General features: G+C 58.8%; 52 protein-coding genes and 2 pseudogenes (2 of these 54 only partly in view). 35 read left to right on the forward strand and 19 right to left on the reverse strand.

Translation table 11 applies throughout. The features are described 5' to 3' along the window. Together CBW65_RS18625 and CBW65_RS18635 are read left to right on the forward strand one after the other, a co-directional pair. Positions 1 to 12,808 carry the 3' portion of a non-ribosomal peptide synthetase gene (locus tag CBW65_RS18625; RefSeq protein WP_198299656.1) on the forward strand. The gene continues 71 nt to the left of window position 1, outside the view, so the window shows 12,808 of its 12,879 coding nt (coding positions 72–12,879); its start codon lies beyond the left edge, outside the window; the stop codon is at positions 12,806 to 12,808. 304 nt (positions 12,809 to 13,112) lie between these two features. Next, positions 13,113 to 13,439: a hypothetical protein gene (locus CBW65_RS18635; RefSeq protein WP_087458106.1), complete on the forward strand. Its 327-nt coding sequence runs from the start codon at positions 13,113 to 13,115 to the stop codon at positions 13,437 to 13,439. 39 nt (positions 13,440 to 13,478) lie between these two features. Here the strand turns inward: CBW65_RS18635 and CBW65_RS18640 are convergent, their stop codons facing one another. The 3 genes from CBW65_RS18640 to CBW65_RS18650 are packed head-to-tail and all read right to left on the reverse strand — an operon-like array spanning position 13,479 to position 15,504. Next, positions 13,479 to 14,156, reverse strand: coding sequence for a hypothetical protein (locus CBW65_RS18640; protein WP_087458107.1), 678 nt, complete (start codon positions 14,154 to 14,156; stop codon positions 13,479 to 13,481). Between the two features lie 12 nt (positions 14,157 to 14,168). Beyond that, positions 14,169 to 14,663 carry a DUF6188 family protein gene (locus tag CBW65_RS18645; RefSeq protein WP_332457821.1) on the reverse strand — a complete coding sequence of 165 codons (495 nt, stop codon included), beginning with the start codon at positions 14,661 to 14,663 and terminating at the stop codon, positions 14,169 to 14,171. Between the two features lie 10 nt (positions 14,664 to 14,673). After that, positions 14,674 to 15,504, reverse strand: a complete 831-nt coding sequence (locus CBW65_RS18650) for a DUF2935 domain-containing protein (RefSeq protein ID WP_087458109.1) — start codon at positions 15,502 to 15,504, stop codon at positions 14,674 to 14,676. Between the two features lie 189 nt (positions 15,505 to 15,693). Between CBW65_RS18650 and CBW65_RS18655 the strand changes: the two genes are divergently transcribed. From CBW65_RS18655 to CBW65_RS25460, 4 genes are all read left to right on the forward strand, one after another. Beyond that, the gene (locus CBW65_RS18655) at positions 15,694 to 17,103 is read left to right on the forward strand and encodes a spore germination protein (protein WP_087459293.1); all 1,410 of its coding nucleotides are present in this window, start codon (positions 15,694 to 15,696) and stop codon (positions 17,101 to 17,103) included. Beyond that, positions 17,103 to 18,203 (forward strand): GerAB/ArcD/ProY family transporter, encoded by a 1,101-nt coding sequence (locus tag CBW65_RS18660; protein ID WP_087458110.1) that lies wholly within the window; start codon positions 17,103 to 17,105, stop codon positions 18,201 to 18,203. Before CBW65_RS18655 ends, CBW65_RS18660 begins: the two co-directional genes overlap by 1 nt. After that, entirely contained in the window at positions 18,200 to 19,282 is a 1,083-nt protein-coding gene (locus tag CBW65_RS18665) for a Ger(x)C family spore germination protein (protein WP_087458111.1), read from the forward strand. The genes CBW65_RS18660 and CBW65_RS18665 overlap by 4 nt, the downstream gene beginning before the upstream one ends. 179 nt (positions 19,283 to 19,461) lie before the next feature. Next, positions 19,462 to 44,169: a non-ribosomal peptide synthase/polyketide synthase gene (locus tag CBW65_RS25460; protein ID WP_198299657.1), complete on the forward strand. Its 24,708-nt coding sequence runs from the start codon at positions 19,462 to 19,464 to the stop codon at positions 44,167 to 44,169. 47 nt (positions 44,170 to 44,216) lie between these two features. Here CBW65_RS25460 and CBW65_RS18675 read toward each other — a convergent pair whose 3' ends face one another. Next, a complete protein-coding gene (locus tag CBW65_RS18675; protein WP_087458113.1) occupies positions 44,217 to 44,990 on the reverse strand; it encodes a hypothetical protein in 774 nt (257 codons plus the stop codon). 138 nt (positions 44,991 to 45,128) lie between these two features. Next, positions 45,129 to 45,239, reverse strand: a pseudogene (locus CBW65_RS24930) (excalibur calcium-binding domain-containing protein); the annotation flags it as partial. A gap of 200 nt (positions 45,240 to 45,439) precedes the next feature. On the opposite strand from CBW65_RS24930, the gene CBW65_RS18685 reads away from it, so the two are divergent. From CBW65_RS18685 to CBW65_RS18700, 4 genes are all read left to right on the forward strand, one after another. Beyond that, positions 45,440 to 46,282, forward strand: a complete 843-nt coding sequence (locus CBW65_RS18685; protein WP_087458115.1) for a hypothetical protein — start codon at positions 45,440 to 45,442, stop codon at positions 46,280 to 46,282. A 41-nt stretch (positions 46,283 to 46,323) separates the two neighbouring features. Then, complete coding sequence (locus CBW65_RS18690) at positions 46,324 to 46,776, forward strand: sunset domain-containing protein (protein WP_087458116.1); 453 nt, start codon at positions 46,324 to 46,326, stop codon at positions 46,774 to 46,776. Positions 46,777 to 46,879: 103 nt separating this feature from the next. Further along, entirely contained in the window at positions 46,880 to 47,437 is a 558-nt protein-coding gene (locus CBW65_RS18695; protein ID WP_087458117.1) for a GNAT family N-acetyltransferase, read from the forward strand. Between the two features lie 26 nt (positions 47,438 to 47,463). After that, positions 47,464 to 47,730 carry a hypothetical protein gene (locus CBW65_RS18700; protein WP_087458118.1) on the forward strand — a complete coding sequence of 89 codons (267 nt, stop codon included), beginning with the start codon at positions 47,464 to 47,466 and terminating at the stop codon, positions 47,728 to 47,730. On the opposite strand, the gene CBW65_RS18705 is transcribed toward CBW65_RS18700, so the two are convergent. Continuing rightward, the gene (locus CBW65_RS18705; protein WP_087458119.1) at positions 47,727 to 47,993 is read right to left on the reverse strand and encodes a DUF7662 domain-containing protein; all 267 of its coding nucleotides are present in this window, start codon (positions 47,991 to 47,993) and stop codon (positions 47,727 to 47,729) included. The two genes, CBW65_RS18700 and CBW65_RS18705, sit on opposite strands and share 4 nt — an antisense overlap. Positions 47,994 to 48,032: 39 nt before the next feature. Between CBW65_RS18705 and CBW65_RS18710 the strand changes: the two genes are divergently transcribed. Continuing rightward, positions 48,033 to 48,578: an MOSC domain-containing protein gene (locus tag CBW65_RS18710; protein ID WP_087458120.1), complete on the forward strand. Its 546-nt coding sequence runs from the start codon at positions 48,033 to 48,035 to the stop codon at positions 48,576 to 48,578. 19 nt (positions 48,579 to 48,597) lie between these two features. On the opposite strand, the gene CBW65_RS18715 is transcribed toward CBW65_RS18710, so the two are convergent. The 3 genes from CBW65_RS18715 to CBW65_RS18720 are packed head-to-tail and all read right to left on the reverse strand — an operon-like array spanning position 48,598 to position 50,089. After that, positions 48,598 to 49,251 carry an ankyrin repeat domain-containing protein gene (locus CBW65_RS18715; protein WP_087458121.1) on the reverse strand — a complete coding sequence of 218 codons (654 nt, stop codon included), beginning with the start codon at positions 49,249 to 49,251 and terminating at the stop codon, positions 48,598 to 48,600. Between the two features lie 51 nt (positions 49,252 to 49,302). After that, entirely contained in the window at positions 49,303 to 49,428 is a 126-nt protein-coding gene (locus CBW65_RS25175; protein ID WP_269767965.1) for a hypothetical protein, read from the reverse strand. 1 nt (position 49,429) lies between these two features. Then, a complete protein-coding gene (locus CBW65_RS18720) occupies positions 49,430 to 50,089 on the reverse strand; it encodes a helix-turn-helix domain-containing protein (protein ID WP_087458122.1) in 660 nt (219 codons plus the stop codon). Between the two features lie 519 nt (positions 50,090 to 50,608). Between CBW65_RS18720 and CBW65_RS18725 the strand changes: the two genes are divergently transcribed. The 6 genes from CBW65_RS18725 to CBW65_RS18745 all read left to right on the forward strand — a co-directional run bounded on the left by CBW65_RS18725 (position 50,609) and on the right by CBW65_RS18745 (position 56,231). Beyond that, on the forward strand, positions 50,609 to 51,583 hold the full coding sequence (locus CBW65_RS18725) for a hypothetical protein (protein ID WP_087458123.1): 975 nt from the start codon (positions 50,609 to 50,611) through the stop codon (positions 51,581 to 51,583). Positions 51,584 to 51,602: 19 nt separating this feature from the next. Then, on the forward strand, positions 51,603 to 51,824 hold the full coding sequence (locus CBW65_RS18730; RefSeq protein ID WP_157722056.1) for a hypothetical protein: 222 nt from the start codon (positions 51,603 to 51,605) through the stop codon (positions 51,822 to 51,824). 206 nt (positions 51,825 to 52,030) lie between these two features. Then, positions 52,031 to 53,998, forward strand: a complete 1,968-nt coding sequence (locus CBW65_RS18735; RefSeq protein ID WP_232463552.1) for an ABC transporter substrate-binding protein — start codon at positions 52,031 to 52,033, stop codon at positions 53,996 to 53,998. A gap of 299 nt (positions 53,999 to 54,297) precedes the next feature. Beyond that, positions 54,298 to 55,140 (forward strand): hypothetical protein, encoded by an 843-nt coding sequence (locus CBW65_RS18740; RefSeq protein ID WP_087458126.1) that lies wholly within the window; start codon positions 54,298 to 54,300, stop codon positions 55,138 to 55,140. Between the two features lie 89 nt (positions 55,141 to 55,229). Beyond that, positions 55,230 to 55,499 (forward strand): DUF7669 domain-containing protein, encoded by a 270-nt coding sequence (locus tag CBW65_RS25465; protein ID WP_456300705.1) that lies wholly within the window; start codon positions 55,230 to 55,232, stop codon positions 55,497 to 55,499. Between the two features lie 63 nt (positions 55,500 to 55,562). After that, the gene (locus CBW65_RS18745; protein ID WP_087458127.1) at positions 55,563 to 56,231 is read left to right on the forward strand and encodes a DUF4145 domain-containing protein; all 669 of its coding nucleotides are present in this window, start codon (positions 55,563 to 55,565) and stop codon (positions 56,229 to 56,231) included. A 21-nt stretch (positions 56,232 to 56,252) separates the two neighbouring features. On the opposite strand, the gene CBW65_RS25415 is transcribed toward CBW65_RS18745, so the two are convergent. Continuing rightward, on the reverse strand, positions 56,253 to 56,648 hold the full coding sequence (locus CBW65_RS25415) for a hypothetical protein (protein WP_157722057.1): 396 nt from the start codon (positions 56,646 to 56,648) through the stop codon (positions 56,253 to 56,255). Positions 56,649 to 56,831: 183 nt separating this feature from the next. Here CBW65_RS25415 and proS point away from each other — a divergent pair, with 183 nt between their 5' ends. The 8 genes from proS to CBW65_RS18790 all read left to right on the forward strand — a co-directional run bounded on the left by proS (position 56,832) and on the right by CBW65_RS18790 (position 64,975). Further along, positions 56,832 to 58,310, forward strand: a complete 1,479-nt coding sequence (proS, locus tag CBW65_RS18755) for a proline--tRNA ligase (protein WP_087458129.1) — start codon at positions 56,832 to 56,834, stop codon at positions 58,308 to 58,310. A 122-nt stretch (positions 58,311 to 58,432) separates the two neighbouring features. After that, the gene (locus CBW65_RS18760; protein ID WP_087458130.1) at positions 58,433 to 58,636 is read left to right on the forward strand and encodes a zinc ribbon domain-containing protein; all 204 of its coding nucleotides are present in this window, start codon (positions 58,433 to 58,435) and stop codon (positions 58,634 to 58,636) included. A 169-nt stretch (positions 58,637 to 58,805) separates the two neighbouring features. Continuing rightward, complete coding sequence (spoVK, locus tag CBW65_RS18765; RefSeq protein WP_408646559.1) at positions 58,806 to 59,786, forward strand: stage V sporulation protein K; 981 nt, start codon at positions 58,806 to 58,808, stop codon at positions 59,784 to 59,786. Then, positions 59,761 to 60,354 (forward strand): GTPase, encoded by a 594-nt coding sequence (locus tag CBW65_RS18770; protein WP_157722058.1) that lies wholly within the window; start codon positions 59,761 to 59,763, stop codon positions 60,352 to 60,354. The genes spoVK and CBW65_RS18770 overlap by 26 nt, the downstream gene beginning before the upstream one ends. Next, positions 60,335 to 60,943: a hypothetical protein gene (locus CBW65_RS18775; RefSeq protein WP_087458132.1), complete on the forward strand. Its 609-nt coding sequence runs from the start codon at positions 60,335 to 60,337 to the stop codon at positions 60,941 to 60,943. The genes CBW65_RS18770 and CBW65_RS18775 overlap by 20 nt, the downstream gene beginning before the upstream one ends. Further along, on the forward strand, positions 60,940 to 61,125 hold the full coding sequence (locus tag CBW65_RS18780) for a hypothetical protein (protein WP_087458133.1): 186 nt from the start codon (positions 60,940 to 60,942) through the stop codon (positions 61,123 to 61,125). Before CBW65_RS18775 ends, CBW65_RS18780 begins: the two co-directional genes overlap by 4 nt. A gap of 131 nt (positions 61,126 to 61,256) precedes the next feature. After that, positions 61,257 to 64,403, forward strand: coding sequence for a type I polyketide synthase (locus CBW65_RS18785; protein WP_087458134.1), 3,147 nt, complete (start codon positions 61,257 to 61,259; stop codon positions 64,401 to 64,403). A gap of 83 nt (positions 64,404 to 64,486) precedes the next feature. Then, a complete protein-coding gene (locus CBW65_RS18790) occupies positions 64,487 to 64,975 on the forward strand; it encodes a VUT family protein (RefSeq protein ID WP_087458135.1) in 489 nt (162 codons plus the stop codon). Here the strand turns inward: CBW65_RS18790 and CBW65_RS18795 are convergent. The 6 genes from CBW65_RS18795 to CBW65_RS18820 all read right to left on the reverse strand — a co-directional run bounded on the left by CBW65_RS18795 (position 64,972) and on the right by CBW65_RS18820 (position 70,836). Beyond that, entirely contained in the window at positions 64,972 to 66,066 is a 1,095-nt protein-coding gene (locus CBW65_RS18795) for a GerAB/ArcD/ProY family transporter (RefSeq protein ID WP_087458136.1), read from the reverse strand. The two genes, CBW65_RS18790 and CBW65_RS18795, sit on opposite strands and share 4 nt — an antisense overlap. 16 nt (positions 66,067 to 66,082) lie before the next feature. Beyond that, positions 66,083 to 66,301 carry a hypothetical protein gene (locus CBW65_RS18800; RefSeq protein WP_087458137.1) on the reverse strand — a complete coding sequence of 73 codons (219 nt, stop codon included), beginning with the start codon at positions 66,299 to 66,301 and terminating at the stop codon, positions 66,083 to 66,085. Then, a complete protein-coding gene (locus tag CBW65_RS18805; RefSeq protein WP_087458138.1) occupies positions 66,298 to 67,503 on the reverse strand; it encodes a Ger(x)C family spore germination protein in 1,206 nt (401 codons plus the stop codon). The genes CBW65_RS18800 and CBW65_RS18805 overlap by 4 nt, the downstream gene beginning before the upstream one ends. After that, positions 67,500 to 69,002, reverse strand: coding sequence for a spore germination protein (locus CBW65_RS18810; protein ID WP_232463554.1), 1,503 nt, complete (start codon positions 69,000 to 69,002; stop codon positions 67,500 to 67,502). The genes CBW65_RS18805 and CBW65_RS18810 overlap by 4 nt, the downstream gene beginning before the upstream one ends. A gap of 187 nt (positions 69,003 to 69,189) precedes the next feature. Continuing rightward, positions 69,190 to 69,990 carry a glycoside hydrolase domain-containing protein gene (locus CBW65_RS18815; RefSeq protein ID WP_232463368.1) on the reverse strand — a complete coding sequence of 267 codons (801 nt, stop codon included), beginning with the start codon at positions 69,988 to 69,990 and terminating at the stop codon, positions 69,190 to 69,192. A gap of 117 nt (positions 69,991 to 70,107) precedes the next feature. Further along, entirely contained in the window at positions 70,108 to 70,836 is a 729-nt protein-coding gene (locus tag CBW65_RS18820) for a hypothetical protein (protein WP_087458140.1), read from the reverse strand. Positions 70,837 to 71,066: 230 nt separating this feature from the next. On the opposite strand from CBW65_RS18820, the gene CBW65_RS18825 reads away from it, so the two are divergent. Next, positions 71,067 to 72,290, forward strand: coding sequence for a glycosyltransferase (locus tag CBW65_RS18825; RefSeq protein WP_087458141.1), 1,224 nt, complete (start codon positions 71,067 to 71,069; stop codon positions 72,288 to 72,290). A gap of 82 nt (positions 72,291 to 72,372) precedes the next feature. Continuing rightward, positions 72,373 to 73,653, forward strand: a complete 1,281-nt coding sequence (gene kynU / locus CBW65_RS18830; protein ID WP_087458142.1) for a kynureninase — start codon at positions 72,373 to 72,375, stop codon at positions 73,651 to 73,653. A gap of 61 nt (positions 73,654 to 73,714) precedes the next feature. Here kynU and CBW65_RS18835 read toward each other — a convergent pair whose 3' ends face one another. Then, positions 73,715 to 73,954: a glutaredoxin family protein gene (locus tag CBW65_RS18835; RefSeq protein WP_087458143.1), complete on the reverse strand. Its 240-nt coding sequence runs from the start codon at positions 73,952 to 73,954 to the stop codon at positions 73,715 to 73,717. A 177-nt stretch (positions 73,955 to 74,131) separates the two neighbouring features. On the opposite strand from CBW65_RS18835, the gene CBW65_RS18840 reads away from it, so the two are divergent. Next, complete coding sequence (locus CBW65_RS18840; RefSeq protein WP_087458144.1) at positions 74,132 to 74,827, forward strand: pirin family protein; 696 nt, start codon at positions 74,132 to 74,134, stop codon at positions 74,825 to 74,827. Positions 74,828 to 74,900: 73 nt separating this feature from the next. Here the strand turns inward: CBW65_RS18840 and CBW65_RS18845 are convergent, their stop codons facing one another. Both CBW65_RS18845 and CBW65_RS18850 read right to left on the reverse strand, forming a co-directional pair. After that, complete coding sequence (locus tag CBW65_RS18845; RefSeq protein ID WP_087458145.1) at positions 74,901 to 75,449, reverse strand: BsuPI-related putative proteinase inhibitor; 549 nt, start codon at positions 75,447 to 75,449, stop codon at positions 74,901 to 74,903. A gap of 153 nt (positions 75,450 to 75,602) precedes the next feature. Further along, positions 75,603 to 76,130: a type 1 glutamine amidotransferase domain-containing protein gene (locus CBW65_RS18850; protein ID WP_087458146.1), complete on the reverse strand. Its 528-nt coding sequence runs from the start codon at positions 76,128 to 76,130 to the stop codon at positions 75,603 to 75,605. Positions 76,131 to 76,245: 115 nt separating this feature from the next. On the opposite strand from CBW65_RS18850, the gene CBW65_RS18855 reads away from it, so the two are divergent. The 7 genes and pseudogenes from CBW65_RS18855 to CBW65_RS18885 form a co-directional block, all read left to right on the forward strand. After that, the gene (locus tag CBW65_RS18855) at positions 76,246 to 76,875 is read left to right on the forward strand and encodes a fumarylacetoacetate hydrolase family protein (protein WP_087458147.1); all 630 of its coding nucleotides are present in this window, start codon (positions 76,246 to 76,248) and stop codon (positions 76,873 to 76,875) included. A 193-nt stretch (positions 76,876 to 77,068) separates the two neighbouring features. Beyond that, positions 77,069 to 83,641, forward strand: coding sequence for a MupA/Atu3671 family FMN-dependent luciferase-like monooxygenase (locus CBW65_RS18860; RefSeq protein WP_198299658.1), 6,573 nt, complete (start codon positions 77,069 to 77,071; stop codon positions 83,639 to 83,641). 19 nt (positions 83,642 to 83,660) lie between these two features. Then, complete coding sequence (locus CBW65_RS18865; protein WP_198299659.1) at positions 83,661 to 88,253, forward strand: non-ribosomal peptide synthetase; 4,593 nt, start codon at positions 83,661 to 83,663, stop codon at positions 88,251 to 88,253. Between the two features lie 14 nt (positions 88,254 to 88,267). Then, the gene (locus CBW65_RS18870) at positions 88,268 to 95,137 is read left to right on the forward strand and encodes an amino acid adenylation domain-containing protein (RefSeq protein ID WP_087458150.1); all 6,870 of its coding nucleotides are present in this window, start codon (positions 88,268 to 88,270) and stop codon (positions 95,135 to 95,137) included. 185 nt (positions 95,138 to 95,322) lie between these two features. Further along, positions 95,323 to 102,252 (forward strand): amino acid adenylation domain-containing protein, encoded by a 6,930-nt coding sequence (locus tag CBW65_RS18875; protein WP_087458151.1) that lies wholly within the window; start codon positions 95,323 to 95,325, stop codon positions 102,250 to 102,252. A gap of 15 nt (positions 102,253 to 102,267) precedes the next feature. Beyond that, positions 102,268 to 109,437 (forward strand): amino acid adenylation domain-containing protein, encoded by a 7,170-nt coding sequence (locus tag CBW65_RS18880; RefSeq protein ID WP_087458152.1) that lies wholly within the window; start codon positions 102,268 to 102,270, stop codon positions 109,435 to 109,437. Between the two features lie 261 nt (positions 109,438 to 109,698). Beyond that, positions 109,699 to 115,343 (forward strand): annotated as a pseudogene (locus tag CBW65_RS18885) (amino acid adenylation domain-containing protein); its annotated part runs 6,880 nt beyond the window's last position; the annotation flags it as partial.

Genomic DNA, 115,343 nt, shown 5'->3' on the forward strand with positions numbered 1-115,343 from the left:
GGAAGACGGAACGGAGATTGGGTGTACATACGGAGAACTTGACCGCAAAGCGCGGCAATGGGCTGCGTTTTTGCAGGAAAGGGGTGCGTTCGGGGAACGCGCCTTGCTGTTGTATCCGCCGGGGCTGGAATATATCGCGGCGTTTTTTGGCTGCCTGTATGCAGGCGTGATCGCAGTGCCCGCATATCCGCCGCGCGCCAACGGCAATTTGGGTCGTTTGCAGGCGGTGGTGCAGGATGCGCAGGCGCGGTTTGCGCTGACGACGCCGGGGATCTTCCGGAGCGTGGAGTCGCGCTTTGGCGGTAACCCGGAACTGCAGCAGCTGGAATGGCTGGTCCCGGATGCGGAACTGAACGGGCTGGAAGAGCGGTATGCGGCACCAGTGATGTCAAGAGACGATCTTGCCTTTTTGCAGTACACATCAGGCTCGACGTCGCGGCCAAAAGGGGTCATGCTGACCCATGGCAATCTGCTGCATAACCTCGGGGAGATCGAGCGGAATTTTGGCACGTCGGCGGAAGACCGCTGTGTGATCTGGCTGCCTCCGTATCATGACATGGGGCTGATCGGCGGGATTTTGCAGCCTTTGTTTACGGGGTATCCGGTGACCTTGATGGCGCCGGTCGATTTTATTCAAAAGCCGCTGCGGTGGCTGGAAGCGATCTCGCGCACGGGGGCGACGGTCAGCGGCGGGCCGAATTTTGCGTATGAGCTGTGCCTGCAGAAAATCACGCCGGAGCAGCGCGATACGCTCGACCTGAGCAAGTGGGAGATCGCGTTTACCGGGGCTGAGCCTGTAAGGGCGGAGACGCTTGAGAAGTTTGCAGCGTATTTTGCGCCGTGCGGGTTTCGGAAGGAAGCGTTTTATCCGTGCTACGGGCTGGCAGAAGGGACGCTTTTTGTGGCCGGGGGCTTGAACAAAGCAGCTCCGGTCGTGCAGGCGTTCGAACGGGATGAACTAAAGGAGAACCGGGCGGTTGAAGGCGGCGAACTGGAGCTGGTGAGCTGCGGGCGGCCGGATGTGCTGGGGCAGAACGTGCGGGTTGTCGACCCGGAGACGGGCGTGCCGTGCGCGGACGGGGCTGTTGGCGAGATTTGGGTCGCCGGGCTTAGCGTGGCGCAAGGGTATTGGCAGCAGCCTCAGTTGACGGAAGACGTGTTTGGCGTGCATCTGGCATCGGGGGAAGGGCCGTTTTTGCGGACGGGAGATCTGGGCTTTGTGTCGGCGGGCGAGCTGTATGTGACCGGGCGGCAGAAGGACCTCGTGATCATTCGCGGGCGCAACTATTACCCGCAGGATGTCGAGTTTGCCGTGCAGTCGGCGCACCCGGCGGTGATGAACAGCAACGGGGCGGCTTTCTCGGTCGATGTGGACGGGGAAGAGCGGCTGGTGGTCGTGCAGGAGATCGAGCGGGCGCACCGCAAGGCCGATCTGGAAGCGGTGGTGCAGGCGGTCAGACAGAAGGTGGCGGAGGAGCAGGAACTGCAAGCGTATGCGGTCGTGCTGCTGAAGCCGGTGTCGATTCCCAAGACGTCGTCGGGCAAAGTGCAGCGCCATCTGTGCCGCGAGCGGTTCCTGGAAGGGACGCTGGAAGCGGTGCATGCCAGCGTGCTGGGCGCAGCGGAGCAGGATGCGGCCGCTTCGCAAGCGGTCGACGGGCAGGAGCCGGGCTTGTTGAGCCGTGAGGAGCTGCTTGGCTTGACCGAGGATGAAGCGCAGGCGGCGCTGACCGCGTACCTGTCGACCAAGGCGGCAGAAGCGCTGCGCTGTGGTGCGCAAGAGATTGATGTGGAGCAGCCGCTGACCGCCTTGGGAATGGACTCGATCGCGGCGGTGGAGTTGCAGCACGCGGTGGAAGAGGAGTTTGGTGTTGAATTAGCTCTCGTGGAGCTGCTGGAAGGGTTGACGGTTGCGGGATTGTCGGCAGAGGTTTTGAAGAAGATAGAGTCTTCTCAGAAACCAAGCGCACTTGTAGAAACAACAACTATTGCTCAACAGACCGCGCTTACCCACGGCCAACGGGCCTTGTGGTATTTGCAGCGCCTCGCGCCGGAGAGTGCGGCGTACAACATCGCGCGGGCGGCGAAACTGACCGGGACTTACGATGTGGATCGCCTGCGGTTGGCGTTTGAAAAGCTGGCCGGGCGGCATGAACTGCTGCGCTCGCTGGTGACGGTGCAGGATGGGGAGCCGGTGTTTACACTGCACGGGGCGTCCGAAGTGCCGTTTGTTGTGGTGGACGCGAAGGCGTGGACGGCAGAAGAACTGCAACACGCTCTGCAGGCAGAAGGAGACCGCCCATTTGAGCTGGATGCGGAGTTCCCGCTGCGGGCTGTGCTCTACCTGCGATCGGAGCAGGAAGCGGCGCTGCTGCTGGCGGTGCATCACATCGTGTCCGACTTCTGGTCGCTTGGCGTGCTGATGAAAGACTTGCAGGCACTCTATAGCGGCGAAGAACTGCCAGCGCCGCGCCGCACGTTTGCTGATCATGTGCAGGAGGAGACTGCGCTGCTTGACGGCACGCGCGGACAGAACATGCGCAAGTACTGGCTGGAGCAGTTGCAGGGCAAAACATCTGCGTTCAACCTGCCGACCGACTTTTCGCGCCCGCCCGTCGAGACGTTCGAAGGGGCGGCGGTGCCGTTCCGCTTGTCGCCGCAATTGACCGAAGCGCTGCGCACACTAGCTAAGGAGCAGAACGTCACGCTGCAAATGGTGCTCTTAGCTGCGTTCCAAACGCTCTTGCATCGCTACACCGGGCAAGAGGAACTTCTGGTCGGCACACCGGCTGCGGGCCGTAACAGCGCGAAAAACGCGGAGCTGATCGGCTACTTCGTCAACCCGGTCGTGCAGCGCGCCGATTTTTCCGCACATCCGACGTTTGCAGCGTTCCTGCAAGCGGTGCGCCGCACAGTGCTCGGCGGGCTGATGCATCAGGAATATCCGCACCCGCTGCTGGCTCAAGAGCTGGGCGCGGACCGCGACCCGAGCGACCCGCCTCTGTTACAGGTGATGTTCACCTATCAAAAATCGCATCTGGCCGAGCTTGGCGCCTCGTTTGCAAAATTTGCTCTGGGCGACGGCGGCGCAGAGCTGCCGTTTGGCGATCTGACGCTGGAAGCGGTCGCGCTGGAACAGAGATTTGTCCAGTCCGATCTGGCGCTGTCGGTCGCTGACACCGACGAAGGGCTGAGCGGACGCATTGAGTACAACACCGGTCTTTTCCTGCCGCAGACGGCGGAGCGCATGACCGGGCATTTGTCCACGCTGCTGGAGAGCCTGGCTCACGACCTGCACCAGCCGGTAGCGACGCTGGAACTGCTGACCGCAGCGGAGAAAGATCTGCTGCTCTACGGGCTGAACAACAAAGTCGCCCCATATCCGCACCACCTGACCGCCATGGACGTATTCGACGAGCAGGCCGTGCAAACGCCGGATGACCCGGCTGTCGTGTTCGCAGGGGCTTCCCTGTCGTACAAGGAACTGCAACAGCAAGCGAACCGCCTCGCGCACTATTTGCAGGCGAAAGGGGTCACACCAGGCCTCTTTGTCGGCTATTTCGGCGAGCGTACCCTCGACTGGGCGGTCGCGGTGCTGGCGATCTTCAAGGCAGGCGGAATCTACGTTCCGCTCGATCCTAAATATCCGCTGGAGCGTTTAGCCTTCATGATGGAAGACACCGAGCCGCAAGTCATGCTCACGTACTCCGACCTTGTCGGCAAACTGCCGACACACACTTCGCATCTCGTCTGCTTGGATGCCGACCGCGACGAGATCGCGGCAGCGAGCGCAGACGCGGTGCCAAGCGGCGTGACGCCTGACGATGTGGCGTATGTCATCTTCACCTCCGGCTCCACCGGCCGCCCGAAAGGCGCGCAGGTCGAGCACAAAGGCATGCTCAACCACCTGCTGGCGAAAGTCGATGAGCTGGAAGTCACCGCGCAGGACAAAATTGCGCAAAACTCCTCCCAATGCGTCGACATCTCCGTCTGGCAGCTGTTGACGGCGTGGATGACCGGGGCGGAAACGCACATTTTGCCTGATGAAGTGGCATTTGACCCATCTCGTCAGCTCGACGAGATGGAAGCGATGCAACTGACCATCGTCGAGACGGTGCCGTCGCTTTTGCGTGCGATGATCGAAGAAGTTGGGGAGCGCGAGACGGCACCCGAACTGTCTGCTCTGCGCTGGATGATCCCGAACGGGGAAGTCCTGCCGCCTGAGCTGTGCCGCCAATGGCTGGCTTACTATCCGCAGGCTTGGCTGATCAACGCGTACGGGCCGACCGAGTGCTCCGACGATGTGACACACCACTTTATCAAAACGCCGCCGGGTCAGGACGTGACCAACGTGCCGATCGGCCGCGTGATTCCGAATATGAAGCTGTACGTGCTCGACGCCGCGATGCAGCTCGTGCCGCTTGGTGTGCCGGGCGAACTGCACATCGGCGGCATCGGAGTTGGCCCTGGCTATCTGAAGAATCCGGAGCGCACCGCGCAGTCGTTCCTGCCCGACCACATCTCCGGAAAGCCGGGCGCACGGCTGTACAAGACGGGCGATCTGGTGCGCTATCGTGCGGATGGTCTACTGGAATTCCTCGGACGGATCGACAACCAAGTGAAGATTCGCGGCTTCCGCATCGAAATCGGCGAGATCGAAACGGTGATCCTCAAGCACCCGGCCGTAATCGAGACGGTCGTGGTCGCACGCGAAGTGAAGCCGGGCGACAAGCGTCTGGCCGCCTACCTCGTCGCCAAGCCGGACGAGACGGTCACGCAGCGCGAGATGCGCAGCTTCGTGCGGGAAAAATTGCCGGAGCACATGGTGCCGTCCGCATTTGTACTGCTCGAAGCGATGCCGCTGACCGCCAATGGCAAGATCAACCGCCGGGCGCTGCCCGACCCGGATTTTGCCTTGCTCGATGACGGGACGTTTGTCGCGCCGCGCAATGCGCTGGAAGAGCAGGTCGCTGCTGTTTGGGCGGAAGTGCTGGGCGCGGAGCAGGTTGGCGTTCATAACCACTTTTTCCTGCTCGGCGGGCACTCGCTCTTGGCGACACAGGTCGTGTCGCGCGTGAACAAGGCGTTTGGCGTGCAGGTGCCGCTGCGCGTCCTGTTCGAAGCGCCAACCGTCGCCGAATTCTCGCAAAAGCTGGCCGGGCTGCTGCAGGCCGACACGGAGACGGCCGACCCGATTTTGCCGATCGAACGCACGGGTCAACTTCCGCTGTCGTCCGCTCAGCAGCGCTTGTGGATGCTGGAGCAGATGAATCCGCAGTCGGCGTTCTACAACATCCCGCATGCGCTGCGTCTGCGCGGCGAACTGGATCAGGCGGCGCTCGTGCGGAGTCTGCAAAAGATCGTGGAGCGCCACGAAGTTCTGCGCACCACGTATGGCGAACAAGGCGGACAAGCGGTGCAGCATGTGGCAGCATCGGCGCACGTCGAACTGCCGCTCACAGATCTCAGCACGCTTGAAGCGGACGTGCGCGAAGCTGAGGCACAACGTCTGGCGCAGGAGCATGGCCGCCAGCCGTTCGACCTCGCCGCCGGTCCGGTGATTCGTTTCGGGCTGCTGCGTTTGAGTGAGCAGGAACACCAGCTTTTGTTCAACGTCCACCACATCGCATTTGACGGCTGGTCGGTCGGGCTGTTGATCGAGGAGCTGGCCGCGCTGTACGGCGCATTTGTGCGCGGGGAGGAAACTGCTCTGCCGCCGCTTTCGATCCAGTATGCAGACTATGCCGCCTGGCAGCAGCAGCGGCTGGAAGCACCGGCGCTGACCCGCCAGCTCGACTACTGGAAAGAGCAGTTGAGCGGCGAACTGCCCGTGCTGCAACTTCCGCTCGACCGACCGCGCCCGCCGGTGCAGACGCATGACGGCGCAATCGAGCGGTTTGCGCTGGATGCTGCGCTGACCGAGCGGCTGGAAGCGTTGTCGCAGCGCCATGGCGTGACGCTGTTCATGACCTTGCTCGGCGCGTATCAGACGCTCCTCGCTCGCTACAGCGGCCAAGATGACATCCTAGTCGGCACCCCGATTGCCGGGCGCGGACGCGGCGAGACGGAAGGGCTGATCGGCTTTTTCGTCAACACGCTGGTCATGCGCACCGACTTCTCGGGCAACCCGACGTTTGCCGACGTGCTGCAGCGTGTGAAACAAACGGCGCTTGGCGCCTACGAGCACGAAGAAGTCCCGTTTGAAAAATTGGTCGAAGAGCTGCTCCCGGAGCGCAACCGCAGTGTGTCGCCCTTGTTCCAGACGATGTTTGTCCTGCAAAACGCGCCGGGCACCGAGCTGCGCCTCGAAGGCTTGAGCGTCGAGCGCGTCGATGTCGAGACGAACACGGCCAAATATGACCTGACGCTGGCTCTTCACGAAGGGGAGCAGGGGCTGACCGGGGAGATCGAGTACAACACGCGCCTGTTCGACCGCGCAACGATTGTGCGTCTGGCAGGACATTTCAGAACGCTCGTCAAGGCGATTGCAGAAAATGCGGCTCTGCCCGTCTCCGATCTGCCACTGCTGACAGCAGCGGAATCCAACCAAATCCTTGTCGAGTGGAACGCGACCGAAGGAGAGTATCAAAACGTCTGCGTCCATCAGCTCTTCGAACAGCAGGCAGTGCGCCGTCCCGAGCATCCGGCGCTCCAGTACCGCGATCAGGTCTTGACTTATGCGGAGCTGAACGCCCGGGCCAACGTCCTCGCCCGCAAGCTGCAGGGGCTTGGAGTCGGCCCGGAGCAGGTGGTGGGACTGTTCCTCGAACGCACCCCGGATGTGGTGATCGCGATGCTCGCCGTCTTCAAAGCGGGCGGGGCGTATCTGCCGCTCGATCCGGGTTATCCGGAAGACCGCTTGAGCTTCATGATTGCGGATGCGGCGCCGAAACTGATTTTGACGCATGAAAAACACCTCGCCGTCCTGCCGCATCAAGGGACGAACGTGCTGCTGCTCGACGAGGCGGCGTTCTCCGGTGCGGATGCTGGCAATCTGGACTTGGAAGTCGCGCCGGACAATCTCGCCTACATCATCTACACGTCCGGCTCCACGGGGCGCCCGAAAGGCGTGCTGATCGAACACAGCGGGGTCATCAACCAAATCACCGACCCGGGGCATCTGTTCCACGAAGACGATCGCGTGCTGCAGACGATCTCGATCAATTTTGACGCGTCCGTTCAAGAGCTCTTCATCACGCTGAGCCACGGGGGGACAGTGGTGATCGCACACGAGGAAGTGCGGATGCCGGGGCGGGAGATGTCCCGCTTCCTGCAGGAGCAGAAGATCACGCGTCTCTTCATCGGGGTCTCGGCGCTGACGGCGATCCCGGAGGCAGACTATCCGGAGATCAAAGTGGTGTCGACTGGCGGGGAAGCTGTGCCGCCGGAGCTGATCAACCGCTGGTCGAAGGGGCGGATTGTGCAAAACCAATACGGCCCGACCGAAGCGACGGTCAGCGCGACGTGTGCAAATTACGTAAGCGTCACCGACCTGCGCTCGACCGACATCGGCAGCCCGCTGCGCAACAAAAAGATGTACATCGTCGACCGTCAGTTCAACCCCGTGCCGATCGGTGTGCAAGGCGAACTGCTCATCGGCGGCACAGGTCTGGCGCGGGGCTACTTGAACCGCCCTGACCTGACCGCTGAAAAGTTCATTCCGAACCCGTTTGCCGAGGGTGAGCGCGTCTACCGCACCGGCGACGTTGTGCGCTGGCTCCCGAACGGCCGGATCGAGTATCTCGGCCGCTCCGACAACCAGATCAAGCTGCGCGGCTTCCGCATCGAGCTCGGCGAGATCGAAACGGTATTGGGCCTGCATCCGTCGATCCTCGAAGCGGTCGTGCTCGTCCACGAAAGCGACAAAGGGATCAAGAGCCTCGCCGCTTATGTCGTGTTCAAAGCGGGGCAGAAGCACTCTGTGGCAGACTTGCGCAGTTTCCTCAAAGAAACTCTGCCTGACCACATGATTCCGTCTGCGTTCGTGTTCCTCGATGCCTTGCCGGTCAACCGTAACGGCAAGATCGACCGCCATGCCTTGCCGAAGCCGGAGAACACGCACGAAGCAACACAGGTGGTCCCGCCGCGCAACGCTTCGGAAGCAAAAGTTGCCGGGGTCTTCGCCGAAGTGCTGGGCATGACTGCGGTGAGCGTGGACGACAACTTCTTTGAAATCGGCGGACATTCGCTGCTGGCGACCCAAGTGATCTCCCGTCTCCAAGCGGAGTTTGGCCAAGAGATCCCGCTGCGCACCTTGTTCCAGTCGCCGACCGTGGCCGAACTGTCCGAGGTGTTGACCACAACACAGGCAGGCGGTCAGCAAGCGCCGCCGATGCAGCCCGTTTCGCGCGATGAGCTGCTCCCGCTGTCCTTTGCCCAGCAGCGGCTCTGGGTGCTGGAGCAGTTAGCGCCGGGCACAGCGCTCTACAACATGCCGGGAACGGTGCGCCTGACGGGCGAACTGAACCGCGCAGCCTTGCAGCACAGTTTGCAAACGATCGTTGAGCGCCACGAAGCGCTGCGCACTTCCTTCCGCACGGAAAGCGGCGGCGGTGCGGTGCAGGTGATCGCCGACACGCTGGCGGTTGAAGCGATGTACGAAGACGTCTCGCATCTTGCCGAATCGGAAGTCCTGCAACAGATCCGCACGGAGATGGAAACGCCGTTCGACCTGACCCAAGGGCCGCTCGTGCGCTTCCGACTGCTGCAGACGCAGGAAGCTGAGCATTTGCTCGTACTGAATATGCACCACATCGTCACTGACGGCTGGTCCATGGGCCTGTTCATCGCCGAGCTGGCCGAGCTGTACACCGCATTTGTCGAAGAACGCAACGCCGAACTGCCCGAACTGCCGGTGCAATATGCGGACTTCAGCGTCTGGCAGCGCAACTGGCTGGAAAGCGGCGTGCTGGAAGGGCAGCTGTCATACTGGAAAGAAGCGCTGGCGAACCTGCCTGTGCTCCAGCTGCCGACCGACCGTCCGCGCCCGCACGTGCAGTCGCACGCCGGAGGATCGGAGACGTTTACGCTGTCACCTGACGTGACAGCGGGCCTGCACGCGCTGAGCAAGCGCCACGATGTGACCTTGTACATGACGCTGCTCAGCGCCTTCCAGACCTTGCTGATGCGCTGGAGCGGGCAGGAGGACATCGCCGTCGGCTCGCCGATCGCCGGACGCAACCAGCTGGCGACAGAGCACCTGATCGGATTTTTCGTCAACACGCTTGTCCTGCGCACCGACTTGTCGGGAGCGCCGAGTTTTGCCGAACTGTTAGGCCGCGTCCGCGAGGCGGCGATGGCGGCGTACGACCATCAGGATGTGCCGTTTGAACGCCTCGTCGAAGAGCTGCAGCCGGAGCGCGACTTGAGCCGTCCGCCGCTGGTGCAGGCGATGTTTGCACTGCAAAACGCGCCGCTGCACCGCGCCGAGCTGCCCGGTTTGGAACTTGCGCCGCTGCTTGTCGAAGAGACGTTTGCCAAATTTGACTTGACCTTGTCGATGGGGGAGAGCGAAGGAACCTTGACCGGCACGCTGGAATACGCGACCGCTCTCTACGACCGCGAGACGATGCGCCGCCTGATCGGACATTTCGAAACGCTGCTCCAGGCTGTCATCGAACATCCCGAACAAAAGGTCACCGAACTGCCCTTGCTCACCTGGCCGGAGCGCGACCTGCTGCTGAACGGCTGGAACAACACGCGCACCGATTATCCGCAAGAGCTGTGCATCCATCAGCTCTTCGAGCAGCAGGCAGCCGAAACGCCCGATGCGGTCGCGCTGACTTTCCAAGGCGAGCACATGACTTATCGCGAGCTCGACGAGCAGGCGAACTCCCTTGCCCGTTACCTGCAACAGAACGGTGTCGCGCCGCATGACCGGGTCGGCCTCGCCGCAGAACGCTCGTTTGAGATGATCATCGGCATGCTCGCCGTGTTAAAAGCGGGCGGGGCGCTCGTCGCACTCGACCCGAACTATCCGCAGGAGCGCCTCGCCTACTTGATGCAAGACTCAGGCGTGCGCCTGCTGCTGACCCAAGCCCATCTCACCGGCCAGCTTCCGGCGCATGACGCCAAAGTGATCCTGCTCGATGCGGACGCTGAACAGTATGCCAAGCAAAGCGCAGCGCCGCTGCCTTGCGCCTTGACCGCAGACGATGTGCTGCACGTCATTTACACCTCAGGTTCCACCGGGCAGCCAAAAGGTGTTCTGGTGCCGCATCGCGGTCTGGCGCGCCTGTTCAAGAACAACCCGACGGTCGGCTATCAACGGGGGGAGACGGCCTTGCAATTCTCCTCGATCTCATTTGACGCCGCCGGAATGGAGATCTGGGGCAGCCTGTTAAACGGCATGCGTCTGGTGCTCTTCCCGCCGTATCTGCCGTCGCTTCACGAACTCGGCACGACGATTCGGGAAGAGGGGATCACCCTGCTCTTCCTGACCACCGCCTTGTTCCATCAGGTGGTCGACGAGTGCATCGCCGACCTGCAAGGCGTGAAGCAGTTCATCATCGGCGGGGAAGCGATGTCGGCCGCCCACGCCAACAAAGTGGTCACGCAGCTGCCGAACGCCCGTCTGACCAACCTGTACGGCCCGGCCGAAGGGTCGATCTACGCGACGGCCTTCCAAGTGCATCTGGCCGGACAGCCATTGCCGGTCGTGCCGATCGGCCATGCGGTCGCCAACGCGCAAGTTTACGTGCTTGATGCCCATCGCCAGCTGTTGCCGGTCGGCGTGCCGGGCGAGCTGTATATCGGCGGGGACGGGGTGGCCCACGGCTATCTCAACCAGCCGGAGCTGACGGCGGAGCGCTTCCTGCCGCATCCGTTCAGCGCGAACCCGGCCGACCGCCTGTACCGCACAGGTGACAACGTGCGCCGACTGCCGGACGGGAACATCGAGTTCCTCGGCCGCCTCGACCATCAGGTGAAAATTCGCGGGTTCCGCATCGAGCTGAACGAGATCGAGAGCATCCTCGGACGGTTGGCGGGCGTGCAGGAGAATCTCGTCCTGCTCCTCGACGGCAAACTGGTTGCTTATGTCGTGCCGGCTCCGGAGGCAGCGCTTACCGCGAGCACTCTGCGCGCCGAACTCAAACAGCGCGTGCCAGGCTATATGGTGCCGTCGGCCATCGTGCTGCTGCCCGCACTGCCGCTCACGCAAAACGGCAAAGTCGACCGCCGGGCCTTGCCTGCGCCCGACGCTTCCGCTTTTGGCGGCGAAGGGACATACACTGCGCCGCGCAATGAGACGGAGGAGCAGCTGGCCGAAATCTGGCAGGACTTATTGAAAGTGGAGCAGATCAGCATCCACGACAGCTTCTTCGAGCTCGGCGGGCACTCGCTGCTCGCCACGCAGGCGATCTCCCGCGTCAACGAGCGATGGAGCCTGCAACTGCCCCTGCGCGCGCTGTTCGAAGCGCCGTCGGTGGCCGCTTTGGCCGAAACGATTCTGCAGTTGCAAGTGAATGGCGGGGAAGCAGTGCTTCCGCCGATCGTGCCGATCGACCGCAGCGGCAAGCTCGTGCCGACGTTTAACCAACAGCGCGTCTGGGAGCTCGACCGGATGGACCCGGGGACACCGGCGTACAACGTGCCCTCGGCGCTGCGCTTTACCGGCGATCTCAACGTCGCGGCGCTGGAGCGGAGCTTCAACGAGATCATCAGACGCCATGAGTCGCTGCGCACCGCGTTTGGCGAAGATGAGAACGGCGTGTATCAATTCGTCGTGCCGTACAGCTACCTGACGATCCCGGTGCAAGACCTGCGCAGTCTGCCCCATGAACAAAAAGAGGCGGAAGCGGCGCGCCTGCTCACTCAGGTGGCGGAGACCCGCTTCGATCTGACCACAGGCCCGCTGTTCACGACACTGCTCGTGCAGGTCGGGGAAGGCGACTACATCTGGTCGGTCAACATCCACCACATCGTCACGGACGGCTGGTCGATGGGCATCTTCTCCCGCGAGTTGGCGGCGCTGTACACCGCGTTTGCTTCTGGCGCAGACTCGCCTTTGCCGGAGCTGAACATCCAGTTTGCCGACTATGCGGCGTGGCAGCGCAACTGGCTGCAAGGCGAAGCGCTGGACACGAAACTCGCGTATTGGGAGCAGCAGCTTGGCGGTATGGCATCACAGCAGTACCCGACCGACCTCCCGCGCCCGGAAAAGATGAGCAAGCGCGGCAAAACGCTGCGCTTCGACCTGACGCCGGAGCTGACCCGTGCGGTCAACGAACTGAGCGCGAAGGAAGGCGTCACGCTGTTCATGACCTTGATGAGCGCATACCAACTCTTGCTGTCCCGCCTGAGCGGTCAGGAAGACATCGTCGTCGGCTCGCCGGTGGCGAACCGCTACCGCCAGGAGACGGAAAAGCTGATCGGCTACTTCATCGGCAACATCCCGATGCGCGGCGATCTGTCCGGCGACCCGACCGTGCAGAGCCTCCTGCAGCGCATCCGCCGCTCCACGCTGGGGGCGTACGAACACCAGATGGTGCCGCAGTACCTGATCTCCAAGCGTCTGCAGACTACAACCGCGCTTTACAATTCGCTGTTCATTCTGCAGAACATGCCGCTGGAGCAGCCCGACTTGCCGGGCGTGGTGACGACGGTGATCGCGCCGGAGATGGACGTGGCCAAATTCGACCTGTCGATGACGATGATCGAAGCGGACGGACGCCTGCAGGGCTATCTCGAGTTCAGCACCGATCTCTATCTAGTCTCGACGGCGGAGCGTTTGATGAAGCAATACGCAGCGATTTTGGCAGCGTTTGTGGGAGACCCCTCGCAGCCGATTTCGAAAATTGAGATCTAACGGAACATGCAAAAAAATCCAGCTCCCAACGCTGGATTTTTTTGCTATTCTAAAGGAAACGAAGTGCAAGGAGATCTGCCCATGCCGACATTCATCGGTGACATTCATGGTCAATACGACAAAATGATCACAAACCTCCGTGCGGACGTCCTGATCGACGAGACAGGGAAGTGGAGCGGAGGAACGCGCCGGAGGCTCTTGTTGTGTATGCAGGAGGAGCCTGCATCAACGTGGATGGCGGACTGTATTTCGAGCGGGCGGGATTCGTGTATCGAATCTGACCGCGTGTGAACGAGCCAAACAATTGGAGGAGAACAAACTGAGAAACAAAAAGGCATTTTCCATTCTATTAAGCACACAACTGCTCTTCGTACTGCTGCTTGCGCCATGGTTCTTATTCGCCGGGCTGTCTGTGATGATGTTTGACAGCCCGGGCTCTGAAAAAGACCCGACAACGCTGATCATCTTTTTCACGATTCTGGCCTATCCGCTGGGGCTGTTGGTCAGCATCATCACCAGTTGGATCTCCTACGCACGCCGCAAAGACACGCTGGCCTACTGGTGCAACAGCATTCCGCTGTTCTGGGTGGTCCCGATTGGACTGTTCTGGGGCTATGCGCTGCTTTTCTAGAGCATACAAAAAAGAGAGTCCGTCAAGTGACGGACTCTCTTACTGTTTCGGCATCTTTTGCTGCCGGTACCACGCCAGAAAGGCGAGGAACGGAATCTTGTCGGCGATCGAATCGTACTCCTGGTACCCTTTGCGGAAGAAGTAATACCCGACGAGACTCAACACCAGCAGGTGGATCGAATAATACTCAAACGGAGCGCCAATCACGGCGTGCACCAGCAGTTCCAGCACCAGATAAATCGCGTACGACAAGCCAAGCAGCGCCAGCGACCGCATCATGTTGGCGAGGGCGAGGAACACATCGCGCTTGGTCATCTTGTCTGAGACCGGGGAGAAGGCGAGATTGAACAGCTCCGGGTCGTTCGGATGCACCGTCCGCCCGTAAAAGTCGGACAGGGCTTCCAAGATCGCTTCGCTCATGTCATTGGTGAAACGCATTTTCGTCTTGCGGCCTTCGAGCTGCCCTTTTTTGCGGCTCTTGCGGCGGCCGAATTGCAGCATCCAGCGCGTCAACGGTTCGCTTTCGATCCACCGCGACATCAAGGCGAGCAGCTGTCCGGCGATATATCCGATGACGAGCATCACGGCAAGCGCGCCGACCTGCAGGCCGTTGTCCCAGATCGGCAGCCACGGCGCTTCCTGCTCAACGATCGCCATCAGCAGGACGCCAGGGAACAGCACGGCGATAAAATCATAGATTTGAAGCGGCAAATTCAAGCCAAACCCTCCTTAACTCTCCTCCTGCACAAGCTCCGGCTCCCAAAAGGTATACCGGCCGCCCGGACCCGCGACCAAAAAGAAGCCGTCGGGACGCGTCAAGTGCCAGTTTTCCGTTTCGGAACAGGAACATAACACCTCAAGATACAAGTCCTGATCGAATTCCACCGTCAGATCGGACGGAAACTCCCGATGCAGCACCAGGGTCACCGTCCGCCCGACCAGATCCTCGGCGAGCCGCTGCAGCGCCTCTGGATCGTGCTTCCCATACAACATGTATTCCCGATTCCGCACCCTCCAAAAACATTCCACATGGAGACTGCCAAAACTAAATTTTATCTGAGGCGTGAGACTGTCTGTATCAACCGCCTTAACTGCTTGTCCCGCAAAAAGTGAAAAGTCGATTGCACTGTTCATTAGAACTACCTTCTTTTGGCATAGAGTCTCTTCATATCTTAACACTTTTCTGAACATGAGAATAGTAGAGAAAGTAAAAGCCGTCTTCATGCGCCGGTACTCAGCGCTTGAAAGACGGCTTGGTCAGCGAACACTCAGGAATCTGCAGATCGGGGGCAAACGCGCTCAGCTTGCGCAAAAAGTAACACGACTCCGGAAAATGATGTTCCAGAAAGCGCAAGGTCGTGTCGGTCAGCACCGTGCTGTTGCGGTAGCGCTCTGTGATCAGCTCCACAAACTGATAGAATTCGATCACCGCCGCCGCCACGTCGCGAACGAGCTGCTGCTGCGCCGGAAAGCCGGGCGGGGTAAAGCGCAAGAACTTGGTCATCTGCCCATGTTTCACCCACAGCGCCTGCATGCCGCGCTGGTACTCGGCCGTTTTTGCTTCCAGCGGTAGTTCCACCGGGTCGAAGGCGTCTTTTAACAGCTCGGCATGCCCGATCTGATCGATGATCCACAGCTGCAAGAGGGCGGGCAAAGACAATTCAGCCGGCTCTTGGCCCTGCACGTACGCGCTCAAGCGGCGCAGATACTCTTCCGCTTCATCCAGCGTTCCGTTGAAGTAAGACGGCGTGCGGTTCAGGATGACCCGGTTCAGAATGCGCAGGTTCTGCAGGTGGCCTTCAAACTGATAATAGGCAGACGTCACGCGCTGCGCTTCGACGGACAGCGCGATCATCTCCGGCGCATTGACCCCGAGCCGGGGATCGAGCCTCTCGACCCGTTCGCGCAGTGTGCGAAAGGCAGTCTGGTACGACAGGGCGACTTCCACCCACTGCGTTTCGGCTGACGACAGAAAATCGACCAGGAAATACGTGTGATCCTCCAGAATTTCCAGCCAAAAATGATGCTCTTCCCAAGGGCTCATCTGCGCTTGTGATCGTTTCATGCCAGCCCTCCTCTCCCGGAATTGCTCCCTACCATGAATATGCAGCGAAGGGCGGGGGAATGTGCGTGGAATACGGATGGGAAAAGAGGGGGATTTTAACAAAAACGACTGAGCAGGCAGGAGGCGAAACAGAAGTTGCGCCCGGAAATCTCGTTCGATCTCGCGGAGAATCTGCAGGAACTGGAAGCTATGTTTGGACAAAGCCCCGATCTGATCAACCATCAATTCAAGACCAAAACCGGGCAGGGGGCTGCGCTGGTCTATCTGGAAGGCTTGGTTGACAAGGTGACGGTCAACTCGCATATTCTGCATCCGCTGCTGCATGAGCTGCAGGGAAGTCAGACCCCGGTCGAGGTCATCTCGGCCGGGCAGACCAAGCCGCTGACACGTTTTACCGACCTCGAAACGGCGATCTTTCAAGGCAAAAGCGTGCTGCTGCTGCAAGGCGCGGCAGAAGCGGTGGAAATCGAGACCCAAGGCTGGCCGCAGCGGTCGATTCAAGACCCGCAGGCGGAGTCGACCCTGCGCGGCGCGCACCAAGGGTTTACCGAAACGGCCGGGCAAAACATCGCGCTGATCCGCCGCTACATTTCCAACCGCCGGCTGACGATCAAAAAGCTCACCGTCGGCGAGCGCAGCCAAACGATGCTTTATCTCGTCTATCTGTCCGACGTGGCGCGCCCAGAGATCTTGCAGGAGCTGGAGACGCGCATCCAAGCGATCAAAACGGATGCGATCCTCGCCACAGGCGAGCTGGAGCAGCGGATTGAAGACAATCCGTATACGCCGTTCCCGCAATTTCAGATCACGGAGCGCCCGGATGCCGCTGTGTCACAGATCCTGCAAGGCCGCATTGCCGTCATCGTCGACGGGTCGCCAAGCGCGTTGATCGGCCCGATGGTCTTTGTCTCTTTTTTCCAGTCATTAGATGATTACAGCGCCCGTTTTCTGCTCGCTTCTTTCATTCGGATCTTGCGTTTCACGGCGCTGTTGATCGCCATGTTTTTGCCTGCTCTCTATGTGGCGACGATCTCCTTTCATTATGAGATGCTGCCGCTCAACCTGCTGTTGTCGATCGGCGAGTCGCGTTCGAGAGTGCCGTTTCCGCCTTATCTGGAGGCGTTGATGATGGAGATCACGCTGGAGATGCTGCGCGAGGCGGGCGTTCGGCTCCCGGCGCCGATCGGCCAGACGGTCGGGATCGTCGGGGGCATCGTGATCGGGGAAGCTGCCGTCCAAGCGGGGTTTGTCAGCAATGTCATGGTCATCATCGTGTCGCTGACGGCGATCGCATCGTTTATCATCCCCAATCACGAGATGGCGGCGTCGGTGCGCCTGATCCGCTTTCCCTTGATGCTGCTCGCCGCCTTGTTTGGGATGATCGGGATCGTCGTTGGCATCATGGTCATCGCCGGGCACTTAGTCGCTTTGGAATCGCTTGGCGTACCTTACGGCAGCCCGATTGCGCCGACCCGCTTCAAGGACTGGAAAGACACGATCGTGCGTTTCCCGCTCTGGAAAATGAACGACCGGCCGCGCTCGACCCACCCGCTGCAGCAGCGGCGGCAGCGCCCTTCGCGCAAAAAAGGGGATGAGTGATGAAAAAGTACGCCTACAATGAGATCACGTATCGGCAATATGTGTTTTTTATCTACAAAACGCAGATCGGGATCGGCGTGCTGACCTTGCCGCGCGCTTTGAGCGAACAGGCCGGATCGGACGGGTGGATTCCGATCGTGCTCGGCTGGGCGGTCGTCGTGCTGGCCAGCGCCCTGATCATCTCCGTCATGAAAAAGCACCCGCAGGACACATTGTACGACCTGCTGCGCCGCTATTTCGGAAAATGGATTGGCGGCCTGTTCAGCATGCTCTGGGTGCTGTACGGCGCGCTGGCAGCCAGCGTCGTCCTCTATACGACGGTCAACATCATGCGGATGTGGATCATGCCGCAGACCTCGCCGTTTTGGATGATCGTTTTGCTGTCCTTCCCGCTGTATACGATCGGCCGCAACGGAGTGCGGGTGCTGGGCCGGTTTGCCGAGTTTGTGTACTTTTTTACGCTGTGGATGTACCCGCTGCTGCTCTATGCCGTTCCCGAATCGCGCCTGCTCCATCTCTTGCCGCTCTTTAAAGACGGCTGGAATCCGCTGATGGTGACATTTCAAACGACGATGCCCAGCTACCTTGGGTTTGAGATGGCATTTTTGCTGCATCCGTTCTTGAAAGAAAAACAGAAGGCGCTGCGCGGCGTGGTGACCGCGAGCACGATGACGATGTTACTGTATCTGTTTATTTTTATTTTGTGCACGACCTATTTTGGCCCTGAAGGAGTCAAACGCTACCTCTGGCCGACTTTGAATCTGATGAAGGCGGTCGAGCTGGAGGTTGTAGAGCGCTTTGAGATCTTTTTCCTGTCGTTTTATTACATCATCATCTCGATGACGATCATTCCGTATCTGTTTATGGCGGCGTTTGGCACCGCGCAGCTGATGGGCAAACAGGATCACAGCAGGCATTTGCTGGTGTTGCTCGGGCTGATCATTGTGCTCTCTGTCTTCTACCCGCTGAACTACGAGCAGGCGGAGCAGTGGACGACGACCTTTGGGATGGCGGGCATCGGATTCGCGTTTACGTTTCCGCTGCTGCTCTGGGGATATGTCACAATCAGCAGAAAGATGCGGGGAGGGAAGCCTTCATGAAGCGGAAGTTGATCCTTTTGCTGCTGCTGTTGGCGTTGCTCGCCACCGGCTGCGGAACGGAAGGGAAGTCGCTGGAGCAGATGTCGCTTTCGCTCGCCGCGGCGGTCGACGCCGATGAGAACGACCGATTGGTCATCTACCAGAGCAATCCGATCTTCTCGCAGACGGGGCAAGGGAAAAGCCATATTTTAAAGGTCGAGTCCGGCACCGTTCGCCAGGCCCGGGACCAGATGCAATTGATGTCGACCGGCACGATTCGCGGCGGGAAACTGCAGGTGATGCTGATCGGCAAAAAAGTGATCGAGACCCGATCGGCAGGCGCCTTTTACGACTCCTTTCTGCGTGACGCCAAAAATCCCAGCAATGTCACGATGGCGCTCGTCGACGGCCCGGTGAAAGAGATCATGATTTTTCGGCCGAAGGACCATCATCTCGGGTCTTTTGTGCATGAGTTGATCGAAACGGCGAACAAGGAAGGCAGCACAGTAGAAACGATGATCCGCCAATTGCACGATCAGGCCTTTGAGCCGGGCATCACCGCAGCGGTGGCCGAGATTGCGAAAAAGGGAAATACGATCGCTGTCAAAGGAACTGCCTTGCTGAACAAACAGGGTCTGTACGCAGGTTCTCTAAACCGGGAAGAAAGCTTGATGCTGTTGTTTTTACAGGATGAAGCAAAGCGCAAGGTCTCCTATTCGGTGGGAACCAAGGGACCGAGCATGAACATTGCCCTAAAGAAGCACAAAGTGCGAACCAACTGGTCAAACGGCGCGTTTCAGTTTGAGATCAAGCTGAAGTTCAACGCGGAGATCACCGAAGTGGTCGAAGATCGGTATCGGATGGAAAATGCGCAAGCGGTGGGGGCGCTGATCACCAAAGAGTTGCAGCAATCCTTGCAAAAACTGGTCGGGAAACTGCAGGAACTCCAGGTAGATCCGATTGGGCTCGGCCTCTATGCCCGAGCCAGCGAATACAAGCATTGGAAAACGGTGGAACACGACTGGCCCGCCGCATTTTCCAAAGCGAAGATCAAGGTCACCCCGGAAGTGACGATCGAGAATTATGGCGTGATCAAATAAACACCCGCGTGCGGGTGTTTTTATTTTAAACTGACTGTCCGATACGGAAAGGAGTTTTGTTGTATGATGAGAATAAATCAGTTTGAGTGTTATTTACAGTAAGGGTCTTTTCATTCGTGTTATTTTTTAATTATTTCGAACTGCGGCATTGATTTCCAATGTGTTTCAGGAGGGGAAACATGACAACACTGATCAGCAAATTTTCTACTTTGATCGAACTGTTGCAGTGGCGTGCCGGCCACCAAGGGGATCAGGCAGCCTACACGTTTTTGCTGGAAGACGGGGAGGAGCGGCTGTTTACGTATGCCGACCTCGACCGCAAGGCGCGCGACATCGCGGCGGGCTTGCAGAAACATCATCAGGCCGGGGAGCGGGCCTTGCTCCTGTATCCGCCGAGCCTTGACTATATCGCAGCGTTTTTTGGCTGCTTGTACGCAGGTATCATCGCGGTGCCGGCTTATCCGCCGCGCGCGAACGGCCATCTCGGGCGACTGCAGGCGATCGTCGCCGATGCGGAAGCGACGATTGCGCTGACCACGCCGGGAATTTTGGCGGGCATCGAAACGCGCTTTGCCGATTCGCCGCAGCTGCGCGATCTGGCCTGGATGGTGCCGGGCGAGACGGAAGAGGAAGCGGCTGCTGTTTGGTATGACCCGGAGGCGGACAAGTCGTCTCTGGCCTTTTTGCAATATACGTCCGGTTCCACGTCGCTCCCGAAAGGCGTCATGCTCAGCCACGGGAACTTGCTGCACAACTTGGAGCTGATCGAGAGCTGCTTTGGCACGACGGCCGACGGGCACGGCGTGATCTGGCTGCCTCCTTACCATGACATGGGTTTGATCGGCGGGATCTTGCAGCCGCTGTTCACTGGCTACTCGGTAACGCTGATGGCCCCGGTCGATTTTATTCAAAAGCCGTTCAAGTGGCTGGAGACGATCTCGCGCCTCGGAGCTGCTGTCAGCGGCGGGCCGAATTTTGCCTATGAGCTGTGCCTGCAGAAAATCACGCCGGAGCAGCGCGACACGCTCGACCTGAGCTCGTGGGAGATCGCGTTTACCGGAGCGGAGCCGGTCAGGGCGGAAACGCTGGAGCGGTTTGCTGAATTTTTTGCGCCGTGCGGGTTTAAGAAAGAGGCGTTCTACCCCTGCTATGGCTTGGCCGAAGGGACTCTGTTCGTCTCCGGCGGCGTGAAGCGGGAAGCGCCGGTTGTCCGTCAGTTTGACGGGGATGCGCTGAGCGTGAACCGGGTGGAAGAAGTGTGCGAAGGGCAGGAAGGCGACCGTCTGCTGGTCAGTTCGGGGCGTCTCGCAATCGTCGGGCAGCAGATCGTCATCGCCGACCCGGTGACGGGCGAGCGGTGTGCCGACGATGAGGTTGGCGAAATCTGGGTATCCGGCCCAAGTGTGGCGCAAGGCTATTGGAATCGCGAAGAGCAGACAGAAGAGACGTTTCGCGCCTCTCTCGCCGGAACGGGCGAAGGGCCGTTTTTGCGCACCGGTGACCTCGGCTTCGTGCAGGACGGCGAGCTGTATGTGACGGGGCGCTTAAAGGACCTGATCATCATCCGCGGCCGCAACTTCTACCCGCAGGATATTGAGTTTGCTGTGCAGGAGAGCCACCCGGCTGTGAAAAACAGCAACGGGGCCGCTTTTTCGGTCGAAGTGGACGGGGAAGAGCGCCTGGTGGTGGTGCAGGAGATCGAGCGCGTGTACCGCAAAGCGAACCTCGCAGAGGTTGCGGCGACGGTCAGAGCAACTGTCTCGGAAGAGCACCAACTGCAAGTGCACGCCGTGGTGCTGATCAAGCCGGTCTCGATCCACAAGACCTCTTCGGGCAAAGTGCAGCGCCATGCTTGTAAAGCAGGCTTTTTGGCGGGCACGCTGGAGGTGCTGTACAGCGATGCATTGGATGGTGTGAGTGATGCGAACGGTGCGTTTGCAGGTGCAGAAGGAGATGCATTGCCGACCTCTGATACGCAAGAGCCGGCCTTCACCCGCGAAACCGTTTTGGCACTCGCTCCTGAACAACGCCATGCAGCGTTGGTCGAATACCTGCATCGCCTGTCAGCGCAAGTGCTGCGCGTGTCTCCTGCTCTGGTTCAGGCGGACAAGTCCCTGAACGCCTTGGGACTTGACTCGATCATGGCGGTCGAGCTGAAGCATGAAGTGGAAGAGAACTTCGGCATCGTCCTGCCGTTTACGCTGCTGCTGGCCGGGCCGAGCCTGACCGAATTGGCAGTTGAGATCGCATCGCAGGTGACCCTTCTGCAGGAATCGGTGCCAACTGCTGAAGCTGTGCCGAGTCAAGCAGAGCAGTCCGATCACATCCCGCTCTCCAAAGGCCAGCGCGCGCTCTGGTTCATGCAGCGTCTCGCGCCGGACAGCGCCGCCTACAACATCTCCCGCGCCGCTGTCATCCGCGACCTCGATGTGCAAAAGCTGCACGGGGCGTTCAACCAACTCGTCATGCGCCATCCGCTCTTGCGCGCACAGATCACCGTGCAGCACGGCGAGCCGGTGCAAGTGATCCGCGAGCAGGCCAAGGCGTATTTTGTCGTGGAAAACGCAGTTGAGTGGAGCGAAGTTGCCCTGCAGGAACGCCTGCAGGCGGAAGCGAACCGCCCGTTTGATCTGGAGCAGGATGAGCTCTTACGCGTCGGGCTCTTTACCCGTTCGGAGCAGGAGCATGTGCTGATCTTGACGATCCATCACATCGTCGCCGATTTTTGGTCGCTCGGCGTGCTGGTGCAGGAACTGGAAGCGCTCTACAACGGGAACGCGCCTGTGCAGCCTCTGCGCAGCTACGCGGAGTTCGTCGAAGAGCAAAACCGCTTCTTGGACGGCCTGCGCGGCACAGAACTGGCGACTTATTGGGATGAAAAACTGGGCGGGGAGCTCCCGATCCTCGATTTGCCGACCGACCGCCCGCGCCCGCCGGTGCAGACCTATCGCGGCGCAGTTGCACCGTTCCAGCTCTCGACCGATCTGACCGCAGCGTTGAAAAAGCTGGCCGGGGAGCAAAGCGCCACCTTGTACACGGTGCTTTTGGCGGCGTTTCAAGTGCTGCTCTACCGCTATACCGGGCAGGAAGACCTGCTCGTCGGCTCGCCGACCACCGGCCGCAGTTCGGCGAAAGACGCCGCGACGATCGGCTATTTTGTCAACCCGGTCGTGCTGCGCGCCGACCTGTCGGGCAAGCCGGCGTTTGCCGATTTCCTGACCCAGGTGCGACAGACGGTGCTCGAAGCGCTTGATCACGCCAGCTACCCGTTCCCGCTGCTCGTTGAACGCTTGCAGCCGGATCGCGACCAAAGCTATCCGCCCATGTTCCAAACGGTGTTCGCTCTGCAAAAATCGCATCTGGCGCAAAGCGACGCCTTGGGCGGTTTTGCATTAGGCCAGTCCGGCGCGACGTTTGAACTGGGCGACTTGAGGCTGGAATCGGCAGACCTCCTGCAGCAAGGTGCGCAGGTTGACCTGACCCTGTTCATGGCCGAACAGCAAGGTGCTTTGTCTGGCGCGTTTGAATACAACCCGGACCTGTTTGATCCGTCCCGCATCGAGCGGATGACGGCGCATTTTGCAACGCTGTTGCAGGGTATCGCAGAGAATGCGGGGCAAAGCATTGCCGAACTGCCTCTGCTGAGCAAAGCGGAACAGGCGCAGCTCTTCACTTGGAACGATACTGCGACAGAGTATGGACAAGGCCAGTCGATCCAACAGGTGTTTGCGGCGCAAGTGAAGCGCACGCCGGACGCTGTGGCGGTCGTATTTGGCGAACAGTCTTTGACCTATCGGGAGCTGGATAAACGGGCGAACTCTCTCGCACGCCGCTTGCAGAAGCTTGGTGTGGAGCACGGCCAATTGGTCGGCTTCTATCTGGAGCGCTCGCTGGAACTGCCGATTGCCATGCTCGCGATCTTGAAGGCGGGGGCAGCGTATGTGCCTTTTGATGCCCGGTATCCGGCCGACCGTCTGTCCTACATGTTTGCAGATACCCAGGTTCGCGTCCTGCTCACCCAAGCGGACATGGCGGAGCAGTTGCCCTCGCATGGGGCACAGGTCGTCTGCGTGGACACGGACGCTTCGATCTGGGAGGAGTGCGGCGAAACCTTGTCGCGCGATGTTGCTGACGGGGAAAGCCTCGCCTATGTGATGTACACCTCCGGTTCGACCGGCCTCCCCAAAGGCGTTTTGGTGCCGCATCGCGGGGTCGTCCGTCTGGTCAAAAACGCGAACTACCTCGACATTCGCCCGGATGATGTGGTGATGCAATACATGGCGGTCGCGTTTGACGGTTCGACCTGCGAGATCTGGGGGGCGCTGCTCAACGGCGCGAAACTGGTCGTGGCCCCGCCCGGCCATACGTCCTTGGAAGAGATCGGCGCGGTGGTCGAACAGTACAAAGCGACCGTGCTGATGCTCACCACAGGTCTGTTCATCCAGATGGTCGACTACCAGTTTGGCGGGCTGCGCGGCGTGCGCGTGGCGATCACCGGCGGGGACGTGCTGTCGGTGCCGCACGCGAAAAAGGTGCTCGATCTCCTCGACATCACGCTGATCAACGGCTACGGCCCGACCGAAAACACGACGTTTACCACCTGTTATGTGATGACCGATTCCAGCCAAGTCGGCTACAGCGTGCCGATCGGGCAGCCGGTCTCGAACACGACGGTGTATCTGCTGGACGCCAACGGCCAGCAGGTGCCGGTCGGTGTGCCGGGCGAGCTGTTGACGGGCGGTGACGGGTTGACGCACGGGTATTTGAACAAGCCGGAGCAGACGGCGGAGAAATTTGTGGACAACCCCTTTGGCGACGGCAAGCTGTACCGCACGGGCGACTTGGCCCGCTGGCGGGAAGACGGCACGGTGGAATTTATGGGCCGTGTGGACAATCAGGTGAAGATCCGCGGGTTCCGCATCGAGCTTGGCGAAGTGGAAGCGGCGCTAAACACGCATCCGCACGTCCTGCAGGCTTATGTGATGGTGCATAGCATGGCGGCCGGGGACAAGCGTTTGGCCGCGTATGTGACGGCAGAAGGGGATGTGACCCCGGCTGAGCTGCGTCAGTATATGAAAGGGCTGCTGCCGGAGTACATGGTGCCGTCCGCATTTGCCGTGCTGGAGGAGCTCAAGCTCACACCGAACGGCAAAGTGGATCGCCGTGCGCTGCCCGAGCCCGATTTTTCCCTCTCGGAAGGAGAGTATCTTGCGCCGCGCACCCCTCGGGAAGAAGTCGTCGCCGGCATTTGGGCGAGCGTGCTGTCGGCCGAGCAGGTCGGCGTGGAAGCGAACTTCTTTGAGCTTGGCGGGCATTCGCTTTTGGCGACGCAGGTGATGAGCCGCGTCAACGAGGCGTTTGGCTTGAAACTGCCCCTGCAAAGCCTGTTCGAGTCGCCGACGGTGGCCGGGCTGGCCGAGCAGATTCAACGCGCGGAAGAGTCAAAAGGCACTGTGGCGGCCAGAACGCCGATCGTGGCGGTCGAGCGCGGCGAAGCGCTTCCGCTTTCCTTTGCCCAGCAGCGCCTGTGGGTGCTGGAGCAGTTCATGGGCGGCGCTGCGGTGTACAACATGCCGTACGCGCTGTGTCTGCAAGGGGAACTGCATGTTGCGGCGTTGGAGCGGACGTTAAATGAGATCATCGCCCGTCATGAGTCGCTGCGGACGACGTTTGTAAAGGCGGCAGAGCAGCCGGTGCAGGTGATTCACGAAGCGGTGTGGACGCCGCTGACGGTGCAGGAGATGGCGGAGGCGGAACTGCTCGACGTGGTGCAGGCAGACGCCAAAACGCCGTTTGACCTCAGCGCTGGTCCGCTGGTGCGCTTCCGTTTGGTGAAACTGGAAACAGAGGAGCATGTGCTGGTGTTTAACATGCACCACATCGTGTCGGACGGCTGGTCGGCCGCTGTGTTTGTGCGGGAGTTTGCCGCGCTGTACAGCGCGTTTTCGCAGGGCGTTGCATCTCCTTTGGCACCGCTTGCTGTTCAGTATGCCGACTATGCCGTCTGGCAGCGCGACTGGCTGCAAGGGGACGTGCTGGACGGGCAGCTCGCGTATTGGAAACAGCAGCTCGGCGGCGAACTGCCGACTCTGCAACTGCCGACCGATCGTCCGCGCCCGGCTGTGCAGACCTACAACGGCGCGGTGGAAAAATTTGTCCTGTCCGCAGAGCTGACCTCGGCGCTGCAAGGGGTGAGCAATCGCAAAGGCGCGACGCTGTTCATGACAATGCTGGCAGGGTTCCAAGTGCTCTTGTCCCGCTACAGCGGACAGGAAGAAGTCTGTGTCGGCACCCCGATCGCCGGACGCACGCAGCGCGAGACGGAAGACATGATCGGCTTTTTCGTCAACACGCTGGTCATGCGCACCGATCTGTCGGGCGCGCCGAGCTTCGACGAGCTGATCTCCCGCGTGCGCGACGTGACTTTGGGCGCGTATGCCCATCAGGATGTTCCGTTTGAAAAATTGGTCGAAGAGCTGCAGCCCGAGCGCGACATGAGCCGTTCCCCTCTGTTCCAGGTGATGTTTGACGTGCTGAACGACGGGATCACCGACATGGAGCTGCCGGGGCTGAAGCTGTCTTCGCTCGATGTGGACAGCGGGACGGCGAAGTTTGACATCAACCTGACCTTTATGAAGGAAGGCGGGCAGTTGGTCGGGTCGTTTGAGTACAACACCGATCTCTTCGAACGGGCGACGGTGTCCCGTATGATTGGACACTTTAGCCGCTTGCTGGAAGTGGCTGCCGCACAGCCGGAGCTGTCGATTGCGGAATTGCCTTTATTGTCGGCGGAAGAGCGCACGGAGTTGTTGCTGGCGGGGAATGATCTCACGGCGCAGTTCCCGCAGGAAATCTGCATCCATGAGCGTTTTGAACGGCAGGCAGAGCGCACACCGCATGCGGTTGCGGTGGTGTATGAAGGGGAGTCTTTGACCTACCGCGAGCTGAATGAACGCGCCAACCAACTGGCGCACTACCTGCAAAAGCAAGGCGTCGGGCCGGAAGTGCTCGTCGGGCTGGCGGTGGAGCGGACGCTGGAGATGGTCGTCGGTCTGCTTGGGATCTTAAAAGCGGGCGGGGCTTATGTGCCGCTCGACCCGTCCTATCCGCAAGATCGTCTGGCGTTCATGCTGGAAGACTCGCAGATCGCCGTGCTGGTCACCGAGGAGCAGCACCTTGCGACGCTGCCTGCGCATGAGGCGGTTGCGGTATGTCTTGACCGTGATGCGCTGGAGATCGCGAAGGAAAGCGCGGAGAATCTTGCCAGCGGTGCAACGCCGGACAACTTGGCATACATCATCTACACGTCAGGTTCGACAGGCAAACCGAAAGGCGTTTTGATCCCGCATGCCAACGTGGGCCGTCTCTTTGACGCGACTGAGCACTGGTACCATTTTGATGAAAAAGATGTCTGGACGGTCTTCCACTCCTATGCGTTCGACTTCTCGGTCTGGGAGATCTGGGGCGCTCTGTTCTACGGCGGCAAACTGGTCGTCGTCCCGTATTGGGTGTCGCGCTCGCCGGAAGCTTTCTATGAGCTGCTGGTTGCGGAACAAGTCACCGTGCTCAACCAGACCCCGTCCGCCTTCCGCCAGCTGATGCAGGCCGAAGAGCGTGCGGCGGAAAAAGCGAGCCTGGCGCTGCGCTATGTGATTTTTGGCGGTGAAGCGCTGGAGCTGACTTCGCTGACGGCGTGGTTTGAGCGGCACGGGGATGTGACGCCGCAACTGGTCAACATGTACGGGATCACGGAGACCACGGTTCACGTCACCTACCGCCCGATCACGCTGGCCGATGTCGAGAGCGGGGCAGGAAGCGTGATCGGTGCGCCGATCCCTGACTTGCAGGTGTATGTGCTGGACGCGCATCATCAGCCGGTGCCATTTGGTGTCGCAGGCGAGATGTATGTCGGCGGGGCAGGTGTGGCGCGGGGATATCTGAACCGCGCAGATTTGACGGAGGAGCGCTTTATCCGCAACCCGTTTGGCGACGGGCGCTTGTACAAGACGGGCGACTTGGCCCGCCGTCTGGCGAACGGGGAATTGGAGTACTACGGGCGGATCGACCAGCAGGTGAAGATTCGCGGCTTCCGCATTGAGCTTGGGGAGATCGAGTCGGTGCTGGTGTCGCATCCGGCTGTGCAAGAATGTGTGGTCATGGCGCGCGAAGACGTGCCGGGCGACAAGCGTTTGGCTGCGTATTTCGTGGGTAATGAGCAAGGGACGCTGGAGATCGGCGAGCTGCGCAGCTATCTGAAGGAGCAGTTGCCGGAGTACATGATCCCGTCCGCATTTGTCGAGATGGACGTCATGCCGCTGACGGCGAACGGGAAGATCGACTTGCGTGCTTTGCCTGTGCCGGAGCAGTCTGCGGCGGCGATGCGCGAGTACGTGGCGCCGCGCACGGAAAAGGAAAAACTGCTGGCGATGATCTGGGCGGATGTATTGCGTGCAGACCGGGTTGGTGCGGAAGACAACTTCTTTGAGCTCGGCGGCCATTCCCTGCTGGCGACGCAAGTGATCTCACGCGTGAACGAAGCGTTTGGCGTGCAGATGCCGCTGCGGGTGCTGTTCGAGTCCCCGACAATCGCGGAATTGGCGGAGAACTTGGAAGGTTTGGCAGGGACAGCCTCCTCGCAGCGCACCCCGATTGAAAAAGTCTCCCGTGACGCCGCCCTGCCGCTTTCGTTCGCGCAGCAGCGGCTGTGGGTGATCGATCAGCTCATGCCGGGCAGCGCGGTGTACAGCATTCCGTTTGCCGTGCGTTTGCAAGGGCACTTGCATGTGGAAGCGATGGAGCAAGGCCTGAACGAGCTGATCTCCCGTCATGAGTCGCTGCGCACGACGTTTGTGAACGCGGACGGCGGGGCGGTGCAGGTGATCGCGGAGCCCGTTTGGACTGCTCTGCAAGTGCTGGATGTGGAGTCGGAGGCGGATGTGCAGGCTTTGATTTTGGCAGAAGCGACACAGCCGTTCGATCTCACGGCCGGCCCGCTGGTGCGTTTCCGCCTGCTGAAGCTGGGGGCAGAGGAGCATGTGCTGGTGGCGAACATGCACCACATCATCTCCGACGGCTGGTCGATCGGCGTGTTTACGGAGGAATTTGCCGCGCTGTATGAGGCGTTCCGCAATGGGGAGACTTCGCCGTTGCAGGATCTGCCGATTCAATATGCCGATTACGCCAACTGGCAGCGCGAGTGGCTGCAAGGCGATGTGCTGGACGAGCAGCTCGCGTACTGGAAGGGCAAGCTCGGCGGCGAACTGCCCGTGCTGCAGCTGCCGACCGACCGTCCGCGCCCGCCGGTGCAGACGCATCACGGCGCGGTGGAGCGGTTCCAGCTGTCGGAAGCGTTGAGTGAAGCGGTGCAGAAACTGTCGCAGCAGTATGGGGCGACACTGTTCATGACCCTGCTCGGCGCGTTCCAAGCGCTGTTGTCCCGCTACACGGGGCAGGAAGACATCGCCGTCGGCACGCCGATCGCCGGACGTCACCATGGCGAGACGGAAGGGTTGATCGGGCTGTTCGTGAACACTTTGGTCATGCGTACCGACCTTGGCGGCAACCCGACGTTTGCCGATCTGTTGTCCCGCGTGCGGGAAACGGCGCTTGGCGCGTATGCGCATCAGGATGTGCCGTTTGAAAAGCTGGTCGAAGAGCTGCAACCGGAGCGCGACATGAGCCGGACGCCTCTGTTCCAAGTCCTGTTCGTGCTGCAAAACGCCCGCCTGACCGACATCGAGCTGCCGGAGCTTGCTCTGCAGATGATCGACGCGGACGGCGGGATGGCAAAATTTGATCTGGAGCTGGCGATGGAAGAGCAGGAGGGACGCATCGCCGGTGCGCTGAACTACAACACCGACCTGTTTGATGCCGACACGATCTCGCGGATGATCGGGCATTTCGTGACCTTGCTGGAAGGGGTTGTGCAAGAGCCGCATGAGGCTCTGTCCGAGCTGCCGTTGCTGACTCCGGCGGAAGAAGGTCAACTGCTCGACGAGTGGAACGGTGCTCTGCTGGATGTTCCGAACGCCTGCCTGCACAAGCTCTTTGAAGCACAAGCGGCCAAGACGCCGGAGCGCACTGCAGTCGTCTTTGGGGACGAGAGCCTGACCTACGCAGAGTTGAATGCCCGGGCGAACCGCCTGGCACACCATCTGCAACAGCATGGTGTCCGCCCGGATGTGCTCGTCACGCTCTGCGTTGAGCGTTCGCTCGACCTGATGGTCGGCGTGCTTGGGATCTTGAAAGCTGGCGGCGCGTATGTGCCGCTGGACACTTCGTATCCGGAAGAGCGCATCAAGCTGATTCTGGAAGACACGCAAGCTCCGGTGCTTGTAACGCAATCGCATCTGCTTGCCAATCTTCCATTATTTAAAAATGAGACGGTCTGCCTCGACACCGATTGGGCGGCCATCTCCACGAAGCCGGACACCAACCCGGTCTCTGCCGCGAAGTCGTACCACCTTGCCTACATGATCTACACCTCGGGCTCCACCGGGCGTCCGAAAGCGGTCATGGTCGAGCACGGCAACCTCGTTTCCACGCTGCAGGCGAGCCAGGAGCGCTTCCGCTTTGGGGAAGACGACGTGATGCCGTGGATCGCCTCGGTCGCGTTTGACATCGCGCTGTTCGAGTCGATGAACACCTTGCTCCAAGGCGGCACCACCGTCATTCTCGCCCGCGAGCACGTGCTGGATCTGCCGAGCCTGATCCAAGACTTGAAAGGCTACACGGCGATCCACACCGTCCCAAGCCTGATGCGCCAGATCGTGCAGACGATGCGCGATGGAGGTGTGCCCGCTTCGGAGTACGACGGCATGCGCCTCGTCTTCACCGGGGGCGACGCCGTTCCGCCCGACCTGCTCGACGAGATGAAAGAAGTCTTCCGCAACGCCGAGATTCACGTTCTCTACGGCCCGACCGAAGGCACGATCATCTGCTCGAACTACCAAGTCCCGCGCGGCGAAGGTATGACCCGCCTGCTGATCGGACGCCGCCTCGACAATGCGAACCTGCGCGTGTACGATGCGAACCAACAGCTCGTTCCGATCGGCGTCCCCGGCGAACTCTACATCGGCGGCTCCGGCGTCACGCGCGGCTACTACCAGCGCGAAGAACTGAACGCTGAAAAATTTGTCACCCTCGCAGGTGACCGCTGGTACCGCACCGGCGACTTGGTGCGCTATCTGGCAGACGGAACCCTCGAGTTCCTCGGCCGCATCGACAACCAGGTCAAAATCCGCGGCTTCCGCATCGAAATCGGCGAGATCGAAGCGGTGCTCACCCAGCATCCGCACGTCCACGAGAGCGTCGTCATCGTCCACGAAAGCGAAAGGGGCGACAAACGCCTCGCCGCCTACCTCGTCCCGGAAGAAGGGGAGAGCGCCGACACCGCAGAACTGCGCAGCTATCTCAAAGACAAGCTGCCCGAATACATGGTGCCGTCCTTCCTGATCCTGCTCGACGCACTGCCGCTCAACCCGAACGGCAAAATCGACCGCAAAGCGCTCCCGGCCCCCGACGCCATGGCGCTGGAAGCGACCGTCTACACCGCCCCGCGCACCGAAACGGAAGCGGTCGTAGCCGGCATCTTCGCGGAAGTGCTGGGCTTGGAGCAGATCAGCATCGACGACAACTTCTTCTCGCTTGGCGGCCATTCGCTCCTGGCGACCCAAGTCATCTCCCGCCTGAGCAGCGCGCTTGGCACGCAGATCCCGCTGCGGCACCTGTTCGAAGCGCCGACCGTGGCCGATTTTGCAGGAAGTTTGCAGCTTGGAGCGGCCAACCTTGCCATCGAGCCGGTCTCCCGCGACGGCGAACTGCCGATGTCTTTCGCCCAGCAGCGCCTGTGGGTGATCGACCAACTGATGCCGGGGCACACCGCCTACAACATGCCGCTTGCCGTTCGCCTGCAAGGGGAGTTGGATGTGCAGGCATTTGAAAATGCGCTGAACGACATCTTGCTGCGTCACGAAGCCCTGCGCACCACCTTTGCCGAAAATGCGGCCGGGCTGCCCGTGCAAGTGATCGCAGCGCCGGAATGGCAGATTTTGACCCACATCGACCTGCGCGAACTTTCCGCAGCAGATCGTGAAGCTGCGGCACAGCGTTTAGCGCAAGAAGACGCCGAAACGCCGTTCGACCTGACCGCAGGGCCGGTGATTCGCTTCTCCTTGCTGCAGATGGCGGAGAACGATCACGTCCTGCTCCTGAACATGCACCACATCGTTTCGGACGGCTGGTCGATGGGCGTGTTTGTCAAAGAATTCACCCTTCTCTACCAAGCGCACTTGCGCGGTGAGGAGGTCGTGCTGGCTCCGCTGCCGATACAATACGCTGATTATGCCCACTGGCAGCGCGAGACCCTGTCCGGCGACAAACTGGACACCGAGCTACACTACTGGAAAAATCAGCTCAGCGGCGAACTTCCGCTGCTGCAGCTGCCGACCGATTTGGCTGGAGAAGAAACGCAGGAAGGCGCAGACGTCTCCCTGACCTTGTCCAAAGAGCTGACAGACAGCCTGCAAGCGCTCAGCCAGCGTTACGGAGCGACGATGTTCATGACGATCCTTGGCGCATTCCAGACGCTTCTGCATCGCCACAGCGGGCAGGAAGACATCTGCATCGGCACCCCGATCGCCGGGCGCAGCGCCGTGGAGACGGAAGGGATGATCGGCTTTTTCCTGAACACGCTGGTCATGCGCACCGATCTGACGGGCGCGCCGACCTTCGCCGAACTGCTGGGCCGCGTGCGGGAAACGGCGCTCGGAGCGTATGCGCACGCCGAGCTGCCGTTTGAAAAACTAGTTGAGGAAGTGCAGCCGGAGCGTCGTCTGAACCGCAACCCGATATTCGACGTGCTGGTCAACTACCTCAACATGCCGCCCCTGCAAGCGGAACTCCCAGAACTGTCCGTCACGCCGCTGCCGTCGGTGGAGCAGGAAGCGAAATTCCTGCTGTCCTTGATCGTGCAGGAGCAGGAAGGAGCCGGGCTTGGCCTGCGTCTGATCTACCGCACCTCCTTGTTCTCAGAAGCGCGAATCACGGAGATGTTGGCGCAATTCGCAGCATTGCTGGAACAGATCGCGGTAAATCCGGATGTGGCGATCAACGCCTACTCGCTGGTGACCGAAGCATCCCGCGCCCTGTTGCCCGATCAAACCGCCGTGTTCGACGGGCCAGTCTATCCGTTTGTGCAGGATCTGTTTACGGAGTGGGCAGATCGAACGCCGGATCAGACGGCTGTCTCACAAGGGGATCAGGCGTGGACGTACGCACAGCTCAGCTGGCGCGGAGCTATCCTTGCCGCCGCTCTGCAAGCTCGCGGCGTACAGCAAGGCGACGTGGTCGCGATCCTCTCCACGCGCTGCTTCGGCCTGATCGCGAGCATGCTTGGCGTGCTGAAGAGCGGCGGCGTGCTGCTGATGATCGACGAAGACCTCCCGACCGCCCGCAAGCGCGTGATGCTGGAGGAGTCGAAAGCGAAGCATGTTCTGCATATCACGGAGGGTCAAGCACAAGGCGAGATGGCCGAACTGCTCGCCGCGTACGACGTGCTGACTGTCGATCTGAACGGGGAAGGGGAAGGGGAAGGGGAGTTGGAGAGCCATGCGATTGCATCTGCATTCGTGCAGCCCGACCTTTCGCCTGACGACCCGGCCTACATTTTCTTCACCTCGGGAACGACGGGCGTGCCCAAAGGCGTCCTTGGCCGCCACAACGGGCTCAGCCACTTCCTGATCTGGCAGCGCGAGACGTTTAACATCGGGCCGGACGACCGTTCCTCGCAGCTGATTCATCTATCCTTCGACGTTGTGCTGCGCGACATTTTCCTTCCGCTGACCAGCGGGGCGACATTGTGCCTGCCGGATCGGATGGACGATCTCAGCGCTGAGTACCTGCTGCCGTGGCTGGAGCGTGAAGAAATCTCGGTTCTGCACACCGTGCCATCGCTGGCCGCTTCCTGGGTCTCACAAGCTCCGGCAGGCGTCACGCTGTCCGCTCTGCGCTGCCTGTTCACGGCAGGCGAGCCTTTGACCGACGTGTTGGTCGGCAGATGGCGTGACCGATTCCCGCAGTTGGGCGATATCATCAATCTCTACGGACCGACCGAAACCACGCTGGCAAAATGCTACTATGTTGTGCCAGAGCAACCACTGCCAGGCATCCAGCCCGTCGGCACGCCGCAGCCAAACACGCAGGTGCTGATCCTGAATGAGCTTGGCGCTCTCTGCGGCATCGGGGAAGCGGGCGAGATCGTCATCCGCACGCCGTACCGCTCCTTGGGTTATATCAACAATGCGGAAGAGCAGGCGAAGCGCTTCGTCGGCGATCTGTACTTCACTGGCGACAAAGGGCGTTATCGCCCGGACGGCCTGCTGGAAATCCTCGGCCGCGTCGACGATCAGGTGAAAGTGCGCGGCGTGCGCATCCAGCTGAATGAAGTGTCCTCGACGCTGGCTCGCCATGCTGCTGTTGATGCCTGCACGGTGCTCGACTGGAAAGATGAGCAGGGCGAAGTGACCCTAGTCGCTTACGTAGTGCTGAAGCAATCGCAGACGCTTACGTCCGCCGAGCTTCGTGCGTTCCTGTCCGGCCAGCTTTTGGCTGCGATGGTGCCGTCCGCGTTTGTCTTCCTGGAGCAACTTCCGCTGACCAGCAACGGCAAAGTCGACCGTAAAGCTCTGCCGCGTCCAGAGCAGTTGAGCTATGAGGAAGCAGCGTATGTCGCGCCGCGCACGGAGACGGAAGCGCAGTTGGCTGCGATCTGGGCCGATGTGCTGAAAGCAGAAGGAGTCGGCGTCACCGCCAACTTCTTCGATCTCGGCGGCCATTCGCTCTTGGCGACGCAGATGATCTCCCGCGCCCGCCAGGCGTTTACGGTGGAGTTGACCCTGCACAGCCTCTTCGAGCGTCCGACCGTCGCCCAACTCGCCGAGCTGATCGACGCCTCCCGCGGACTGCAAGCGGAGGGAGCCGCGCTTGTGCCGGTCGTGCGTGACGGCGATCTGCCGTTGTCCTACGCCCAGCAGCGACTCTGGTTCCTCGACCAGTTGGAGTCGAACAGCGCGGCTTACAACATCCCGCTGATCCTCCGCATAGAAGGAGCGCTTGACCTGCCGACCGTCGAGCAAACAATGCAAGAACTGGTGCGCCGCCATGAGACCCTGCGTACTACGTTTGCAGAAGGCGAAGGCCAAGCCGTGCAAAAAATCGCGCCTGCTGCGAGTGGCGCGGTGCAAGCGACTCTGGAGCAGATCGGTGCATCTGCAGCAGAACTGTCCGATAGCACTGTCACGGTTACTGTGCCGTTTAATGTGCTTCCCGAAGCGGAAGCCCTCGCGTTCCTGCAACAGGAAGCGCAGCGCCCGTTCGATCTCAGCCATGGGCAGCTGATCCGTGCGAACGTGGTCAAAGTGGCAGACAACGACCACTTCCTGCTGATCAACATGCACCACATCATCTCCGACGCCTGGTCGGTTGGCGTGCTGCTGAACGAATTTGCCGCGCTGTACGAAGCATTTGCGACCGGCCATGCATCGCCGCTTTCCGAACTGGCGATCCAATACGCGGACTACGCCGTCTGGCAGCGCGAATGGCTGCAAGGCGACCGTTTGACCACACAGCTCGACTACTGGAAACAGCAGCTCGGCGACGACGTGCCGATCCTGCAGCTGCCGACCGACCGTCCGCGCCCGCCGGTGCAGACGTTTGCAGGCGCGCAGATCCCGTTTGCCTTGTCCGAAGAGCTGACCGACGGCCTGAACTCCTTGAGCCGTCAAACGGGCACCTCGCTGTACATGACGCTGCTCGCTGCGTTCCAGACCCTGCTGTCCCGCTATACCGGGCAGGAAGACATCGCCGTTGGCTCGCCGATCGCGGGTCGTCAGCGCACCGAGCTGGAAGGCTTGATCGGATTCTTCGTCAACACGCTTGTGCTGCGCACCGACCTGTCCGGCCAGCCGACCTTCCGCGACCTGCTGCAGCGCGTCCGCCGCACAGCGCTCGATGCGTACGCCAACCAAGACGTGCCGTTCGAAATGCTTGTCGGCGAACTGGGCGTTGAGCGCAACTTGAGCTACTCGCCCTTGTTCCAAGTCATGTTCGCCCTGCAAAACGTGCCGCTCGCCGACCGCGAAGTGGCCGGGCTGACCCTTTCCCCGGTGCCGTTCGAGGTGCAGACATCCAAGTTCGACTTGGCGATGACCCTCGTCGAGCAAGGGGAGACGATCACCGGAGCGCTCGATTTCAATACCGATCTCTTCGACCGGGAGACGATCTCCCGCCTGATCGCCAACTTCCAGACGCTGCTCGGCGCACTTTTGGCCGACCCGGACTGCCCGATTGGAAAATTGGCTCTGGTCACGCCGGAAGAAGCTCAGCAACTGCACGCATGGAACGAAACGATGGCCGACTTCCCGGCGGAGCGCACGATTCAGGAACAGTTTGCCGAAATGGTACGCCTGCACCCGGACCGCATCGCCGTGTCCGACGGGGAGCAGAGCCTGACTTACCGCGAATTGAACGACCGTGCCAACGCCCTTGCGCACGAACTCCTCGCTCGTGGTGTGCAGCCGAACCAGTTGGTCGGCTTCATGCTCGAACGCGGCGTGCAGGTGCTGGTCAGCATCTTCGGCATTTTGAAAGCAGGCGCGGCTTACATGCCGGTCGACGCCGACTATCCGGCAGAGCGCATCACCTACATGCTGGAAGACAGCGGCGCAGTCTGGCTGATCACGCAGCAGTCCCTGCAAGAGCGGGCAAAAGCGCTTGCGCCGAACGTCCTCTGCCTGGAAGACGTTGCGCACGGCACCGCGCTTGGCGACCCGGATGCGGTCAACACGCCGGACGACCTCGCATACGTCATCTACACCTCCGGCTCGACGGGACGCCCGAAAGGCACCTTGATGCGCCACACCGGCGTGCTCAACCTCGCCCAATGGGCACATGACACGCTCGGCGATACGGAGCACGATACGATCTTGCAGTACTCCAACAACTCGTTTGACGCTTCGGTGCAAGAAATCTTCTGCGCCCTGCTCAATGGCTCCCGACTGCATGTCCTGAGCCAGGATGAGCGTTTGTCGATCGAAGCGTTCGCCGACGCGGTATACCAAACGCAAGCGACCGCCGTCCTGCTCCCGACCGTCTTTTTCCATCAGGTCGGCAGCTACTTGTCGGATCAAGCTGTGCAAAAACTCGCTTCGCTCAAGCGCATCATCGTTGGCGGCGAAGCGGTGAGCAGCGAATCGGTGCGCAACTGGCAGCGCCGTTTCGGCACCGGCATGGAAGTGATCAACGCCTACGGGCCGACGGAGATCACCGTCATCTGCACCGTTTACCGCATGCAGGAGCTGCTGCCCGATGAAGTGGTCAACCTGCCGATCGGCAAGCCGATGTCCAACTTCCAGCACTACATCCTCAACCAGCAGTTGGAACTCTGCCCAATCGGAGTGGTCGGCGAGCTATACATCGGCGGTGTCTCCTTGGCCAAGGGGTATCACAACCAGCCGGAGAAGACGGCCGAAGTCTTCCTCCCGCATCCGTTCCTCGACGGGGCGCGGGTCTACAAGACGGGTGACTTGGCACGCTGGCTGCCCGACGGCAACATCGAATACATGGGCCGGATCGACCATCAGGTGAAAATCCGCGGTTTCCGCGTCGAGCTGACCGAGATCGAAGACCGCCTCGGCAAACATCCGTCCCTGCAGCACGTCGTCGTGATCGCCCGCGACCAGCGCCTCGTCGCTTATGTCGTGCCGCAGAAGTCGCAGAGCGTCGACAGCGGCGCACTGCGCAGCTACTTGAAAGAAAAACTGCCGGAGTATATGATCCCGTCCGCGTTTGTCGTGCTGGATGCGCTGCCGCTGACTCCAAACAACAAAGTCGACCTCCGCGCCCTGCCGGCGCCGGAACTCTCGCACCTTGTGGAGACCGATTCCTACGCCGCGCCGCGCAATGAGGTGGAAGCGGTGCTGGCCGAAGTGTGGCAGACGGTGCTGCGACTGGACAAAGTCGGCATTCATGACAACTTCTTTGAACTCGGCGGCGACTCGATCCTGAGCATCCAGATCATCAACCGCGCAGGTCTGCAGGGCATCCGCCTCACGCCGAAAGACCTGTTCCAGAGCCAGACCATCGCCGAGCTGGCCGAACGCGCCCAGACGGGAGCCGCTCTGACAACGGTCGACAACGGCCCGGTCACCGGACCGGTGCTGCTGACGCCGATCCAACAGTGGTTCTTTGAGCAAAACCTCGCCGACCCCAACCACTGGAACATGTCGGTGCTGTTCGAACTTCGCGAGCAGCTCGATGTGGAAAGGATGCGCGACGCCGTTTCCCAACTGCTCACCCACCACGACGCGCTGCGCATGCGTTACGAACAGGTGGCAGGCGAGTGGAAGCAAACGATCCTCGAGCCGGGCGGCGAAGTGCCGTTTGTCACCGTCGACCTGTCCGGACGAGAAGACGCATTCGAAGCCGAAGCGGACAACTGGCAAAAGAGCCTGCAGCTCACCGACGGACCGATGCTGCGGTTCGTCCATGTGGACTTCGGCGGTACGCGGAACAGCATTTTACTTCTCATCGTGCACCATCTCGTCATCGACGGCGTGTCCTGGCGCATCCTCCTGCAAGACTTGGAGGCAGCGTACAGCAAACGCCAACTGCCGCCGAAGACGACCTCCTTCCAAACGTGGTCGGAGCGCTTGTCCCACTACGCAGCGACCCCTGCGATTTTGCAGGAAAAAGAGCACTGGCTGCAGCTGCAAGCAACACCTGTCGCCGAGCTTCCTGTCGATCACGCCCATGGCGCGAACACCATCGGGTCGGGCCGCCGCATCTCCCTGTCGCTCACGGCGGAGGAGACCCAGCAGCTCCTGCAGGAAGTGCCGCAAGCGTACAACACGCAGATCAACGATGTGCTGCTGACCGCGCTGGTCGAAGCGTTTGCCAAATGGACGGGCGAGCGTGCCTTGCTGCTCGACTTCGAAGGGCACGGGCGCGAAGAGATCGGCGAAGACATCGACGTGTCCCGCACGATCGGCTGGTTCACGACAATGTATCCGGTGCTCCTGCAACTGCACGACACCGCAGAAGCCGGCCCGCGCATCAAATCGGTCAAAGAGCAGCTCCGCGCCATCCCGAACCGGGGGATCGGCTATGGTCTGCTGCGCTACTTGAACGGCGAGGAAGCGCTGCAGAAGATGCATGCTGCACAGGTTTCCTTCAACTACTTGGGACAATTTGACCAAGTGACCGAAGCGTCTGCGCTGTTCCAAGTCTCCAACTTGCCGGGCGGTGCGCCGCGCGACGAAGCCAACCCGCGCCACCATCTGCTCGAAATCAACGGCGCAGTGCAAGGCGGCCAGCTGCACATGAGCTGGACGTACAGCGCCAATGTCCACGAGCAGGCAACGGTGGAAAAATTGGCCCAGTCCTTCATGAACGAACTCCTTGCAGTGATCCGTCATTGCCTGTCTGCAGAAGCGGGCGGATTCACGCCATCCGATTTCCCGGAGGCGCGGTTGAGCCAAGAGCGTCTCGATGAGCTGGTGGCAAGCCTTGCCGAGCGCTCCGTCACCCGCACGGACATCGAAGCGATCTACCAACTGTCGCCGATGCAGCAGGGCATGATTTTCCACAGCATGATGTCGCCGGAAGCGGGCGTCTATGTCGTGCAGATGAACATGGAACTGCACGGCACGCTCGATGAATCCGCCCTGCAACGGGCATGGCAGAAAGTGCTCCTGCGCCACCCGATCCTGCGTACCGGCTTTGAGTGGAAAGGGCTGGAGACCCCGCAGCAAGTGGTCTACCGTCATGTCAAACTGCCGATCGAAACGCTCGACTGGCGAGGGGAGCCGTCCGCCGATCTGGAAGCGTTCCTGCTCCAAGACCGCATTCGCGGCTTCGATTTGTCGACTGCGCCGCTGATGCGCCTGACCCTGATCCGTCTGGGCGACAGCATGTACCGTCTGGTCTGGACATCGCACCATCTGCTCTTCGACGGCTGGTCGATGCCGCTGGTGTTCAAAGAGCTCGTCACCGCCTTCGAAGCGGAAGTGCGCGGCACCGAAGCGCAGTTCAGCCCGAAACGCCCGTACCGCGACTTCATCGCCTGGCTGCAAGAGCAGGACATGGCGGCGGCAGAAAGGTTCTGGCGCGGCAAGTTGTCCGGCTTCTCCGCACCGAACAGGCTCCCGGTGGAGCGCACAAGCCCGCCTGCTACGACGCCGGCCAAGCGCTACGGCGAGCAAAAAGTCACCTTGTCGGCCAGCACGGCAACTGCGCTTCAAGACGCGGCCCGTGCGCATGGCCTGACCTTAAACACGCTGTTCCAAGGCGCTTGGGCGCTGCTGCTCAGCCGCTACAGCCGCGAGCAAGACATCGTGTTTGGCGCCACCGTCTCCGGCCGCCCGACCGACCTTGCCGGAGCGGACTCGATGATCGGCCTGTTTATCAACACCTTGCCGATGCGTCTGCACACCGCGCCGGAGCAGTCGGTGTTGAGTTTCCTGAAAGAGTTGCAGGCGCAGCAGGTGGAAGTCCGCGACTACGAATACACCCCGCTCGTGCAAGTGCAAGGGTGGAGCGATGTGCCGCGCGACCAGCCGCTGTTTGAGTCGATTGTGGTGTTTGAGAACTATCCGCTCGATGAGTCGATCGTCCCGGCGTTTGGCGATCTGGAAGTCAAAGAGATGTCGACGCTGGAGATGGACAGCTACCCGCTCACCGTCATGGCGCTGCCGGGGGTTGAGTTTACGATCAAAGTCGCGTTTGACCACCTGCGTTTTGAAGCGGACGTCATCACGCGTCTGATCGGGCATTTGCAGACGCTGCTCCTGTCGCTTTTGGACCAACCGGAGGCAAGGCTTGCCGATGTGCCGATGCTGTCCGAAGCGGAGCGTCACCAGTTGCTGGTCGATTGGAACGACACCGAGGTTGATTACCCGCAGGATGACCGCATCCACGAGCTGTTCGAAGCGCAGGCAACGCGCACGCCGAGCGCCTTTGCGGTCATCCATGGCACGGAACAGCTCACCTACGCCGAACTGAACGCCCGCGCCAACCAGTTGGCGCACCGCCTGCAACGCGTTGGCGTCGGCCCGGATGTGCTCGTCGGCATCGCCGTTGAGCGCTCCTTGGAGATGGTGGTCGGACTGCTCGGCATTCTGAAAGCGGGCGGCGCGTACCTGCCGATCGACCCGGCCTATCCGTCGGAGCGCATCTCCTTCATGCTGGAAGACTCGGGAGTTGGCGTGCTGCTGACCCAGGGACATTTGACCGCGTCCTTGCCGGAGCATAGGGCAGAGGTGATCTGCCTCGACACCGACTGGGCAGCAATCGCAGAGGAGTCTGCTGAAGCCTGCGTTAGTGCCGGAACTGCCGACAACCTGAGCTACATGATCTACACCTCAGGCTCCACCGGCACACCGAAAGGCGTTTTGATCTCGCATCGCGCCGTGGTTAACCACAACTTTGCCATCTCGCGTGCATACGGGCTTGGCGCGAGCGACCGCATCTTGCAGTTCGCTTCGATCTCCTTTGACATCGCGGTCGAAGAGCTGTTCCCGACCTTGCTGTGCGGAGCGACGCTGGTCTTGCGCGGCGAGCAGATGGCAGCAGGAGACTTCCTGCGCTGGGTGGAGGAGCAAGGCATCACCGTCCTCAACCTGCCGACCGCCTACTGGCACAGTTGGGTGCACGAACTGGCGCTCCAATCGGCCGTGCTGCCCGCAGCGCTTCGCCTGATGATCGTCGGCGGCGAAAAAGCATCGCCAGAAGCGTATGCCGTTTGGCAAAAGCTGGCCGGGCAGCCTGTGCGCTGGATCAACGCGTACGGCCCAACCGAAGCGACCGTCACCGCCACGATGTACGAACCGAGCGGGGAAGAGGCGCACGACGCCTTGAACCTGCCCATCGGCCGCCCGATCGACAACCTGCAGCTGTACGTCCTCGACGAACACTTGCACCCGGTTCCGGTCGGCGTACCGGGCGAACTGCACATCGGCGGTGCCGGGTTGGCCCGAGGCTACCTGAACCGCCCGGAACTGACCGCCGACAAGTTCATCCCGAACCCGTTCGGCGCAGCGGGCACCCGCCTGTACAAAACGGGCGACCTTGTCCGCTACCTGCCCGATGGCAACCTGGAATGCCTCGGCCGCACCGACGACCAGGTGAAAGTCCGCGGGTTCCGCATCGAGCTTGGCGAGATCGAAACCCTGCTCGAAGGGCACCCTGCCGTCCAATCGGGCGTCGTGGTCGTCCGCGACGAACGCCTTGTTGCTTACTTTGTTGGCGACGATGCAGCCGACATCCGCGCCTACATGAAGGAGAAAATGCCGGAGTATATGATCCCGTCCGCCTTTGTCGCATTGGATGAACTTCCGATGACGCCAAACGGCAAAGTCGACCGCCGCGCCTTGCCTGCGCCGGGCACTAGCTTCACCACACCGGGCACAGGCACCGAGTATGAAGAGCCGCGCAACAAGACGGAGCAGGCGCTGGCCGAGATCTGGCAAAACGCGCTGCGCCGCGAGCGGGTCGGCATTCGTGACAACTTCTTTGAACTGGGCGGCGACTCGATCCTGAGCCTGCAGATCATCTCCCGCGCCGCAGCGAAAGGCATCCGCCTGACGCCCAAAGACCTGTTCACGCACCAGACGATCGCCGAGCTGGCCCAAGCGGCCGGCACCGTCTCCGGCGAACACATCGCCGATCAGGGCGAAGTGACCGGGGACGTGCTCTTCACGCCGATCCAGCATTGGTTCTTCGAGGAAGAGATGCACAACGCCAACCACTGGAACATGTCGATGCTGTTCGAGACAAGGGAGAAGCTGGACGATGCCATTTTGCAAGACGTTCTGGCCCATCTCCTGCAGCATCACGACGCGCTGCGCATGCAGTTTGCGGACGGCAAGCAGGTCAGCGCCGCTTGGAGCGGCGACGTCCCGCTGACTTCTATCGACTTGACGCATCTGCCGCTTGACGAGCAGGAAGCGGCGTTCGAAGCGGAAGCAAGCCGACTGCAAGGAAGCCTCGACCTGCAAGCCGGTATGCCGGTGCGTTTCGCCGCCTTTACCTTTGGGGCGGGGCTGCCGAGTCGACTTTTGCTGATCGTCCACCACTTGGTGATCGACGGCGTGTCATGGCGGATTTTGCTGGAGGACTTGGAGTTGGCCTATACCCAGCGCCTGAGTGGTGCGGAGATCAAACTGCCGCTCAAGACCACGTCCTACCAAGCCTGGGCGAAGCAGCTGGCCGACTACGCCAAGTCGTCCACCCTGCAGCAAGAGCGCAAGTACTGGCTCCAGCAGAGCCATTCCGCTCCGCTGCCGACCGACCTTGCTGCAGGCGCGAACACGGAAGCGTCCGCCCAGCACGTATCGGTGACCTTGGATGCGGCGCACACGCAAGCCCTGCTCCAAGAAGCGCCGAAAGCGTACAACACGCAGATCAACGACCTGCTGCTGACCGCGCTGGTCGAAGCGTTTGGCACGTGGACGGGCGAGCGCGCCCTGCTCTTGGATCTCGAAGGGCACGGCCGCGAAGAGATCCTCGATGGCGTTGACCTGTCCCGCACCGTCGGCTGGTTCACCGCCGTCTATCCGGTGTATCTGAACCTGACCGATGCAACACAGCCAGGGCAGAAGATCCAAACGGTGAAAAATCATCTCCGCGCCATCCCGAACAAAGGCATCGGCTACGGGCTCCTGCGCTACCTGAACGGGGATGCGGCATTGGCGGAGCTGCCAAGCGCCGAGGTGCAGTTTAACTACCTCGGCCAGTTGGATCAGTCGCTGGCAGAGTCTGGCGTCTTTACGGTTTCGACAGCAGATGGCGGCGCGTCCCGCGATCCGCAGAATCCGCGCAGCCACCTGTTGGAGATCAACTGCGCCGTCACCGGCGGGCAACTGCAGGTCAACTGGACCTACAGCGGCAACGTTCACGATAAGGCGACAGTGGAAAAGCTGGCCGGGCAGTATCTCGAAGCACTGCAGGAGCTGATCCGCCATTGCCAGTCGCCCGATGAGTGGCTGACCGACGAAGTGGGCATCCAGTGGAACCTGTCCTCGCCAAACTGCCTGATGCCGCTGAACAACGCCCTTACCGGCACTCCGCTGTTCCTCGTCCATCCGGTCGGCGGCGTGGCACAGATCTACACCGAGCTGGCGTATGAGCTGGGCGACCGTCCTGTATATGGCCTGCAGTCCCGAGGTTTGGACGAAAGCGAAACGCCGTTCGCCACCGTCGAAGAGATGGCAGCCTGCTACGTCGACGCGATCCGCACTGTGCAGCCGTATGGCCCGTATCAAGTGGGCGGTTGGTCGATGGGCGGTCTGGTCGCGCTGGAAATGGCGCAGCAGTTGCAAGCGGCAGGGGAGGAAGTCAGCTTCCTCGGCCTCCTCGACACCCCGGCCCAGCACCTCGGCGGCCACGACGGCCAGCCGACCCCGGTGCATCGCCTGTTGACCACATTCGCGGAAGAGCTGACAGGACGTTTCGGCATCGAGATGCCGGGTGCTGAAGAGCTGGCGCAGACGCTGACCGTCGATGAGTTCCTGCAACAGTTCATCACGGCAGCCGCGCGCACCAAAGCTCTGCCGCCGCACATCGGCTTGGAGCAGGTCAAGCGTTTCTTCCGCGTCCTGCAAGCCAACGATGCGGCCAACTGCATCTACGAGCAGCATTTCTACGATGGCACCGTCACCATGTTCCGCGCCATCGAAGACCCGCAGCAAGGCTCCAAAGGCCTCACCTTCGGCTGGGATACAGAAGCCAGCACCGTCCACGTCCACACCGTACGAGGCAGCCACCACAACATGGTGTTGCCGCCGTATGTGAAGATGCTGGGTGCGTTGATGAGAGCTTGTTTGGAGGAATAGGAAAACAAAAAGAGCACGAGCGCCTGCTAGAGGCCTCGTGCTCTTTTTTACTTGATTACGATTTCCGCGTCTTCAATCACTTCACCCTGGTTGATAAAAGAGACGCGATACGTACCGGCATCTTCAATCGTAAATGGCATCACTAAGACGTTATAGGCTTCATTCGTCTGCAGATCTTCCGAATAGAAATCTTTCCAGTCCGAGCCAACTTGTTGTTCGACGTAGAACTTAAGCGATTTCGTGTCAAACGTGTCATACGAGTAGACTCGTGCGTACAACTGCTGACCGGTTTTATACTCCTTGCCTTTGACAATCAGTTCATCCGACTTTTCTTCAAACGTCGTGCCGACGATGACGCTGTCCCCGTCGCCTACGCCAATTCCGTCATTTGGAGCGGAGTAGAGGTGCCCTTGCATGATGACGGCGGCGGAGAGCAATCCAGCGAAGATAAAGCCCATCTTCGAAGTCAGTTCCTTGGGAACATAGCGGCGTTGGAAGAAGATCATGCCAAAGATCCAGGCGATGTACAGATAATTGCCGACATACTGATTGCCAAAAAGATCAAAGCTGAAAATCATCAGAAGCAACACTGCGACCGCAGACACCCATGTCCACCAGATGTGTTGTTTCTTGCCAAGCTTCTTCCAATTGTTCGAAAAGAAAATCGCCCCGGCAATCAGCGTCAAGCACCAAGCCCAGACCGCGCCGATCTCAGGAGCTTTTACATTCGATTTTTCAGTTTCTACAGCAGGCGCTTCTACAGCCATCGGCTGACTGCATGCTCCCTGCTCATGCTCTTTCCCGCATTGCGAGCAGACCAAAACGATTCCTCCATTTCATCCTGTTTGTCGACTTTACATTCTAGGTAAATATAGATAAGCCCTTTCTCAGGCTCACATGTAATATTTTCATAATCAAAAAGAACACGAGCCCTGAATAGGCGGACTCGTGCTCGTTGCTTATTCACATGCGATGCCATCCCCATCCCGATCAAGTTTTGCAGTGTATCCTTGCTCTCCTTTTTGAAGGGGGGCCTTACCTGCATTTTTTACTTCTGTGCAGTTTGCATACACGGTCTCTGTAGGGATCATCGTGGTCAGATTCGGTTTAAGTTCATTGGTGACTAAAAGAACAGGGACCAGAACGACAACAGCAATAAAGATACCCGAGAAAGTTTTTTTCCATTTCACATTACCCAACCCCATTTCGTGCTGTTTATTTCATATAAAATGTATATGATGAAATGATTTAGAAAATGGAGGTTTGAAATGTGAATAATCCGATCGCGCTGATTGGGAGTTCTGTTTTACAGTTGGTTGGAGGAAATGTTTATATATTCCTCTTTGTTATCGTTTACATCGGAGTGTTCTTATGGCTGTATAAAGAGCTTCGCAAGGAAGATTCCGAAAGAACTGGGAAAGTATTAGAGCGTTTCGACAAAACGGTTGAAACCCTTGGGAAATTAGAAAACTCCTTGCTTCAGTACCTTGAAGGCACAAAAGATCGAGAAGCACAAAAGCAAATGTATGACCTAATCGGTAGTTCATACCCGTATTTACAGATTAGCTTGATTGAAAAAATACAAGGGATATTCACCGACACTTCAACTGAGTACGGCAAGGAATGTATTGACTTGATAAGGAAAGAAGTTCGAGTGTTAAAAAATTACAATGAAGGTGCCGTTCCGAAACTTGCAAACGGGGAACTGACCTCTTGGGTTGAGCAGTTTGTTGCAATGATCATTTCACGATTTGTTAAACCAGCGTACGTCGCTTTGCTAATTCTTGGCGGTTTGTATAGTTTCGTGGCCACAATCCTGATCTCGGTTTCTCGATTGTACTCGACCTCTCAGGTTTGGGAATTCGTGCTGTGTATTATCGCTGTATGTTTTCTGGGTGTGTTTATAGTGATCACTATAACTTCGATTGCTGACGGCAGGTGGAAGCAATTTCTGCGATTTGATGGACCGCTGCTGCTGTTACCACCTTTACTAGGTGTTGTACTCACAAGTGGAATCGTAGCTCGTGGCGTTTCCTTCTCTCTCTTTGTAGGTGTTCTTCTGTATTTTTATTACACTCAAAGAAAAAACAAGGTGATGAGAGAGGAAGCATAGAATTTACTAACGTATACGGAAAATATAGGAGGTGATCAGTTATGTTTATCGCGAGGTATAAACAACTGTTTGCAGGCATTCTCATCGGCAGCGTAATCGCCGGTGTCAGTGTGGCTTCTGCGGATCAGAGTATTACTGCATATCTTAGCCCGATCAAATTTACGTTTGATGGTAAAACCAAGGCATTGCCAGAAGGGTATGCTGTTCTAACTTATAAGGATCGTACATACGTACCTGCACGTTTTGTTGCAGAAGAACTTGGCGCAAAAGTGGATTGGATTAATTCGACGCAGACGGTAGCCATTACCACAACTACGGGGCTCCCGTCCGGTCAAAATTGTGGAACACCTGCAATCAAAGGGAACATTAGCAGCTCTGGGGAGAAGATTTTCCATGTTCCGGGTGGTCAGTATTATGAAGTAACCATTGCTGAGGAGATGTTCTGTACACCGGAGGCTGCTCTTGCTGCGGGTTATCGTGCCTCCTTGCGTTAGTGATTGGCAATTAGAAAGAGCACAGGTGCCGTGTTGGCACTGTGCTCTTTTTTCGAAAATGTGTAAAATGGTAGATAACACCATCGTCCATAGGAGGCAACACATGATCCGGCCAGCACATCAAGAAGACTTTCAACCAGCAATCAAGCTGATCTACTCAACCATTGGGAAAATAGGAAACACTCTCGCTGGTTCGGATGACCCTGCAGAAGTCACCGGAGTTCTTGAAACGTTTTTCCAGCAAAAGGGCAACCGTCTCAGCTTCGAAAATACTCTGGTCAAAGAGCATGACGGACGTGTCGTTGGCGTCCTCGTCTCGTACCATGGCAGCCGGACCGCTGAACTGGATCAACCGTTCCTCGACCGCCTGATCGCTCATACTGGTGATCCGAGCCTTACGATCACCAAAGAAGCTCAAGACGACGAGTATTACCTCGACACGATCGCCGTATCTTCAGAGTATGAAGGCCGCGGCTTTGGCAGGGAACTGATGCGTGCGTTCGAAGAAAAGGCACGTGCCGAAGAGCATCACAAATTGGCTCTTCTTGTTGAAAAAGACAACGAACGGGCGTATCGTCTCTACGAAAAAGCAGGCTTCCGCGTGGATGGAGAACTGACCGTCAGTGGGTATCGGTTCTATCATATGGTGAAATTGATCTGATACCAATGCAGGAGGGAAGTGACAGTATGAATGGGATCGCTGTGTATCTTGTGATGATTACTATCTTCTTTTTGCTTATGTTGACGTTTCTCTACACCGGAGTCATGGGTGCGATCAGAGGGTCGATAGCAACGCTGTCAGTAAGTACTTTACTTGGAGTCATTGCGGTCATCGTTTCTTTTCCATGGATTGGACAATTCATTCTTCCAATCCCGGTGGTAACCGCAGTTTTGGCGCTTGTGCTTTTCATTAGAAGGAGATCATCAGGTACTCACATACAAAAAGACGCCTAGACGGCGTCTTTGTTTCTTCGAAATGTCACGATTTCATTTGCGATATCTAGGCTTTCTTGCACCCAACCGTATTCTAGCCAAGCTTGGCAATGTCTTGATTTTTGATTGTAGCAGTTGCCCCACCAAGCTTGATATTTTCTTGCAGAAGGCGGCAAGTTTCGGTGGATAATGGTTTCAATTTCTTCGAATTTCATTGTTAGATTGTTGGACTCATGTTTTTGTAGAAATTGACTTAGTTGCAGGTAAACGGAACTCTTTGCCATAAGGGACCTTCTTTCTAAAAAAATCAGGTGGTGTCGGGTATGGAAAAAAGGGTGGTTGTTGCGGTAAGCAGCAGTTCTTCGCATACGTTTAGCAAACCTACGCAGGACAGCATTAAGCTTTTGGCAGGGCTGGGAGTAGAAGGGGATGCGCATTTGGGAGAGACGGTAAAACATCGCTCGCGGGTGAAGCAAGACCCGACGCAGCCCAATTTGCGGCAGGTGCATTTGATTCACGCGGAGCTGTTTGAGGAGTTGCAGAGCAAAGGTTTTACCGTCTCCGCCGGGCAGATGGGGGAGAACGTGACCACCAGCGGTGTCGATCTGCTGGGACTGCCGGCGGGTGCGCGTCTGTATCTCGGTGAAACGGCGGTGGTGGAGATCACCGGACTTCGCAACCCCTGCGCACAGCTGGATCGCTTCCAGCCAGGACTGATGAAAGCTGTGCTGGATCAGGATGAGCAAGGCAACCTCATTCGCAAAGCCGGTGTTATGGGCATTGTGTTGGCAGGCGGCGAAGTGCGACCGGGAGACGCGATTCGCGTTGAACTGCCTTCTGAACCGTACCGCCCACTGGAGCGGGTATGAGCACCTCAGGGTGCTTTTTTTATTGCTGCAGCAGTTGGATGATCTCGTCGTGCTGCTTTTCTTTGGCATAATCCAAGGCAGTTTTGCCCACGTAGTCGATGGTCTTCACGTTCGCCCCGTTTTTGACGAGTTGGCGCACGTTTTCGGTCTGCAGACTATCTACCGCCCAGTGCAAGGGTGTACGGCCATTTTTGGCTTGCAGGTTGAGAATGGCCCCGCCTTCTAGTAAGACCTGAATCATTTCAGGCGTCCCATGCATCGCGGCATCGATGAGGGCAGTTCTGCCTTCTGTCTTGTCCTGGATGTTTGGGTCGGCACCATGGGCTAGCAGAATTTTCACGATATCCAGATGACCGTTTGCCGTTGCGCCGCGCAGGGCTGTCATCCAAGTGTCGTCCTTCGCGTCGGGGTCGGCTCCGGCTTGCAAAAGATATTCCACCATCTGTAGATGGCCTTTGTACGCAGCAGCGATCAGGGCCGTTTCACCGTATTCTCCACGCGCATCTACGTCCATTCCGTTCGAGATGTCCGCTTGCACGTCAGGCAGATAATTATTGGCAGCTTTCTCCACATATTGCTGTTCTGCTTGCGATACTTCCCGGTTCCAGATTAGTAGTCCCACTACGAGGAACGCAGCGATAACGCCGCTGCCGGTCAGGTATTTTTTCTTCAAATAAATCACCTCACAGAATGTGAAGGAGCCCGTCGATGTGACGGGCTCTGTTTAGGCTGTTTGGTTAACGATGATGCCATCCGGGTCTATCGGTTTTACATAAGCTTCATTTGTTGCAGAAAAAGAGGCGATGATTAGCGAAGAGGTAACTAATACGAAAAACGAAAACTTTTTCATGCTAAACACTCCGTTCGTTTATCTTTTTCAATAGTAAAGTACATGCTCGTTCGGTCTCAAATGCTGTTTTGTAGTCTCCAATTGATTGATAAGCTTCGCACACTACTTGGAGCGAGTCGACTTGATCGTGTAATAAACCAATTGTACCAAATATTCCCGCTGATTTTAAGGCGAATTCTATCGAATGTCCATGATTTTGAAGAAGTAACTCATATCGACTGCACGTTTGAAAAAATTCTCCCATCGAAGGTATTTGTTGGTCAGTAAGGTCAGCGGCGACTTGTGTGGCAAGATCGATGATTTGTGAAGCTTCATGGAGATTACGATTTTGGATATGTATCTGTGCGATTTTAGAATAAGACAAAAGCAGGTCAGGTAAGTTGTTACTCTCTTTATAATTGTCTGCGCACTCTTGTAATTGCTGAATTGCCAAGTAGGGATGATCACGCGCCGTGATCATGGCGGCGATAGTGAGGGGTACATGCAGCTTTTTGGCGATATGCTGCAAGAGGTACACCGAAGCGGTATTTTTATCCCGCTCCAACTGGCTGATCATCGAGATCGTTACATACCCGTCGGCCACTTCGCTTTGTGCCATGCCTTTTTCCAAGCGGAGACGACGTATCCGTTGTCCAAGTGTTTCTTGAGGATCAATGTTCACCTAAAACTCTCCCTGTAATTACAAATGTGTTCCTTTTTATTATACAATTGGATATTCAGCTTTGGAAAGTGCAAAAAAGACCTAGCAGACATTCTGCTGGGCTTTTCTTTTAGGTAAATGATCCGGCGATTAAAATGCTGCAAATATATTTGTCGGATTGGTTTGATAAAATACTGTCAATGATCTTGATAAATAATTTTGCTTTGGATTTTTTCTTTGCTATACGTCTATACCGCCAGATAATAAGGACGCCGGCTGACAGAGCAATTAAGAGGAAACAAATAATTATTAGAAATGTAGCAAATCCAGTTTCAGTCTTGTCATGAATTTTTCCAATGTATGGAGGCGGATAATTATACCTTCTTAAGCATATCGCGTTATTTTCTGTTGTGTATTTGAGTGTTATAGTGGAGGGATTTCAAGTAGGTTTTTTTGATGAGCTCGAACTGAGCAGAATAATCACTTATGCACAAGGGGATAAATGGAATTATGTGTTGTTTAGTTGGGAGGGGTAAGGAGATGCTAGCAGAATTTGAGCTTCGCAGTAACTCGATTACCTGTTATAGATTCATATTGGATATCGAACAACTGCAAGTAGTGTCGGATGAACTATCAGCAAAGCTAACGTTTCACCCACAGTTCGAGTCACCGATTGGTCTTCTTGATGATTATATTTCTTTACTTGGTGGACATGTGGAGTTGGATTCGAGGGTAAAGGTTGATATTCCGGTACAAGCCAAGCTGCCAGGACGACCATTTTGGATTCCCTTGTCAAATAAAATGATTCAATATATTGAAGAAAACCGTGTTCCACAACAGGAAATCGAAATAAGTTTATCTTTTTATGCGGTCTGTCACATCCCAAACAATTATTATCGTAGTAGAAATGACTCGGAGTGGGAGAAGAGAATCGATCAGGCTCTTAAACTTGTTACAGGGAAGATGAGTACATTTACAGTTTATCCCCCAGTTAGAGTTCGAATCCATCGTGAGAAGTGGAGTAATTTATTAAAGGATGCGGGTTACAAGTCTTTTGAGCTTTTGGAGTTGCCGACTCTTAACTTACGTCCTAAACAGTCAGATCGATGGTTACAGGTGACTGGAAGATTCGAGGAATTTATTCACAAAGAGCGAATGGGGTACTATGAAGATTGTATGCGGAATGCAAGGATCTTATTGGAGGATGTAATGGTGCTGTTAGCTTCTCATACTGGTGTACAGTTGAATCAGAAACAGGCGTCTGGGAAAATCGAGAGTCTTGTAGCCAGTTTGAAGAAGCGATTTCCTACGATAATAGACTCAATAGAGTCGCTTGAATGGCTGATGAAGTCGATAAACCTGTCCAGTCGTGCACATCATCACGGAGGAGAAGTAGTCGTAGCAATGGGAGGGATGCGCAAACAGGTTAAGTATATTAGCTACCTTCTGGCAGCGTTGCTCTCTGCAAGTGTCACACTGTTGGAGGACTTCGTACCGGAAAATGAAAGTACCTAAAATCAAGGAGGTTTTGGAGTTGAAAGTAGAATTTAATATTGTTGGCGGTGGGGTCATAGGTCAAATAAATCCTATCGATTTGGACGCAGGCGGTGTACAGGCTCTGTTTAATTTGAAGGAAATTAAATTGCGAATCTATACCAGTGCTGGAGTATCTACTGTAAGTTCTTGTAGTATTCGTGATATTTCATTGGATGCTTCTGAACAGACACCTTTGTTAAGGGTTAATATACAAACTTAGTATTTTTTAACAAAAGAGCATGAGACAAAATCGTCGCATGCTCTTTTGTCGATAATTCACCATGTGCTAACTTTTTTTGATCCTTCCTTATACCTCTTAGAAATCACAGTTGGAACTGGCCCAAATTACCTTAAAGGATTTCCACCTCCATCTCCGAATACTACTAAAGATTTTGTCAATTTGGAGGAGATTGCACCTTGGCTAACGTGTGGAAAAACACGCTGCTCGGCGTGACGATGGTCTCGCTGATGTCTGTGCCGAACGTGACAGAAGCAGCAGCACCGCCGATCACGATTAAGATCGACGGGCAGAAACAAACGTATGACAGCGCACCGTACATGAAAAACGACAGAACCCTTGTGCCTTTGCGCGGGATCTTTGAAAAACAGGGCGCTGAAGTGTTCTGGAAACAGGAGACGAATACCGTCGTTGCGGTCAAAGGCGACATGACGATCACTTTGAAAATCGGCTCGAAAACCGCGTACGTCAACGGCGCTCCGGTCACGCTGGACCAGGCGGCGGAAATGAAAAACGACCGCACGATGGTGCCGATCCGCTTTGTTTCGGAAACGTTGGGCGCAGACGTGAAATGGGAGCAGAAGACCAACTCCGTCCTGATCACTTCTGGCGTCAAATCGACGCCGAATAAAGGGCAGGTGCTGCACCTGTCGCAATTTAACGACGTCGACACGCTGGACTCGGTGCTCGCAACGGACACAGCTTCGTTCAACATGATCTCGCAGATCAACGAAGGCTTGACCCGCCTCGACAAGGATGGCAAGGCCGTTCCAGGCGTGGCGAAGAGCTGGACCATATCTCCGGACGGCAAGACCTACCGCTTCACGCTGCGCCCTGACGCAAAATGGTCGGACGGCAGCGCGGTGACGGCGAGCGATTTTGACTATGCTTGGAAACGCGGCTTGAAACGCTCCACCGGGGCTAACTATGCATTCCTCCTGACGTGGATCAAGGGCGGGCAAGATTACTACAATGGCACCGGCTCCGCTTCGGGTGTCGGCATCAAAGTGATCGATCCGAAAACGCTCGAAGTCACGCTGGAATCCCCGATTCCCTTTTTCCCGGAACAGTTGGCCTTCCCGACCTACTATCCGCAGAAGAAAGCGTTTGTCGAACAAAAACGCGCCGCGTATGGCAACGATGCCGGCACGGTGCTGTCCAACGGCCCGTTTAAGCTGCATACCTGGGCATACGGCCAACTGATCTATCTCGAGAAAAACAATACGTACTGGGATCGCGCCAATGTAAAACTGCAAAAGGTCAACGTGTACATCGGCAAGCCGCAAGCGACGCAGAAGACGATGTACACCAAAGGCCAACTCGACCTGTTCCAGGCTGAAGCCAACGCGCACGCGCTCTACCAAGGGAACCCGGAGTACCATTCCGCTCCCGAGCAGACCAGCGGCTATCTGCAGTTCAATATGACGCACCCGGTGCTGAAAAATAAAAAGATCCGCCAAGCGCTGACCTATGCGATCGATGCGAACCAATACGTGAGCAAGGTGTACAACAACGGTACGGTCGGCGCGACCGGACTCGTTCCGTACGGCATCTCGAACGGTCAGGGCGGCGACTTCCGCACGACAAACGGCGACCTGCTGAATCGCAGCGCCAACCTGCCGAAAGCGAAAGCGCTGCTGCAGGAAGGCTTGAAAGAGTTGGGTCTGACCCAACTGCCGACGCTGACCGTGCTGATGGACAACGGCACAACCTCCAAGCTCTCCGGAGTAACGCTGCAAGAGCAATGGCACCAAAACCTCGGTGTTGAGATCGAGACGGAGTATGTGTCGTTCGCGGAACGGCTTGAGCGTTCCGTATGGGGCGATTTCCAAATCGTGTACTCGTTCTGGGGCGCTGATTACAACGACCCGATGACGTTCCTCGACATGTATCTGACCGACAGTGATTTCAATGAGACGCGCTACAGCAATCCGGAGTACGACCGTCTGGTGATGGCAGCACAGAAAGAGGTCAACGCGGCCATGCGCATGCAGTACCTGTACGATGCCGAAAAGATCTTGATGAACGATCTGCCGGTCGCGCCGGTCCTTTACCGCCAGTACTCGTATCTGCTCAAGCCGTATGTGAAGAATCTGACGCTTGTGGACAACATCAAGGGCTATGATTTGAAGAATGTTTCAATTGAAGGAAAGTAAAAGCATCTCTGAGCAAAAAGCTCCTTCGGTTACGGCCGAAGGAGCTTTTTTAAAATCTCTTTGCTCTATCAGTGTTACGGTGATCAAATAACAGAATATGAAATAAAATAGTTCGCGATGGGTGTGCAGTTTTTGCAGCGTTGGCGGCCAGACCTTCACCGGCGACGTGTTTGCCGACCCGGCGTATTTTGTGGACTCGCATCTGAACGGTCTCCCGCGCCAACCGCGATCCGTTCGGCGGCAAAAGCGACATTTTTACCAAGATCGAAGTCGACGGCGAAACGGTGTCGGACGACCGGATGTGGAAAAAGAACGACTTTCCGACCGGCACCTGCTACAACCTGCTCTGGGGCTATGATAACGCTTCGAGCGGTTTCCAGTACTCCGACAACTATAACTTCCGCTATGTGGCGAAACGGCAAGGTTTGGCAGTCTCCATCGAAGTGTTTGACGTCAACTGTGGAGAATGTGAGGTAATGGGTATAAAAAGGAAGCCAGAAGGCTTCCTTTTTTATATCGCGGGGCAAGTCTGCAAGTTGACACACTGGGTATGTTTTGGTAATATAAACATAGGGTTTTATAAAATAACAAAAACTAGAGGTGGAAAAATGAGTTCATTTGAGACATGGAAGAGGTACCGGGATGAGTTTATTTCAAAACTCGAGGACTATGGCTACAGACTAACTGAAAGCGGCACGTCGAATAAAAAATTGGTCGTAGAAGGTCGGGATTATCAATTTAAAGTTATCTTTCGATATTCTACTCGTACAGAGAAAACTGGATATAGTTTTACGTTCAACGCTGATGAGTTTGGAGATGATGAAAATAGTTTCTTTGTCTATGCTCTTGTTGGTTCAAATGAAGTCACTCGTTATCTCATAATTAACCATGCTATTTTCAAGAGTATAATGGAGAAACCGTTCCAGTCTAACACATACCTAACCACCGGAAGTTACACCTTTAATTTTGGGAAAGCAGATAGTGAGAAATTAGGGAAATGGGCAGAGTTTGTCGGTGGGATTGAGGTGTTTGAGAAATTTTATAGTAATAGTGACCTCATAACGATCCCACGTTCTGTTCTGTATGCTATGAAAAAGAAACTTTACGACATGCAAAATGAACTAGACAGGTTGCTGGGATAACTGCTTGGGCAGTTAGCTATTCCCCTTGGTACTATAAGGAGGATACTGTTTTTCAAAGTGTGAGGCGGAAACGATAGAGGAGGAGAAGAATGGGAGATAGCGTCATCAAGAGAAATGGGTGTAGGGAAGAAGTATTACTAGCGATCAGTGCTGTCATTAAGCAAAAGGGGAGAAATAGCTTTACGGTTACCGAAGTGCTACATTACTTAAAAGGTGTTGGTTCAACATATAAAGAGTCAACAATTAGGACTCAAATTAGTTCCAGATGTTGTTCTAATTCTCCTAACCACCACGCAACTACATACAGAGATTTGGAACGAATCGGGGCTGGAGTATACAGGTCCTTACATCACATTTAAATGGATGTGTATAAGATTAGTTGATCTCATATTAGGCATTAAATAATATATGGGGGCGATGGGATGGGTGGCAATGCAGAAGAGAAAGTATTGTTATGTTATCATTGCGGCAATAAAACCTCGATGAAAAAAGTTGCTAAACATACATATCGAGATAGAGAGTTTTTAGATTATGAGAATAACTTCTGGGTTTCTTATGGGAATGAGTGGTCAATTTTTTTCTGCCCGGTTTGCCAAAATGTCACTATTGAGGAATGTTACTGGCATAGCGAAGAAACGGGACCTCGTGGAGAGCAATACTATAATTATAGAATCCTGTACCCGCAAGTAAACATCAGTAATACTACAATTCCTGAAAAAGTGGTAAAAGCATTCGAATCGGCTATAAAAGTAAGGCATATCGATAACAATACTTGCGTGTTTTCATTACGGAAAACACTCGAGTTGATTTGCAAAGATCAAAATGCTCAGGGTACTAAACTCTATGAGATGCTAAACGATCTATATGAGAAAGGGGTTCTTCCTAAGCTCTTAGATAGCATGGCAACTCTCTTAAGAAAAGCTGGAAATGAAGCAGCCCATTCTGATGAGGAAATATCAGATGGGTTAGTGAGCGATTTGATTGATTTTACGCAAACTATTATTGAGTATATATACGTCCTGCCTAATAAACTTCAAAAAATCCAATATCATATTGAAAAGCAAGTCAGTGAGAATGGCAGAGGTATATAATGCTCTTTGTTTAGATTGAAACTACAAAGTGAAATCCGTCTCATCCACATAATTTGGACAGATCTGCTGAGCATGAGATTCCTTTCTCTCTTCATTGTTATTTGGCATTTTAAGGAGAGATTGGTCTGGCGCCGAGAACTTCAACGAAAACCCATAGAAAAAGGTCTTAGCGAATGCGCTAAGGCCCTTTTCTGTGTCTATTTCCCTTTTTTGATGCAATACCAGGAACGGGAGCGGGCGGTGATAGCCGGCTCTTTTGGTTCGCTTGCAGGCGTTTGTTTGGCCTGCTCGATCAGCAGGGCGAGCTCCGCTTGGAAGGTGTTGCGGGTGGTGCGTGATCAGGCGGGTCGCCAGCAGCGAGTGCCTGCCGAGTGTGAAGAAATTGTCATGTACGCCGACCTGCGAGACGTTGAGCAAGCTCGACCAAATCTCAGCCAGTTGCGCCGCGGTCTCGTTGCAACAGCGCGGCCGACGCGAACCGTTCTTGACTTCGGTTGCTGAAATCTATCAAAAACAGCCTTGTTCTGGCCATCATTTCCCTTTTTATATGAATTGGTTTATAATAAGGTTCGCCAGAATGACTTCGGGGGTGCAGGATTTATGCAAGAGAAGAATCAAAACAAACAAAGCGTTTCAAAAGAGATCACTCCGCAATCCAAGGACTTTTCTCGCTGGTATCTTGATACGATCCGGAAAGCGGACCTGATGGATTACGCTCCAGTGCGCGGGTGCATCGTATTTAAGCCGGAAGGTTTCGAACTGTGGGAACGCATTCAGCAGGCGATGGATAAGCGTTTTAAAGAGACCGGACACCGGAATGCATACTTTCCGATGCTCATTCCTGAGTCTTTCTTCGAAAAAGAAAAAGAGCACGTCGAAGGCTTCAACCCGGAACTGCCTTGGGTGACGGAAGCCGGTGGCGAGCCGCTTGAAGAGAAATACGCGCTGCGCCCGACCTCCGAGACGATCATCGGTCATATGTACAGCCAATGGATCAACAGCTACCGCGATCTTCCGGTACTGATCAATCAGTGGGCAAACGTATTCCGTTGGGAAAAACGGACGTTCCCGTTCCTGCGCACGTCTGAGTTTCTGTGGCAAGAAGGGCATACCGCTCATGTTGATGAAGCAGAAGCGCGTGAAGAGACGATGCGAATGTTGGAAATTTACCGCGAAGTGGTCGAAAATGAGCTGGCAATCCCGGTCTGGGTGGGTCAAAAGACACCGAGCGAACGTTTTGCAGGAGCCGTAGATACATATTCAATTGAAGCGATGATGCAGGATGGCAAAGCTGTACAAGCCGGTACCTCGCATTATCTTGGCGATAAATTTGCAATTGGATTTAATATTAAATATCTTGATCGCGACAACCAGCACAAATATGTACACACCACGTCCTGGGGGACTTCGACACGCCTGATTGGTTCAATGGTCATGGTGCATGGTGATGACAAAGGCCTGGCCTTGCCGCCGCGCATCGCTCCGACGCAGGTTGTCATCATTCCGGCAGGTCCGATGAGCAAGCGTGAAATGGTGCTGGAGAAGCTTGACGAGATCTATGCTGCGCTTAAAGAAGCTGGAGTCCGCGTCAGAACGGACTTGCGTGATGAGACGCCGGGCTGGAAGTTTAACGAGTGGGAAATGCGCGGTGTTCCGGTACGCATCGAGATCGGTCCGCGTGATGTTGAAAACAATCAAGTGGTGGCAGCTCGCCGTGATACCGGTGAAAAGACGACACTGAGCATCGAGAATCTGGCAGAGTCTGTCAACCAATTGCTGGCCGATGTGCAATCCAATATGTTCCAAAGGGCACAAGACTTCCGCACGGCCAACTCGTACACGCACATCAATTCGATTCAAGAACTTCACGATCATATTGAGTCGTCCGAACAAGCGGACAAGATCGCGGGTTGGGTATTGTCCGGCTGGTGTGGCAACGATGACTGTGAGTCGAAAGTCAAGGAAGAGACCGGTTTCTCGTCGCGCAATATCCCGTTTGCTCCTCCTGTAGGTAAAGAGACCTGCATTTGCTGTGGGGAAAAAGCGGAACATACTGTCTGGTTTGCTCGTTCCTATTAATAAATTTCAGATTCCGTATGAAAAATCCCCTGACAATCGTCGGGGATTTTTATTATGCGATCTGGAACCATCCAAGCGCTGAAACGTAAAAGATAGCATAACTGGCAAGGAGTGATCGATGGATGAGTGAAAAGGGATGTATCAAATGCGGAAGCAGACAAGCTAAGTCGAAAGAAGTCGCCATGACCGGCACAGGCCTTTCCAAGATGTTTGATATTCAGCACAATCAGTTTATCGTCGTGTACTGCGCAAATTGCGGGTACTCTGAGTTTTACAATAAACAATCGTCGGCTGGTTCAAACATTCTTGATCTCTTCTTTGGTTGATAAGAGAAAACCGGATCACTCAGAGCGTTGAGTGATCCGGTTTTTTTAGGTATTCACCCATCTCGCCCCACCTACATAGGCTATACCACATTCTCTTCAAAGCGAGGTGGAAACCAACGTGATTAAGAGCGGTCAGAAGCCGCCGAACCAGCGTGACGGGATCGATGTGATCGATCAGTACCGTAATGGCGAGGTGGCGCTGAACGAAGCACTTAGACGGCTATACGGACCTGGGAGCACTTCTTCGGTGGTGCGCCGGGAGGGGAACCGCTCGACGCAGTCGGAGATGCAGCGCTTCCAGCAAATTTTGAACGAGCTCGATTCGATGATCGGTCTCAAACAAGTCAAGACGTTGGTCAAGGAGATCTACGCGTTTGTGCAGATTCAACAAAAGCGCGCGCAGGCAAAACTTGCCACAGAGCCGATCGTGTTGCATATGATCTTCAAAGGGAACCCAGGCACCGGCAAAACGACGGTTGCCCGCATTCTCGCCAAGCTCTTGCGCGAGATGGGCGTGCTGTCCAAGGGGCATCTGGTCGAAGTCGAACGCGCCGACCTGGTCGGGGAGTACATCGGCCACACGGCGCAAAAGACCCGCGATCACATCAAAAAAGCCTTGGGCGGTATTATGTTTATCGATGAAGCGTATTCTCTAGCACGCGGCGGTGAAAAAGATTTTGGCAAAGAAGCCATCGACACGATGGTCAAGGCGATGGAGGATCACAAGAACGACTTTGTCCTCATCCTGGCCGGGTACGGCTATGAGATGGACCTGTTCTTGCGCACCAATCCGGGCCTGCCGAGCCGATTCCCGATCGTGGTGAACTTTGAGGACTACAGCGAATCGGAACTGATGCAAATCGCGGACACGATGCTTCGCAAACGCGAATACAAATTGTCTCCGGAAGCGGCGAGCAAACTGCGCACGTTCCTGCGCAACTCAGCTTCCAATGGTCAGCGCAACTTCAGCAACGCCCGCATGGTGCGTAATGTCATCGAAAAAGGAATCCGACTGCAAGCGGTGCGGCTGCTCGATGCCAGCCGGCCGACGCGGGATGAACTGATGCGCATTGAGCCGGACGATTTGGTTTTGGGGGAGGGACTCAGGCATGAGGAACTGTCTCGTGATTGGGAGAACCAACGTCGGTAAGACGATCTTCTGCATCAATTTTGCGGAATTTTTAGGTCTCCAACGCATGGAAGTGTTTTTCCAGCTTCCCGACGGCACCACCCGGCAGCGCAAACTGGACATGGTCAGCGCCCGGCACGAACTGTCCGGCACCGGCCTGCACAAGACGCGCAGCCTGCAATCGATCCAGCTCGACCTGCCGCGCGGCAAAGGCACCCGCGCGTTTAAGCTCACCGACTCCACGGGACTGGCCGACGGCATTCACCCCGACCTCGAAATGCGGGAGGCGATGGCGCAAACGCTCCAAGAGCTGCGCCATGCCGACTGCATCCTGCACCTCGTCGACGCCAAAGAAGTCCAGCGCGCCGGCGGCTTACAGGCGCTTGGCGAGCTCGACCTGCAGATCGCCGAAGTCGGGCAGCGCAAAAGCGGCTATCTCTGCCTGGCGAACAAGACCGATCTGCCAGAAGGAAAAAGCGGCTTCCGGCTCCTGCAAAAAGAGTTGAAAGGAATGAATCTGCTGCCGATCTCGGCCCTCTACCGCCAAGGATTTCGGGAGGTGAAAGAGCATGTTTGGCGTCTGGTCTAGCCTGCTGGTCGAGTGGATCGGCATTGTGCTGGCAGGACTGACGATCAAACTGATGGACGACTGGCTGGACGTGGAATACGACCAGTGCGTCGGACGGCACACGCTGGCGATCCGTTTGGGCCGCGCGTGCCTGCCGTACGCCTTGCTCGGATTGGGTCTGGCGATGACGCTGGCGCCGCAGGAAGCGCTGGCCCTGTTTCTCGCCGCCTACGCGATCGGCATGGGCCACGACCTGCGGGAAAAAATGCCGACCAAGCTGCCCGGCTGGGCCGAATCGGCGATCGTGCTGGGCATTTCCGGCTGGGCGACGAGCATTGGTCTGACCTTATGGGCGCTCTGCGTGATGGCGATGATCCAACTGCTCGATGACCTGATGGATCTGCAGCATGACCGCCGTTCTGGTCAGAATAATCTGGCAATCAGGTTCGGATTTGTGGAAGTGACTTTGGCGATGTTCATCACCCTCTTGGCGTCGGTGCTGCTCTCGCCGCTGAAAACGGTGCAGGTGCTGCTGGCCGCGCCTTTGGTGCATATGATCATGGCGTTGTTTGGCGGGATCGGCATCCGGAAAAGGAGGGAGGAGCCGTGACGTCTGTGCTGCTCTCGGCGCTCTTCCTGCTCCTCGTCCTGCTGGCAGGTTTTGCAGCGGGACGGCGCAGCGGGCGATCGTCCGGTCTGCAGGAAGGGCGCGTGATGTCGCGGATCGAACTGCGCGAGGAATCGCTGCGCAAAGGCGCCTGCCCGATCTGTGACAAGTCGTATCTTCATTAAAAAGAATCAAGAACAACGAGACGGCCTCGAAAGGGGCCGTTTTTGTTTGCGATAAAATGTTAATCTTATTAAAGGAAATAACCGTGGCGTGAAGTATTAAGAAAGTATCGAAGAAAAAGGGAGTGTGTCTCATGTACGAGGAGGGGACGTTGGACGGCATTGCGATCATCGGGCTGGCCGGGCGCTTTCCCGGCGCGGCCGACATCGGCCAGTTTTGGCAAAACCTGCGGGATGGCGTTGAATCGGTGACCTGGCTGTCGGAGGAAGAACTGCTGCGGGCAGGGCGCGATCCGGAACTGGTCCAAGACCCGCATTATGTCAAAGCGGCGGCGATGCTGGACGGCGCCGATCGGTTTGACGCGGCGTTTTTCGGCTACAACCCGCGTGAGGCCGAGACGATGGACCCGCAGCAGCGCTTGTTTTTGGAAACGGCTTGGACGGCGCTTGAGCATGCCGGATATCACTCGGATGCGTACGACGGATTGATCTCGGTGTTTGCAGGGGCCGGGATGAACCGCTACCTCCTGTACAATCTGGCACCCAATCGGGAACTGGTCAAGGCGCTGGGCGAGGCGCAGATGATGATCGGGAATGACAAAGACTTTCTCGCGACTCGCACCGCGTACAAATTAAACCTGAAAGGCGCGGCCGTCGGCGTGCAGACCGCCTGCTCGTCATCGCTGGTCGCTGTGCACATGGCCTGCCAGAGCCTGCTCAGCCGAGAGTGCGACATGGCGCTGGCCGGCGGGGTGACGATTGCGGTGCCGCAGGAAAACGGCTATCTGTACCACGAAGGCGGCATCGCATCGGATGACGGGCACACGCGCACGTTTGATGCGGATGCCAAAGGGACGGTGTTTGGGAGCGGCATCGGCATCGTTGTCGTCAAGCGACTGGAAGATGCGGTGGCGGACGGCGATACGATCTATGCGGTGATCAAAGGCTCGGCGATCAACAACGACGGGTCGCAAAAAGTCAGCTATACCGCGCCGAGCATCGAAGGGCAGGTCGGCGTCATCTCCGAAGCGCTGGCTATCGGCGGTGTGGAGCCGGAGACGGTCAGCTACATCGAGGCGCACGGGACGGCGACGCCGCTTGGCGATCCGATCGAGATCGCCTCGCTGAACAAAGTGTTTCAGGCCGCGACCGACCTTAGGCAATTTTGCGCCATCGGCTCGGTGAAGACAAACGTAGGGCACCTGGACATCGCGGCCGGTGTGACCGGGCTGATCAAAACGACGCTCGCCCTGCAGCACAAGCAACTGCCACCGTCCCTGCATTTTGAAAAAGCGAATGCGGCGATCGACTTTGAAAGCAGTCCGTTTTATGTGAATACAGAACTGAAGGAATGGAAAGCGGACGGGCCGAGGCGCGCCGGTGTGAGTTCATTTGGTTTTGGCGGGACGAACGCCCATGTGGTGTTGGAAGAAGCCCCGGAGCTCGAACTCTCCGGCCTGTCGCGGGAGTGGCAACTGCTGGTCTGGTCGGCCAAAACGGACTTGGCGCTGGAGATGGCAACGGAGCGGCTGGCGGCGCATCTGCAGGAGACGGAGCAGGAAGTTGCCGATGTGGCGTATACCTTGCAAGTTGGCCGCAAAGCGTTTGCCCACCGCCGGATGGTCGTCTGCGAAGACGGGGCCGAAGCGGCGGAACTGCTTTTGACGCGCGATCCGAAACGGGTGCTGACCAGCGTGGGCACAGAAGGGGCGGGGAAGCGCCCAGTCGCGTTTTTGTTCTCCGGAACGGGGAGCCAGTATGTGAACATGGCGCGGGATCTGTACGAGACAGAACCGCTGTTTCATGAGGAAGTGGAGGCATGCTGCGAACTGCTTGCACCGTTGATCGGGCTGGATCTGCGCGATCTGCTCTACCCGGAGGAAGGTTTGGAGGAGCATGCCTCCGCAGAGCTGCGCCGGACGAAATATGCGCAGCCGGCGATTTTCGTGGTGGAGTATGCGCTGGTGAAACTGCTCATCGAGTGGGGCATCACGCCGTCCGCGATGATTGGGCATAGTCTGGGCGAATATGTGGCGGCGTGTCTGGCCGGGGTGTTTTCACTGGAGGATGCCTTGGAGCTGGTGGTGAAGCGGGCGCAGCTGATCGAGGCACTGCCACAGGGGGACATGCTGGCCGTGCACCTAAGTGAAACGGCGGTGTTGGCGCATCTGACGCGGCATGGTGCGGTGGCGCTGGCCGCCGTGAACGGGCCGGAGCTGTGTGTGGTGTCCGGGACGTCCGAAGCGGTGGCAGGTCTTCGGCAGGAGCTGGAAGCGGCCGATGTGGTCTGCAAGCGGGTGCATACGACGCATGCCTTTCATTCGGTGATGGTCGAGCCGATCATGGATCAGTTTGCAGCGCTGGTGAGTTCGCTGGAGCGGAAGGCGCCGGAGCTGCCGTATGTGTCGAACGTGACCGGGACGTGGATCACGGCGGAAGAAGCATGTGACCCGCAGTACTGGGCGCGGCATCTGCGCGAGACGGTCAGGTTTGCCGACGGCGTGCAGGCGCTGAACCAAGAGCCCGATGTCATCCTGCTCGAGGTAGGGCCGGGGAAAGCGCTGGCGTCGTTTGCGCTCGCCGTCAAGCCGGAGCACAATCCGGGCCGGACGGTGCTGACGACGATTCGCCATGTGCAGGACAGGCAGTCTGACATCGCGTTTTTGCTGAACGCGCTGGGCAGAATGTGGCTGCTCGGGGCTGATGTGGACTGGCGGTCGTTCTCCGCCGATGAGAGCAGACGCCGCGTGCCGCTGCCGACTTATCCGTTTGAAAGCAAGCGCTACTGGATCGATCCGCCGGAGCAAGCCTACGCTTCCGCCTGGAGGCCGGCTGCCCGACGCGTGCCGTTGAACAGAGCAGCACGTGCCAAGCATCCGCAGTCAGAACGCAGTCTTTCGCAACTGCCCTTACAAGCGCAAACGAAACAGCAGCCGCATCGCCCTGTTCTCGCCGCCCATCCGCGGCCGAACTTGCTCACGCCGTACGTCGCGCCAGGAAATCATGCGGAGCGGACGATCGCCGGGTTCTGGCAGGAACTGCTCGGCATTGAGGGGATCGGCATCCATGACGACTTCTTTGAGCTCGGCGGCAACTCGCTGACCGCCACGAAATTGGCCGCGCGCCTGCGCGGGGCGTACCGTGTGGACGTGCCGCTGCGGGTGATCTTTGAAGCGGGCACCGTGCATGATCAGACCTACCTCGTAGAAGACCTGTTGATCGACCAGCTAGAAGCGATGGACGACGAACGGGCACGCTCTTTGTCAGTTTCGCGCGAATAATCTAATTTCCACGGAAATGGTCAAACACGTCTATAATGGGGAAATAGAAATGGATTGACCTTTTGTGGAGGTGCTTGACCAAGATGTATTTAGTGATTTTGTACCTGGCAGCCGTGGTGGCGGCCAATCTGTCTGTCGCGTATTTTGGACCGTCGTCCACGATCATAAACGCGTTTCTGTTCATCGGGCTGGACATCACCACCCGCGATGCTTTGCATGAGCGCTGGAAAGGCAGACAGCTCTGGCTGAACATGGGGCTGCTCGTGCTGACCGGCTCGGTGATTTCCTATCTGCTGAACCGCGATGCTGCGCAGATCGCACTCGCCTCCTTTGCGGCGTTTGCCTTGTCCAACATCGCCGATACGGTGGTGTATCATCTGCTGCGCCGCTATCCGAAGTTTGCCAAAGTCAACGGCTCGAACATCGCGTCGGCTGCGATCGACTCGATCACATTTCCGACGATCGCCTTTGGGGTGTTTATCCCGTGGGTGGTCGCCGGGCAGTTTTTGGCGAAAGTGCTGGGCGGCTATGTCTGGTCACTGATCTTGTTGCGCAAAAAGAGGAGGCCCTAAGCGGCCTCCTCTTTTTGTTCCTCATCTGGCTCTCGTCGTTTCTTGGGCTTCAGGAAGAGAAAAAACAGCACGGGGAGCAGCACCTGAAAGATGATGCCGAGGAATGGCCACGTGTAGTTCAGGTTCAGAATCTGAATCGCATTTTCATAGAAAAACAGCGAGCAGACCAGCGCCAGCGCCCCCACCGACATGGTCAGATTCTTGGCGGAAACGGTGGTGGCCGTCCGTTTGATGCCGTGGCAGACCACAAACAGGGACACGGACAGTTTGATCAACAGGCAGGGCAGATACACTGCAACGATCAACAGGTCAAACCGGTCCAAAAAGTCGGTCAGGCGGATCTGGCGAATCATCTCGTGGTTCGGATACATCATGCGTGCAGAGAGATGCGTGCCCAGCGTCAGCGTGTTGGTCACCATCAGCACTTCCAGCATCCCAAAGCCGATAAACAGCCCGTACACCACTCTTTTAAATGGGAGCCGGGTGCCGGCGCACAAAAACACCACCACAAACGATTCGGCAAAATAGGGCAGAGCCAGCCAACTCCCCTGCAGCAGCTTGACCAGCCCTTGATCAAAAAAGGGCTGCAAGTACTTGTAGTCGAGCTCTTTAAACAAAGTGATCGGGATCGCCATGACGACCAGGAAAAACAGCGGGAAAAACAATTCGGTCATTCTGCCGAGGAGCTCCACGCCGCCGCGGGCGATCATCACGAGCGTGATCACCGTCAAAATGCCGATCACGAGCAAGGGCGTGTTCAACAGCAAAGCGTTGTTGACAAAATCAAGCATCATCCGCATATCGCGGGTGAGGATGAAAAAGAAAAAAAGAATGTAGAGCACGGTGATTCCCCGGCCGGCCCAGCTCCAGCGGTTGACGACCGCCTCGAACAGGTCTTGCTGCGGGAAACGGTTCAACGTTCTTGCCAGCAGGTAGAGGATGAACACCATCACAAGTGTCGGCAGCAAATAGGCCAGCCACGAATCCTGCTGCGCGATCCCGATGATCTGTGCCGGAAGCGAGATCAAAGTCGCTTCGGTGATATAATTGCCGGTCATCAGCATCAATTGCCGGTCTGAAACCCGTTCCAAGTGCGGTCACCTCCCATCAGTTTACCGGGGACCAGGGCCGAAACACCGCGTCAAGCCAAACCGACGGGTGCGGGACATGCACGTGTGTTTGCGTGTACCAGTAGATGCCGCCTGCCAACACCACGAAAAAATGCGCCAGCCAGCGGGTGGCTTTGTCTCCCTTTTGCAATGTTTTCCATTGTACGAGGATCAGGACGGCCACAGCGGTGGCAGACTGAAGCAGCGCTGCAATCATCGGATCAGCCCTCTGTCTTTGATGCCGAGCGGCTTGGTCGTGGCGCCGGTGTGTTCAAAGTGCACGAGCGGAATCACCTGCACGTGCACTTTCGGATAGTTCTCTTCGCGCCAGTTCTGTTTGACGCGGTTCCAGGCGTCCGGGTCTTTGCGGTACAGACTGTCGCCAAAGCCGATCACATCGGAATGGTATTTGTTTTGCAAGGCATCGATCGCTTTTTTGATGTCTTGGGTCAACTTCTTGGCGACGAGCTCTTCGAACGCCACCAGATTGGCATTGGCAGACAAGTCGTAGTTGGACGAATTTTCGACGATGATGCCTTTGGCGCGAAACTCCAGCCGCATGGTGATCTCGTCTCCTTTGACGATCGGGATCAGTGACATCTTGTTCTCTTGCAGCATGTACTCGATCAATCCCTCCCCATCGGGAGGAGGGGCGGACAGCTTGGGAATTTTGGCTTGGTTCATCGCCAGCAGTACGCTGGACGATTCCTCCCGGTTGAGAAACCCGGCCAGTTTATCGCCGGAAAAGACGGCAAACCCGTCGAGCTTGATCGTTTTTTTGATGTCCTCTTTCTGCGGCGGTCTGGTCTCCACCCTCCGGACGGCCGGGATGATGATGTCAATGCCGTCTGTGAGCATGATCTCCACCATGTGGCGCAAGGTGCGCGGGCTTTTCATCGACCCCTGCGCCAATTCGCGGATCATTTCTGCCGGATACGCTTCGATCGGGGTGTTCGCCCCCATCACCTCGCGCGCTTCGCCTTTGGTGACCAGCGGAAAGGCGGTCAGGCGGTTTTGCGAGATGCGGGCCAGCACGTCGAGCACCGGGGCCACGCCGTCCCGGGCCAGCTCCTCCCCGAGCAGCAGCACGCGGCGATGAGCGAAATAGAGCTGGCGGGAGAGGGTGGTTTGCTGTTTGGAGTTGGCATCGCGGATCGTTTTGCCGACAGCCGAATCGATGTACCACGATTTTTCGCCGCTCGTCCCGCCGCCGCCGCCGCTTCCGCCGATGCCGCCCAATTGACCGGGCAAGGGAATCTGCACCGAGATGAGATACCCGTCTTCCACTTTGTCGAAGGCGGAAGCGACCACAAAAGCGACGTCGTTGATCTCGCGCCGGTCCCAGCAGCCGGTGAGCAGGGTCAGCGCAAGGGACGCGGTCAAGATGATTTTGCCTAGATGCTTCACGGTTGGTTTCATCCTTCTTGCCTCTCAGGATCGGGAGGGGTCGGCTCCATGCCTGGTTCCATCCGCCTGGAATTTTCTCTGGAAACGGAAGTGGGGCGTGTGTTCATCTTCCACCACGGCACCCGGATCAAGACGTCTTTTAGTTCGCTGAGGTTGCTTGGCGCCAGACCGGACAGGTACGGCACGCCAAACGAGCGCAGACCGCACATATGGGTCACGATCCACATCGTTCCGATCATCAGGCCGAACAGCCCAAAAGCGCCGGCCATAAACATCAAAGGAAAGCGCAGCATCCGAATCGAGATCGCGGCGTTAAAGCGCGGGATGGTAAACGAGGCGATCCCGGTCAGGGAGACGACGATGACCATCGGCGCGGATACGATCCCGGCTTGCACCGTTGCCTGCCCAATAACCAGCGCCCCGAGGATCGAGACCGCTTGTCCCACCGTCTTGGGCAGCCGCACCCCGGCTTCCCGCAAGGCTTCAAAGGAGATTTCCATGATCAGCGCTTCGACCAGCGCCGGAAACGGGATGCTCTCGCGGGCGGTCGCCACGGAGAGCAGCAGATTGGTCGGGAGCATGTCCTGGTGAAACGTCGTCACCGCGATATAAAGGCCGGGCAGATATAAGGCCAGAAATAAAAAGATCATCCGCAGCCAGCGAATCATGTTGGAGATCAGATAGCGCTCGTAGTAGTCTTCACTGGCCTGGAAAAACTGCCAAAAGACGGTCGGGCCGGTCAAAACAAACGGCGTGCCGTCAACGAAAATCGCGAATTTGCCTTCCAACAGCTGCGCGGATATCGTGTCCGGGCGTTCCGAATACTGCATCTGCGGGAAAGGCGAGTAGGGGTCGTCTTCGATCAATTCTTCGATATAAGCGCTTTCCAGCACCCCGTCAATTTCGATCTTCTCGATGCGCCGCTTCGCTTCTGCGATCACATCGGGGCTCGCGACACCGTCGAGGTAGGTGAGCACCACGTTTGTTTTCGTCTGCTTGCCGATCGTGTAGTTGATCGTTTTCAGGTGCTGAGATTTGATTTTGAAACGCAGGAGCCCAAGGTTCACGCCCAGGCTTTCGATGAAGCCTTCGCGCGGTCCGCGAATCGAGGCTTCGGTGGCCGGCTCTTCGACACCGCGGCGGGTGCCGCCTTTGACATCGAGGATCAGCGCTTCCCGGAAGCCTTCCAGAAACAAGGTGGCATTGCCTTTGAGCAGCGCCTCGATCACATCGGAATACGTGTTGACGGCAGACAGCTGGGGCAAGGTGAGCACGCTGTCCTCCAGGTTGTCCGGCGTGCAAGCTGCACTGCCGTTTTGCAGATTCTCTAAGAGCGGCAGCAGGGCGCCGTCGCGCAGGTTTTCCGCTTTGACGATCCCGTCGATAAACACGACCATGCCGGTGACATGCTGTGTCTTGATATCGCGAAACGCGACGTCGGAGCAGTCGCGAAACACCGCTTTCAGGACATCGCGGTTCTCTGCAATGGACGGAGACAAGCTGTCCTCCATCAGCTCAGAGGGTGCAACCGTATCGGGGAGCGCCGCTCCGGCGGGATGTTCTTTTGGTGTTTTTCGCCAAATCCGCCGCTTGCTCATCACGCACCTCCCTTGCCGTTTGGATATGGTAATTGTGTCCTCGCACGGGGGAAGGTATCCAAAAAAGGCTCCCGTTGCCGGGAGCCTTGACTGATGCCGTCTACCAGAGTCTGCTGAGCAGTCCGGTGTCGATCAGGTTGGTGTCGATGTTGCAGGCCGCACCTTGGATACCGTATTGCCAGGCCAAGGTGTTGTTGGCGCTGGCGGGCTTTGCCGGCCCAAACTTGGGCGCTTTGTCGGCGCGGGTCACGCCGATCGACGGCTGGGCGCTCCAGAGCGCCGTTGCTTTGCCGATCGCCGGATTCTGTTGCACCGCGCTGTTGTAGGCGTTGGCAAACGGACCGGTCACCGGGTTTTCGTAGATGCCCGGGAGGTACTTGGATGCATGTAACGCGTCATACCAGCCGCGAATCCAACCGGCGTCGGCCGCGTAGCTGGCTTCAATGTCGGCAAACAGATAGACGCCGCTCGGGATGCCAAGCGCTTTGGCGGTGTTGACCGCATCTTGTCCGGCTTTTTTGCCGTTGTCATAGCCGGTCGCGGCGGAAAAGTTGTTGTAGATCGGCAGGATCTTGATGTTTTTGTCGTGCAGGTACGCGACTTCCCCTTTGGTCAGACCTTTGGAAACACTGGCAACATCTTTCAAATAACGGCCCCAGTATTTCGGCGTGCCGTACGATTGGGTTACACAGGCATGCAGCGTCGTGGACGGCGACGCGGAGTCGACGCCCCAGGCGTATTGACCCTGGCTTTGCACCGGACCTTGCGCCGGCGGTTGGGGATTCGGTTCGGAAGCAGGCTGCTTGATGCCGGGGAGATCGGTGCGGGCCATCAAAAAGGAGGCGAGCACCGCCAGTGCGAGCAGGAAAACGGACGATTGGCTGATCGTGGATTTTGGCATGCTTGTCACCTTCTTTTACGTTTTGGTGACAAGGTATTCAGCTTGACTGTTGATCGTGTTAAAAATGATTAAAATGCCTAAACGAAGAAAAACTGCCGCGTCGGTGGACGCAGCAGTTTAGGTTTCGTCTTGGCTTCGCAGGCGTTTGATGTAATAGAGGGCGCTGGCGAGAAATGCGAAGGCGCCGGCGATGATCAGCCAGGTTTGGCCGGGATCATACCACATGCGAACTTTGTACCAGGTGGCGGGGAACTTCAGCCAGTCGAGGAAGCCGAATTGTTCCTTGTCGCCGGTGGCGAGGACGTATTTGCCGGTGCCGCCCGTCGGGTCATAGACGGCGATGTAGTAGGTGCCGGGCTCCAGCGTTTTTGAGAGCAACTGGTGCTGGATCAGGCTGGTCTGGGTGAACGGTTCGAAAAATTCGTCGCGCTCGCCGTTCCAGAGCAAGATGGCGCGACCGAGGTCTGCGGGCAGCTCCAGCGGAAAGTTCGGCGGCTCATTGGTGGTCGGAAGGCCGGGGCCAAACAGGACGAAAGCCGGACCGAAATCTTTTGTTGCCGGCTGATTCGGCACAGAGATGCGGGCGTAAAAGGGCGCCTGCTTCGTCAGGGTAAATTTGTAGACGTCGACGCCGCCGCGCTCCTTCAGCTCTCCATAGGCGGCATAGGATACCGACGGATCGGGGATCTCAAACGCCTGCTCGTAGCCGCCGATGCTGCGCTCGACAAAAAGCGGCTTGTGCGCCATCGCCGAGGTCGGGAGGAACAGGGCTGCGATGAGCAGGGCCAGCACATAAAGGATCAGATGAGAGCGCTCAGGCAAAAAGCGGTGGCCGTTTCGTTTCATCGGGACAATCACCTCCTTGTACCAGACATATGCAGGAGGGGCAGGGGACAGACGGGATTTTGCAAGAATTGTCCGAGGACGGGAGATGAGGTAAGATGGAAGAAGTTCAGGATCTTGTGATCTTAGGATCTTGTGATCTTAGGATCTTGTGATCTTAGGATGTCGTAATTTTAGAATCTCGCGATTTTAGAATTTCGCGGTTTTTTACATAGAGATTGGTGGTTGGTTTGATGACGAAGAAGATGCTGATGGTCTCCTACTATGCTCCGCCGATTCTGAACGCGGAGTCGATTCTGGTAGCGAAGACGTTAAAATTTTTGTCGCAGGAGTATGACGTTGACCTGTTGACGGTGGGCGATGAGTCCGATTTTAAAGACGATCCGTTTTTGCTGGAAGAGATGGGCGGGAAGGTCAACGCGATCCGCGTCGCCAATCCGAAGCCGACATCGCGGGTGATGCGCAAGGTGTACCGCGAGGCGATGGCCAGGCTGTCGGCGATCGACAATCCGCTGTGGCTGCGCGGGGCGCGCAAAGCTTTGCAGAAGCTGGACGGGGACTATGAGGTGCTGTACAGCCGGTCGCAGCCGGGGGCGAGCCACGTGCTGGCGTTAGAGGCGAAAAAGCGCTGGGGCTCGCCGTGGGTGGCGCAGTTCAGCGATCCGTGGGGGCACAACCCCTACCACCCGCTGCACGGAAAAACGAAAGAAGCGGTGGCGGAGTACGAGCGTCAAGTGATCGAACTCGCCGACCATTTGATTTTTCCGACCTTGGAGATGCGCGACCTCTATGCCGGGGTGTATCCGCACGTCGGGGTCGTGGAGCGGTCGACCGTCTTGCCGCACCATTTTGATGCACAGCTGTATCGCGGGGAGGAGAGCGGGCAGCGGGATGGCAAGATCGTGATGTCGTACATCGGCGATTTCTACGGGCTGCGGTCGCCCGCTCCGCTGATCAAAGGGCTGACCCTGCTCAAGGAAAAGCGTCCCGATCTGGTGGCGCGATTGGAACTGCAGGTGGTCGGGAATGTGGAGCGGAGTTTTCATCCGTTGCTGGAAGAGGCAGAACGGCAGCTCGGCCTGCGCGTGAACCGTGTCGGGCAGGTGCCGTTTCGCAGAAGCCTGGAGCTGATGGCCGACAGCGACCTGCTGCTGCTGGTCGATGCGCCTAGCGATGTCAATCTGTTCCTGTCCTCGAAGCTGATCGACTACCTCGGCGCGTACCGTCCGGTCCTCGGCATCACGTCGACCAAAGGCACGGCGGGGCGCCTGTTGCAAGACTACGGCTGGCAGGTGCACCACCCGGATGATGTGCCGGGCATTGCAGCCGCGCTGGAGACGTATCTGAGCGAACTTCCGCAGCTGCAGGAGCAGGCCCGTCAGATGGAGATCGACTGCTTCCGCTCAGAAAGCGTGGTCGGGGAACTGGTCAGAATCTGCGAGCAGGTCAAAGGGTAACTATGCATGTGGAGAGTAGTAATCTGTGAAAGCTGAACGAACTTGAGATGCGCAGTGAACGACTGGAGAGGGGTGGATTTTGATGCGTGAGGAATTGACCTTGGAGTATGCGAAGCAGTTGGATGCGGGTGATGAACTGAAGGCGTTTCGAGAGCGGTTTTACCTGCAGCCGGGGACGATCTATCTGGATGGCAACTCGCTGGGGCTGATGTCGAAGGATGCGGAGCAGGCCGCTTTGCAGGTGCTGAACGACTGGAAGACGCTCGGCATCGAAGGGTGGATGGACGCTGAACAGCCTTGGTTTTATCTGGCGGAGGAGCTTGGCCGGATGCAGGCGGAACTGGTCGGGGCGAAACCGGAGGAAGTGGTGGTGACCGGCTCGACGACGATCAACCTGCACAATCTGGTCGCCACCTTTTTCGCGCCGCAGGGCCGGCGGAACAAGATCCTGGCCGATGAGCTGAACTTCCCGTCTGATATCTACGCACTGCAAAGCCAGTTGCTGCTGAAAGGGCTCGACCCGGCGGAGCATCTCGTGCAGGTGAAAAGCCGCGACGGGCGGATGATCGACGAAGCTGACATCATCGCCGCGATGACCGACGAGATCGCTTTGGTTGTGCTGCCGGCTGTGCTGTACCGCTCAGGGCAGCTGCTCGACATCGAGAAGCTGACCGCCGCAGCTCACGAGCGGGGCATCCTGATCGGATTTGACTGCTGCCATTCGATCGGCGCGGTGCCGCATCAGTTTTCCCGGCACGTGGTGGATTTTGCTTTCTGGTGCAATTACAAATACGTCAATGGCGGCCCAGGCTCGGCGGCAGGACTCTATGTGAACGAGCGCCATTTTGGCAAACGACCCGGCTTGACGGGCTGGTTTGGCTATCGCAAGGATAAGCAGTTCGACATGGTGCACGAGTTTGAAGGCGCTCCGTCGGCGGGGGCCTGGCAGATCGGCACGACCCATCTGCTCAGCACCGCGCCGATCCTTGGCTCGCTGCGCATTTTCCACGAGGCGGGCATCGAGCGGCTGCGTGCCAAGTCGCTGCGCCAGACCGAGTATTTTATGCAGCTGGTCGATGAGCTGCTGCCCGCGTCGCTGGGCTTTGCGCTGGGCAATCCCCGCGCTGCCGACCGCCGCGGAGGTCATATCTCGCTGGAGCATCCCGAAGCGGTGCGCATCTGCAAAGCGCTGAAGGCGCGCGGCATCGTCCCCGACTTCCGCGCCCCGAACGTGGTGCGGTTGGCTCCGGTCGCGCTGTACAACACGTTTGAAGAGATCTGGCAGACGGTACAGGCGCTCAAGGAGATCATTGAAAACAAGGAATATGAAAAATTCGAGCTGGGGCGCAACGTCGTGGCTTAAAGAAACACAAAAGGCACCTCGCAGAGCGCGAAGTGCCTTTTTCTCATGTTCACGTTCTGACTTACAGGGCGTCCCAAGCTGCTTTGATCTTGTCTTGGTCGTAGCCCATGATCACTTCGTCGCCGACGAGGAAGACCGGGGTCGCCGCAGCGCCGAGGTTGATCAGGTCTTGGAGGTGCTTTTCATCTTTGCGGATGTCGCGGTCTTCGAACGGGATGTCGCTGTTGGTCATCCACGTTTTTGCTTCGAAGCAGGGCGGGCAGGTCGGTTGGGTGTAGATGATGATCTTCTTGTCAGCCATGTAGGGTCAACTCCAAATCTTGTTTTTCTTTATCATACGCGCGGGCGGCGTTGTTTTCTGTAAGCGGGCAGACGAAAAATCCTTTTGGTTTTTGTTAGGATGATCACATTCGGGGAAAATATGTTGTGATACGATAAGTTTAGAATGTAAAGTGAGTTTCCAGGGAGGAATTTTATCATGGCAATGCAAGTGATCCCCGCTGAACAGCGGTATCATTCGAAAATTGATTGGCTGGAAAGCTATTGGCATTTTTCGTTTGACCATTATTATGATCCGAACAACATGAACTTTGGAAATCTGCGCGTTTTTAATGAAGACTGGATTCAGCCCAATACGGGCTTTGGCAAGCACCCGCACCGCGATATGGAGATCGTGACTTTTGTCGTGTCGGGGGAAGTGACGCATGAAGATTCGATGGGGAACAAAGGCGTAATCAAAGCTGGCGAAGTGCAGCGCATGACAGCCGGCACCGGGGTGTTTCACTCGGAGTACAACAACTCGCCGGACACGGTGGTGCATCTGCTGCAGATGTGGGTGATCCCAAATGCGGCCGGCCTGACCCCGTCGTGGGAGCAAAAGTCGTTCCGCAACGACGAGCGGAAAAACGTCTGGCTGCCGGTCGTGTCGGGCACGCCAAAAGGGGAAGCGCTGAGCATTCATCAGGATGTGACGTTTAACGTGGCGTCGCTGGATGCGGGGAATGAACTGGCTATGGAATTGGGCGGCCGTGGGGCGTACCTGTTTGTGATCGACGGCACGGTGAAGATGGGCGATCAGACCCTGACCAAAGGCGATCAGGTGAAAATGGTGGAAGAGGATCGTTTGACGCTGGCAGCAGAAGCGGACAGCGAAATGATTTTGATCGAACTGTAAGAAGATCATGAGAGCAGCAAAAAGGAGACCGCACCGTAGTTGTGGAGTCTCCTTTTTCGTTTCTTCTGTTTGCTTATTCCACGATAGTAATCTGAGCCTTGGTCTCGATGACTTTCGGCGGTTCGGTGTTCATCATGCCGTGGTCCATCGAAGTCAGGTTGACGGTGGCCACGATGTCGTACGTGCCCGGCTTGATGTCCTGGGGCTGGAGCTTGACGGTGTTCATGATCGTCTGGTTGGGCTTGAGCTCTTTGACACCCATGACTTCGGTGCACATTTGCGGCTCGCCGTCTTGAACGGGCACAAATTGGCCGCTCGTCGTCGGGATGGAAATGCGCACGCCCGGATCGCAGCCGTTGGTGGTCTGCACGAACAGCGTCTTGTCGGTCGTGTTGCGGATTTGCGCTTGAACGGTCAGCTCTTCGTTTGGCTTTTGTTTGATTTTGCTGGCTTTGAGCACGATCTCGATGCCATTCGACTCGGCTTTATGGAACAAGCCCGGAACTTCGTTTTGCGAAGCGGCCGGTTGGTCGCTTTGACCTGTCGTTGCGTCCTTGGCGCCACAGCCGGTGAATGCAAACAGCATCGCGCAGCTGAGCAGGACGGTCATCGCTTTTTTCATGGGAAGCACCTCCTGCGTATCTGATGTTGTTGTTTTATATGACGCATGTTGTCTGCGTGAAGTTTCGTTTGATCTCAATGAAAAGGAGCCCTGCTTTTCGTAGCGGGCTCCTGTGTGTAGTATACCACGTCGGGCGTGCGGTATGCGGATGTATTATTTGGGTTCGGCCAGCGCGTCGGCGAACGCTTTTGCATACGGAGGCAGGTCGGGCGGACGGCGCGAGGAGATGATGTGGCCGTCGATGACGACCGGTTCGTCGAGCCAGATCGCGCCTGCGTTTTCCATGTCGTCGCGGATGCCGGGCGTGGAGGTGACTTTCACGCCGCTCAGGATCTTCGCGGAGATCAGCACCCAGCCGGCATGGCAGATTTGGCCGATCGGCTTTTGCGCTGTGTCCATGTCTTTGACGAGTCGGATCACGTCCGGGTAACGGCGAAGTTTGTCTGGAGACCAGCCGCCGGGAACGAGGATCGCGTCGTAGTCGGCAGCGCTTACGTCGGCGAACGCGAGGTCCGATTGGATCGGAACGCCGTATTTGCCGGTGTAGGTCTCGTTTGCGTCAGGACCGACGATATGTACTTCCGCGCCTTCTTCGCGCAGGCGCAGCACAGGATACCAGAGTTCGAGGTCTTCAAATTCGTGCTCGACCAGTTGGATGACTTTCTTGCCTTGGAGTCGCATGGGGTACCTCCTCAGTAGTAGTTGGTTAGTACGAATGTACCACAGATCGCAGGATTTTGCTTGCGGAGGACAGAAGTACTCCCTGAATTTGCAGGTGAGGAAATGAGGGATTGAGATGGCAGAGATTCGCAACATTTATTGTGTAGGGCGCAATTACCGTTTGCACGCGGCCGAGCTTGGCAACGATGTGCCGACGTCGCCGTTTTTGTTTTCGAAGCCGACGCATGCGCTTGTCGCGGCGGACGGTGGCGAGATCGTGCTGCCGGCGGGGCAGGGCGAGATCCATCATGAGCTGGAACTGGTCGTGCATGTCAGCAAACCGTTCGAGCCGGGCATGAAGGTCGATGAGGTGGTGGACTCCTTTTCTCTGGGGCTGGATCTGACCTTGCGCGATGTGCAGAGCGAGCTGAAGAAAAAAGGGCACCCGTGGCTGCGGGCAAAAGGGTTTAAGAACTCGGCCGTCATGACGGCTGCCCGTCCGTTCCCAGGTGTGGAAGGGGCGTTGCAGACTCAGTTCAAGATGCTGAAAAACGGCGTGGAAGTCCAGCGCGGCAACATCGGCGATATGGTGTTTGACCTGCAGGCCTTGTTTGAGTTTACGGCGGAACACTTCGGCCTCGGCGCAGGCGACCTGATGTTCACCGGCACCCCGGCCGGTGTCGGTCCGCTGGCGGATGGCGATGAGTTGGAGATGTATTGGGGCGACGAACGGCTGGGGAGCTGTACGATTCGCTTGCGTTCGTGAGAGTAGGATCCCTTGTGCGCTGCATGCACAAGGGATTTTTTATCGGTTTGGTTGTTTTAAGTTACCAAAAATTACAAATACCTCTTCATATAGAATTTATACGAATCAGTTGAATTGAGTGTTTCAGAAAATGTATAATTATTAGTAAATTGAAATTGATCGTGGCTTGTTTTCCTTGATGGGAGGTCTTGAAATGATTGATCATACATTGGTTGGATTGCTGCAGAAACGCGCTGGGGAACAGCCGGAGATGAACGGATATACGTTTTTGACGGAGGACGGCGGGGAAGAACGGGTGAGTTATGCGGCGCTGGATCGCAAGGCGCGGGCGGTGGCCGCTTGGTTGCAGAACATCGGGGCTGCGGGTGAGCGGGCGCTGCTGTTGTATCCACCGGGGATCGATTATATTGCGGCGTTTTTTGGCTGTTTGTATGGGGGCGTGCTGGCAGTGCCAGCCTATCCGCCGCGGCAAAACGGCAATTTGGAGCGGCTGCAGGCGGTGGTCAAGGACGCGGATGCCCGCTTTGTTTTGACCACGTCGGGGATTGCGCCGGCTGTGGAGGAGCGCTTTGCCGGGGTGACCTGTGTGGTGACCGACGGGCTGACTGAGGAATTGGCCGAGCTGTGGATCGAACCGGCGCTGGAGCGGGAGACGCTGGCGTTTTTGCAGTATACGTCGGGATCGACGTCTGCACCGAAGGGCGTGATGTTGTCACACGGGAACTTGCTGCATAATCTCGGGGAGATCGAGCAGCGCTTTGGCACGACAAAAGAGAGCCGGGGCGTGGTCTGGCTGCCTCCTTATCATGATATGGGGCTGATCGGCGGGATTTTGAATCCGCTGTATACGGGCTACCCGATGAGCTTGATGGCTCCGGTGTCGTTTATTCAGAAACCGTTGCGCTGGCTGGAGGCGATCTCGAAAACGCGGGCGACGGTGAGCGGCGGGCCGAATTTTGCGTATGAGCTTTGTTTACAGAAGATTTCGGAAGAACAGCGGGATAGGCTGGATCTGTCCTCTTGGCACAATGCGTTTTCGGGAGCAGAGCCGGTGCGGGCGGAGACGTTGGAACGGTTTGCCGCGTTTTTTGGACCGGTTGGGTTTAAGAAGCAAGCGTTTTTCCCGTGCTATGGACTGGCGGAAGGGACGCTGTTGGTGGCTGGGGGACGTGTGGATGACGCGCCTGTGGTGCGGACGTTTGCGGCGGAGGAGCTGGAGGAGAACCTGGCGGTGGAAGCGCCGCTTGGGGAAGGCTCGCGGACGCTGGTCAGCAGCGGGAATGTTGGATTGACCGAGCAGGACGTGTTTGTGGTTGATGGGGAGACGGGAGCGCGCTGTGCGGACGGTGTGGTTGGCGAGATTTGCGTGCAGGGGTCGAGCGTGGCGCAGGGGTATTGGCAGCGCGATGACTTGACGCAGGCGGCGTTTGGCGGCGGGGTGCTGCGGACGGGCGATCTGGGGTTTGTGCTTGGGGGAGAGCTGTTTGTCACCGGGCGGCTGAAGGATCTGATCATCATTCGCGGGCGTAACTATTATCCGCAGGATGTGGAGTTTGCGGTGCAGGAGAGTCATCTGGCGGTGCGCAATCCGAACGGGGCGGCTTTTTCTGTGGAGGTGCAGGGGGAAGAGCGCCTTGTGGTGGTGCAGGAGATCGAGCGGGCGCACCGCAAAGGCGACCCAAGCGATGTGATCGCGGCGATCCGGCAGAAGGTGGCGGAAGAGCACCAGTTGCAGGTGTATGGCGTGGTGCTGATCCGCCCGGCGAGCATCCCGAAGACATCGAGCGGGAAAGTGCAACGGCACCAGTGTAAACAGCGCTTTTTGGCCGGGACGCTGGAGGTTGTGGCGAATTCGGTGCTGGATGGAGGCCTGACGGCGGGGAATGCTGGCCTGTCGGCGCGTGATCAAGACCATGAGAATGCTCAGGCGAAGTTTGCCATGGTGGAGACGACGGCTGAGACGGAGGGGCTTACTGGCTCGGGTTTCGACATAAAAGCAATGGCTGAGTCGGCTGAGGCGGAGGGGCTGAATGACTCGGGTTTCGATATGAAAGCAATTGTACTGGATCGCGAAGCGGTCTTGGCTTTGCCTGCGGAGGAGCGGTATGGGGCGCTGGAGGCGTTTTTGCTGGGCGAGGCTCGGAAGGCTGCTCCAGGCTTGGTGGTAATGGCGGAGCAGGCGTTTGGGGCTCTGGGGTTTGATTCGCTGATGGCGGTTGAACTGAAACACGCTGTGGAAGAGAAGTTTGGCGTAGAAGTTGAGCTGGGGAGTCTGCTCGAAGGCGAGACGGTGGCCGGACTTGCCAAAAAGGTGCTTCGTCAGGTTGAAACGGCGGCAGACCTGAGTCTGGCAGTGCCGGACGCAGTGCCGGCTGTACGGCGGGAGGAGTTTCCGCTGACCTATGGGCAACGGGCGATGTGGTTTTTGCAACGCTTGGAGCCGGGGAATGCGGCGTACAACGTGGCACGGGCGGTGCGGATTCGCAGCGCGGTGAACATTGGTGCGCTGCAGGCAGCATTCGAAGGGCTGGTTGAGCGGCATGCGGTACTGCGCACGGTATGCACGCTGGCGAATGGTGAACCTGTGCAGCGCGTGACAGACAATCGAGGCACGGTGCTGACGGTGCAGGACGCCGCTGCATGGAGTGCTGCCGAACTCGCCGAGCAGGTAAGCGAAGCGGCGAACCGCCCGTTCGATCTGGAAAACGGGCCGCTCTTGTGCGTGACGTTGTTCTCGCAAGGGGCCGACGAGAGCGTGCTGCTGCTGGCGATGCACCACATTGTGGTCGACTTCTGGTCGTTGGAAGTGATGATGGAAGAGCTGTGGACGATCTACGAAGCGGCTGTAACAGGCATTCCGCATGGCTTGGAGAAGCCGGTTGCGGAGTTCGCAGATTATGTGAACTGGCAGGAACAACTGCTCGGCAGCCCGCGCGGCGCGGAACTGTTCTCCTATTGGAAGGAACAGCTATCCGGCGCGGAACCGGTGCTGCAACTGCCGACCGACCATCCGCGTCCGGTGGTGCAGACGTATCGCGGCACCTCGCTGCGCTTTGAACTGCCGGAGACGCTGAGCGTTGGGGTCAAGCAACTGGCACAGGAGCAAGGCGTGACCTTGTACACGCTGCTGCTGACCGCGTATCAGGTGCTGCTCCACCGCTACAGCGGGCAGGAGGACATCGTGGTTGGCTCGCCGATGGCCGGGCGGAGCAAGGGGCAGTTTGCCAAGACGGTCGGCTATTTTGTCAACCCGGTGGCACTGCGAGCGCAGGTATCCGGCGACATGCCATTTGCCGACTTACTGGCGAAAGGCAAAACCACCGTGCTGCAGGCGCTTGATCATCAAGCGTACCCGTTTGCCCTGCTCGTGGAAAATCTGCAGCCGCAGCGCGACCCGAGCTATTCGCCGCTGTTCCAAGTGATCTTCTCCCTGCAAAAATCGCACGTGCTCGGCGACAACGGCGTCGCTGCACTGTCAATTGGGCAGGCAGGCGCAAGAGTGAACTCAGGCGGGCTGCTGTTGGAGTCGATGGAGATTGCGCAGCAGCACGTCCAGTTCGATCTCGGCCTCGCCGTCGCCGATGTAGACGGGAAGCTGAGCGGGACATTTGAATATAACACCGACCTGTTCGATGCTGCGACGATCGAGCGCATGGCGGGTCACTTTGCAACACTGCTGGACGGCATCGTCCGCAACGCGGAGCAAAAAGTGTCTCAACTGCCTCTGCTCTCCGATGCGGAACGCCATCAATTGCTCGTGGAATGGAACGAGACAGAGGCGGAAGTTGCCACCGACCTATGCATCCACCAGCTCTTCGAAGCGCAAGCCGCGCTGGCTCCGGAGAAAACGGCCGTCGTCTTCGAAGCGGAAAGCATCACCTACGGCGAGCTGAACCGCCGTGCCAACCTCGCCGCACATCACCTGCGCGAAAAAGGCGTCGGGCCAGAAGTGCTCGTCGGGATCTGCATGGAGCGTTCGCTGGAAATGATGGTCGGCCTGCTCGCGATCCTGAAGGCGGGGGGCGCGTACGTTCCGCTTGACCCGACCTACCCGCAGGAGCGTCTGGCGTTTATTTTACAAGACGCGCAAGTCCTCGTGCTGTTGACGCAGGAGCGTTTGCAAGACCGCCTGCCCAAGCATTCGGCAGAGCTGATTGCACTCGATACCTGGCTTCGCACCGCACACGGCGACGAGTCTAACGTGACAAGCGGCGTCACTTCCTCCAATACAGCGTACGCAATCTACACGTCCGGCTCGACTGGCCAGCCCAAAGGCGTTTTGATCGAGCATCGCAACGCTGTGAACTTCTTTGCCGGGATGGACCAGCGCATCGGCTGCGCGGTGGATGACACGCTGCTCGCCGTCACGTCGATCTGCTTTGACATCTCGGTGCTGGAGCTGTTCTGGACGCTGGCTCGCGGCGCGAAAGTTGTGCTGCTGTCCGAAGCGGAAGCGGGAGGCGGTCTGGCACGCGGACAAGGCCAACTGGGCAACGGGATGGACTTCTCCCTGTTCTATTTTGCGAACTACGAAGACCACGGCACGGACGACAAATACCGGCTGCTGCTGGACGGGGCGAAATTTGCCGATGCCAACAGGTTCAAGGCGGTCTGGACGCCGGAGCGCCATTTCCATCAGTTTGGCGGACTGTTCCCGAGCCCGGCGGTGATGAGTTCGGCGCTGGCGATGGTCACCGAACATGTGGAGCTGCGTGCAGGCAGCGTCGTTTTGCCGCTGCACCACCCGATCCGCGTGGCGGAAGAGTGGTCGGTCATCGACAACCTGTCCAAAGGGCGGGTATCGCTGTCCTTCGCGTCAGGCTGGCATGCGGATGACTTCGTGTTGGCTCCGGAGAACTACGGGGCGCGGACGAACGTGATGTTCGACAACATCGAGCTGGTCAAAAAGCTTTGGCGTGGCGAATCGCACACCTTTACTGGCGGCGCAGGCAACGAAGTTGATGTGAAAATCCTCCCGCGCCCGGTGCAGGCGGAACTGCCGGTCTGGATCACCAGCGGCGGGAACAAGGAAACGTTTATTCGCGCCGGAGAGATCGGGGCGAACGTGTTGACGCACCTGCTCGGACAGACGGTGGAAGAGGTCGAGGAAAAGATTCAACTGTACCGCGACGCGCGCGCGAAAAATGGACACGATCCGCAGGCTGGACAGGTGGCATTGATGCTGCACACGTTTGTCGGTGAAAACATCGACGAGGTGCGCGAGAAAGTGCGTACTCCGTTTACCGAGTATCTGCGCACATCGGTCGGGCTGATTGAGAACCTCGTGCGCGGGCTGAACCTCGACATCAACCTGCAAGACCTGTCGCCGGAAGATATGGACGGTCTGCTCCAAATGGCGTTCGACCGCTATTTTGACACCGGGTCGCTGTTCGGCACGCCGGAAACGTGCAAGAGGATGACCGACCGTTTGAAGCAGATCGGGGTGGATGAGATCGCCTGTCTGATCGACTTCGGCGTGGAATACGAAGATGTGATGAAAGGGCTGACCTCGCTGAACGACCTGCGCTCCGCCTGTCAAGTGCAGGCAGAGGCGCAGAGTGGAGCACAGAGCGGAGACTACTCGATCGCGGCGCAGGCTGCTCTGCACGGCGCGACGATGATGCAGTGCACCCCGTCCCTGATGCGCATTTTGACGGCCGACAGCAGCAATGTGGCGAGCCTGCAGGGCTTGCGGAAACTGCTGCTCGGCGGGGAAGCATTGCCGCTCGCACAGGCGGATGCGCTTTGCTCGACACTGCCTGCGAAGCTGTTTAACATGTACGGCCCAACCGAAGCGACGGTCTGGGCGACGACCCATGAGGTGCAGGCCGGCGCGAAGTTGGTGCCGATCGGCAAGCCGTTTGCCAACATGAAGACATACGTGCTGGACGCTGCGCTGCAGCCGGTGCCGGCGGGCTTGCCTGGTGAATTGTACATCGGCGGCGCAGGCGTGGCGCGGGGCTATCTGCGCCGCGACGAGCTGACGGCGGAGCGGTTTGTGCCGAACCCGTTTACGGCGGGACGCCTGTACCGCACGGGCGATCTGGTGACGTGGTCGAAGGCGGGCGACCTGCTCTTCCTCGGCCGCATCGACCATCAGGTGAAGGTGCGGGGCTTCCGCATCGAGCTCGGCGAGATCGAAGCGGCGCTGGAAAAACAGGCCGGAGTGCAGGAGGCGGTCGTCGTCGCCCGAGAAGACGCTTCAGGCGAGAAGATGATTGCGGCGTACGTCGTGAAAAAGGGGACGGCAGAGCACAGCGCTCAAGATCTCCAAAACGCGCTGGCAGCATTGCTCCCGGCCTACATGGTGCCGTCCTACGTCATGTTCCTCGACGCCATGCCTTTGACGCCAAACGGCAAAGTCGACCGCAAAGCCTTGCCAAACCCGGTGCAGGATCGGGCGAAGATGCAGAAGGTCTATGTCGCGCCGCAGTCCCAGATGGAGCAGACCTTGTCGCAGCTCTGGCAGGACGTGCTGCGCATCGACCGCGTTGGCGTGCATGACAACTTTTTTGAACTGGGCGGACATTCGATCCTCGCGGTGCAGGTGCACGGCAAGATCAAGGAAACACTTGGCGTCGATGTGCCGGTCGTCCAGCTTTTCCAATATCCGACGATTGCGGGCTTAGCCAAATATCTGAACGAAACGGACAGGGGCGAACAAGACCATGCCCTCGTCCAAAAAGGGCTCGGGCGTGCGGAAAGCCGCCGCGAGTCGTTGAAACAGCGCAGCGCCGCACGGGCCAAAACGCGGACGCGGCGATAGAGAAATGGGAGGCAGCAGGATGCAGACAGAGGGACGGAAGGAACCACAGGTGCCTGAAGGCATCGCCATCATCGGCATGGCGGGCCGCTTTCCCGGCGCAGACAGTGTGGAGCAGTTTTGGAACAAACTTTGCGGCGGCGCGGAATCGATCACTTTTTTCACCGATGAAGAGCGGCGGACGGCCGGGGTGCCGTCCGAACTGCTCCACGATCCGCAGCACCAACGCTTCCTTGAGCTGGCGTGGGAAGCGTTCGAAAACGCCGGTTACCATGCCGAGCGCTCCGACGGGCAGATCAGCGTCTACGCTGGGGCGGGGCGAGCCACCCGCGTCTCGTATACGCTGAATCTGAACGTCCCAAGCATGAGCATCCAATCGGCCTGCCAGAGCCTGCTGGGCGGCAAAAGCGACATGGTGCTCGCCGGGAGCGTCACCGACGGCGTGCCGGTTGACGCCGCATCGACCGGCGCAGGTGCGGTCGTGCTGAAGCGCCACGCAGACGCGATCGCGGACGGCGACACGATCTGCGCGGTGATCCACGGATCGGCGGTCAACAACCACAACGACGGCTCCAATAAGATGACCTGCCCCGCCCCAAGCGTCGAAGGCCAGATCGTGTTTGCAATGGAGCTGAAGGCGGAGAAGGCAGTCTGTTCGCAAGGCGAGCGTATGGAAGCACAGCTGGACTATTGGCGCGGCAAGCTGTGCGGTGAACTCCCCGTGCTGCAACTGCCGACCGACCGTCCGCGCCCTGCCGTGCACTCGTATCGCGGACAGGCCAAGCTCTTTACGCTCAGCGACACTCTGACGCACAAACTAAACGAGCTGAGCCAAAAGCACGGCGTCACTCTGTACATGACGATGATGGCCGCCTTCAAAACGCTGCTTTTCCGCTACACCGGGCAACGCGACTTGCTCGTCGGCACCCCGAGCGGATTTTTCGTCAATACGCTTGTTTTGCGAACCGAACTATCTGATCAGTTGACATTCGCCGAGCTGCTAACCCGCGTGCGCGACGGCGCGATGGAGATGTACCGCCATCAGGAAGTGCCGTTTGAGCGCCTCGTCGAAGAGCTGCAGCCGGAGCGCAATATGGGAAGCACGCCGTTTTTCCAAGTGATTTTTGGTTTGCAAAATGGGCTTGAGATCGACAACGCCACCTCCAAATTTGATATGACACTGATGATGACCGAGCGCGGGGTGCAACTTTCCGGCCAGCTCGAATACAACGCCGACCTGTTTGACGCGGCGACGATCGAGCGCTTTACCTCGCATTACGAAACGCTGCTCACCGCGATTGTCGACGATCCTGAGCAAAAGCTGTGGGAACTGTCGCTCCTGAGCGATGCGGAACGCCAGCAACTGCTCGTCGAGTGGAACAACACCGCAGTCGCCTTCCCGGAGCTGATCTGCCTGCACCATCTGTTCGAAGAGCAGGCCGTCCGCACGCCGCAGAACATCGCGGTCGTCGACGGGGACCGCACGCTGACTTATGCGGAGCTCGATGCGGAAGCCAACCGCCTCGCGCACCATCTGCAGGAGTTTGGCGTTACAGCGGACGCCCCGGTCGGCATGCTGATCGACCGCTCGGCGGAAATGGTCGTCGCCTTGCTTGCGATCTTGAAAGCGGGCGGCGCGTACGTTCCGCTCGACACCGAAGCGCCGCCCGCGCGGGTGGAGCAGGTGCTGACCGAAGCGCAGGCCATCGTCTGCCTGACCCAGGAGCATCTGCAGGCGAAAATCCCCGCCGCCGTGAACGCCGTCGTGCTGTCCGCCGAAGGAATGGCCGGGCTGTCCGCTTATCCGGTCACCGCGCCGGAAACGGATGTTACGTCCGATCACCTCGTCTCGATCTATTACACCTCCGGCTCCACAGGGAAGCCGAAAGGGGTGGCTTCGACCCATCAGGGCTGGGTCAACCGCATGTGCTGGATGCAAAATCAGCATGGGCTGCAGGCGACCGAGTCGGTTTTGCAAAAAACGACGTTGACCTTCGACGATGCGGCGGTGGAGTTCTTTTGGCCGCTGATGGTCGGCGCGCGCATCGTGATGCTCGAACCGGGTCAGCACAAAGACCCGCGGGCGATCATCGACGCGGCCGTGGCGCATCAGGCTGCCGTACTGCAGTTCGTCCCGACCATGCTCGCTCTTGTCGTCGACGCGCTGACCCCGCAAGACATCGCGGGTCTTGGCCAACTGCGCCTCGTCGTCTCCAGCGGCGAAGCGCTGCGCTCCGATCTCGTGCGCTTGTTCGATGACAAGCTCAACCTGCACAGAGTGCATCTGACCAACACGTGGGGCGCGACCGAAGTGTCGATCGACTCCACGATCCACACCTGCACGCCGCAAGACGGACGCGGGGCGGAGATCGTGTCGGTCGGACGCCCGATCGACAACAACAAAGTGTACATCCTCGACGCGCACCTGAGCCCGGTGCCGATCGGCGTTGCCGGCGACCTGTACCTCGGCGGGGTCGGGCTCGCCCGCAACTACCTGAACAACCCGGAGCGGACGTTTGAAGCGTTCCTGCTCAACCCGTTCTGCTCCGGCGAGCGGATGTACAAAACGGGCGACCGCGGCTATTACCGCCCGGACGGCAGCATCATGTTCCTCGGCCGCACCGATGACCAGATCAAAGTGCGCGGACAACGCGTGGAGCTCGGCGAGATCGAAGCGGTGCTGGCGTCGCACTCGGGCGTCAAACACTGTGCGGTCGCCGCCCACAAGCGCCCGGACGGCTATGCGCTACATGGTTATTATCTGGCCAAAGGGGACGCGGTGCCGGAGCCTGTTCTGCGCGCGTATCTGGCCGAGCGCCTGCCGGAGTACATGGTGCCAAAGCGGATCGTGGCGCTCGACGAACTGCCGTTTACGGTCAGCGGAAAAGTTGACCGCAAGTTGCTGCCCGACCCGGGCGATGCGCGCCCGGAACTGCTCACCTCGTTTGTGCAAGCTGCCTCGGCGGTGGAAGAGGTGATCGCAGGCATCTGGGCACAGATCCTCGGCGTGGAAGAGGTCGGGGTGCATGACAAGTTTTTTGACCTCGGCGGACACTCGCTCGATGCGACGCGGATCATCTCGCGGATCAACAAAGAGATCGGCGTGCGGTTGCCGCTGCGCACCTTGTTCGAAGCGCCGACCGTCGCCGGGCTTGCCCAAGCGGTCGAAGAGCTGATGAGCGACGGAGCGTCCGTGCATGATGCGCCGATCGCCCGACTGCCGGAGCAGGAGCGCTACGAGCTGTCCAATGCGCAAAAACGCCTCTGGCTGGAATTCCAGATGACCGATGGACACCACCTTGGATTCACCTTCCCGCAGCGATTGCTCGGGAACCTCGACGTGACCGCGCTGCAGCGTGCCTTCCAAGAAGTCGCCGCACGCCACAGCGTCATGCGCACCACCTATGGCGAACAGGACGGCGATCCGTTCCAGATCGTGCACAAGGACCTGGAGATTCCGTTCCACTATGAAGACCTTACGATTTATCCGCACGGCGAGCGTGAGGCGCTGCTGGCCGACCGCGTGGCCGAAGTGGCCAAGCAGAGCCGCTACAACCTGCGCCAAGGCCCGCTGTTCCGCATGTTCCTGTACAAAGTCGACGCAAGCGAACACCTCGCGATGCTCAGCCTGCACCACATCGGCTATGACGGCTGGTCACACAGCGTGATGATGGAGGATCTCGCAGCGCTTTACCGCGCCTGCAAGTCGGGCGAACCGGCTGATCTGCCCTTTCCGGTGCAGTACGTCGATTTTGCCGCCTGGCAGAATCAGCGGCTAAAGAGCGGAGCGCTGGACGGGCAAAAAGAGTTTTGGCTGCAGCAACTGCACGGTTTCACGGAGCGTCCGCAACTGCCCGGCGCGGACCGGGTGCCGCAGGAGGCACGCGCCTTGTCGGCAGTCAACTCCCATGTGCTTCCGGCCGAATTGACCGCCAAGCTGCGCAAGCTGGCCGCCGAACAGGGGACGACGCTGTATGTCACCGCCTTGTCCGCCTTTAAGATCTGGCTGGCCCACGTGAGCGGGCAGGGCGACCTCACCATCGGCTCGCCAACTTCGGGCCGCTTGCATCAGGACCTCGAAGGGGTGATGGGGGTGCTGGTCAATCCGGTGGTGATCCGCACGTTGCTCGATGACAACCCGACCGGACTGCAGGTGCTCGGCCGCGTCAACCGATCGGCGATGCAGGCGTATGCCCATCAGGAATATCCGTTTGATTTTGTCGTCAACGATCTGCGCCGTGAACAAGAGCTGACGGGGGCTTTGTACTCGATCATCTTTGTTGGCCAAAACACCAGCACGGAGATCGCCCTGGATGATGATGTGACGGTGGAAGTGACGTGGCTGGAGAACATTTTGCCGGAAGAGAAGCTGGCTCAGTTGAATTTTGCTGCCGATCTTGCCCAAGGGGATTTTGACCTGCAGATCGAGGTGTATGAAGCAGAAAAGGAACTGCTCCTGCGCACCCAGTTTAACGCAGCCCGTTTCCGCACGGAGACGGTGGAGGAGTTTATGCGCCAATATGAGTCGATGCTCGATCAGTTCACGCAAGAACCGGAAAAACGCCTGTCGCAGTTTGAACTGCAACTGCCGGACATGATCGACGAGCTTTTCTAGGAGGAGGAAACTACGTGGAACAAACACTGCAAACATTGCCGTTCGTACAAATGCCGTCCGATTTACCGCGTTCAACCCATTACCTCACAGCCGAATATACGCTTACGCTCCCTTCTGCTCTGCATCAGGAATTGCTTGAGGTGTCCGAAAACATGGGGAAGTCGGAGCTGCGCATCTTGCTCACAGTTTTTCAAATGCTGCTGCACCGTTACACGTCTGAGGAGGAGATCGCCGTCCTCACCCTTGACGGCGAACACGGTGCGGCCGCGCTGTCGGCCAGCGTATCGGCGGCGTCCTCGCTGCTGGATTTGCTCGAAGCCGGACAGATGCAAACGGTGCAACTGTCCTCGGACGGCGCACGGCCGCTGCTGCTCGATTGCCCGGGCGGGAAAGTGCGGTGGACGTATGACGGCAACCGGTATTCACAGGCGCTGATCGAACGGATGGGCAGCCATTATCTGCAACTGCTGCAAGGCGCGCTTCGCGAACCCCGCACCTTCCTGTCAAATCTGCCGCTCCTGACCGAACAGGAGCAGCGCGAACTGACCGCCGACGAGAGCCTGCTGACCGGAGGGGACACGATGCTTCTGCACCTGCAAGTGGAAGCGCAGGCGCAGCGTTTCCCGGACAAGGTCGCTCTGGAGTTCCAAGGCTCGAAGATGACCTACCGCGAGCTGAGCGAGCGGAGCAACCGCCTGGCGCATGAGCTGCAGGCGCGCGGCATCGGGCCGGACGTGCTGGTCGGCCTGTATCTGGAACGGACGCTCGACGTCGTCGTGGCGGTTCTCGGCATTTTGAAAGCGGGCGGGGCCTACGTGCCACTCGACCCGAAACTGCCGCTGGAGCGCATTCGCTTCATGCTGGAAGATGCGGACGCGAAAGTGCTGGTCACGAAGCAGCGCCTGCTCGACACCGTGCCGGAACTGGCAAACATCGCCGTCGTGCTGGACCGCGACGAAGAGCGGATCGGAGGGATGCCTGCCACGCTGCCGGCGTGCGGCGCAGAGGGGCACCATCTGGCCTACCTGATCTACACGTCCGGCTCGACCGGCAAGCCGAAAGCGGTGATGGTGGAGCATCGCAACGTCATCTCGACGCTGGAAGCGGCGATTGCGACATTTGGGTACACGCCTGACGATGTGACGCCGTTTATCGCGTCGCTGGCGTTTGACGTGTCGCTGTTCGAGATGTTTAACACGCTGACCACCGGCGGCACGACGGTGATCCTGACGCAGGAAGAGGTGCTCGATTTCCCGCGTTTGATCGAAAAGATGAAGAGCTACACCATTGTGCACACCGTGCCAAGCGTCATGCGCCAGATCTGTGAAGCGATCCTCGAACGGGGCGAATCGCCGGAAGCGTACGCTTCGATGCGGCTCTTGCTCGTCGGCGGCGATGTGGTGGCGCCCGATCTGCTGGAACGCATGCATGCCGCGTTTCCTAACGCGCAGGTGTATGTCATGTACGGTCCGACCGAAGCGTCGATCATCTGCACGACCCATTCTGTTAAACGCTTGGCGAAGTCGGAAGGCTACGCGATCGGCAAGCGGCTGTCCAACGCCTGGCTGCGCATCTATGACGGCCAGCAGAACCTGATGCCGCTCGGGATGCCGGGCGAGCTGTACATCGGCGGCAACGGCGTGGCGCGGGGGTATCGCGGGCGCGAAGATCTGACTTTTGAAAAATTCGTGGAGATCGACGGCATGCGCTGGTACCGCACCGGTGACTTGGTGCGCCGTTTGACGGACGGGACGATCGATTTTCTCGGCCGCATCGACAACCAGGTCAAGATCCGCGGCTTCCGCATCGAGATCGGGGAGATTGAGACGCGTCTGGCCGCACACGATGCGGTCAATGAAACGCTGGTCATGGCCCGCGATGATTTTGCCGGGGAAAAGCAGCTGGTCGCCTATGTGGTGACCCATTCCGGAGCTCCGGTTCCGGCGTCCGAGCTGCGCGAACATCTGCAAATGACGCTGCCGTATTACATGGTGCCGTCCGCTTTCGTGTTCCTTGAGGAGTTCCCGCTGAACAACAATGGGAAAATCGACCGCAAGCTGCTGCCTGAGCCGGTCTGGAACTCCGAACAGGAGTATGAAGCAGCGCGCAATCAGACGGAAGAGCTGCTGGTCACCGTCTACTCCGAAGTGCTCCGCGCCGGGCGGATCGGGATTCGCGACTCGTTTTTCGATCTCGGCGGCAACTCGCTTTTGGCGACGCAGGTGATCTCCCGCGTCCGCCGTGCCTGTGGCGTGGAGCTGTTGCAAAAACATGTGCTCGACGCTCCGACGGTGGCCGGGCTGGCCGAAACGGTGCAAAACCTGCAGAACAGCGGCGGTGAACTGAAGTACCCGCCGATTGAACGCATCGCGCGGGACGGTGCCTTGCAGCTGTCGTACGCCCAGCAGCGGATGTGGTTTTTGGATGAGATGGGCGGCGCGAGCGGGCTGTACAACGTGGCCTACGCGCTGCGGTTGCAAGGGATTCCGAATCTGGTTGCGCTGCACTCCAGCCTGGCGACGGTCATCGAAGCGCATGAACCGCTGCGCACGACCTATCAGGAGATCGACGGCGTGCTGCAGCAGGTGATCGACCCATGGGACACCTTCGAGCGCTGGGAGGTCGACATACGCTTCCGGGGGAAGCCCGACTATCCGGAAGATGTGATGAGGTTTTTGTCAGAAGAGGCGCAGCGTCCGTTTGATCTGACGAAAGACCTTGCGCTGCGTGCCGTTTATCTCGAAGTGACAGATGACGAGTCGCTGCTGCTCTTGACCATGCCGCATATCGCGGCGGACGGCTGGTCGATGGGCGTGATTTTGGAAGAGTTCGCCGAATACTACGCGCAGTACCTGAACGGCGACAGGTGGCCGCACCAGCATGAGATCGAGTATGTGGATTTCGCCGTCTGGCAGCGCGAATTTTTGCAAGGTGCCGTGCTGGATGAGCAGCTCGCCTATTGGAAGCAAAAATTGAGCGGAGCGCCCGCCTTGCTCGAACTGCCGCTCGACAAGCCCCGTCCGGCCGTGCAGAGCCATCGCGGGGCGGTGGAATTCCTGCATCTCGATGCGAAGTTGACCGCGCAGTTGGAAGCTCTGGCGCGTAAAGGCAACGCCACCTTGTATATGGTGCTGCTGACGGCGTTTCAGATTTTGCTGTACCGCTACACCGGGCAAACCGATCTGCCGGTCGGCTCGCCGATCGCGGGACGGCACTATCCGGGTGTGGAAAAGCTGGTCGGCCTGTTCGTCAACACCTTGGTCATGCGCGGCGACGTGACGGGGAATCCGACCGCGCTGGAACTGCTGAACCGGGTGCGCGAGCTGACGACAGAAGCGTACCAGCATCAGGATCTGCCGTTCGACAAGCTGGTCGAAGAGCTGCAGCCGGAGCGGGATCTGAGCTATCTTCCGCTCTGCCAGACGTTTTTCGCCTTGCAAAATATGCCGATGGCCGAGTTCTCCGCTCATCTGCTGCAGGCGAGTCCGTTTGACCTTGAGCTGAGCGTGGCGAAATTCGACCTTGCCGTGGTGATGGAAGAGCGCCAAGGCAAACTGATGGCGCGATTTGAATATGCGACCGACCTGTTCGAAGCGGAGACGATTCGCCGGATGAAAGGGCATTTCGCCGAGCTCTTGCGCGGCATCGCGGAAGAACCGGAGCGCCGCGTGTCGGAGTTGCCTTTGCTGACAGAAGAGGAGCGGGCAGAACTGCTCGCAGGCGTTACGGACTATCCGGAACCGTCCCGTGCAGCCTACCAAATGTTTGAAAGACAGGCGGAAAAAACGCCAGATGCGCCTGCTCTGTTGATGGCGGGCGACACGATGAGCTATCAGGAGCTCAACGCCAAAGCGAACGCGCTGGCTCACTATCTGCGCACGCTTGGCGTGGGCGCAGAGACGAGGGTCGCCCTGTTCCTGGAGCGTTCGTTTGATGTGGCGGTCGCGATGCTGGCCGTACACAAGGCGGGCGGGGCGTACGTGCCGCTCGACCCGAAGCATCCGGCGGAGCGGATTCAGTTCATGCTGGAGGATGCGCAGGCGGCTGTGGTCATCACGCACCGGGGCCTGGAGCAGCGTTTGCCGGAAACAGGCGCACAGCTGCTGGTGATCGAACGGGACTGGCAAAGGATCGCAGACAACCATCCCCACACTAATCCGTGCATCGGCTCGGCAGGGAGCGACCTGGCCTACCTTCTCTACACCTCCGGCTCGACCGGCCGCCCGAAAGCGGTGATGGTCGAGCAGCGCAACCTGGCTTCGACGCTTGAGGCGAGCGTGGAGGAATTTGGCTTCCGGGCCGGGGATGTCATGCCGTGGACCGCTTCGGTGGCGTTTGACATTGCGCAGTTTGAGCTGTTCTGTCCGCTGCTGGTCGGGGGCACGACGGTGATTTTGCCGGAGGAGATCTTGCTTGATTTCCCGCGTCTGGCCGATGAAGTAAAAGGCTTTACGGCGATGTTTGCCGTGCCGAGCCTGATGCGCCAGCTCGTGCTGTCGATGCGCGAAGAAGGGCGCGATCCGGCCGACTACGCCCAGATGCGCCTGCTGTTCTGCGGCGGCGATGCGGTGTATGCCGACCTGCTGGAGATGCTGCACGAAAGCTTCCCGCACGCCGACGCCTACGTGCTGTACGGGCCGACCGAAGGGACGATCTTGTGCACGCAGTATCTGGCTCCGCGTGGACAACTCTCGGCGCGGACGATGCTTGGCACGAACTTGAAAAACGCCAACATCCGCCTCTGCGACCCGCATGGCAACCTTGTTCCAACCGGCGTGCCGGGCGAGCTGGTGCTGGGCGGCACAGGCGTGGCGCGCGGCTATCGCGGGCAGGGAGAGCTGACCGCAGAAAAATTCGTCGAGGCGGACGGCGCTCGCTGGTACCTTACAGGCGACTCGGTGCGCCGACTCCCCGACGGGACGCTGGAGTTCCTCGGGCGGCTCGACAATCAAGTGAAAATTCGCGGCTTCCGCATCGAGATCGGCGAGATCGAAGCGGTGCTGGCCCGCCAGGCAGAGGTCGCTGAAGCGGTGGTGATCGTCCGCGAAGACATCCCGGGCGACAAGCGTCTGGCCGCCTATGTGGTCACGAAGGGCGAGGCGGCGGCCGATGAGCTGCGCCGCCATCTGAAAGCAGCGCTGCCCGAATACATGGTGCCGTCCGCTTTCGTCTTCCTCGAGGAGTTCCCGCTCAACCCGAACGGCAAGATCGACCGGAAAAATCTGCCTCGTCCTGCGGAAGACGCAATCGAGCGCACAGCAGGCTCGCAGGCGCGGACGCAGGAAGAAGAGCTGGTCGGAGGCGTGTTTGCGCAAGTGCTCGACTTGCCAAGCGTCGGCCGCGACGACCACTTCTTCGCGCTCGGCGGCCACTCGCTGCTGGCGACGCAGGCGGTGTCCCGTCTGCGCAAGCTGTTTGGCGTCGATCTGCCGGTCAAAGCGCTGTTTGGAGCGCCGACGGTGGAAGGGCTCGCGGCGGAGATCAAACGCCTCGGGCGCGGCGTCGAACTGCCGCCGATCTCCCGGGCGGATCGGAACGCTGCCTTACCGCTGTCGTTTAACCAGCGCCGCTTGTGGTTCATCGAGCAGGTGCAGAACAGCGACGGGCTGTATCACATTCCGCTCCTGATCCGCATGCAGGGCGAGCTGAACCATGAAGCATTGGAGCAGAGCCTGCACAAGCTGGCCCTGCGCCATGAAGCGCTGCGCACCGTCTTTGTGGAAGTGGATGGCGAGCCGATGCAGCGGGTGCACGACGCAATCGCACTCCCGCTGCACGTGCATACCGGCCTGTCGGAAGCGGAGTTGATGCCTGTCGTCCGCACCGAATCGAAACGGCCGTTCGATCTCGCCCGCGGCCCGCTGGTGCGCGCCGATCTGTACATCCTGCAGAACGGAGAGCAATATATGCTGCTCAACCTGCACCACATCATCGCCGACGGCTGGTCGGTGGAGTTTTTCATGAACGAACTGGCCGAAGTCTACGCGGCACAGATCGAGCAGCGCGAACCGCAGCTGCCGGAAGTGACGCTGGGCTTTGCCGACATCGCCAAGTGGGAGCAGGACGCGCTGCAAGGCGATGTGCTGGAGCAGAAGCTGGACTACTGGAAAGAGCAGCTCGCCGGGAAGCTCACCCCGCTGGATCTGCCGACCGACCGTCCGCGCAAGGAAGGGCAGACCCATACGGGCGCACAGTTCAAGCGCTGGCTGCCGGGCGAACTGGTGCCGCCGCTGCAAGAGCTGGCCCGCCGTGAAGGGGTGTCGCTGTACATGCTGCTGCTCGCCGCCTTTAACGTGCTGCTGTTCCGCACCACCGGGCAAACCGATCTGGCAGTCGGCTCCCCAAGCGCCGGACGGGAGCGGGCGGAGACGGAAAATGTGTTTGGCTTTTTCGTCAACACCTTGGTGCTGCGCAGCGATTTGGCAGGCAGCCCGACGTTTGCCGAGCTGGTGCACCGCGTGCGCGAAGTGACGCTCGATGCGCTGGCCCATCAAGAGGTGCCGTTTGAGCGCCTGCTGGAGCTGCAGCCGCAGACCGACCGCCGCTATGCGCCCTTGATCCAGGCGATGTTTGTGCTGCAGGATGTCGGATTCTCCAAGCGGGAACTGACCGGCATGGTCTGGGAGCTGGTCGAATTTGACCTCGGCATTGCCAAATTTGACCTCACGTTGTATGTGGAAGAGACGGAGGACGGGCTGAAAGCGATGGCCGAATATAACACCGACCTGTTTGACGCGGCGACGATCGACCGTCTGCTGCAGCAGTGGCAGGGCTTGTTGGAAAGCATCGCCGAAGACCCGCACCGGGCGATCGGCGAACTGCCGATGCAAAGCGCAGCCGAGGTGTCGCTGACCGACGATGAATTTGATGAACTGTTCATGTAAGTTAAAGTGGTAAAAAAGGAGCAGCCTGTAAAGGCTGCCCCTTTTATGCCCGCAAATCTATTATTTTAAGCAGGGTTTCTATTTACGCTCGAAGAAGTATTATCGTCGACAAGTAATTTGAATAATGTACAGAAAATTTCCGATACACTACAATTCCGGCTGCTTTGATTGAAGGAGGCTGTACAATGCTGCAGTTGCCAACCGTTCGCATTCGAGCTGCGAACCTTTACGCTGGCAAAACACACACTATTCAGATCTCGGACGAGTTGTGCGCACACCTGCAAGGGCAGGAAGGGGCGGCGCATATGGCGATCTTCCTGCACCGCTATTCAGGTGAAGAGCAGATTGCGGTCAGTTGGCAAGGCGAATTGCTGTCTTGGCAGATCACCGGCGAGATGACGGTGAGCGACGTGTCAGGCACGGCAAGACGGGCCGACGCCGCCTCTGGCGAACCTGTGCAAGTCCTGTTCTCCGTGCAGGAACATGGAACAGATTCCAATTCAGCAGATTCCGCCGCAGCGGATCTCGCTTTTCATATCGCAAAAGGAACCTTGAGGCTGACATATAACGCGGCAAAACTTGCGGAATCGGCAGCCGCTAGCATGGCGCGGCATTTTGTCACGCTGGTGCAGGCGGCCATCGCTGATCCGCAGCTCCAGGTGAAAGACCTGCCTCTGTTGGGAGCGGATGAGCAGCAGCAACTGCTGAGCGCGTGGAACGACACCGCGCTGACCGTGCCGCCGCTGTGCAATCTGCACGAGCTGTTCGCGGAGCAGGCTGCCACCACGCCGGATGCGACCGCTGTGGTCTGTGGGGGAGAGTCGCTGACGTTTGCCGCGCTGAACGCAAAAGCAAACCGGCTGGCCCACCGCCTGCAGCGACTCGGCATCGGACCGGAACAGACGGTGGGGCTCTGCATGGAGACCGGGCTTGACCTGATCACCGCCCTGCTTGCCGTCTGGAAGGCGGGCGGCGCATACGTACCGGTCGATCCGGCCTATCCGAAAGACCGCAAAGCGTTTGTGCTCTCCGATGCCTCCGTCACTGTCCTGCTCACCCAAAGCAGCCTGAAAGGTGCACTGCCTGAACATGAGGCGACCGAATTGCACCTGGACCGGCTGTGGGACGAGCTGGCGGCCGAATCTGTAGAGAATCCGCTTTGCGCCGCACAGCCGCACCATCTTGCCTACATCATCTACACCTCCGGTTCGACCGGCCGGCCAAAAGGCGTGGAGATCGAGCAGGCCGCTTTGTTCCATCATCTGCACGCGATCAAGCATGCCGTCTACGGCAACCATCCTGCGCGACCGATGCAGGTGGCGCTGAACTCTTCGGTGGCGTTTGACGCGTCGCTTGCGCAGATCGAAATGATACTCCAAGGGCACACTCTGCATCTGCTTCCTGACGAGGTGCGCCACGATCCGCAGCAGCTCGTGGCGTATGTGCGACAGGAAGGGATCGACGTGCTGGACGGCACGCCGTCGCAGATTCGATTGCTTTTGAACGCCGGATTGTTAGAAAAAGGGCAGGGAGCGCCGTCGATCATGCTGGTCGGCGGGGAAGCGATGGACGAGGCGATGTGGGCAGCGTTTGCAGACGCGCCGGAAACGGTCTGCTACAACGTCTACGGCCCGACGGAAAACACGGTCGACGCTTTGTTCTGCCGCGTATCGCATGACCATGCCGAACCGACGCTCGGCCGCCCGATCCCAAACGTGCAGGCGTACATTCTCGACCCGTACCTCAACCCGGTGCCGGTCGGCGTGCCGGGCGAACTGCACATCGGCGGGAAAAGTCTGGCCCGCGGCTACCTGAACCGCCCGGAGCTGACGGCGGAGAAGTTTATCCCGCACCCGTTTCCGGCAGAAGAAGGCGCGCGCCTGTACAAGACGGGCGACCTCGCCTGCTTCCGCGAAGACGGCACGATCGACTTCCTCGGCCGCATCGACGATCAGGTCAAGCTGAACGGCTTTCGCATCGAGCTGTCGGAGATCGAAGCGGTCACGGCCCAGCATCCGTCCGTTCGTGACGCGGTGGTGCTCGTGCGCGAAGACGAGCCTGGCCTGAAGCGTCTGGTCGCCTATGTGACGACAGACGGGAGAGCGCTGACCGGCCGCGAGCTGAAAGCGTATCTGCGCGACCTGCTGCCGAAGTACATGGTGCCGTCCGCGCTTGTGGTGCTGGACGCCCTGCCGCTCACGGTGAACGGCAAGCTGGATAAAAAAGCGCTTCCGGCGCCCGACCTCGCGCTCCTCGCTGACGAAGAGTACATCGCACCGCGCAATGGGGTCGAAGAGCTGACCGCCGAGATTTTTGGCAGTCTGTTGGGACTTGGGCAGGTCGGAATTCACGATGATTTCTTTGACCTCGGCGGCAACTCGCTGTCGGCGGCGCAAGTCGTGTCCCGCCTGCGCAACGCCTTTGGCGTAGAGCTGTCGGTAAGGACGCTGTTTGAAGCCCCAAGCGTGGCGCAACTGGCGGAAAAAGTGCAACGGGAGCGCAGCGAGTCGTCCGACCTGCATCTGCCACCGATCACCCGCAGCGAACGCGCGGCGCAACTGCCGCTGTCCTTCGCCCAGCAGCGCATGTGGTTCATCGACCAACTGGAGCAAAACAGCGCTCTGTACAACATCCCGACGGCGATGCGCCTGACCGGGCCGCTCGATGAAGCCATATTAAAGCAAAGCGTCGATCAAATCGTCGAGCGCCACGAAGGGCTGCGCACGACTTTCGGATACGCAGGCGAACAACCGGTGCAGGTGATCCTGTCTGCGCCGCCCGAGGGGATTTTTTCCGTCACCGATCTCAGCGGATGGGCAGACGACCGGGAAGCGGAAGCCTTGCGCGTGATCCAGGCGGCGGTCGAAGCGCCGTTTGATCTGCAAAAAGGCCCCTTGTTGCGCGTCGTGCTGGTGCGGCTGTCCGATGGGGAGCATGTGCTGCTCGTCAACATCCACCACAGCGTGGCGGACGGCTGGTCGCTCGGCGTGTTCACCGAAGAGCTGGCCGCGTTTTACAAGGCGCTGGCGACAGGCGGGGAGGCGAACTTGCCAGAGCTGCCCGTTCAGTACGCCGACTATGCGCTCTGGCAGCGCGAATGGCTGCAGGGGAAGGTGCTCGACGCTCAGATCGGCTATTGGAAGCAACAGCTCGACGGTGCCCCGCCCGTGTTCCAGATGCCGACCGACCGCCCGCGTCCCGCTGTGCAGTCGTATCGCGGGGCGACCGAGTATTTCACCATACCGCTCGCGGTCGCCGAGCAGTTGAAGCTCCTGTCCAAACGGGAAGGCGTGTCGCTTTACATGACCTTGCTGGCGGCGTTTCACGCGCTCTTGTTCCGCTACTCCGGGCAGGACGACATCTCCGTCGGCTCGCCCGTTGCGGGACGCCATCGCGGGGAGATCGAAGAACTGATCGGCTTTTTCGTCAACACGCTGGTCATGCGGACACAGCTGTCGGGGGACATGACGTTTGCCGACCTGCTGCACCAGGTGCGCGAAGTGACGTTGAACGCGTTTGCTCATCAGGACGTACCGTTCGACAAACTGGTCGAAGAGCTGGCTCCAGAGCGCGATCTGAGCTACTCGCCCCTGTTTCAAGTGCTGTTCGTGCTGCAAAACGCCAAGTACGAAACGGTGCAGTTCCCGGGCCTCGCGACCGAAGAGTTTTTCGTCGACAGCGGCACGGCTAAATTTGACCTGACCCTGCAGATGCAAGAGGAGGCGCACGGCCTCGTCGCATCGCTCGAATACAGCACCGACCTGTTTGACGCCGCAACGATCAAGCGGATGGTCGTGCATTTTCAAAATCTCTTCGCGGCGATCGTCGCAGCGCCGCAGGAAAAGATCGGCAAGCTGCCGATGTTAACCCCTGCCGAAGAGCATCAGCTGCTCGTCGAGTGGAACGACACGGCGATGCCGTATCCGCAAGACAAGTGTATTCACCAGCTCTTTGAAGAGTTTGCAGCGAAAACGCCGGAGAAGATCGCCTTGGTCTTCCGCGACCAGGAGCTGACCTACCGCGAGTTGAACGAGCGCTCCAACCAGTTGGCCCATCATTTGCAAAAACTTGGTGTGGGCGCGGAGACGATCGTCGGGATCTGTCTCGAACGGTCGATCGAGATGGTGATCGGCCTGCTGGGCATCTTGAAAGCGGGCGGCGCGTTTGTCGCGCTCGACCCCGCTTATCCGCAAGACCGCCTCGCGTTGATCATGGAGGACACGGCGATTCCGTTTGTCGTCACCCAATCGACCGTACAAGATGTGTTGCCGCCGCATGAGGGCAGGCTGATCCTGCTCGATGGAGACCGTGCGCTGCTCGATGCTGAACCTACGTCCAATCCGGACAGCGGCGTTGGCCCGGACAACTTGATCTATCTGATCTACACATCCGGCTCCACGGGACGTCCGAAAGCGATCGCGATGCGCCATCAGCCGCTGACGAACATGACGTGGTGGCAGATCGGCACGTTTGCTTATACGGGACCGGCCCGCGTGTTGCAGTTCGCGTCGCTCAACTTCGACGTTTCCTATCAGGAGCTGTTCACGACGTTCTACCTCGGCGGCACGGTGATCATCCCCGACGAGGAGACGCGCCGCGACTCGCATCAGCTGTTGAACCTGATCGTCGAGCGGAAGATCGAGCGGATCTTCCTGCCGTTTATCCTGCTGACCCAGCTCGCCGAAGTGGGGGAAAGCGGCGGTCCGCTGCCGCAGCACCTCCGCGAGATCATCACCGCAGGCGAACAGCTGCAGATGACTGCGCATATCGTCTCCTGGCTGCGCAAGCTCGGCTGCCCGCTGCACAACCAGTACGGCCCGTCGGAAGCGCATGTTGTCACCTACATCACCTTGACCGGCGATCCGGGTACATGGCCCGCGCTTCCTCCGGTCGGCAAGCCGCTTGGCAACACGCAGATCTATGTGCTGGACCCGTACATGCGCCCCGTGCCGATCGGCGTCTCCGGCGAAGTGTATGTCGGCGGCGACTGCCTGGCACGCGGCTATCTGAACCGCGAAGAACTGACCGCTGAAAAATTTATCCCCGATCCGTTTTCCCAGCGTCCGGGCGCACGCCTGTACCAGACGGGGGACATCGCACGCTGGCTGTCAGACGGCAATCTGGAGTACATGGGCCGCGCCGACGATCAGGTGAAGATACGCGGCTTCCGCGTCGAGCCGGGCGAGATCACAGCGGTGCTCGGCAAGCATCCCGCCTTGAAAGAGGTGGCGGTGCTGGCCCGCGAAGACCAGCCCGGCCACAAACGCCTCGTCGCTTATGTCGTGCCGCAAGAGCCGGACGTCGCGCCGACGGTCGCTGACATGTCAGCGTACATCCTCGAAACGCTGCCGAAGCACATGGTGCCGTCCGCTTTCGTGGTGATGGACAAGCTGCCCCTGACCCACAACGGCAAGCTGGAGCGCAAAGCGCTACCCGTGCCGGAGCAGGTGCGTTCGGGCCTTGATGCTGATTACAAAGCGCCGCGCACGCCGGTCGAAGAGATCGTCGCCGGATCGTGGGCGCAGGTGCTGGGGTATGAGCAGGTCGGGATCGACGACAACTTCTTTGAGCTTGGCGGACATTCGCTGCTGGCGACGCAAGTGGTCACGCGGATGCGAAATGCGTTCAAGATCGAGTTGCCGGTGCGCACGATCTTCCAGGCGCCGACGGTAGCCCTGTTGGCCGAGAAGATCGAAGAGATCGCGCATGGCGGGGAAAAAGAGCTCCCGCCGCTGACGAAGATCTCCCGCGCCGGCGACCTCGCCTTGTCGTATGCCCAGCAGCGGCTGTGGTTTTTCGATCAGCTGTCTGACGAAGGGGCGCTGTATAACGTCCCGACCCTTTTGAAGCTGTCCGGGACGCTGAACGTGGAAGCTCTGCAAGGGAGCCTGAACGAGATCGTAAAGCGTCACGATGCGCTTCGCACGACGTTCCATGAAAAGGACGGCGAGCCGATGCAGGTGATTCAGCCGCCGCACGAGGTGCCTTTTGTCGTCGAGGATCTGACGCATGGGGGCAGCCGGGCGGAGGAAGAGGCGCTGCAGCTGGCAAAAGGCGCGGCTAGCCAGCCGTTTGACTTGGCACATGGCCCGGTGCTCCGGGTACACGTGTACCGCACCGGCGAGAGGGAGCATCTGATGCTGCTGAACATGCATCACATCGTCTCGGACGGCTGGTCGATCGGCGTGTTCCTGCAAGAGCTGGCGGCGCTGTATGAAGCGTTCCTGCAAGGGAAGGCGTCGCCGCTGCCGGAGCTGGCTCTGCAATATGTTGACTTCGCGGCGTGGCAGCGCAACTGGCTGCAAGGCGAGGTGCTGGAAGAGCAACTGGCGTTTTGGCGCAAACAGCTCCACGGCCCGCTGCCGGTGCTGGAGCTCCCGACCGATTTTCCGCGCGGGGCGTCCCCGACCTATCACGGGCTGACCTCGTCGCTGGTGCTGCCCGAGGAGCTGCACCAAGGGCTGAATGAGTTGGCGAAGCGCGAAGGCTTGTCCTTGTACATGCTGCTGCTCGCCGCCTACAAAACGCTCTTGCACCGCCTGACCGGGCAGCACGACCTGCTCGTCGGGTCACCGATCGCCAACCGCAACCGGGCGGAGATCGAAGGGATGATCGGCTTTTTCGTCAACACGCTGGTCGTGCGCACGAACCTCGCCGACAACCCGAGATTTGCCGATGTGGCGCAGTCGGTGCGCGACACGGCGCTGGAAGCGTACGCCTATCAGGACGTGCCGTTTGACAAGCTGGTCGAACTGCACCCTGACCGCGACCCGCGCTTCTCGCCGCTGTTCCAGACGATGTTTGTTCTGCAAAATACGCCGTCGCAAGTCACCGAACTGCCGGAGCTGACGATGAGCCGCCTGACGCTGGACAACGACGTCGCCAAGTTCGACCTGACCTTGTATATGGAGGAAAAGGCGGACGGGCTGACGGCAGAGTTGGAGTACAACACCGATCTGTTTGCGGAAGGCACGATCACGCGCCTGCTCAAGCAGTGGCATACCCTGCTGCAAAGCATTGTGGAAGATCCAAACCAGCGCATCCTGGCTCTGCCGCTCACAGCGGGAGACGATGTCGGGCTCGATGAAGAAGAACTGGATGAGCTGTTCATATAAGAAGGGGGTTTCTCGGTGAACTATTTGTCAAAAGAAAACGTACAAGAAGTCCTCGACCTGTCGCTGTTGCAGACGAAAATCTATAGCCAAGAGAACCCGGAGCAGGCACAGACGCACCTCGCGCAAGTCCGCCTGCACCTGACCGGCCCGCTCGATGTTGCCCACTTCCAAGCGGCCGTTCAGCACGTCATCACGCAACATCCGCTCCTGCGCACCGTGTTTCGTCCCGTGCGCGGGCGCGTGGTGCAAGTGCTGCTGAAAACCCGCCCGATCGACGTGGCGGTGCTCGATCTGACCGGGCAAAGCGCCGACGATCAGGCAGCCGCGCTGGAACAAGCGGCGCTGGCCGACCGCGCTCCGTTCCACCTCAATGAAGGCCCGCTGCTGCGCGTAACGGCGGCGGTGCTCGATGTTGAAAACGCGGTTGTGCTGTGGACGCACCACAACATGATCCTCGACGAGCAGAGCCGCCGTCTGGTGCAGGTCGACTTGCTGGCCGCTTATGAAGCGCTGGCGGGCGGCACAGCCTTGCCTGTGGTGAACTCGGCATCTTTTAAAGACTATCTCGGCTGGCTGAACGCGCAGGACCGCTCGTCGGCCCGCGAGTTTTGGTCGAAGCACCTGGCTGGATTTGAAGCGGCGACCCCGCTGTTGAACCAGCGCGAAGGAAAAGGGGAGTCGGGCATCCGCACCCATGTTTTCTCCGCCGACCTGTCCCGCGCGTTGGAAGGGCTGGCACAGGCGCAGGGCGTGCAAGCGGAAACGCTGGTGCAGGCCGCTTTGGCGTTGCTGCTCAACCTGTACTCCCGTGAAGATCAGGTGACGTTTGGCGCCGGATTTGCCGGACGTCCGGCGACACTGTCCGGCGCAGACGCGATGGTTGGGCGTTTTGCCAACACGCTGCCTGTGCATGTGGCAATCGACGGGGAAGCGGCGCTGGCCACGTTCCTCCAGAACCTGCAGCAGCTGACGGCGACGATGGAAAGCTTTGCTGTGATTCCGCTGGCAGAAGTGCGCAACTACGCAGGTCTTGGCGAGAACCAGGAGCTGTTCACGAGCGCGGTCAACGTTTACTCGGGCGGCGCTTCGTCTTCGCACGGCCTGCGGGCGGAACTGACCGGCAAGCAGGAGGGAGCGGGCCTCGCGCTGACGCTCGACGTGGAGACGGGCGAGACCTGGGTGGCCCGCGCCGCATATGCCGGTGACCGCTTGCAGGCGGAGACGGCAGAAGCATTGCTGACCCACCTCGAAACGGTGCTGGCCAGCATGACCCTGCAGCCGCAAGCGCGCATCTGCGACTTGAACGTGCTGCCGGCTGCTGAGCGCGAACCGCTGTTTGGCGCGTTTACGGCAACGAAGCTGAAAACTTACCCGCTCGACCGTCTGGCGCATCAAGTGATCGAAGACCAGACCGCGCAGACGCCGCAAAAGGTCGCCGCGATTTTTGAAGATCAAACGATCACCTACGGGGAACTGAACGCCCGGGCCAGCCGCCTGGCACACTTCCTGCGCGAACACGGTTTTGGCCGCGACGATCTGGCCGCTCTGTTCGCCGAGCGCGGCATCGACATGCTGACCGCGATCGTCGCCGTGATGAAGGCGGGCGGGGCGTATGTGCCGCTCGACTCCGCACACCCGGATGCACGCCTGGCCACGATCATCGAGACCGCAGGGGCAAAAGTCATCCTGACGCAAGACCCGCTGCAGGAGCGCAGCCAAGGCCTGTCGGAAAACGCGCTGGTCTTCTCGCTGGACGGACTGGACGGGCTGACCAACTACCCGGACACCAACCCTGAGTTCATCAATGAGGGACAGGATCTTGCCAACGTCTTCTTCACCTCCGGCTCAACCGGCTTGCCGAAGGGGGCGATGGTCGAACACGTCGGGATGCTCAACCACCTCTACGCGAAGATCGACCTGCTGGAAATGACCGACTCTTCAATCGTCGTGCAAAACGCGTCGCATTGCTTTGACATCTCCGTCTGGCAGTTCCTCGCGCCGCTGATGGTCGGCGGCACGGTGGTCATCTACGGCAATGACATCGCGATGGACCCGAACGCGCTCTTGGCGTCTGTTCAGCGCGACAATGTCACGATCCTCGAAATGGTGCCGGCGGTGATCGAAATGTTCCTGCACGCCGTCGCGGAAAATGCGCAAGCAGCGGCGCTGCCCGAACTGCGCTACATGCTGTCGACCGGGGAAGGTCTGCGCAGCGGCCTTTGCGAGCGCTGGCTGGACGCGTATCCGCACGTGAAAGCGGTCAACACCTACGGTGCGACCGAATGCTCGGACGACACTTCGCACAAAGTCGTCACCGCAGCGAACCGCGACGAGTGGGATCTCGACCGCGACTTCGTGACGCTGGGCACGCCGATCCCGAATTTTAACGTCTATGTGCTCGACAAGTGGAACCGCCCGGTGCCGATCGGCTGCACCGGCGAGATCTGCATGACCGGCGTCGGCGTTGGCCGCGGCTACCTGAACGACCCGGAGCGCACCGCGCAGGCGTTTGTGCCAAACCCGTTTGCGGACGGCATGGGCGAGCGGATGTACAAGACGGGCGACCTCGGGCGCTTCCTGCCGGACGGGCGACTGGAGTTCGTCACCCGCGCCGACTTCCAAGTCAAAGTGCGCGGTCACCGCATCGAGCTTGGCGAAGTGGAAGCGGCGATCCTCAGCCACCCGGCTGTGGAGCAGACCATCGCGATCGTCCGTCCGGACAGCGCAGGCCAGAACCGTATCCTTGCGTATGTCATCGTCTCCGAAGCACTTGACATGGACGCATGGCGCGAGTATCTGCATGACCGCCTGCCGGAGTACATGATCCCGGAGCACATTTTGACGCTCGACGCCTTCCCGCTCAACCGCAACGGCAAAGTCGACCGCAAAGCCCTCCCCGAGCCGGAAGCGGCAGAGCGCGGCGAACACGCTTTTGCTGCGCCGCGCAATGAGCTGGAACAGGCGCTGGCCGACATCTGGGGCGAGATTCTGGAGCGCGGGGACATCGGTATCGACGACAGCTTCTTCCACCTCGGCGGACACTCGCTGAAGATGATCCAGATCCGCTCGCGGATCAAGCAGAAGCTCGGCCTCGACGTGCCGCTGAAAGTCCTGTTCGAAAATCTCACCTTGCGCGACCTCGCGCCGCACGTTGGGCTCTTGCAAGGGGACGATGGCGTTTCGCAAACGATCCCGGTTCTGCCGGACGCTGACGCCTACCCGATGTCGCACGCCCAGCGCCGCCTGTACTTCATCCAGCGCCTGACGCCGGAGAACACGGCGTATAACATGCTGGAAGCGCATGAAGTGGCGGGCGAGTTAAACGTTGCTGCGCTCGTGCGCGCCTTCCAGACGATCATCGACCGCCATGCGGTGCTGCGCACCACCTTTACGATGCAAGACGGCGAGCCGGTGCAGAAGATCGCCTCCGCGTACCAGCTGAACGTGCCGCTCGAAGACCTCTCCGGGCTGCCGGAAGCGCAGCGCGAAGCAGAGCTGCATGCGCGCATTCTCACCGAGCAGGATCTGCCGTTCGACCTCGAACAAGGCCCGGTGTTCCGCCTGCGCCTGCTGAAGCTGGCCGAACAGCGTCATGTCCTCTTGATCTCCAAGCACCACATCGTGACCGACTTCTGGTCGTGGGGCGTGCTGCATCAGGAGTTCAACGCGCTGTACACCGCGTATGCGAACGGGGAGGACAGCCCGCTTGCACCGCTGCCGATCCAATACCGCGACTATGCGAGCTGGCAGAACGACCGCCTGCACACCGGCAAGCTGGCCGAAGCGGAAGCGTACTGGACAGGGCAGCTGTCGGGCGATCTGCCTGTGCTCGACCTGCCGACCGACCACCCGCGTCCGGCTCTGCAGCAGTTCGAAGGCCATAACATCCGCCGTTTGCTCGACGGAGAGTTGTCCAGCCGGATCAACGCGCTGGGCGCACAGCACGAAGCGACTTTGTTTATGGTGCTGCTTGGTGCGCTCGGCACGTTCCTGTCCCGCATGAGCGGCCAGCAGGACATCGTGATCGGCACCCCGGAAGCGGGCCGCAACGTGATGGAGCTGGAAGAGCTGATCGGCTTCTTCATCAACACCTTGCCGCTGCGCCTCGACCTGTCGGGCAACCCGGCGTTTGGCGAGATGCTGGAACGGGCGAAAAAAGTCGCTCTGGACGCGTACGCGCACCACGAGTATCCGTTCGACAAGCTCGTCGAGCTGGCCAAGCAGGAGCGCGACTTGAGCCGTTCGCCGCTGTTCTCCGTGATGTTCCAAGTGGTGCGCAAGCCGGATGAGGCGGAGACGGGAGGCTTGAGCCTGTCGCCGGTGCCGATGAGCGCGACGACGACGGCGTTTGATCTCGCGGTGACGTTTGTCGAGCGCGAAGACGGCCTGCAGTTGAACTTTGACTACCGCACCGACCTGTTCGAACAGTCGACGATGGAACGCTGGATGGGGCATTTCGAGACCCTGCTCCGCGCGATCGTCGAGCACCCGGAGCAGCAGCTGTCCCAGCTGCAACTGCTCACCGCCGAAGATCTGGCGCCGGTGCTGGGCGCGTGGAACACGATCACCGCCGAGCCCGATCCCATGCTGCGCATTCACCACCTGTTCGAAGCGCAGGTCGACCGCACGCCGGATGCGACCGCCGTCGTGTTTGAACAGGAAGCTCTGACCTACCGCGAGCTGAATGCCCGCGCGAACCGACTGGCCCGCCACCTGCAAGCGTTAGGCGCAGGGCCGGAGCAACTGGTCGGCCTCTGCCTGGAGCGCAACCTCGACCTCGTCACGGCGCTCTTGGCCGTGCTGAAGTCTGGCAGCGCGTTTGTGCCGCTCGACCCGGCGTATCCGCAGGAGCGTCTGGCCTTGATCCTTGAAGACACGAACATGCCGCTGCTGGTCACCAGCGCGACACTGACCGCGACCTTGCCGCCGCATAGCGCACAGACGGTGCTGATCGACGCCGATCGTGACAAATGGGCCGGGGAAGCGGACACCAATGTGCCGTCGCTGGTCCGTCCGGACAGCCTGGCTTACCTGATCTACACCTCAGGCTCCACGGGCCGTCCGAAAGCGGTCATGGTCGAGCATCGCCATCTGATCGCGACGCTTCTGGCCAGCCAGCAGCACTTCGCGTTCGCGCAGAATGATGTGTTCCCATGGATCGCGTCGTACGCGTTTGACATCGCGTATTTCGAACTGTTCAACCCGCTGATCGCCGGCGGTCAGGCGGTCGTGCTGTCCAAAGAGCATCTGCTCGACCTGCCGGGCCTCGTCCGCGATCTGGAAGGCTACACGCTGATCCACGCCGTGCCGAGCCTGATGCGCCAGATCGTCGAGATGATCGCAAGTCAGGAGATCGACACGTCCCGTTTCGACGGGCTGCGCATGATCTTCACCGGCGGCGACGCCGTTCCGCCGGAGTTGCTCAACAGCTTGCAGGACACGTTCAAAAACGCCGAAGTCCGCGTGCTGTACGGGCCGACCGAAGCGGCGATCATCTGTGCGCAGTACCCGGTGCCGCGCGATGCGAAGATCGAGCGCTACATGATCGGCTCCTCGATGCACCACGCCAAGATCCGCATGTACGATGCGCACGGCAACCTCGTGCCGACCGGCGTGCCGGGCGAGCTGTACATCGGCGGCTGCGGCGTGTCCCGCGGCTACTACGGCCGCCCGGAGCTGACTCAGGCGCAGTTTGTCGTCATCGACGGCGAGCGCTGGTACAAATCGGGCGACCTTGCCCGCTACATGGCTGACGGCACGATCGACTTCCTCGGCCGCATCGACAACCAGGTGAAGATCCGCGGCTTCCGCATCGAGCTGGGCGAGATCGAAGCGGCGCTGGGCAAACACCCGGCCGTCTCCGAAGTCGTCGTGCTCGCCCGCGAGATCCATGCCGGTGACAAGCAGCTCGTCGCCTATGTATCGCCGAAAGAAAATGCGGCGCTGTCGACAGCCGAACTGCGCAGCGCTCTGCAGGCCCACCTGCCGGAGCATATGGTGCCGTCCTTCTTCGTAATGCTCGATACCATGCCGACGACGCCGACCGGCAAGATCGACCGCAAGCAACTGCCGCTCCCGACGCAAACAGCAGGGGAGAGCACGTACGCCGCACCGCGCGACGGCGTAGAGCTGGCGGTAGCGCACGTGTTCGAAGAGGTGCTTGGCGTCCACGGCGTTGGCCTGTACGACAACTTCTTTGAGATCGGCGGGCACTCGCTGAAAGCGGTGGCGCTGATCGAAGCGATCCGCAAGCGTTTTGATGTGTCCTTGCCGCTGACGGCGCTGTTCCAGTCGCCGACCGTCGCCAACCTGAGCAGCATCCTGCGCGGCGAAGGCGATGCGGGCAGCAAAGGCGTGCTCGTACTCTTGCAAAAAGGGGACGACACGCGCCCGCCGTTGTTCCTGCTTCCTCCGCAAGGCGGCGGCGTGATGAGCTATCTGCCGCTGGTCAAAGGGCTGGCAGGCGAAACGGTCTACGGCCTGCAATCGGCAGGTTATGAGTCGGACGAAACGCCGTTCTCCTCGATGGAGGAGATCTCCGAGCGCTTCCTCGCGGAAATCCGCTCGGTGCAGCCCCAAGGGCCGTATCGTCTGGCCGGATGGTCGTTTGGCGGCGTGGCCGCATACGATCTGGCGCTGCGTCTGGAAGGGCAGGGGCAGGAAGTCGAATTCCTCGGCCTGTTTGACGTCATGCCGATCGACCCGGACAACGGGGCGGAAAACGCACAGGCGCAGACCGAAGAGGTGGCGCTGATCCACCAGGCGGCACAGCTCGACATGGATCTGTCGCTGCTGCAAGGCTTGACGGTGGAGGAAGGCCTCGACCTCGTCCTGCGCCGCGCCTATGAACTGAACCGTCTGCCGGAAGGGACGACGCCGGAGTCGATGCGCCAAAAGATGCGCGTGATGATGAACAACGGCATCGCCGGGTTCTCCTACGTGCCGCCGGGCACGGTGCAAGCCGACCTGACCTTGTTCCGCTGCTCGGTGGAGCCGCAGCAGCAAGAACTGGCGCATCCGCTCGTCGATCCGGAGCTATGGAGCCCGTACACCGCAGGCCAGGTAAACGTCATCCCGGTGCCGGGTGACCATCACAGCCTGTTCCAACCGCCTTATGTGCATGAATTGGCAGAGTTGATGAAACCGATTTTGCATGCTGTAAAGCGGGAAGGGCAAAAAGTTTAATTGTAATTACGAACACTGAGGAATAGAGTCACCTTTTTAGAGGGTGGCTCTTTTTTTATTTTTATCGGATACAAAAATATCAAAACTAGTTATAATTGTTATATGTAATTCTTCTTCTTTTACAATCAGTTAATCAAGTGGAGGTTCCCCACCATGAGTGAGAAAACGAAAGAAGTTTGGCAGCAGCAGTTGCAAAACGAATGGAATGAGACGAAAGCAGATTATCCGCGGGACCGCACCATACCGGAACAATTTGTGGAACAGGCGATTCAGACACCTGATCGGGTCGCCGCTGTGTGTAACGGAGAAGAGATCACCTACGCACAACTGAACCGGCGTGCCAATGCCTTGGCCCATTATCTGCGCAAACTGGGCGTCGGCCCGGATGTGCTGGTCGGCATTTGCATCGAGCGCTCGCTGGAGATGCTCATCGGTCTCCTGGGCATTCTAAAAGCGGGCGGTGCCTATCTGCCGCTCGATTTGGCCTATCCGGAGGAACGGCTGCGCTTTATGATCGACGACACAAAGATCAAGGTCCTGATCACTCGTGAAGCGATGCTGGCTCAATTGCCCGAATTTTCGGGGAAGACCGTCTTGATCGACCGCGATGCGGAGTCGATTTCGGCAGAAGATCATCGCGATCCGGAACCGCTGGTCGGGCCGGAGAATTTGGCGTATATCAACTACACGTCGGGCTCGACCGGCACGCCGAAGGGTGTCTGCACCCCGCACCGCGCTGTGTTGCGTTTGGTGATCAACAGCGATTATGTGTCTTATGGCCCGAATGAAATTTTGATGCAAAATGCGCCGATCTCGTTTGACGCGGCGACATTTGAAATTTGGGGAAGTTTGCTCAACGGCGCGAAACTGGTCATCTGCCCGCCGCACAAGCTGGCTTTGGCTGAGCTTGGCGAGGTGATTCGAGGATATGGCGTCACGATCGCTTTTTTGACAACGGGGCTGTTCAACCAGCTGGTGGAATACCAGCTGCAGGATCTGCAGTCGCTGCGTCAATTGCTGACCGGCGGGGAAGCGATGTCGCTGCCCCATGCGCGGCGCGTTTTGGCGGAGCTGCCAGCCTGCCGCTTGAGCAATATCTACGGGCCGACCGAAAGCACGACGTTTGCGACGGTCTATCCGATCTTCGAACTTGCCGCCGACGCCGTGGCCGTGCCGATCGGCCGTCCGATCGCCAACACGACCGCGTATGTGCTCGATGAGACGCGAAAGCTCTGTCCGGCAGGCGTTCCGGGCGAGTTGTGCATCGGAGGGGAAGGCTTGGCGCGGGGCTATTGGAACCGCCCGGAACTGACCGCAGAGAAGTTCATCACGCATCCGTTATCGGACGATGCCAAGGAGCGGCTGTACCGAACGGGCGACTTGGTGCGCCGCTTGCCGGACGGGAATCTCGAGTTCATGGGCCGCATCGACAACCAGGTCAAGATTCGCGGATTTCGGATCGAATTGGATGAGATCACAGAAGTGCTGCGTCGGCACGGCGAGGTGCAGGATGCGGTGGTGATCGACCGGGTAGATGAGGCGGGAGAGAAACAGCTTGTGGCCTATCTCGTGCCTAAGTCGGATCACGCGCCGCCGCTGACGGCGATACGCAGCCATCTGCGCTCGACGCTGCCCGATTATATGCTGCCTGCCCACTTCGTCTGGCTGCCCGCTTTGCCGCTCAACCCGAACGGAAAAGTAGACCGCCGCGCGCTGCCCGCTCCGCTGCGAGATGCAGAGTCGTCAGGCTACAGTGCGCCGCGCACGCAGACCGAAGAGATCGTGGCCGATGTGTTTGCCCGGATGACAGGCGCCGGGCGTTTCGGGCTCTGTGACAACTTTTTCGAAGTGGGTGGACATTCGCTGCAAGCGATGAGGGCTGTTTCCCGTCTGGGCGAGATCTTCCAAGCGGAATTGTCGCTGCAACTGCTCTTTGATCATCCGACCGTTCAAGAGTTTGCGGAGCAGGTTGACACGCTGCGGCAGATGGGCTCCATCAGACAGCTGCAGCCGATCACACCGCTTGCCAAACACCGTCCGCAGCCGTTGTCGTTTGCCCAGCAGCGACTGTGGTTCCTCGATCGCTTGCAGCCGAACAGCACCGCATACAGCTTGCCGTACGCCATGCAGCTGCGCGGGCAGTTGAACGAAGCGGCGCTGGAGCGGAGTTTGCAGGAGATCGTCTGTCGTCATGACGCGCTGCGCACCGTGTTCGCAGATGGGGAGGCAGGGCCGGTGCAGGTGCTGGCGGAAGCGGTGAAGAGTCCTTTGCGCCGATCTGATTTGGCTCATTTCCCGCAAACCGAGCGCTGGAACGAAGCGTGGCGTTTGGCAGAAGAGGAAGCCCAAACGCCGTTTGACTTGACGCACGGCCCGCTGTTCCGGGCGCATTTGATCTCCGTGGATGAACAGGAGCACATGCTCGTGCTGAATCTGCACCACATCGTGTCGGACGGCTGGTCGATGGGCGTTGTTGCCGGGGAACTGGCGGCGCTTTATGCTGCCTTTTTAGATGGCGTTGCGGCGGAACTGCCGGAGATGACGGTGCAGTATGCCGATTATGCTGTCTGGCAGCGCGAATGGCTGCAAGGCGAAGTGCTGGAGCAGCAACTGGCTTATTGGCGCGGGAAACTGGGCGGGGAGCTGCCCGTTTTGCAACTGCCGTCCGACCGGCCGCGCGCGGCGACACCTGCAAGACGCGGCAGTTCGTACGCTTGCGAGTTGCCAAAAGGGCTGGCTGAGAGCCTGAAAGCGCTGAGCCGCCAAGAAGGCGCCACGTTGTACATGACGCTGCTTGCCGCTTACCAAACGCTGCTCGGCCGTTATTCCGGGCAGGACGACTTCCTGATCGGGTCGCCGATCGCCGGACGCACCCGCAGTGAGCTTGAGCCGCTGATCGGCTTTTTTGTCAACATGCTGATGATGCGCGCCGATCTGTCCGGCGAACCGATGTTCACCGAGCTGCTCGGGCGAGTGCGCCAAGCGGCGCTGGGAGCGTATGCGCACCAGGACGTGCCGTTCGAAAAATTGGTCGAAGCTTTGCAGCCGGATCGCAGTCCGGGTGCTCTTCCGCTGTTCCAAGCAACGTTTGCGCTGCAAAATGCGGCCGACTTCCCGTGGGAATTGCAGGGTCTGAACCTCGATGTCCAACCGCTCGAAACGGGCAGCGCCAAGTTTGATCTCGGCTTGCAGATCGAAGAACAAGACGGCGTGTTGTCGGCGCTGTGGGAGTATGACGCCGACCTGTTTGATCACGGCACGATCGTCCGCATGGCCGGCCATTTCCAGACCCTGCTCGAAGGAATCGCCGCCGCGCCGCAGCAAAAGATCGGCCTGCTGCCGCTGTTGACCGCAGCGGAGCGCGCCGCCGTGAGCGCCCGTTCGCTGCCTGCCGGGGAGCAGGAACTGCTGGGCGGGCAGTTGATCGTGCAGGCGTTTGAAGCGCAAGTGGAGCGCACGCCCGATCGTACCGCTGCTGAATTTGCCGGACAATCGCTGACCTATCGCGAGTTGAACCGGCGTGCCAACCGCCTCGCGCACCGCTTGCAACAGAGCGGCGTGGGCCGCGGGGTCTTGGCTGCGCTGTTCACCGAGCGTTCGTTGGAAACGCTGATCGGTCTGCTCGGCATTTTCAAGGCGGGCGGCGTGTATGTTCCGCTCGACCCGGAGCATCCGCAGGAGCGAACTTCCTACATCCTGGAAGATTCGCAAGCGGCTGTGTTGATCACGCAAGAGCATCTGTTGTCCGCACTGCCCGCGCACGGGGCGGAAGTAATCTCTCTAGAGGGATGCGAGGAATGGGAGGGAGCAGCAAGTAATCCTCCGTCCTTGATCAGCCCGGAGGACCTCGCCTACATGATCTATACGTCCGGCTCCACAGGCCAGCCGAAAGCGGTCATGGTCGAACACGGCAGCCTCGCCGCCACGATCGGCGCGACACAGACCGAATTTGCATTTGTTGCGGACGATTGCATGCCTTGGGTGGCATCAGCGACGTTCGACATCGCGCTGTTTGAAATGCTCAGTCCGCTGGTGTCCGGCGGAACGGTGACTGTGCTCACGAGGAACGAAGTGCTCGACCTTGAACGGATGGCGGAGGAATTGCAGCGTTTCACCGTCCTGCATGCGGTGCCGAGCTTGATGCGCCAGATTGCGGAGACGGTCGCTAAGCGGGGCAAACCCGGTCACTATGAGCAATTGCGCCTGATATTCACAGGCGGGGATGCGGTGCCGCCGGAGCTGTTGCAGTTGCTGCGCGAGGTGTTCCCGAACGCGCAGACTCACGTTTTGTACGGCCCGACAGAAGGAACGATCATCTGCTCGCACTATGAGGTGCAGGATGCTTTCGACTTGTCGCTGACCCGCTACCTGATCGGCAAGCCGTTTTGCCATGCGGAGCTGCGCGTGTGCGATGCTCTGCACAATCCGCTTCCGGTTGGCGTCCCGGGCGAGCTGTACATCGGCGGCCTTGGCGTGACGCGCGGCTATTACCGCCGTGATGATCTGACCGCAGAAAAATATGTGGAGCTGGACGGGCGACGCTGGTACCGCAGCGGCGACCTCGTGCGTCAGTTGGCTGACGGGACCCTGGAGTTCCTCGGTCGCATCGACAATCAAGTGAAGATTCGCGGGTATCGGATCGAGCTGGGCGAGATCGAAGCGGTGCTCGGACAGCAGGAAGACGTGCGCGAGGCTGTGGTTATCGTCGACGAAGATGGCGCAGGCAACAAACGTCTGGCCGCCTATGTCGTGCTGCACGATCAAGCCGTCAAGCCACACGACCTTCGTGCTTATTTAGAAAGCAAACTGCCCCATTACATGGTGCCGTCCGCTTTTCTCGTGTTGGAGTCGATGCCGCTGAACTTGAATGGTAAGGTCGACCGCCGCGCGCTGCCCGCTCCTGACTTCAGCGCTGGAGTGGCGGCCGAAAGCTATCTCGCGCCGCGCAATCGGGTGGAGGAGCAGGTGGCAGCGATTTTTGCGGATCTGCTTGGTGTCGAGCGCGTGGGCGCGCAAGATGACTTCTTTGCGCTCGGGGGCCATTCCCTGCTGGCAACGCAGGCGGTTTCCCGACTGCGCGATGGGATGGGCGTCACGATTCCGCTCGCCAGATGGTTTGAACGGGCGACGGTCGCTGCGATCGCGGAAGCGGTCGCCGAACTGACAGAAACAGAAGGGCAGCAGCAAACGCCGATCTTGCGCAACGTGCAAAGGGACACAGCGCCTGTGTCTTTCGCCCAACAGGGCATCTGGTTCCTCGACCGCTTGGCGCCGGGGGGCACGACGTATCATGTGCCGATTGCATTGCGCCTGCAAGGCGAGTTGGATACGGCTGCGCTGGAGCGCAGTTTGCAGGAGCTCGTGCTGCGCCATGAGACGCTCCGCACGACGTTTCTCGAAAAAGACGGCCAGCTGCTGCAAGTCATCGCCGCAGAGCACGGCCTGGTCCTCGCTCGCTCCAGTGTTGCGCACGTGGAAGAAGCTCTGCGCGAAGCAGCGGCGTGGCAGGAAGTGGAGGCTGCAGCCCGGGAGCCGTTCGATCTGACCCAAGGGCCGCTGTTCCGCGCCAGATTGGTGCAGGTGAGCGGGCAGGAGCACCTGCTGCTTTTAAATCTGCATCATATCATCACCGACGGCTGGTCGATGGGCGTGCTGGCCGAGGAACTGCGAAGCTTGTATGCCGACTTCAAAAGCGGGCGGGACGCGTCTTTGCCACAGCTTCCTTTGCAATATGGGGATTATGCGGCCTGGCAGCGCGAGTGGCTGCGCGGGGATGTGCTGGAAGATCAGCTTGCTTATTGGCGAAAACAGTTGTCGGGCTCGCTCCCGGTGCTGCAGCTGCCGACCGACCGACCGCGTCCGGCGATGGCTTCTTATCAGGGGACGTTCAAGACGTACACCATGCC

Origin of the sequence: Tumebacillus avium, from assembly GCF_002162355.1 — a bacterium.
GTDB lineage: Bacteria > Bacillota > Bacilli > Tumebacillales > Tumebacillaceae > Tumebacillus_A > Tumebacillus_A avium.

Coding starts and splice junctions, on each gene's coding strand:
- CBW65_RS18645 (WP_332457821.1), bottom strand. CDS start 14,663: ATGAAGACGGCTTTTACTTTCTCTACTATTCTCATGTTCAGAAAAGTG.
- CBW65_RS18650 (WP_087458109.1), bottom strand. CDS start 15,504: ATGAAACGATCACAAGCGCAGATGAGCCCTTGGGAAGAGCATCATTTT.
- CBW65_RS18655 (WP_087459293.1), top strand. CDS start 15,694: ATGTTTGGACAAAGCCCCGATCTGATCAACCATCAATTCAAGACCAAA.
- CBW65_RS18660 (WP_087458110.1), top strand. CDS start 17,103: ATGAAAAAGTACGCCTACAATGAGATCACGTATCGGCAATATGTGTTT.
- CBW65_RS18665 (WP_087458111.1), top strand. CDS start 18,200: ATGAAGCGGAAGTTGATCCTTTTGCTGCTGCTGTTGGCGTTGCTCGCC.
- CBW65_RS25460 (WP_198299657.1), top strand. CDS start 19,462: ATGACAACACTGATCAGCAAATTTTCTACTTTGATCGAACTGTTGCAG.
- CBW65_RS18690 (WP_087458116.1), top strand. CDS start 46,324: ATGTTTATCGCGAGGTATAAACAACTGTTTGCAGGCATTCTCATCGGC.
- CBW65_RS18695 (WP_087458117.1), top strand. CDS start 46,880: ATGATCCGGCCAGCACATCAAGAAGACTTTCAACCAGCAATCAAGCTG.
- CBW65_RS18700 (WP_087458118.1), top strand. CDS start 47,464: ATGAATGGGATCGCTGTGTATCTTGTGATGATTACTATCTTCTTTTTG.
- CBW65_RS18705 (WP_087458119.1), bottom strand. CDS start 47,993: ATGGCAAAGAGTTCCGTTTACCTGCAACTAAGTCAATTTCTACAAAAA.
- CBW65_RS18710 (WP_087458120.1), top strand. CDS start 48,033: ATGGAAAAAAGGGTGGTTGTTGCGGTAAGCAGCAGTTCTTCGCATACG.
- CBW65_RS25175 (WP_269767965.1), bottom strand. CDS start 49,428: ATGAAAAAGTTTTCGTTTTTCGTATTAGTTACCTCTTCGCTAATCATC.
- CBW65_RS18725 (WP_087458123.1), top strand. CDS start 50,609: ATGCTAGCAGAATTTGAGCTTCGCAGTAACTCGATTACCTGTTATAGA.
- CBW65_RS18740 (WP_087458126.1), top strand. CDS start 54,298: ATGTGGAAAAAGAACGACTTTCCGACCGGCACCTGCTACAACCTGCTC.
- CBW65_RS25465 (WP_456300705.1), top strand. CDS start 55,230: ATGGGAGATAGCGTCATCAAGAGAAATGGGTGTAGGGAAGAAGTATTA.
- CBW65_RS18745 (WP_087458127.1), top strand. CDS start 55,563: ATGGGTGGCAATGCAGAAGAGAAAGTATTGTTATGTTATCATTGCGGC.
- proS (WP_087458129.1), top strand. CDS start 56,832: ATGCAAGAGAAGAATCAAAACAAACAAAGCGTTTCAAAAGAGATCACT.
- CBW65_RS18760 (WP_087458130.1), top strand. CDS start 58,433: ATGAGTGAAAAGGGATGTATCAAATGCGGAAGCAGACAAGCTAAGTCG.
- CBW65_RS18775 (WP_087458132.1), top strand. CDS start 60,335: ATGTTTGGCGTCTGGTCTAGCCTGCTGGTCGAGTGGATCGGCATTGTG.
- CBW65_RS18785 (WP_087458134.1), top strand. CDS start 61,257: ATGTACGAGGAGGGGACGTTGGACGGCATTGCGATCATCGGGCTGGCC.
- CBW65_RS18790 (WP_087458135.1), top strand. CDS start 64,487: ATGTATTTAGTGATTTTGTACCTGGCAGCCGTGGTGGCGGCCAATCTG.
- CBW65_RS18800 (WP_087458137.1), bottom strand. CDS start 66,301: ATGATTGCAGCGCTGCTTCAGTCTGCCACCGCTGTGGCCGTCCTGATC.
- CBW65_RS18805 (WP_087458138.1), bottom strand. CDS start 67,503: ATGAAACCAACCGTGAAGCATCTAGGCAAAATCATCTTGACCGCGTCC.
- CBW65_RS18810 (WP_232463554.1), bottom strand. CDS start 69,002: ATGGAGGACAGCTTGTCTCCGTCCATTGCAGAGAACCGCGATGTCCTG.
- CBW65_RS18815 (WP_232463368.1), bottom strand. CDS start 69,990: ATGCCAAAATCCACGATCAGCCAATCGTCCGTTTTCCTGCTCGCACTG.
- CBW65_RS18820 (WP_087458140.1), bottom strand. CDS start 70,836: ATGAAACGAAACGGCCACCGCTTTTTGCCTGAGCGCTCTCATCTGATC.
- CBW65_RS18825 (WP_087458141.1), top strand. CDS start 71,067: ATGACGAAGAAGATGCTGATGGTCTCCTACTATGCTCCGCCGATTCTG.
- kynU (WP_087458142.1), top strand. CDS start 72,373: ATGCGTGAGGAATTGACCTTGGAGTATGCGAAGCAGTTGGATGCGGGT.
- CBW65_RS18835 (WP_087458143.1), bottom strand. CDS start 73,954: ATGGCTGACAAGAAGATCATCATCTACACCCAACCGACCTGCCCGCCC.
- CBW65_RS18840 (WP_087458144.1), top strand. CDS start 74,132: ATGGCAATGCAAGTGATCCCCGCTGAACAGCGGTATCATTCGAAAATT.
- CBW65_RS18845 (WP_087458145.1), bottom strand. CDS start 75,449: ATGAAAAAAGCGATGACCGTCCTGCTCAGCTGCGCGATGCTGTTTGCA.
- CBW65_RS18850 (WP_087458146.1), bottom strand. CDS start 76,130: ATGCGACTCCAAGGCAAGAAAGTCATCCAACTGGTCGAGCACGAATTT.
- CBW65_RS18855 (WP_087458147.1), top strand. CDS start 76,246: ATGGCAGAGATTCGCAACATTTATTGTGTAGGGCGCAATTACCGTTTG.
- CBW65_RS18860 (WP_198299658.1), top strand. CDS start 77,069: ATGATTGATCATACATTGGTTGGATTGCTGCAGAAACGCGCTGGGGAA.
- CBW65_RS18865 (WP_198299659.1), top strand. CDS start 83,661: ATGCAGACAGAGGGACGGAAGGAACCACAGGTGCCTGAAGGCATCGCC.
- CBW65_RS18875 (WP_087458151.1), top strand. CDS start 95,323: ATGCTGCAGTTGCCAACCGTTCGCATTCGAGCTGCGAACCTTTACGCT.